Source organism: Pseudomonas turukhanskensis (assembly GCF_027922365.1).
Lineage (GTDB): Bacteria > Pseudomonadota > Gammaproteobacteria > Pseudomonadales > Pseudomonadaceae > Aquipseudomonas > Aquipseudomonas turukhanskensis.
In genome coordinates, this window is sequence record NZ_BSFN01000009.1 from 113,665 (window position 1) to 202,734 (window position 89,070).

General features: G+C 60.7%; 87 protein-coding genes (1 of these 87 only partly in view). 26 read left to right on the forward strand and 61 right to left on the reverse strand.

What is annotated here, in order from left to right:
* Window positions 1-218, forward strand: partial view of a LysR substrate-binding domain-containing protein gene (locus PKE98_RS16240; protein ID WP_271196355.1) — the 3' end only. It extends 676 nt beyond the left edge of the window; only the last 218 of its 894 coding nucleotides appear in the window; its start codon lies off the left edge, out of view; it ends in the stop codon at window positions 216-218.
* Window positions 219-300: 82 nt separating this feature from the next.
* Here PKE98_RS16240 and PKE98_RS16245 read toward each other — a convergent pair whose 3' ends face one another.
* The gene (locus PKE98_RS16245; protein WP_271196356.1) at window positions 301-657 is read right to left on the reverse strand and encodes a cupin domain-containing protein; all 357 of its coding nucleotides are present in this window, start codon (window positions 655-657) and stop codon (window positions 301-303) included.
* A gap of 23 nt (window positions 658-680) precedes the next feature.
* Complete coding sequence (locus PKE98_RS16250) at window positions 681-2,069, reverse strand: NAD(P)/FAD-dependent oxidoreductase (RefSeq protein WP_271196357.1); 1,389 nt, start codon at window positions 2,067-2,069, stop codon at window positions 681-683.
* Between the two features lie 164 nt (window positions 2,070-2,233).
* On the opposite strand from PKE98_RS16250, the gene PKE98_RS16255 reads away from it, so the two are divergent.
* Both PKE98_RS16255 and PKE98_RS16260 read left to right on the forward strand, forming a co-directional pair.
* Window positions 2,234-3,046, forward strand: a complete 813-nt coding sequence (locus PKE98_RS16255) for a helix-turn-helix domain-containing protein (protein ID WP_271196358.1) — start codon at window positions 2,234-2,236, stop codon at window positions 3,044-3,046.
* Between the two features lie 71 nt (window positions 3,047-3,117).
* On the forward strand, window positions 3,118-4,593 hold the full coding sequence (locus PKE98_RS16260) for an aldehyde dehydrogenase family protein (RefSeq protein ID WP_271196359.1): 1,476 nt from the start codon (window positions 3,118-3,120) through the stop codon (window positions 4,591-4,593).
* Between the two features lie 158 nt (window positions 4,594-4,751).
* On the opposite strand, the gene PKE98_RS16265 is transcribed toward PKE98_RS16260, so the two are convergent.
* A complete protein-coding gene (locus PKE98_RS16265; protein ID WP_271196360.1) occupies window positions 4,752-5,810 on the reverse strand; it encodes an NAD(P)H-dependent flavin oxidoreductase in 1,059 nt (352 codons plus the stop codon).
* 78 nt (window positions 5,811-5,888) lie between these two features.
* On the opposite strand from PKE98_RS16265, the gene PKE98_RS16270 reads away from it, so the two are divergent.
* A complete protein-coding gene (locus PKE98_RS16270) occupies window positions 5,889-6,746 on the forward strand; it encodes a LysR family transcriptional regulator (RefSeq protein WP_271196361.1) in 858 nt (285 codons plus the stop codon).
* Between the two features lie 129 nt (window positions 6,747-6,875).
* On the opposite strand, the gene PKE98_RS16275 is transcribed toward PKE98_RS16270, so the two are convergent.
* The 7 genes from PKE98_RS16275 to PKE98_RS16310 all read right to left on the reverse strand — a co-directional run bounded on the left by PKE98_RS16275 (window position 6,876) and on the right by PKE98_RS16310 (window position 16,143).
* Window positions 6,876-7,721 (reverse strand): alpha/beta hydrolase, encoded by an 846-nt coding sequence (locus tag PKE98_RS16275; protein WP_271196362.1) that lies wholly within the window; start codon window positions 7,719-7,721, stop codon window positions 6,876-6,878.
* Complete coding sequence (locus tag PKE98_RS16280) at window positions 7,718-10,078, reverse strand: TonB-dependent siderophore receptor (protein ID WP_271196363.1); 2,361 nt, start codon at window positions 10,076-10,078, stop codon at window positions 7,718-7,720. The genes PKE98_RS16275 and PKE98_RS16280 overlap by 4 nt, the downstream gene beginning before the upstream one ends.
* A 91-nt stretch (window positions 10,079-10,169) precedes the next feature.
* Complete coding sequence (locus PKE98_RS16285) at window positions 10,170-11,153, reverse strand: FecR domain-containing protein (protein WP_271196364.1); 984 nt, start codon at window positions 11,151-11,153, stop codon at window positions 10,170-10,172.
* Window positions 11,153-11,659, reverse strand: a complete 507-nt coding sequence (locus PKE98_RS16290; protein WP_271196365.1) for a sigma-70 family RNA polymerase sigma factor — start codon at window positions 11,657-11,659, stop codon at window positions 11,153-11,155. Before PKE98_RS16290 ends, PKE98_RS16285 begins: the two co-directional genes overlap by 1 nt.
* Before the next feature lie 131 nt (window positions 11,660-11,790).
* A complete protein-coding gene (locus PKE98_RS16295) occupies window positions 11,791-13,947 on the reverse strand; it encodes an ATP-binding protein (RefSeq protein WP_373877877.1) in 2,157 nt (718 codons plus the stop codon).
* A 110-nt stretch (window positions 13,948-14,057) separates the two neighbouring features.
* Window positions 14,058-15,881 carry an ATP-binding protein gene (locus PKE98_RS16300; protein ID WP_309298759.1) on the reverse strand — a complete coding sequence of 608 codons (1,824 nt, stop codon included), beginning with the start codon at window positions 15,879-15,881 and terminating at the stop codon, window positions 14,058-14,060.
* Window positions 15,882-15,924: 43 nt separating this feature from the next.
* Window positions 15,925-16,143 carry a hypothetical protein gene (locus tag PKE98_RS16310; protein WP_271196366.1) on the reverse strand — a complete coding sequence of 73 codons (219 nt, stop codon included), beginning with the start codon at window positions 16,141-16,143 and terminating at the stop codon, window positions 15,925-15,927.
* Between PKE98_RS16310 and PKE98_RS16315 the strand changes: the two genes are divergently transcribed.
* Window positions 16,132-16,458, forward strand: a complete 327-nt coding sequence (locus PKE98_RS16315; RefSeq protein ID WP_271196367.1) for a hypothetical protein — start codon at window positions 16,132-16,134, stop codon at window positions 16,456-16,458. The genes PKE98_RS16310 and PKE98_RS16315 overlap by 12 nt on opposite strands.
* 51 nt (window positions 16,459-16,509) lie before the next feature.
* Here PKE98_RS16315 and PKE98_RS16320 read toward each other — a convergent pair whose 3' ends face one another.
* Window positions 16,510-17,397, reverse strand: coding sequence for a LysR family transcriptional regulator (locus tag PKE98_RS16320; RefSeq protein WP_271196368.1), 888 nt, complete (start codon window positions 17,395-17,397; stop codon window positions 16,510-16,512).
* 84 nt (window positions 17,398-17,481) lie between these two features.
* Between PKE98_RS16320 and PKE98_RS16325 the strand changes: the two genes are divergently transcribed.
* Window positions 17,482-18,258, forward strand: coding sequence for an NAD(P)H-dependent oxidoreductase (locus PKE98_RS16325; protein WP_271196369.1), 777 nt, complete (start codon window positions 17,482-17,484; stop codon window positions 18,256-18,258).
* Between the two features lie 18 nt (window positions 18,259-18,276).
* Here the strand turns inward: PKE98_RS16325 and PKE98_RS16330 are convergent, their stop codons facing one another.
* Window positions 18,277-18,582, reverse strand: coding sequence for a HigA family addiction module antitoxin (locus PKE98_RS16330; RefSeq protein WP_271196370.1), 306 nt, complete (start codon window positions 18,580-18,582; stop codon window positions 18,277-18,279).
* Between the two features lie 11 nt (window positions 18,583-18,593).
* On the reverse strand, window positions 18,594-18,872 hold the full coding sequence (locus tag PKE98_RS16335) for a type II toxin-antitoxin system RelE/ParE family toxin (RefSeq protein ID WP_271196372.1): 279 nt from the start codon (window positions 18,870-18,872) through the stop codon (window positions 18,594-18,596).
* Between the two features lie 406 nt (window positions 18,873-19,278).
* Here PKE98_RS16335 and PKE98_RS16340 point away from each other — a divergent pair, with 406 nt between their 5' ends.
* Both PKE98_RS16340 and PKE98_RS16345 read left to right on the forward strand, forming a co-directional pair.
* On the forward strand, window positions 19,279-19,656 hold the full coding sequence (locus tag PKE98_RS16340; RefSeq protein ID WP_271196374.1) for a VOC family protein: 378 nt from the start codon (window positions 19,279-19,281) through the stop codon (window positions 19,654-19,656).
* A gap of 197 nt (window positions 19,657-19,853) precedes the next feature.
* Window positions 19,854-21,020 (forward strand): GGDEF domain-containing protein, encoded by a 1,167-nt coding sequence (locus PKE98_RS16345; RefSeq protein ID WP_271196376.1) that lies wholly within the window; start codon window positions 19,854-19,856, stop codon window positions 21,018-21,020.
* On the opposite strand, the gene PKE98_RS16350 is transcribed toward PKE98_RS16345, so the two are convergent.
* The 6 genes from PKE98_RS16350 to PKE98_RS16375 all read right to left on the reverse strand — a co-directional run bounded on the left by PKE98_RS16350 (window position 21,017) and on the right by PKE98_RS16375 (window position 26,464).
* Window positions 21,017-21,493 carry a nuclear transport factor 2 family protein gene (locus PKE98_RS16350; RefSeq protein ID WP_271196377.1) on the reverse strand — a complete coding sequence of 159 codons (477 nt, stop codon included), beginning with the start codon at window positions 21,491-21,493 and terminating at the stop codon, window positions 21,017-21,019. The two genes, PKE98_RS16345 and PKE98_RS16350, sit on opposite strands and share 4 nt — an antisense overlap.
* Window positions 21,494-21,529: 36 nt before the next feature.
* Window positions 21,530-21,754 (reverse strand): hypothetical protein, encoded by a 225-nt coding sequence (locus PKE98_RS16355; protein ID WP_271196379.1) that lies wholly within the window; start codon window positions 21,752-21,754, stop codon window positions 21,530-21,532.
* A gap of 14 nt (window positions 21,755-21,768) precedes the next feature.
* Window positions 21,769-23,823, reverse strand: coding sequence for a pyridoxamine 5'-phosphate oxidase family protein (locus PKE98_RS16360; protein ID WP_271196381.1), 2,055 nt, complete (start codon window positions 23,821-23,823; stop codon window positions 21,769-21,771).
* Window positions 23,824-23,877: 54 nt separating this feature from the next.
* Window positions 23,878-24,507 carry a glutathione S-transferase family protein gene (locus PKE98_RS16365; protein WP_271196383.1) on the reverse strand — a complete coding sequence of 210 codons (630 nt, stop codon included), beginning with the start codon at window positions 24,505-24,507 and terminating at the stop codon, window positions 23,878-23,880.
* 151 nt (window positions 24,508-24,658) lie between these two features.
* The gene (locus PKE98_RS16370) at window positions 24,659-25,564 is read right to left on the reverse strand and encodes a LysR substrate-binding domain-containing protein (protein WP_271196385.1); all 906 of its coding nucleotides are present in this window, start codon (window positions 25,562-25,564) and stop codon (window positions 24,659-24,661) included.
* A gap of 3 nt (window positions 25,565-25,567) precedes the next feature.
* The gene (locus tag PKE98_RS16375) at window positions 25,568-26,464 is read right to left on the reverse strand and encodes a LysR family transcriptional regulator (protein ID WP_271196387.1); all 897 of its coding nucleotides are present in this window, start codon (window positions 26,462-26,464) and stop codon (window positions 25,568-25,570) included.
* Window positions 26,465-26,720: 256 nt separating this feature from the next.
* Between PKE98_RS16375 and PKE98_RS16380 the strand changes: the two genes are divergently transcribed.
* From PKE98_RS16380 to PKE98_RS16390, 3 genes are all read left to right on the forward strand, one after another.
* The gene (locus PKE98_RS16380) at window positions 26,721-27,470 is read left to right on the forward strand and encodes a substrate-binding periplasmic protein (protein ID WP_271196388.1); all 750 of its coding nucleotides are present in this window, start codon (window positions 26,721-26,723) and stop codon (window positions 27,468-27,470) included.
* 59 nt (window positions 27,471-27,529) lie between these two features.
* Complete coding sequence (ppk2, locus tag PKE98_RS16385; protein ID WP_271196390.1) at window positions 27,530-28,351, forward strand: polyphosphate kinase 2; 822 nt, start codon at window positions 27,530-27,532, stop codon at window positions 28,349-28,351.
* Between the two features lie 80 nt (window positions 28,352-28,431).
* Complete coding sequence (locus PKE98_RS16390) at window positions 28,432-28,869, forward strand: anti-virulence regulator CigR family protein (RefSeq protein ID WP_271196392.1); 438 nt, start codon at window positions 28,432-28,434, stop codon at window positions 28,867-28,869.
* Window positions 28,870-28,881: 12 nt separating this feature from the next.
* Here the strand turns inward: PKE98_RS16390 and PKE98_RS16395 are convergent, their stop codons facing one another.
* Window positions 28,882-31,452 (reverse strand): bifunctional diguanylate cyclase/phosphodiesterase, encoded by a 2,571-nt coding sequence (locus PKE98_RS16395; protein ID WP_271196394.1) that lies wholly within the window; start codon window positions 31,450-31,452, stop codon window positions 28,882-28,884.
* Between the two features lie 91 nt (window positions 31,453-31,543).
* Entirely contained in the window at window positions 31,544-32,662 is a 1,119-nt protein-coding gene (locus PKE98_RS16400; RefSeq protein ID WP_271196395.1) for an SRPBCC family protein, read from the reverse strand.
* Between the two features lie 86 nt (window positions 32,663-32,748).
* Between PKE98_RS16400 and bsrA the strand changes: the two genes are divergently transcribed.
* Window positions 32,749-33,672 (forward strand): LysR family transcriptional regulator BsrA, encoded by a 924-nt coding sequence (gene bsrA, locus PKE98_RS16405; protein ID WP_271196396.1) that lies wholly within the window; start codon window positions 32,749-32,751, stop codon window positions 33,670-33,672.
* A 14-nt stretch (window positions 33,673-33,686) separates the two neighbouring features.
* Here the strand turns inward: bsrA and PKE98_RS16410 are convergent, their stop codons facing one another.
* Window positions 33,687-34,493, reverse strand: coding sequence for a cyclase family protein (locus tag PKE98_RS16410; protein ID WP_271196397.1), 807 nt, complete (start codon window positions 34,491-34,493; stop codon window positions 33,687-33,689).
* 76 nt (window positions 34,494-34,569) lie between these two features.
* Here PKE98_RS16410 and PKE98_RS16415 point away from each other — a divergent pair, with 76 nt between their 5' ends.
* On the forward strand, window positions 34,570-34,965 hold the full coding sequence (locus PKE98_RS16415; RefSeq protein ID WP_271196398.1) for a carboxymuconolactone decarboxylase family protein: 396 nt from the start codon (window positions 34,570-34,572) through the stop codon (window positions 34,963-34,965).
* A 7-nt stretch (window positions 34,966-34,972) separates the two neighbouring features.
* On the opposite strand, the gene PKE98_RS16420 is transcribed toward PKE98_RS16415, so the two are convergent.
* The 3 genes from PKE98_RS16420 to PKE98_RS16430 form a co-directional block, all read right to left on the reverse strand.
* On the reverse strand, window positions 34,973-35,365 hold the full coding sequence (locus PKE98_RS16420) for a VOC family protein (RefSeq protein WP_271196399.1): 393 nt from the start codon (window positions 35,363-35,365) through the stop codon (window positions 34,973-34,975).
* A gap of 22 nt (window positions 35,366-35,387) precedes the next feature.
* Window positions 35,388-35,789: a GFA family protein gene (locus PKE98_RS16425; protein ID WP_271196400.1), complete on the reverse strand. Its 402-nt coding sequence runs from the start codon at window positions 35,787-35,789 to the stop codon at window positions 35,388-35,390.
* A gap of 181 nt (window positions 35,790-35,970) precedes the next feature.
* The gene (locus PKE98_RS16430) at window positions 35,971-38,379 is read right to left on the reverse strand and encodes an autotransporter outer membrane beta-barrel domain-containing protein (protein WP_271196401.1); all 2,409 of its coding nucleotides are present in this window, start codon (window positions 38,377-38,379) and stop codon (window positions 35,971-35,973) included.
* A 114-nt stretch (window positions 38,380-38,493) separates the two neighbouring features.
* On the opposite strand from PKE98_RS16430, the gene PKE98_RS16435 reads away from it, so the two are divergent.
* Complete coding sequence (locus tag PKE98_RS16435) at window positions 38,494-38,856, forward strand: hypothetical protein (protein ID WP_271196402.1); 363 nt, start codon at window positions 38,494-38,496, stop codon at window positions 38,854-38,856.
* Window positions 38,857-39,171: 315 nt separating this feature from the next.
* On the opposite strand, the gene PKE98_RS16440 is transcribed toward PKE98_RS16435, so the two are convergent.
* On the reverse strand, window positions 39,172-39,921 hold the full coding sequence (locus PKE98_RS16440) for an SDR family NAD(P)-dependent oxidoreductase (protein ID WP_271196403.1): 750 nt from the start codon (window positions 39,919-39,921) through the stop codon (window positions 39,172-39,174).
* 152 nt (window positions 39,922-40,073) lie between these two features.
* Here PKE98_RS16440 and PKE98_RS16445 point away from each other — a divergent pair, with 152 nt between their 5' ends.
* The 3 genes from PKE98_RS16445 (at window position 40,074) to PKE98_RS16455 (ending at window position 43,701) form a co-directional block, all read left to right on the forward strand.
* On the forward strand, window positions 40,074-40,970 hold the full coding sequence (locus PKE98_RS16445) for a LysR family transcriptional regulator (protein ID WP_271196404.1): 897 nt from the start codon (window positions 40,074-40,076) through the stop codon (window positions 40,968-40,970).
* Between the two features lie 111 nt (window positions 40,971-41,081).
* Complete coding sequence (locus PKE98_RS16450) at window positions 41,082-41,882, forward strand: SDR family oxidoreductase (protein ID WP_271196405.1); 801 nt, start codon at window positions 41,082-41,084, stop codon at window positions 41,880-41,882.
* Window positions 41,875-43,701, forward strand: coding sequence for a glycoside hydrolase family 15 protein (locus PKE98_RS16455; protein ID WP_271196406.1), 1,827 nt, complete (start codon window positions 41,875-41,877; stop codon window positions 43,699-43,701). The genes PKE98_RS16450 and PKE98_RS16455 overlap by 8 nt, the downstream gene beginning before the upstream one ends.
* 267 nt (window positions 43,702-43,968) lie before the next feature.
* Here the strand turns inward: PKE98_RS16455 and PKE98_RS16460 are convergent, their stop codons facing one another.
* The 3 genes from PKE98_RS16460 to PKE98_RS16470 all read right to left on the reverse strand — a co-directional run bounded on the left by PKE98_RS16460 (window position 43,969) and on the right by PKE98_RS16470 (window position 45,908).
* The gene (locus tag PKE98_RS16460) at window positions 43,969-44,394 is read right to left on the reverse strand and encodes a bleomycin resistance protein (protein WP_271196407.1); all 426 of its coding nucleotides are present in this window, start codon (window positions 44,392-44,394) and stop codon (window positions 43,969-43,971) included.
* Window positions 44,395-44,522: 128 nt separating this feature from the next.
* A complete protein-coding gene (locus PKE98_RS16465) occupies window positions 44,523-44,909 on the reverse strand; it encodes a hypothetical protein (RefSeq protein ID WP_271196408.1) in 387 nt (128 codons plus the stop codon).
* A 177-nt stretch (window positions 44,910-45,086) separates the two neighbouring features.
* Window positions 45,087-45,908 carry a helix-turn-helix transcriptional regulator gene (locus PKE98_RS16470; RefSeq protein WP_271196409.1) on the reverse strand — a complete coding sequence of 274 codons (822 nt, stop codon included), beginning with the start codon at window positions 45,906-45,908 and terminating at the stop codon, window positions 45,087-45,089.
* A 99-nt stretch (window positions 45,909-46,007) separates the two neighbouring features.
* Here PKE98_RS16470 and PKE98_RS16475 point away from each other — a divergent pair, with 99 nt between their 5' ends.
* On the forward strand, window positions 46,008-46,892 hold the full coding sequence (locus PKE98_RS16475) for an SDR family oxidoreductase (RefSeq protein WP_271196410.1): 885 nt from the start codon (window positions 46,008-46,010) through the stop codon (window positions 46,890-46,892).
* Here the strand turns inward: PKE98_RS16475 and PKE98_RS16480 are convergent.
* Both PKE98_RS16480 and PKE98_RS16485 read right to left on the reverse strand, forming a co-directional pair.
* Window positions 46,889-47,557, reverse strand: coding sequence for an FMN-dependent NADH-azoreductase (locus tag PKE98_RS16480; protein WP_271196411.1), 669 nt, complete (start codon window positions 47,555-47,557; stop codon window positions 46,889-46,891). The genes PKE98_RS16475 and PKE98_RS16480 overlap by 4 nt on opposite strands.
* A 38-nt stretch (window positions 47,558-47,595) precedes the next feature.
* Entirely contained in the window at window positions 47,596-48,078 is a 483-nt protein-coding gene (locus PKE98_RS16485; protein ID WP_271196412.1) for a GNAT family N-acetyltransferase, read from the reverse strand.
* A 64-nt stretch (window positions 48,079-48,142) separates the two neighbouring features.
* On the opposite strand from PKE98_RS16485, the gene pdxR reads away from it, so the two are divergent.
* Entirely contained in the window at window positions 48,143-49,585 is a 1,443-nt protein-coding gene (gene pdxR, locus PKE98_RS16490; RefSeq protein ID WP_271196413.1) for a MocR-like pyridoxine biosynthesis transcription factor PdxR, read from the forward strand.
* Here the strand turns inward: pdxR and PKE98_RS16495 are convergent.
* Window positions 49,578-50,057, reverse strand: coding sequence for a carboxymuconolactone decarboxylase family protein (locus PKE98_RS16495; RefSeq protein ID WP_271196414.1), 480 nt, complete (start codon window positions 50,055-50,057; stop codon window positions 49,578-49,580). The two genes, pdxR and PKE98_RS16495, sit on opposite strands and share 8 nt — an antisense overlap.
* A gap of 378 nt (window positions 50,058-50,435) precedes the next feature.
* Between PKE98_RS16495 and PKE98_RS16500 the strand changes: the two genes are divergently transcribed.
* Complete coding sequence (locus PKE98_RS16500; protein WP_271196415.1) at window positions 50,436-51,179, forward strand: SDR family NAD(P)-dependent oxidoreductase; 744 nt, start codon at window positions 50,436-50,438, stop codon at window positions 51,177-51,179.
* Window positions 51,180-51,324: 145 nt separating this feature from the next.
* On the opposite strand, the gene arsH is transcribed toward PKE98_RS16500, so the two are convergent.
* The 11 genes from arsH to PKE98_RS16555 all read right to left on the reverse strand — a co-directional run bounded on the left by arsH (window position 51,325) and on the right by PKE98_RS16555 (window position 63,149).
* Window positions 51,325-52,020: an arsenical resistance protein ArsH gene (gene arsH / locus PKE98_RS16505; RefSeq protein WP_271196416.1), complete on the reverse strand. Its 696-nt coding sequence runs from the start codon at window positions 52,018-52,020 to the stop codon at window positions 51,325-51,327.
* Between the two features lie 14 nt (window positions 52,021-52,034).
* A complete protein-coding gene (locus PKE98_RS16510) occupies window positions 52,035-52,505 on the reverse strand; it encodes an arsenate reductase ArsC (RefSeq protein WP_271196417.1) in 471 nt (156 codons plus the stop codon).
* A 25-nt stretch (window positions 52,506-52,530) separates the two neighbouring features.
* On the reverse strand, window positions 52,531-52,872 hold the full coding sequence (locus PKE98_RS16515; RefSeq protein ID WP_271196418.1) for a metalloregulator ArsR/SmtB family transcription factor: 342 nt from the start codon (window positions 52,870-52,872) through the stop codon (window positions 52,531-52,533).
* Between the two features lie 171 nt (window positions 52,873-53,043).
* Complete coding sequence (locus PKE98_RS16520; RefSeq protein ID WP_271196419.1) at window positions 53,044-53,286, reverse strand: hypothetical protein; 243 nt, start codon at window positions 53,284-53,286, stop codon at window positions 53,044-53,046.
* 87 nt (window positions 53,287-53,373) lie between these two features.
* Window positions 53,374-54,285 (reverse strand): alpha/beta hydrolase, encoded by a 912-nt coding sequence (locus tag PKE98_RS16525; RefSeq protein ID WP_271196420.1) that lies wholly within the window; start codon window positions 54,283-54,285, stop codon window positions 53,374-53,376.
* A gap of 453 nt (window positions 54,286-54,738) precedes the next feature.
* A complete protein-coding gene (locus tag PKE98_RS16530; protein ID WP_271196421.1) occupies window positions 54,739-56,670 on the reverse strand; it encodes a pectate lyase-like domain-containing protein in 1,932 nt (643 codons plus the stop codon).
* Window positions 56,671-56,948: 278 nt separating this feature from the next.
* Window positions 56,949-58,226, reverse strand: a complete 1,278-nt coding sequence (locus PKE98_RS16535) for an OprD family porin (protein ID WP_271196422.1) — start codon at window positions 58,224-58,226, stop codon at window positions 56,949-56,951.
* Window positions 58,227-58,256: 30 nt separating this feature from the next.
* Entirely contained in the window at window positions 58,257-59,591 is a 1,335-nt protein-coding gene (locus PKE98_RS16540) for an MFS transporter (protein WP_271196452.1), read from the reverse strand.
* 194 nt (window positions 59,592-59,785) lie between these two features.
* On the reverse strand, window positions 59,786-60,985 hold the full coding sequence (gene fdhA, locus PKE98_RS16545) for a formaldehyde dehydrogenase, glutathione-independent (protein WP_271196423.1): 1,200 nt from the start codon (window positions 60,983-60,985) through the stop codon (window positions 59,786-59,788).
* Window positions 60,986-61,067: 82 nt separating this feature from the next.
* Entirely contained in the window at window positions 61,068-62,147 is a 1,080-nt protein-coding gene (locus tag PKE98_RS16550) for a Rieske 2Fe-2S domain-containing protein (RefSeq protein ID WP_271196424.1), read from the reverse strand.
* Window positions 62,148-62,195: 48 nt separating this feature from the next.
* Window positions 62,196-63,149: a PDR/VanB family oxidoreductase gene (locus PKE98_RS16555; protein WP_271196425.1), complete on the reverse strand. Its 954-nt coding sequence runs from the start codon at window positions 63,147-63,149 to the stop codon at window positions 62,196-62,198.
* 283 nt (window positions 63,150-63,432) lie between these two features.
* On the opposite strand from PKE98_RS16555, the gene PKE98_RS16560 reads away from it, so the two are divergent.
* Window positions 63,433-63,906: a MarR family winged helix-turn-helix transcriptional regulator gene (locus PKE98_RS16560; RefSeq protein ID WP_271196426.1), complete on the forward strand. Its 474-nt coding sequence runs from the start codon at window positions 63,433-63,435 to the stop codon at window positions 63,904-63,906.
* 201 nt (window positions 63,907-64,107) lie between these two features.
* Here PKE98_RS16560 and PKE98_RS16565 read toward each other — a convergent pair whose 3' ends face one another.
* Window positions 64,108-64,470 (reverse strand): DUF5064 family protein, encoded by a 363-nt coding sequence (locus PKE98_RS16565; RefSeq protein WP_271196427.1) that lies wholly within the window; start codon window positions 64,468-64,470, stop codon window positions 64,108-64,110.
* Window positions 64,471-64,712: 242 nt separating this feature from the next.
* Window positions 64,713-65,024, reverse strand: coding sequence for a DUF7693 family protein (locus tag PKE98_RS16570; RefSeq protein ID WP_271196428.1), 312 nt, complete (start codon window positions 65,022-65,024; stop codon window positions 64,713-64,715).
* 186 nt (window positions 65,025-65,210) lie between these two features.
* On the opposite strand from PKE98_RS16570, the gene PKE98_RS16575 reads away from it, so the two are divergent.
* Window positions 65,211-65,594, forward strand: coding sequence for a cupin domain-containing protein (locus PKE98_RS16575; RefSeq protein WP_271196429.1), 384 nt, complete (start codon window positions 65,211-65,213; stop codon window positions 65,592-65,594).
* 189 nt (window positions 65,595-65,783) lie between these two features.
* Entirely contained in the window at window positions 65,784-66,371 is a 588-nt protein-coding gene (locus PKE98_RS16580) for an REP-associated tyrosine transposase (protein ID WP_271196430.1), read from the forward strand.
* A 140-nt stretch (window positions 66,372-66,511) separates the two neighbouring features.
* Here the strand turns inward: PKE98_RS16580 and PKE98_RS16585 are convergent, their stop codons facing one another.
* Window positions 66,512-67,831 (reverse strand): MFS transporter, encoded by a 1,320-nt coding sequence (locus PKE98_RS16585; RefSeq protein ID WP_271196431.1) that lies wholly within the window; start codon window positions 67,829-67,831, stop codon window positions 66,512-66,514.
* Window positions 67,832-68,114: 283 nt separating this feature from the next.
* Between PKE98_RS16585 and PKE98_RS16590 the strand changes: the two genes are divergently transcribed.
* Complete coding sequence (locus tag PKE98_RS16590; RefSeq protein WP_271196432.1) at window positions 68,115-69,209, forward strand: sugar diacid recognition domain-containing protein; 1,095 nt, start codon at window positions 68,115-68,117, stop codon at window positions 69,207-69,209.
* 116 nt (window positions 69,210-69,325) lie between these two features.
* Window positions 69,326-70,474 carry a glycerate kinase gene (locus PKE98_RS16595; RefSeq protein ID WP_271196433.1) on the forward strand — a complete coding sequence of 383 codons (1,149 nt, stop codon included), beginning with the start codon at window positions 69,326-69,328 and terminating at the stop codon, window positions 70,472-70,474.
* 1 nt (window position 70,475) lies between these two features.
* On the opposite strand, the gene PKE98_RS16600 is transcribed toward PKE98_RS16595, so the two are convergent.
* The 14 genes from PKE98_RS16600 to PKE98_RS16665 form a co-directional block, all read right to left on the reverse strand.
* Window positions 70,476-70,802 carry a tryptophan synthase subunit beta gene (locus PKE98_RS16600; protein ID WP_271196434.1) on the reverse strand — a complete coding sequence of 109 codons (327 nt, stop codon included), beginning with the start codon at window positions 70,800-70,802 and terminating at the stop codon, window positions 70,476-70,478.
* 267 nt (window positions 70,803-71,069) lie between these two features.
* The gene (locus PKE98_RS16605; RefSeq protein ID WP_271196435.1) at window positions 71,070-72,110 is read right to left on the reverse strand and encodes a hypothetical protein; all 1,041 of its coding nucleotides are present in this window, start codon (window positions 72,108-72,110) and stop codon (window positions 71,070-71,072) included.
* 21 nt (window positions 72,111-72,131) lie between these two features.
* Entirely contained in the window at window positions 72,132-73,046 is a 915-nt protein-coding gene (gene flgL, locus PKE98_RS16610; RefSeq protein ID WP_271196436.1) for a flagellar hook-associated protein FlgL, read from the reverse strand.
* A gap of 160 nt (window positions 73,047-73,206) precedes the next feature.
* Entirely contained in the window at window positions 73,207-74,571 is a 1,365-nt protein-coding gene (gene flgK, locus PKE98_RS16615) for a flagellar hook-associated protein FlgK (protein ID WP_271196437.1), read from the reverse strand.
* Window positions 74,568-75,719, reverse strand: a complete 1,152-nt coding sequence (locus PKE98_RS16620) for a lytic transglycosylase domain-containing protein (protein WP_271196438.1) — start codon at window positions 75,717-75,719, stop codon at window positions 74,568-74,570. The genes flgK and PKE98_RS16620 overlap by 4 nt, the downstream gene beginning before the upstream one ends.
* Window positions 75,720-75,737: 18 nt before the next feature.
* Complete coding sequence (locus PKE98_RS16625; RefSeq protein ID WP_271196439.1) at window positions 75,738-76,838, reverse strand: flagellar basal body P-ring protein FlgI; 1,101 nt, start codon at window positions 76,836-76,838, stop codon at window positions 75,738-75,740.
* An 11-nt stretch (window positions 76,839-76,849) separates the two neighbouring features.
* Window positions 76,850-77,512, reverse strand: a complete 663-nt coding sequence (gene flgH / locus PKE98_RS16630; protein ID WP_271196440.1) for a flagellar basal body L-ring protein FlgH — start codon at window positions 77,510-77,512, stop codon at window positions 76,850-76,852.
* 5 nt (window positions 77,513-77,517) lie between these two features.
* A complete protein-coding gene (gene flgG / locus PKE98_RS16635; protein WP_271196441.1) occupies window positions 77,518-78,303 on the reverse strand; it encodes a flagellar basal-body rod protein FlgG in 786 nt (261 codons plus the stop codon).
* A gap of 24 nt (window positions 78,304-78,327) precedes the next feature.
* Entirely contained in the window at window positions 78,328-79,053 is a 726-nt protein-coding gene (locus tag PKE98_RS16640; protein WP_271196442.1) for a flagellar basal body rod protein FlgF, read from the reverse strand.
* A 9-nt stretch (window positions 79,054-79,062) separates the two neighbouring features.
* Window positions 79,063-80,250 carry a flagellar hook protein FlgE gene (gene flgE / locus PKE98_RS16645; RefSeq protein ID WP_271196443.1) on the reverse strand — a complete coding sequence of 396 codons (1,188 nt, stop codon included), beginning with the start codon at window positions 80,248-80,250 and terminating at the stop codon, window positions 79,063-79,065.
* A gap of 32 nt (window positions 80,251-80,282) precedes the next feature.
* Window positions 80,283-80,954, reverse strand: a complete 672-nt coding sequence (locus PKE98_RS16650) for a flagellar hook capping FlgD N-terminal domain-containing protein (protein ID WP_271196444.1) — start codon at window positions 80,952-80,954, stop codon at window positions 80,283-80,285.
* Window positions 80,954-81,382, reverse strand: a complete 429-nt coding sequence (gene flgC, locus PKE98_RS16655) for a flagellar basal body rod protein FlgC (RefSeq protein ID WP_271196445.1) — start codon at window positions 81,380-81,382, stop codon at window positions 80,954-80,956. Before flgC ends, PKE98_RS16650 begins: the two co-directional genes overlap by 1 nt.
* 4 nt (window positions 81,383-81,386) lie before the next feature.
* A complete protein-coding gene (gene flgB, locus PKE98_RS16660) occupies window positions 81,387-81,755 on the reverse strand; it encodes a flagellar basal body rod protein FlgB (RefSeq protein WP_271196446.1) in 369 nt (122 codons plus the stop codon).
* Between the two features lie 199 nt (window positions 81,756-81,954).
* Window positions 81,955-82,089: a hypothetical protein gene (locus tag PKE98_RS16665; RefSeq protein WP_271196447.1), complete on the reverse strand. Its 135-nt coding sequence runs from the start codon at window positions 82,087-82,089 to the stop codon at window positions 81,955-81,957.
* A gap of 99 nt (window positions 82,090-82,188) precedes the next feature.
* Here PKE98_RS16665 and flgA point away from each other — a divergent pair, with 99 nt between their 5' ends.
* Window positions 82,189-82,632 (forward strand): flagellar basal body P-ring formation chaperone FlgA, encoded by a 444-nt coding sequence (flgA, locus tag PKE98_RS16670; protein ID WP_271196448.1) that lies wholly within the window; start codon window positions 82,189-82,191, stop codon window positions 82,630-82,632.
* A 111-nt stretch (window positions 82,633-82,743) separates the two neighbouring features.
* On the opposite strand, the gene PKE98_RS16675 is transcribed toward flgA, so the two are convergent.
* Window positions 82,744-88,644, reverse strand: coding sequence for a C80 family cysteine peptidase (locus PKE98_RS16675; RefSeq protein WP_271196449.1), 5,901 nt, complete (start codon window positions 88,642-88,644; stop codon window positions 82,744-82,746).
* Between the last annotated feature and the right edge of the window lie 426 nt (window positions 88,645-89,070).

The window sequence follows — 89,070 nt, forward strand, 5'->3', positions numbered from 1 at the left end:
TCGGCGCCGCCATTGCCGGCGCCGGCATCACCATCAGTGACCATATTCTGGCCGGCGAACAATTGGCCCAAGGCACTTTGATTCGCTTGTTCGATATCCAGTTTCCGGCACCGCACCCGTACTTCATCATCATGCCCCCGCGTGGCGCCAAGGAGCTGGCCAAGGCATTTGCCGATTGGCTGGTGCGCGAGTTGGAGTTGATCGAGCGGGTCGGCTAAGGCCCTTGTAGGGTGTGCTCCGCGCACCGTTGCCATTGCCCTGCCTACGCATCGGTGCGCGGAGCACACCCTACAAAAGCAATCACCCGCGCAGAATCATAAATACCTTGCGCACCTTGGTGAGGTTCTCCCAAGTGCCCTTGAAGCCCGCCGCCACCACAAAGGTATCGCCGGCTTGGAACTCGCGGCTCACCCCGTCGCTGTCGGTCAAGCGCACCTGCCCTTCCAGCAAATGGCACAGTTCGTCGTAGTCGCACTCGCAGCGTTCCAGGTGCGGCGGTGCTTCCCAGATACCGCCAGTGGCCTTCTTGCTCGGCTCTACAAAATGCCGCCAGCTGCGGGCGGTGTAGGGCGTGTCCACGGCCTGCGGGTCGTTGGTTTCGAACTCCACCGGGGCGAGTTCGGCGTTGGCAAAATCGATAACGTGTTGCGGCGTCATGGGTCAGTTCCGTTGCGTGAAATTCAGGAGTCAAAGCCAATGCCCAAGGCATCGAAGCCCTTGAGCAGCAGGCTGCGTTGGCCAGTGCGGTCTTCCTCGGCCAGCGCGCGCTGGGCAAGGCTGATGCCGACGTAGCGCAGCGGTTCGGGCGGGAATGGGAAAGGTGCGGTGCCGGTCATGGCCAACTGCGTGCGCTCGTTGGCAAGCCCTTCGAGCAAATCCAGCACGGTAAGCGCCGCAAAGCGTGTGGCTGAAACACCTTGGCCAGTGAAACCCTGGGCATAGGCCACCTGGCCATTGGAGGCGGTGCCGCAGAACAGCGTGGTGCGCGCCGAGGTATCGATGATGCCGCCCCAGGCATGGCTGAAAGACACGCCGGCCAGCGCTGGAAAGGTCGCCTGAAACTGCTCGGCCAGGCGCAGAAAACTCTCCGGCCGCTGGGTGAGCGCTTCATCGCGGCGGCTGCCGTAGTGATAAATAGCGTCGTAGCCGGCCCACAGAATGCGGTTGTCGGCGGTTTTGCGCAGATAATGGAACTGGTTACCGCTGTCGGCAATACCGTAGCGTTCGCACCAGCCAATAGCGCTCAGTTGCACGTCACTCAAGGGCTCGGTCACCAAGGAATAATCGTAGATGGGGATAACCGCCGCCTTGAGTTTGCCCAACAGTGACGGCGCAATATTGGTCGCCAATACCACCTTGCCGGCACGCACGGTGCCCAGGCCGGTTTGCAAAAGCTGCTGATTACCGTCGCTGCGCAGGCCACTGACCGGCGAATGCTCAAACAGCCGTACGCCCTGCTCCAAGCACACGCGGCGCAGTTCACCGACCATTTTTGCTGGGTTGAGCAACGCATAGTTGGGCTCGAATACGCCAGCCACATAGGCTGGGGAGTCAAGTTTTTCCTTGAGCGCCGCACCTTGCAAAAACTCGCACTCAACGCCAAAGCGCTGATAGTTACGTTGCATGGCGTGCAAGCCATCCACCTGCCAGGGCTGGCTGGCAACATTGAGTTTGCCGGCCCGTTCGAACTCCACGTTCAGGCCGTATACCTGCAAATCTTCAGCAAAGGCGTCGAGATTTTCCCGACCGATGCGAATCAGTTGTTCGGCCTCGGCGGGCCAGCGCTTCAGGGCATTGGACACACCGTGGGAAATACTCGGCGCGCAAAAACCTCCGTTGCGCCCACTGGCTTGCAGACCGCACTGGCCGGCCTCCACTACAACGATCTGCGCATCCGGCCAGCGCTTGCGCGCCAGCAACGCCGTCCACAAACCGAGAAAGCCGCCACCGACAATCGCCAGGTCAGCGCTGATATCGGCCGTGAGCCGCGGCGCGGTGGCAGCGCGGGTGTGGGTATCTTGCCAGTACGGGTAAGGGCGGGCCGCAGACAGCAGCAGGTTGGCGGACATGCACAGGTGCTCCAGCACAAAAGAATGTGCATGTTCTAAAGGAAAGCCCGGGGCGTTAGCGAGGGCGTCCACCTCGCAGCGGGCACGGGCGGAAAAGCTGCCGTTCTGGAATACTCCGAACCTGGCGCGCCGCGCCGCCCACCATCCGTGAGCTGGAGCTTGTTGTGAAAGTCCCTGATTTGCCCACCGCTGCCGTGTTCCACCCGGACCCCGCCGGGGCCGCCACCCACGCGGTAATCCTGGCCTACCACCAGGCCTGGAAAAGCCGCGATCTGGACGCCCTGATGGCCCTCTACGATCCGGCCATCGACTACCACGACAAGCTGCAAAACCGCCACATCACCTACCACCAACTGCGCGACTACCTGGCCGCCAGCATGCCGCTGGGCGCGGAGGAATTGCAGACCTACACCGAGCGCCTGCTGATCGATGGCGACACAGCTGTGCTGCAATACCAGGTGACCCTCAACGGCAGCGACGGCCTGGTGTCGCTCAGCACCATCGAGGCCTTGTCGGTGCGCCAAGGGCTGATTTTCAAGGTCAACGAATACGCCGTGCTGGTCAGCAATGCCACGGTAAAACCGGCCGAACGCGAGGGCAACGACGCCATCAGCCGCCTCGGCTTGTCAGCCCGCCAGGTAGGTGCGCTGGCCAATGACCTGAACGAGTATTTTCAACAGAGCAAACCCTACCTCAACCCGGCCCTGGACCTGCCGCAAGTGGCCGCCGCCACCGGCTATACGCGCAACCAGATTTCGTTTTTCCTCAACCAGGTGCGCGGGCAAAGCTTCTACGCCTTTCTCAATGACCTGCGCTTGAGCGAGGTGCTGGAACGCTTGCACGCCAGCGAAGCACCCAGCCGTATTGATGAGCTGGCGCAGGCAGCGGGGTTTAATTCGCTATCCACGTTTTACCGCTGCTTCAAGCAGCACACCGGTGTGACGCCTAAGCAATACGTATCGCAGCGGACCCGCTGAGAAACGGTCCTCTTCATCCGCCTGGTTGGGGGCGCTAGGCTCCGAGGCTTTGTTTAAGCGGAGAAGCGGCAATGCGTGAACACCTGTTTATCGATGGCCAGTGGTTGCCGGCCGCCAGCGGCAAGCGATTTGCCGTGTACAACCCTGCCACCGAAGCCGTGCTGCACCAGGTCGCCGCCGGTGATGCGCGGGATATCGACCTAGCCGTCGCCGCCGCCCGCCGTGCCTTCGACCAAGGCCCGTGGCCAACCCTGAGCGGCACCGAGCGTGCCGGCTACCTGCGCGCCATGGCCGATGCCCTGGAAGCGCGCCAGGACGAACTGATTCGCCTGGAAGTGCTCGACAACGGCAAGCCGCTTACCGAAGCGCAGTGGGACGTGGCCGACGCCATCGGCTGTTTCCGCTTCTACGCCGATATGGCCGAAACCTTGAAAAGCGATGGCACGCCGCTGGAATTGCCGGACGAGCGCTTTACCTGCCACACCGTACGCGAGCCCATTGGCGTGGCCGGTCTGGTCACGCCCTGGAACTACCCGCTGCTGATGGCTGCCTGGAAAGTGGCACCGGCCCTGGCCGCCGGCTGCACAGCGGTACTCAAACCTTCGGAAATCACCCCGCTTAGTGCCCTGGAGTTGGCTGCAGCCGCAGAAACGGCGGGCTTGCCCAAGGGCGTATTGAACGTGGTCACCGGCCTCGGCCCGGACTGCGGCGCGCCGCTTAGCGCACACCCAGGTGTCGACAAACTGGCCTTTACCGGCAGCGTGCCCACCGGCCGGCGCATCATGCAGGCCGCCGCGCAAGACCTGAAAAACATCAGCCTGGAGCTGGGCGGAAAGTCGGCCTTTATCGCCTTCGACGACAGCGACCTGAACGCCGCCGTGGAGTGGGTGCTGATGGGCATTTTCTTCAACCAAGGCCAGGTGTGCTCGGCTACCTCACGCCTGTTGGTGCAGGAAGGGTTGTACCCGCGCCTGATCGAGCGCCTTGTCGCACAAGCACAGAAGATCCGCATCGGCGATGGCCTGGCCGAAGGCACACTGCTGGGCCCGCTGGTCAGCGAAGGCCAATACCGCAAGGTGCTGGACGCCATCGCCCAGGCGCAAAGCGACGGCGCCACCCTGCTCTGCGGCGGCAAACGCCCCGCGCAGCTGGATAAAGGCTGGTTTCTAGAGCCGACGATTTTTACTGATGTACCGGCGGACAGCGCGCTGTGGTGCGAAGAAATCTTTGGCCCGGTGCTGGCCGTTCGCACGTTCAAAGACGAAGCCGACGCCATCGCTCAGGCCAACAACAGCCACTACGGGTTGGCCGCTGCGGTGATGTCGCAAGACACCGCCCGTTGCCAGCGTGTAGCCCGTGCGTTGCGGGTGGGGATTGTGTGGATCAACTGCTCGCAGCCCACCTTTGTGCAGGCGCCGTGGGGTGGCTACAAACAGAGCGGGATTGGCCGTGAGCTGGGGGAATGGGGGTTTAGCAACTACTTGGAGACCAAGCAGATTACCGAGTACGCAAGTGCCGAGAAGTGGGGGTGGTATTTGAGGGATTGATCGACCGCGCTAGATCAACGGCTTCGCGAGCAAGCTCGCTCCTACAGATGGAACGCGATGCCTTTTGTAGGAGCGAGCTTGCTCGCGAATGGCGACGATGAAAACGCCGTTTCTATGCGCCGTACGCTGTATTAAAAGCTTCGCGAGCAAGCTCGCTCCTACGCACCCCGTGCCACCCGCAATTCCTCCATCAACACCTCAATCAACTTCGCCGTCGGCAACTCACGCGCCAGCGGCGCGCCCTGTCCAGCCCATTGCACGGCAAAGTCCATGTCGCCCTTGGCACTCGCCGCGGCCGCCAGCGCTTTGGCGGCGTCATACGCAATGGGGTAGTCCGGCAGATTTCCAGCACCCAAGGCATCAAGCTCATCAAACAATCGATTCACCATTCCACGCGCCGGTCGCCCGGAAATGGCGGGGCTCACCCGGGTGTGATGCGCACGCTCGCCCAGTAGCGCCGCGCGAAAATGTGCATTGGCGGCCGACTCCGGCGTGAGGATAAACGCCGTACCCATCTGCACCGCGCTGGCACCCAACTGCAGCGCTGCGGCAATGCCGGCGCCATTCATGATGCCGCCCGCCGCAATCACCGGCAGCGAACTGGCATGCGCCACCAACGAGGTCACGGCGAAGGTGCCGAGCAAGCGATCTTGCGTGGTATCAAACACGCCACGATGCCCACCGGCTTCCACGCCCTGGGCCACCAACGCATCAACCCCGGCCTCCTCTGCCAACAGTGTTTCCTCCACCGAGGTCACACACGCCAACGTGACAATCCCGGCGGCTTTAAGCGCAGTAATCCACGCCTTGGGCGGCAAGCCAAAATGGAAACTGGCCACCGCCGGGCGTTCTTTTAGCAGCACATTCAGGGCGTCTTCATTGGCCAGGAAGCTGTCGTAGATCTCATTCAGTTGCGCCGGCGGTTGCGCACCAAACTCGGCAAATAGCGGCTGCAGTTGAGTGAGCCAGCCCGCCTCCCGCGCGGTATCGGCCACCGCCGGGCGATGGCAGAACAGGTTCACGCTAAAGGGCGCCGAGGTTAGCGCACGGGTGGCGCGAATCATCGCTTCGGCCTGCACTGGAGTGCTCGCGCCCAGGGCAAGGGAACCGAGCGCGCCGGCGTTGGAAACCGCTGCCACCAGTTCCGGCGTCGACACACCCACCATGGGTGCCTGAATAATCGGGTGCTGAATTTTCAACAAGCTGAGAACGGACATGTGCGGCAGGCTCCTGCTTTCATAAATCTTATTTACAGAATAGTATTTACTTTATGTTCTCTAAAAGAGATTTGCAAAGTGGATCATCAATCCCTGGAAATCTTCTGCGCCGTGGCGGCCGAGCTCAGCATTACCCGCGCCGCCAAACAACTGGGGCGGGTGCAGTCGAATGTCACCACGCGTATTCAGCAGCTCGAAGAGCAACTCGGCGTGGCGCTGTTTGCGCGTGAAGGCAAACGCTTGAGTTTGTCGGCCGAGGGCGAGCGTTTTCTCGATTATGCCAACCGCCTGCTGGCCCTGGCCGAAGAGGCGCGGCAGATGCTGCGCCCGCAAACGCCTCATGGCGTACTGCGCCTAGGCAGTATGGAAAGCACCGCCGCCAGCCGCCTGCCCGCGCCGTTGGCACAGTTCCACAACCGCTATCCCGACGTGCAGCTGCGCATTACCACCGGCCCGTCGCGGCCGCTGCTGGATGCGGTATGCAATGGCCTGCTGGACTGCGCGCTGGTCGCCCTGCCCGGTATTGACGACAGCCTGGGCGCCGAAGACCTCGAGGCACTCGGCCTGATGGGCGAACCGGTGTTCAAGGAAGAGCTGCTGTTACTGCTGCCTGTCTCCCACCCTCCCATCAAGCGTCCCCGTGACGTGGCGGTACGTTCGCTCGCCGCGTTTCGGCCAGGCTGCAGCTACCGCTCTATTGCTGAAGACTGGCTGGCTAACGCCGGCCTGAGCATTCAGGAAGTGGGCTCCTACCACGCCATGCTTGCCTGCGTGGCGGCTGGCAGTTGCGTCAGCCTGATGCCGCGCAGCGTGCTGGAACTGCTGCGCGACCCGCCCGCCATACACACCCACCCGGTCATGCCGGTAGACACCTGGCTCGTCTGGCGCCGTGGCTTTAACACCCCCACGTTTACCGCTCTGCGAGAGGCGTTGTGACCCGCCATCAGCAAAATTCTGGATTCCCGCCTGCGCGGGAATGACGGTGTTATGAACTAAACCTCTGCGTCATCCCAGCGCAGGCTGGGATCCAGAATGGTGAGGCCGACGTCGCACGCTTGGGCTCGCTCAATACCGCCGCGTACTCAACAACTCCCCCAGCACCTGGTTTGGAATCCGGAACGGGATGGACATATGGTCCTCCCCCGCCTCGATCTTGAAGTCGCTACGCAGGCCGTACTGGGAGAGGTTTTCCAGGCGAATCTGCAAGGAGCGGGCGTCCTGGATTTCCTGTGGCATATCACGTTCGGCCATCAGCAAGGTCAGGCTGCTGTGGGTGAGGTCGATTTTCCCAGCGTGCGCTTGCTGGGTGAACGTGCGCTCGGGCCCCAGCAGGAAACGGTCGCGCCACCACAAACTCGGGCTCACGGCGTAGATGTGCTGGAACAGGGTCGGCCGCGTATACAGCGCGTAAATGCCGAACATGCCACCGAACGACCAGCCCACCAGGCTGCGCTGGTCCTGGTCGACCTTGAAGCGTTCACTCACCTTGGGCATCAGGCGTTTTTCGATAAAGTCGAGAAATAGGTCCTGACCGCCTTGCGGTGGGTCGTTGCGCTCGGCCGGTTGCGGCGGCGAGAGGTCGAAGGCGCGGCGGTTGAAGTCGTACGGCGTGTCACTGGGATAGCCGATAGCAACCACAATCGAACCCTTGAACGCCTCCTGAGCGCGCTTGGCGGCGTGCAACGCCGGGAACAGCGCATTGCCATCGACCACGTACACCACCGGATAACCGCCGGTGTAGGGCACATCGCCCTCGGGCAGGCTGATCATGATGCGGTAGTCGCGCCCCTCGGCACTTTTCATCGACCACTGCTCGGTGCCGTCCAGGGTTACCGGTTCGGCCTGAGCGGTGCCGAGTGCCAGCAGGCCCAAGGCGATGGCGGCGCTACGCAGCCAGCTTACGGCGATCACCAGCTGTAGCTCAGGCTGGTGACGACACTGCGGGCTTCGCCTCGGTAGCAGTAGCCACTTTCGCATGTCACATAGCGGCGGTCGGTGAGGTTGCGGGCGTTGAAGGCCAGGCGTACGCCGTCCAGGTTCGCGCCGAAGTCGTAGTGCACACCGGCGTCGAACAAGGTGTAGTCCTCGTTCTTTTCAGTGTTGTTCCCGTCGGCGTAAGTGCTGCCGGTGTAGCGCGCGCCCGCTCCGAAACCCAAGCCCATGGGCAGGTTGTAGTCCAGCCACAGCGAAGCAAGATTACGCGGCACGTTGACCGGTTTTTTGCCCTTGAACTCGGTGTCTTTGGTGATCTCGGCGTCGGTGAAGCTGTAGCTGGCGGTCATGCTCAAGCGGTCGGTCAGATCGGACACGGCTTCCAGCTCGAGGCCTTTGTTGACCTGCTCGCCCTTCTGCACCTGGAAATTGATGTTCGCCGGGTCTTGGGTCAACACATTGGTTTGCGTGAGATGAAAGAGCGAGCCAGTCAGCATGGTATTGGTGCCCGGCGGTTGGTACTTGAGGCCGATTTCGTACTGTTTACCTTCAGTGGGCTTGAACGTACCGCCACCGGCCGGACCACCGCTCTGCGGAAGGAATGAAGTGGCATAGCTGGCGTAAGGTGCCACGCCGTTATCGAACAGGTAAAGCACACCGACCGAGCCGGTGGTTTTTTCATTATCGATTCGGGTCTCGGTGATTTGAGATCCCCACTCCATACCGTTGGAGCGCTGGTGCACCCAGTCGTGGCGCAGACCGGCGGACAGGCGCCAGCGGTCGATTTCGATCTGGTCTTGGGCGTACACGCCGCTGCGAAACTCCAAGCCGTCGCGGTCGACCAGCGCCGTAGTTGGGCGCGCCACATACTGGTGATGGTCCGGCGCATTCCGGTCAATCGACGGCGCATCGCCATAGGCGTAGAGCAGCGAGGTGTCGAGCCAGGCGTAGTCCACACCGGTAACCAGCGTGTGTTGCAGTTCGCCGGTGGAGAAGCGGCTCAGCAGGCGCGTGTCGGTGGATAGCGAAGTCATGTCTTCGTAGCTGCCGGAGGCCGTGCGGTCAAAGGTGTGACCGTCAGCGTTGGCAACAAAATCAAGGTATTGGTTGGTGGTATTCAGCTTCGAATACCGTACGTTCTGTTGCAGGCTGAAGGTCTCATTGAACGTGTGCTCGAACTCATACCCAAAGGTCGATTTACGCTGTTGCAGCTTGTCGAATTTCTCATCACCCGGCCAGAAATTGGTCAGGTGGCCGTTCTCGCTGTACAGCATCGGCGAGCCGGCGGTCTGGCGTTCTTCGTATTGCGCCAGCAGGGTCAGCTTGGTGTCGGGATCAATCTGCCAACTCAGCGACGGCGCCAGCAGGCGGGCGTTGTTGTCCATCTGCTCGATGGAGTATTCGGCGTCGCGGTACAGGCCCACGGCGCGGAACAGCACGTCGCCGTCGTCATCCAGTTTGCCGCCAATATCGAACTGGCCTTGTTTGTGGTCGTAGTTGCCGACTTGCACTTCTACTTCGTTTTTGGCCAGCAGGCTCGGGCGTTTGCTTACCCGGTTGACCATGCCACCGGGGCTGATCTGGCCGTAGAGAACCGATGCCGGGCCTTTGAGCACTTCAATACGTTCCAGGCTATAGGCCTCCACCGAGGGCAACGACAACCAGCCGCTGCCGGGCTGGCGCAAGCCATCGAGAAAGTCGGCGCTTTCGGTGGTGGTAAAACCACGGATGCTGATCATGTCGAAACGCGGGTCCAGGCCCGAAGCCCCCACGCGCACACCGGAGGTGTAGGCCACGGCGTCTTCCACGCGGTCCACCTTGCGGTCGGCAATCTGCTCGGCGGTGACCACGCTGATGGCTTGCGCGGTTTCCAGAATCGGCTTGTCGGTTTTGGTGGCGCTGCTGGCGTTGCTGGCGAAATAGCCGGGTACCGGTTCAAAGGCGTTCTGCTGGGCGGTGCCTTCGATGCTGACGGCGCCGAGTTTCAGCGCATCGGCGGCTTCGATTTTTTCCAGCGTCAGGGTGCCGTTATCGGTCACCCGCAGCGACAAGCCGCTGCCACTCAAGGCTTGCTGCGCTGCTGCTTCGGCACTGAACTCACCTTGCACCGCAGCGCTCATGCGGCCGTGCACCAACGCCGGGTCAGCGACGATGCTGCGGCCACTCTGCCGGGCGATCTGCCGCAAGGCCTGTTCCAGGGGCATGGCCGCGAGGTCGTAGCGCTGCAATGCTTCTTCGGCATGGGCGCTGATCGGGCTCAGGGTGGTCAAGCCGCCGGAAAATGCCAAGGCAACCGCCATGGCCAGGCGCGGGGCGCGAGGTGAATGAGAACGCATGGGAGGGTATTTCCTTGCAGGAGATAAGGAGGATTTCCTGCTATGTCGCGTGAGCGAGGAAAACCCCTCACGCGTTTTCAATTATTTTTCGTCAGGCCAGATCAATGAGCGTGACCGGGCCGTATTGCTTGACCGTAATCGGCAATACCTGGGCCAGGGATTGCAAGGTGCGGTCGCTGTCGTCCAGCGGAAAAACCCCGAACACGCGCAGGCCGGCCGCCGCTGGCGACACCCGCAGCAGGCCGTAGCGGTATGGGCGCAAGGCATCGACCACGGCACCGAGGGATTCATCGTCGACGTCCAGACGGCCTTCCAGCCAGGCGTCATCACGCGAGCGGCTGGCGGTGGCAGAGAACAGTTGGGTGTTACTGAACAACAAGGTCTGGCCGCTGTTGACCTGACCGTGCTGCCCGCTGCGGCTGAATACCTGCACGCTGTTTTCCTGCACGCTCACCAAGGTTTGCTCGGGCAATTGGCGCACCACGAAGCGCGATGCCAACGTGCTGATGCGCCCCTGGGCAGTAACCACTTCAAACGGCCGCTGGGTGTCGCTTACCGCCTGAATGCTCAACTCGCCTTGCAACAACGCCACCAGGCGCTTGTCGCGGCTGAACTGCACATTGGCGGTGCTGCGCGCATTCAGGGTCAGCAAGCTGCCATCGGCCAACTGCACCTGTTTGCGCTCGGCGGTGCCGCTGTAGACATCGGAGAACAGACCGTCGAGCGGCATGCGCCGTTGCAGCGTGATTACGGTAGGCAAACCGGCCAGCAGCGCCAACGTCACCCCGCCACGTAACAAGCGTCTGCGTTCCTGGGAAATACCCGAACTGCGCAGTACCTGGGTGGTGGCCTGCACGCTGCCGGGCAACTGGCGCTGGGCATCGGCCAATTGCGTAAAGGGTGTGCGCACGGCACCGGCCACGGTTTCCCAGGCGCGCCGATGATCGTTGTCGGCGGCCAGCCAGGTACTGAAGCGGTGCTGGTCGGTGGCGGTGGCGCGACCGGAATCGAGAAACACCAGCCACTCGATAGCGGCTTTGACGGCGGGCGTCAGGCTCGGGTGTTCGGCGGTCATCACAGGCTTGCCAGGTAGCACTGGGTGACCGCGCGCTTGATCCAGCGCTCGACGGTGGCCAGTGACACATTCAACTGTTCGGCAATCTGCGGGTGGGTCAGGCCTTCCAGGCGGTTAAGCAGAAAGGCGTGGCGCACGTTGTTGGGCAGGTCATTGAGCATGGCGTCGATGGTCGCCACGGCCTCGCGCAGCAACGCGAACTCTTCTTCCGAGGGCACTACTGCTTCGGGCATGCCGGCGATGGCGTCGAGGTAGGCGCGCTCCAGTTCACTGCGCCGCCAAAAGGAACAAAGCACGCGTTTGGCCACCACGCACAAGAAGGCGCGGGGCTCATCGATAAAAGCGGCTTGTTGCGACTTGAGGGTGCGCACGAAGGTGTCCTGCGCCAAGTCGGCTGCATCGGCATGTGACCCCAGACGACGCAGCAACCAACCCTGCAGCCAGCGGTGGTTTTCCGCGTAGAGGATATGGAAGGGGTCTTGAGAGGTGAGGCGCAGATCGGACATGCGGATGCACACAGCTAGTATTTAGCAATTATTCGCATTTTCATCAAATGGGCGGGTATTTGCAACCGGGGCAGATGATTGGAAGGAGCCTCGGTTGTGGATTATTGCAATGCCTCGATGCTGTTGCGGGCTTAGCTGGCCATCAACTCGGCCACCCTTGCCACCAGCGCGTCCATCGCAAATGGTTTGGTCAGCACTTGCATGCCTGGCTCCAGACGCCCGTGCCAGAACGCGGCGTCTTCGGCATAGCCTGTAATAAACAGGGTTTTGAGTTGCGGGCGAAGTGCCCGGCCGGCATCTGCCATCTGCCGACCGTTCATGCCGCCGGGTAGGCCCACATCGGTAATCAGCACATCGATATGCACGTCCGAGCGCAGAGCGTTCAGGCCAGAGATGCTGTCGACCGCTTCCAATAGGGTGTAACCCAATTCACCCAATACGTCGGTCAGCAGCAGGCGCACCGACGGCTCATCATCGACAATCAGAACGGTGCCGCCCGCTTCGGTAACGGTGGCCGGCGCAGTGCTGGTGTGGCTCTGTTCCTCGGCTGCTACGCCGTGGTAACGCGGCAGGTAAATACACACGGTACTGCCCTGCCCCACCTGCGATTGAATGCGCACTTGCCCACCGGACTGCTGGGCAAACCCGTAAATCATCGACAGGCCCAATCCAGTGCCTTGGCCCAGCGGCTTGGTGGTGAAAAACGGGTCGAAGGCCTTGGCGATGATGTCGGCGCTCATGCCAACGCCGTTGTCGGTAACCGATAGCGAGAGGTAGTCGCCCTCGGGTATTTGCAGCACCCGAGCGGCTTCGCTGTTCAAGTAGCGGTTGGCGGTTTCCAGGGTGATCTGGCCGCCATTGGGCATGGCGTCACGGGCGTTGATGCACAGGTTGAGCAGGGCGTTTTCCAGTTGGCTGGCATCGACCAGCACCGGCCACAAGCCTTCAGCGGCCACGGTCTGTAGCAGAATGCCGGGGCCGACGGTGCGCTGGATGAGCTCGCTCATATCGGCCATCAAGGCATTGACGTCGGTGGGCCTTGGGTCGAGGGTTTGTCGCCGGGAGAAAGCCAGCAGACGGTGAGTCAGCGCGGCCGCACGTTTGGCCGCGCCCTGGGCCGAGGCAATGTACTTTTCCAGGCCCTGTGTGCGCCCATGGGCGAGGCGTGTACCCATCAATTCCAACGCACCGGAAATTCCTGCCAACAGGTTGTTGAAGTCGTGGGCCAGGCCGCCGGTGAGCTGGCCGACCGCTTCCATTTTCTGCGACTGCCGCAGTTTTTCTTCGGCTTGCATCAGCTCGCTGGTGCGCGCGGCAACCCGTTGTTCCAGGGTATCGGTGAGTGCGCGCAAGGCGGTAATCGCGCGGTCGCGTTCAGCCTCGACGGCACGCCGCCCCTGCACGTCGATCAGTACGCCGGGAAAACTCAGCGGCGTGCCATCGGCGCCATGCTCCACGCGCCCGTTGGCTTCAATCCAGTAGTACTTGCCGTCCACCCGCCGCACCCGATACTGGTGGGCATACGCACCGCCACGGGCGACCACTTCATCGATGGCAGCGGTCAGGCCGTCACGGTCCTCGGGGTGCACGGTGGCGATGATCTGCTCCAGGCTCAGGCCACTGCGGCCCAGCGCCGGGTCCAGGCCAAAGGCGCGGGCGAAGGCTTCGTCGACGGTAAAGCAGTCGGTGGGCAAGTCCCAGTGCCAGGTGCCAATAATGGCCCCGGCCGCCAGGGCAAGCTGCACGCGCTCGCCGTTTTCCCGGGCAATGGCTTCGCTGACGCGCAGACGGGCTTCGGCGTTTTTGCGCTCGGTGACGTCACTGAACAGAATGGCGATTTGTCGCTCGGCCGGTTCACCGACGCGCACGGCGCGCACGTCGAACCAGCGCTCGAAACCCTTGGCATAACTTTCGAAGTTGGCCGGTTCCCCGGTTTTGGCCACATGGCCGTAGGTGTCGAACCAGAAGCGCTCCAGGTCCGGGGCGAAGCTGGAGACCCATTTGCCCTTCAGGTTGACCCCGGCCTGGCGCTCGAACGCGAGGTTGGCTTCGAGAAAGCGGTAGTCCACCGGGCGGTCGTCGGCGTCGTACTTCACTTCCACGATGGCAAAGGCGGCTTCGCTGGTTTCCAGCAGGGTGCGAAAGCGCTCTTCACTGCGGCGCAAGTCCGCTTGTGCGGTGCGCGTGGCGATGCTGGCGTCAGGCTCAGGCTCACCGCCGGCTTGCTCCAATGCGGCACGCAGGCGCAAGACTTCGGCCTCAAGTTCTTCTCGGGAAAGGTTGTTCAGGACCGCTTACTCGTGCATCGGAGCCAATTTTATAGGCGCATCCAGGCGCCCTGTTGTGCCGGCAATAAGAGCAGAAACCGCGGCGTTTTGCAGCAGGCCAAACACGGCGGTTAACCAGCGAGCAGCTCGCGCACGCGACCGGCCAGGGCGTCGACCGCAAAGGGCTTGGTCAGCACCTGCATGCCAGCCTGCAACTGCCCGCTGCCAAGCGCCGCATTTTCGGCATAACCGGTGACAAACAGGGTTTTCAGCTCAGGCCGCAGTGCCAGACCGGCGTCGGCCATCTGCCGGCCGTTCATGCCGCCGGGCAGGCCGACATCGGTAATCAGCAGATCGATATGCACGTCCGAACGCAGCAGCTTGAGCCCGGCCGCGCTGTCGGCGGCCTCGATCACCAGATAGCCCAATTCGCCCAGCACATCGGCCAGCAGCATGCGCACGGTGGGCTCATCGTCCACCAGCAAGATGGTTTCACCACGCTGCGCCAGCGCCGCGCCCGTTGCATCCTCGGCAGGTTCTTCGGCAGGCGCGTCGCCCTCGTGCCGGGGCAGATAGAGGCTTACCGTCGTGCCCAGGTTCTCGGTTGAGCGGATACGCACCTGACCGCCAGATTGCTGGGCAAACCCGTAGATCATCGACAGCCCCAACCCCGTGCCTTGCCCAATAGGCTTGGTGGTAAAGAACGGCTCAAACACGTGCGCCATGACCTCCGGCGGCATACCCGTGCCAGTGTCGCTGACGCTCAGTCGCAGGTATTGCCCGTGGGGAACATCGTGCGTGCGCGCCGCCTCGGCATCCAGCCAGCGGTTCTCGGTGGCCAAGGTAATGCGGCCGCCATCGGGCATGGCATCACGGGCGTTAAGGCACAGATTGAGCAGTGCATTTTCCAGTTGGCTGACATCAACAAATGCAGTCCACAGATCGTTGGCGCCGACGGTCTCAACCACGATGGCCGGGCCTACCGTGCGCTGGATCAGCTCAGTCATGCCATACATCAGGGTGTTGACGTTAGTGGGCCGCGGCTCCAGAGTCTGGCGCCGCGAGAACGCCAGCAAGCGGTGGGTCAGTGCTGCCGCGCGCTTGGCAGCGCCCTGGGCGGCGGTCATGTATTTGTCGATTTCGCTCAGGCGCCCTTGGGCAAAGCGTTTGTTCATCAACTCCAAGGCGCCGGAAATGCCGGCGAGCAAGTTGTTGAAGTCATGCGCCAAACCGCCCGTAAGCTGGCCGACTGCCTCCATTTTTTGCGACTGGCGCAGTTTTTCTTCAGCCTGCATGAGCTTCGCGGTGCGTTCGGCAACGCGTTGTTCCAGGGTTTCATTCAGCCGCCGCAGTTCGGCCTCGGCCTGGCGCAACGATTCTTCAGCCATGGTGCGTTCAAGCAGGTCGGCGGCCTGGCGGGCGAGAATGTCCAGCAAACGCAGGTCGCGCTCGGAGGGTTGATGCGGCCGGTTCCAATGGGTGGACATCATGCCCAGCAGGTTGCCGTTGCGAGAGCGCAGCGGGGTGGTTTGCGCCGAACGGATGCCGGCGCGGCGAAACGCTTGCAGATCTTCGGTGCCGGCAATATCGGCCCACAACTCAAAGTCGGGAATGATGGCGCGCTGCCCTCGCTTCAGCGCCTCGGTGCAGCTGCTGTAGGCGACCGGGGCTACCCACTGCCAGAAGCCCACATCCTCCTTGGTCAAACCACGGGAGCTAAGCAGTTGCAGCTCACCGGCATGGCCGCCACTGTGATCCGGCGGACATAACAACTGAATGGTGCCGAATTGCGAGCCGGTGATGGACACCGCGGCATCCACGATTTTTCCGTAGAGCGCCTCAAGGTCCTGCTCGCCGATCAGCTCCACGCTGATGCTGTGCAACAACTCGATATCAGAGCGGTCAAGATCGGCCGCACTGACGACCGGCGAAGGGGCGATGTATTGGGCGGTCATGACGGCTTCCATGCAACTCAGGCAGAGGCGAATAGGCCGAAGCCTACCAGCAAAAATACGGCAATGCGCCATCACGCCGCGCTTCGCCGACGACCAGCCCTTGGCCGTTCCAGCCGCCGTGCTTATTAAGCGTGAGCGCATCGTCACCTTCCAGAGGTTTGTACGTGCCAGCGTTTTTACAGCGGGCATTTATCCCTTTGCCCACTGACTGTGTAAAATCCGCCGCCCCGTAAATGCAGGAGACACCACGTTGGTCATTCACTACAGCGCATCCCCGGAAACGATTGCCTGCGGACGTACAGGCGCGAGCCTGGAAACCACTCAAGACGTCGCAGAGGTTTCATGCAAGCTGTGCCTGCGCTCGGTTGAAAAAGAAGCCAGTGAGCCGGTGCGTAAAACCCCAACGCTGGCCGAACTGCGCGCCGCCGCCAAAGCCGCCAAGGCAACCGCTGCTGCCGAAGCAGAAGCCAAGGCCACACCTACCCTGTCGCCGCGTGCCGAATGGCAACAGCGTCTGCAGCAAATGCCTGGGCGCAATCGCCTGCCGCGCGGCATCGCCAAGCAAGCGTTTATCTAAACGCGCGCGGCGTACCTGGCCAACCTCGGTGGTTGGCCAGCCACTCTTTACCTAGTTGATTAGCTGCTCGCGCAACCACTGGTGCGCGGGGTCGCGGTGTGAACGCTCGTGCCAGAGCATCGCCATTTCGAACCCGGGCACGGCCACCGGCGGCTCGTACAGCCGCAATGCCGGGTCTCCCCGCACCAGCCGCTCCGGCAGCATGGCTACCAGGTCGGTACTGGTCAGCACCGCCAATACCGATTGAAAGCGCGGTACCGACAGCACCACCCTGCGAGTCAGTCCCACCTGCGCCAGTGCCTCGTCGGTCACCCCGACAAACCCGCTGCCCACCGGCGACACCAGTACATGGTCGAGCGTGCAGAACTGCGCCAGGCTCGGCCGGCGCTTGAGCCTGGGATGGTCGCGGCGGCCGGCCAACACATAGCGTTCCTGGAACAACAGCCGATGGCGCAGGCTGGGCGGCGAGTCGTGAAGTGTGTGGAAGGCAAGATCGACCTCGCCCTGCTCCAGTTGCTTGGCCATGCGCGCGGGCGCCAGGGCCACCAGGGCCAGCCGCGTGTTTGGCGCGCTGAGCAGCAGCTTGCCCAGCGCGGGCTGCACGATGGTGTGTTCGCCGTAGTCGGACACCGCCAACTGCCAGGTGTGCTCAGCCACCGCCGGATCAAACGGGCTGCTCGGCGCCACCACCTGCTCCAGCGCGGTCAGTGCCTCGCGCAGCGGCCCGCGCAACGCCTCGGCCCGCGCCGTAGGGCGCATGCCGCGCGGGCCCGGCAGCAGCAACGGGTCATCGAATATTTCGCGCAGCTTGGCCAGGTGCACGCTGATGGAGGGCTGAGAAAAATTCAGCCGTTGCGCGGCCCGGGTAACGTTGTGCTCGGCCAGCAGCACATCCAGGGTCAGCAGCAGATTGAGGTCGATTCGGCGCAGATTATTCATGGCTATACCTGGAATATCAGATATTCATTTCAACTATACCTGGCAAACGCTGACCATGGCCGCCAATAGCCCAGGAGTAGCCCCATGAATATCTTGTATGTGTATGCCCACCCCGAACCGACGTCGCTCAATGGCTCGCTGAAAAACTTCGCCGTAAACCATCTGGAACAAGCCGGCCACCAGGTGCAGGTGTCCGACCTGTACGCCATGCAGTGGAAAGCCACGCTCGACGGCAGCGATAACCTGGACTGGCAGCCAGGCACGCCCTTCAACGCCTCACTCGATTCCAAGCACGCCTACGCCGCCGGCCGCCAAGCGACCGACATCGCCGCCGAACAGCAAAAACTGCGCTGGGCCGACACGGTGATTTTCCAGTTTCCGCTGTGGTGGTTTTCGATGCCGGCCATTCTCAAAGGCTGGTTCGAACGAGTGTATGCCTATGGTTTCGGTTATGGCGTGGGCGAGCACTCCAGCTCCCACTGGGGCGACCGCTACGGCGAGGGCAACCTGGCCGGAAAGCGCGCAATGCTGGTGGTTACCACCGGTGGCTGGGCCTCGCACTACGAGGAGCGTGGCGTAAACGGGCCGATCGCTGACCTGTTGTTTCCCATCCATCACGGCATGCTGTTCTACCCCGGCTTCGAGGTGCTGCCGCCGTTTGTGCTGTACCGCAGCAGCCGCGTCGATGAAGCGGCCTTCGCCGCCGCCTGCAACGAACTCGGCCAGCGCCTGGACACCCTGCACAGCACCACGCCTATTCCCTACCGCCGACAGAACGCCGGTGACTACGACATTCCCGCGCTCACCTTGCGGCCCGGCATTGCCGAGGGCCAGTCAGGGTTTGCCGCTCACCTCAAATAAGCGCCAGCGCGCAAGCCATCAGGCCTGAGCCAGACGCGGCTCTACTTCTTGCTCGATGGCTTCGCCATACGCTGCCAACGCGGTTATCAGCGCGTACTCGCTTTGCAGGTTCATCCAGAACTGCGGTGTGGTGTCGAAATAGCGGCTCAGCCGAATCGCCACATCGGCTGTTACGCCACGGCGCTCACGGACGATGTCGTTGATGGTAGGGGTGGAAACGCGCAAGGCACGCGCCAGCGCTGTGGGGGTGATGCCGAGCGGCACCAGGAACTCTTCACGCAGAATCTCGCCCGGGTGAATTGCTGGCATTCCGTTAACGAGCATGGCTGACCTCTTCAGTGGTAATCGACAATTTCAACATGGGTGGGGCCGGCCTCTGTCCACACAAAACAAATGCGGAACTGAGCATTGATGCGGATGCTGTGTTGCCCCGCTTTGTTTCCCAACAAACCCTCCAGCATGTTGCCCGGCGGCGCGCGCAAGTCGCGAAGTTCAACCGCGGCATGCACCATGGCGAGCTTGCGGGTCGCTACGTTGAGAATGTGGTTCCAGCGCCTGGAACCGCCCGTTTCGAACAACGCTTGTGTGTCCCTACACGCAAAATGCACTATCACACTTTAATCCTTAACGTTAAGCGTTAATTGATTATTGGCCAGCGCGGCGACTTGGTCAACAGCCGCGCTCCCAACAGAACCAACTGAAGTAGACAGAGCGCAAACTCTAACGGAGCCACCGGCAAGCAGGTTTGGCAGCGGCCGTTGGCCCGTGGGCGCCAGCGCCGCTGCGGTGGGCGCCATGCCACGTAGCGCGGGCGATCACTGCGCAACGCCGCCGATTCGCGGCATGCGTCCTTCACCATGGCCCGTAACAGCCGACACCGTTGTGCCGCTTTACTTGGGCTACTCCGGCCAATAACCTCTGCCCCGCAGGCACCGCCCTGCCCACTCTTACAGCGCAAGGCACATCACCTATCGGCACCGCCCGGGCAGTGGCCGTGACCTTGCACGTTGAGGTTTTGCGATGAGCGAAGTCGTTGATCACGGCGTCCAGTTCGGACGAATTGCAGTCGTACTCCCGGTTAAAAACATGGCCAAGGCCCATGATTTTTATACGCAGGTGCTGGGTTTCACCAAGACCTTCGAAAATGGCGACCCGGTGGGCTACATGATTTTGAAGCGCGACCAGGGCGAGCTGCACCTGAGCCTGCAACCCACCCACCAGGCCGCCAGCTTCAACGTCGCCCACCTGCTGGTGGACGATGTCGACCGCCTGTACGCACGCTGCGTGCAGCACGGTCTACGGGTAACCAAAGGCCTGAAAAACCAGGAGTACGGTTTACGCGCCTTTGTGTTTGAAGACCCCGACGGCAACCGCATCGACGTCGGTCAACGCATCTAAAAAACCCTGCCTCACCCCTTTCCCGCTCAGGGGAAGGGCTGCGCTGACCGATTGCTATCGTGCGCGGTGTACGACTACGATTTGTCATTCCAGATTGCCATGCTCAAAACATTGGAAGCGCCAGCGCCCTGAACGCACACGCTTTCGCCACGCCGCTGCAATCGGCTCATATCGCTGTTATTCCATTGCCCGAATCCATGGTCACCACTGTCATTCTCAGCATGCTCTGCGTGCACCTGCTGTGTTTCAGCGTGATGTTCCTGCTGATCAGCACCCGCCTGAACGGCAAGAAATTGGGCATGGACGTCTTTGCCCTCGGCAATCTGCTTCTGGGCCTTGCCTACATCTTGCAACTGCTGAATGGCCCGGCGAGTTGGGGCGCGGTCAGTGTCATCAACCACACCCTGACGCTCTGCGCACCCGTTGCCTATGTGCTGGGCGCCCTGCGGTTTTTTGACCGCCCCACCCCGGTATGGCGCCCGCTACTCGCGCTGGCAATCGGCTACACAACGCTGCAGGTGGTGGTGCAGTGGCTGCTCGGCAGCGAGGCCCGCCATGCGCTGCTGGCCGCGTCGTGTGCGCTGCTGTTTCTGGCCATGACCGTGGCGGTGCTCTACGCCAGGGGCACAGTCGCCAAAGACCTGCGCGTTGAAATGGTGGTGGTTGCCGTGTTGATCGGCGGCATCGGCGCCCTCAACGCCGGCAAGTGCTGGATGATTCTCACAGGTGGCTTGCAGGCGCTGGACCTGAACACCAGCTTCCAGCGAACCTTCTATATCTACATGTCCTTTCTGGCCACCGTTCTGCCGCCTTGCGCGGTATGGCTGGTGTTGCGCCGCCTGACCGACGAACTGCGCAGCATGGCGGCCCATGACCCACTTACGCATTTGCTCAACCGGCGCGGGTTGACCGACGGGCTGAACGCGCACTTTCGCTCCCGCGACGCCGAGCCGGCCTACCTGCTGATTGTCGATATCGACTACTTCAAACGCATCAACGATACCTACGGGCACACCGTCGGCGATGTGGTGCTCGGCCACGTGGCCAACGTGCTCAGCACCACCGCTCGCCAGGGCGATCTGACCTGCCGGCTGGGCGGCGAAGAGTTTGCTTTGGTGTGCCTGGGTTCTGACCAGGCCGGCGCCCTGCAATTGGCCGAACGGATGCGCGCGGCAATCGAACACAGCGACGTGCCGGGTATCAGCCTCAGCCGGCCGATACGCTGCACCGTCACCATTGGCGTATCGCAGGCCTTCACCAGTACGCGCGCACTGGATGAGTCGATGCAGCAAGCCGACGCCGCGCTTTACCGCGGCAAGACCGCCGGGCGCAACCGCGTCGAGGCGGCGAGCGCCTGCGCTTAAAGCCCCAGCTCTGACAGCCCCGGATGGTCATCGGGGCGGCGCCCCAGCGGCCAACGAAATTTGCGCTCCGCTTCGGTGATCGGCATGTCATTGATGCAGGCAAACCGATGGGCCATCAGGCCGTTTTCAGCAAACTCCCAGTTCTCGTTGCCGTAGGAGCGAAACCAGTTGCCGGCGTCGTCGTGCCATTCGTAGGCATAGCGTACGGCGATGCGATTTTCGGTGAAGGCCCACAGCTCCTTGATCAGGCGGTACTCCAGCTCCTTGTTCCATTTGCGGCTTAAAAACGCCTGCGCCTCGGCGCGGCTGGTGGCGAACTCCACGCGGTTGCGCCAGCGGGTATCGGCGGTATAGGCCAGCGCCACCTTGGCCGCATCGCGGCTGTTCCAGCCGTCTTCGGCCAGGCGCACTTTCAGTGTGGCGGTCTCGCGGGTGAACGGTGGAACGGGTTGACGGATTTCTGTGCTCGACATGGGTTTGGCTCCTGTAACCAAGCGCAAAAAGTGAATTCAGTTGTGGCCGCCAAGGCGCGCGAGCGCGGGCCTTAAACGGGCCCAGGTTTCCCGCCAGGTGCCGGTCGGCATCGTTGCCTGGGCACATTCAGGCGCCCAGAGCAGTTGCGGCAGCATATAGCTCGACTCGCGCTCGGCGCTGGCGCAGAAGGGTTGCGCGAGGTCGGGGGCGGCATCCATTGCGTCAGGCCACGGGGTGGAATGAGCAGAAAATGGGTTCATCACGTAATCCCTCGCTAAAGATCCAGCACCAGCGGTTGCACACCGCCTTCGCTATCTGCCGGCACCGCGCAGCAGATCAGCACCATGTCGTCCTCAGGCAGTTCTGCCGGCGGATTGGGGTAATGCACCTGGCCGCTGATGCGTTTGGTGCGGCAGGTGCCGCACGAGCCGCCGCGGCAGCTGAAGTCCGGGTTCAGGCCACGGCTTTCGGCCAGTTCCAGCAAGCTGCCACTTTGCGGGGTCCAGCGTGCTTCTTTGGCCGAGTTGGCGAAGTACACCGGCACCGGCACCGTCGCCGGCGGTGGCTGCACCAGCGTGGCGCGCTGTTGATCGCCCTGACGGCGCAGCGTGGACGGGCCGAACGCTTCGGCATGCAAGCGCGCATCGGGAATATTCAGTTGGCGCAGGCCGTCGTAAATATCCTGGGTAAAACTGGCCGGGCCGCAGAGGTAGAAGTCGTAGTCATCCAACGGCAGGTTGGCTTTGAGATGGACCACAGCCAGGCGCCCGGCAATTTCAAAATCCACGCCTAACTGCGCCTCGGCGCCCGGATTGCTCAGCGCCCGCTTGACCTGCAACAGCCCGCCGGCGCGCTGCTTTAATTGCTCCAGCTCTTGCCGAAACGGAAGGTCGTGCAGGGTTCTGCCACCTTGAAACAGGTACACCGGTTGCTGGCGCTGCTGCGTGGCAATCTGCGCCACTAGCTCGCGGGCCATCGATAGCAATGGCGTAACGCCGACACCGGCGGCCACCAGCACCACCGGCCTTTCGCTGTCGTCCTTCAGGGTGAAGCTGCCCAGCGGATGACGGATATGCAACGTGTCGCCCACCTTGAGCGCTTCGTGCAGATGCCGTGACGCCGGGCCCTGGGCCTTGACGCTGATGCGCAGATGGCCATCGGACGGTGCGCTGGACACGCTGTATGTGCGCACCAACGCATCGTTGCCCACCTGCAAACGCACCGGAATATGCTGCCCCGGCAGAAAGCTGACCGCCGCACCATCCAGCGCTTCGATATACAGCGAGCGAATGTCGTGGCTTTCCTGCTCCACGCGCACCACCCGCCACGGGTGCCATTGCTTGCGCTGCTCGTTTTGCTGCAGGCGCTGGTCGGCAGCGGCCCAGGTGCCAGTCATCAGGCTGGTGGGCGCAAAGCTCTGGAATTGCCAGCGAATGGACAGCGCAGCAGGCCGGCGCACCACTTGCTCCACATCGAAGGTCCACAGCCGCTCGGCACCTTCGAACGCGGTAATCATCGGGCTCTGCAGTACCAGTTCGGTACGGCCGGTCAGTTGCAACACATCGCCGCTGCTGAAGTCGACAAACAACAACCCGGCCTTGGGGTTGATGTGCAAATTGCCCAGGGTGTTGAAGTGCAGGTTGCCGGCGTAATCCGGGATGGTCAGGCGGTTGCCTTCCACCTTGATAAACCCCGGCCGCCCACCGCGATGGGAGACGTCCACCGAGCGCTGCCCGTCTTCATGCACCACGTAGCTGGCGACAAAAAACGTGTCGGCATTGGTGAGCGTGGCCACGGCGTCGGCGTCCAGGTCGTTCGCTACCTCGCGTGGTGGCTTGCCCGTGGTGGCGCTATCCACCCGCTCATAGGTGCGCTGCTGGATGTACTGCGGGCAGTTGCCAAAAGCGTGCTCCACGGCAATGTCCAACTGCTGCGCCGAGGCCGCGGTAATCACGCCATTGATGCGGTTGCGTCGCCGCGTGTGCAGCTCGATGCCGAGCATGCCGATGGCCTGGCCCGCTTGCAGCCCGGTCGCCGCCGGATCTTGCGGGTCGACGGCCACGGCCAGGTTCAGCTGTTTTGGGCCCGGTGAGTCGGCAAAGCCTTCCGGGCCTTCGAGCAAGGTCGCCCACGGCCGCCCCTCAGCATCCAAGGCACCGACAACCATAAACGGCAGTTGCCGGTAAAAATCGCGGTGCTGGTCGGGCATGTAGTCGCGGATAAACTTCTGCCCGGCCACCTCCATGCGGTCGGAGGCGCCGATCTTCTGCTGCATGGCGCGCTCCCCGGCATGCCAGGGCGAGCGTCGGTGTTTGGGCAAAGTTTCCATGGGCGTGCACTCCTTGTCTGGCTGCCGAGGGTCTCGGCAGCGGGCGGCGGGCAGTTACTTGGCCAGCAGGCCGGCGGCTGTGGCTTGCATCGGCACAAAGCCTGGCAACGCTTCAATACGAGCCAGCCAGGCGCGCACATTAGGGTAGTCGGCCAGCGACACATTGCCTTCGGGTGCATGGGCGATATAGGCGTAGTTGGCGACGTCGGCAATGCTCGGCTCGCTGCCGGTAAGAAATGCCGTGGTGCTCAGTTCGGTTTCCATCATCTGCAACAGCGAATGAGCGCGGTTGATGACTTCCTCGGCATTGAACGAGGCGCCGAACACAGTGATCAGGCGCGCCGCCGCCGGGCCGTAGGCTACTTGACCAGCAGCGACCGACAACCAGCGTTGCACCCGCGCGGCGGCGACCGGCTCGTCTGCCAGCCAACTGCCGGTGCCGTACTGTTTGGCCAGGTACACCAGAATGGCGTTGGAGTCGGCGAGCACGGTGCCGTTGTCATCAATCACTGGTACTTGGCCGAAGGGGTTGAGGGCGAGAAATTCGGGTTGCTTGTGTGCACCTTTGGCCAGGTCGACGAACACCAGCTCGGTCGGCACCTTGAGCAAGGACAGCAACAGCTCAACACGGTGGGCGTGGCCAGAGAGAGGGTGGCGATACAGTTTGATGGGTTGCTGTGGCATGGGAGTAGCTCCGCTCGGTGCGTTGACAGGCTGTCACGCTGTGGCACCGATGCTGCGCCCCGACGCGCTTGAGCAGAATCACCAGGCTGGGCAATCCATAATTTCAGTTTTCGCAATAAAGCAGTTGGCGAAGGCGCGAACGCCTGACCATTCACCCGCCCTGCAATGCCGGGTGGCTGCGCAAACCAGGCACTGCAAAGTCGATAAAGGCGCGCAGCCGGCCATTGGCTTTGCGCCCTTCGCGGTACACCAGGTGCACCGGCAGTGCGGGGCCGGCGAGGTCTTGCAGAACCGGTTGCAGCAGCCCGGCCTGCAATTGCTGATGGACCTCGTAGCTCATACAGCGCAGCAACCCCACGCCGGCGACGGCCGCCTGAACGCCGCCTTGTTGCGTGGTACAGGTGAGCGACGGCGCCGTGCGAATGGCGCGAATGCTGGCGCCTGTGTGCAGCCGCCACTCCAGGCCATGGCCGCTGCTGCTGGCCAACACCGTGCGGTGCGCGCGCAGGTGCTCGGCGGTGCTGGGCATGCCCCACCGGGCGAGGTACGCGGGCGAAGCACACATCATCGGCCGCACCGTGCCGACTGCCACGGCAAAGCCTGAAGAGTCGGCAAGGTGGCCCACCACCAGCGCGGCATCAAGGCCCTCATCCAACAGCTTGGGCAGACCTTCACGCGCTTCAATGCGCAGGTCCACGGCGGGAAAAGCCGCGAGGTATTCAATGGCCAACGGGGTAAACACCTGGTGGGCCATCAGCAGCGGCATGGCCACTTTCAACTGCCCGGCAGCTTCACTGTGCAGCCCGCAGGCCGAGCGTTCGGCCGCAGCAGTTTGTTCAAGAATCGCCTGGCAACTGGCTGCAAACTGCTCCCCCACCGCACTCAGGCTTACCCCGCGCGGGCCGCGCAGCAACAGCGTGGCATTCAGACGCGCTTCCAGCGTACCGATCACCCGCATGACGGTGGCAGCCGACAATTCGAGCTGGCGTGCCGCCGACGCCAGGCTGCCGGCCTGCGCCACGGCGGCGAACACCTCGAGCTGCTGATAGCGACTCATCGCCTACCCCGCCGCCAACTGTTGCAACGCCGCATCGGCCAGCAACCGGCTGTGGCAATGGTCGACAAAGGTGCGCACCTTGGCCGACACCTGCTTGCCGCTCTGATAGAGGATATGCACCGGCAACGGTGCAGTAGCAAAGTCGCCCAGTACGATTTCCAATTCGCCGCTGGCGACCGCCGCAGCCACCTGATACGACAGCACGCAGGTGAAGCCCCCACCCTGGCGCGCGGCATTGATGGCCGCCTGGTTGGAACTGACCACCAGACGCGGCTGCGGAATAAACAGCTGCGAGCCCTGCGGGCCGTTGAAGTACCAGTGCGTGAGCAAGGTGCTGGCCGAAGACATGACAATCGGCGCGTCCTGTAAATCTTCCGGCCGCTGAGGCCGGCCTACGCGGTCGAGAAAATCGGGGGCAGCACACACCACGGGGCGAATGTCCCCCACCTTGAGGGCATGCCAGTTACCCTCGGGCAGCTTGCCGATGCGAATCGCCACATCCACACCCTCGTCGGCCATGTTCACCAGACGGTCGACCAACAGGGCATTTACCGTCACTTCGGCATGCTCGCCCAGGTAGCTGGCAATCAGCGGCACCATATACAACTCGCCGAACATCACCGGGGCCGTCACCGTCAGGCTGCCACGCGCACGCAATGCGCTGCCGGCAGCCAGTTCCTCGGCCTCCTCCAGCTCCAGCAGAATGCGTTTGCAGTCTTCCACATAGCGCCGGCCGGCTTCGGTCAGGCGCAGGCTGCGGGTGTTACGCGCCAGCAATACGGTGCCCAGACGGCTTTCCAGGGCAGCGATGGCGCGCGTTGCACTGGGCGGCGACATGCCCAACTGCTTGGCACCACCGGCAAAACTTTCGGCCTCGGTAACGGCCAGCAGCACCTTCATTTCCTGAAACCGATCCACAGCCACCGCCCGCGTTGCGCATCTGCAAAACACACAGGGTAAGAGGTCTGAGGGAAAAAATCCGCCCGGCTTGGTACAAGCACCCAGGCAATGAAGAAAAACGCGAGCCCGTGCCGGTTTTGCAGGGGCGACAACCGCCAAGCCTTGGCAATAAATCGTCACTACGATTTGATGGGTCAACACCCGCAAGCGTGAGCGTCTACGCTTGCCCTGTCCCCCAGACTGCCAAGCAGGCAACGTGAAGTATTCGACCACCACTGCAGCCCTGATTTGCCTGTTGCTAGGCACCCTCGCCCGAGCCGAGCCGTACCAGGTCGTTACCGAAGACTGGGCGCCGTACAACTACGTCGAAAACAATCAGCTCACCGGCATGGCCACCGAGATCGTGGAGGCCATGATGGCGCTGACCGGCGATCACTTCGACGTGGTGGTGCTGCCCAGCATGCGCGCCTCTCTCTCGCTGCAAAATCGGCCCAGAACCATCATGTACTCAATGTTCCGCACCCCCGAGCGCGAACCGTTGTACAAATGGGTAGGGCCGATTGTGGAAGAGTCCATTCACCCCTATCAGCTCGCCCAGGGACGCCCGCCGCTGTATTCACTGGAACAACTGCGCAAGGTCGAAAAAATCACCACACGCCACGCCGGGCTGGTGCCCAAACGCTTGCATGCCCTGGGTTTTACCAACCTCGACAGCAGCGCCGTCGAAAGCGTGCAGTTGTACCGCATGCTGCTCGCCGGGCGCACCGATGTGATCGTAGGCGATACCGATGCCGGGGTTGCCTTTTACAGTCGACAGCTGAACATCGGCCCTGGGTTCTTGCGGCAAATCCCGGTGGAGATCTATCGCTCATCGCTGTATATCGCCTTCAGCCCGGACTGCGAGGATGACGTCGTAAACGCCTGGGCCCGCGCCTTGAATACGCTGCGTGAAAGTGGCGAGCTGGAACGCATCCAGCGCCGGTATGAGCAGCCCACCGAGCAGTAGCGAATTGGTTGCCTTGAACCATACTCAGCGCTCCTGGTTATTTGCGCATGGAGGGCACCATGGCCAAACCGAAGAAGACCTCAAAAGAAATTCTCAAGCCGGCTGAGCGCCTGGAACGCAAGGTGTACGACGCCGAGCTGAAGAAGCTGCATATCGAACTGGTGAAGCTGCAGCAGTGGGTACAACAGAAAGGCCTGAAGGTGTGCATCGTCTTTGAAGGGCGCGACGGCGCCGGAAAAGGCGGCACCATCAAAGCCATCACCGAACGGGTAAGCCCTCGGGTGTTTCGCGTGGTAGCGCTGCCGGCCCCCACCGAGCGGGAAAAAACCCAGATGTATGCCCAGCGCTACCTCACTCACCTGCCCGCAGCCGGCGAGGTGGTGATTTTTGACCGCAGTTGGTACAACCGCGCCGGCGTCGAACGGGTGATGGGCTTTTGCACCGAGGAGCAGTCACACACTTTTCTCAAGGTGGTGCCGCTGTTCGAAAAGGTGATGGTGCAATCGGGCATCATCCTGCTCAAGTACTGGCTGGAGGTGAGCGCCGAGGAACAGACCCGGCGTTTGCAGGCGCGCATTACCGACGGGCGCAAGCTGTGGAAGCTGTCGCCGATGGACATCAAGTCCTACGGCCACTGGGACGACTACACCCGTGCCCGCGACGATATGTTCGCCGCCTCCGACTCCTCCTGGGCCCCCTGGTACATGGCCAATTCCGAAGACAAACGGCGCGTGCGCCTGAATATCATCAGTCACCTGTTAGGTCAGATCCCCTACAAAGAAATTGCCGACAAGGATGCGGTAAAACTGCCCAAGCGTGGGCGACTGGGCAAGTACAAGGCAGCGCCGTATCCGTTTCGCATGGTAGCTGAACAGTTTTGAGAGGCCGGTGCGCGTGAGCAGATTGGGTTTACTGCGCGCACCATTGCAGTCGTGGTTCGATTCAAATGAGGGTAAACACTATGAAACTTCGTGGACTATGGATTGGCTGTATATGCATCGCCTTAGGCCTTGGCTCGGCGCTCGCCAACGCCGACCCAGGCAACGGCAAGGGCCACAGCAACGGTAAAGGCAACGACCACAACGGCCAGGGTAAAAAAGGCGGTGGCAACGATGACTGGAACGGTGGCCCCAGCATTGACCGAGGCAGTGTACTTGGCGTGCTGGGTAGCCACCGTGATTACTGGGCGCCGACCTCGTCGCTGCCGCCGGGCATTCAGAAAAACCTGGCCCGGGGCAAACCGCTGCCGCCCGGTATTGCCAAGAAACTCGATAGCCGTCTGCTTGGCCAACTACCGCGCTACAGCGGCTATGAGTGGCAGCAGGCCGGTACCGATCTGGTTCTGGTGGCCATCGCCACCGGCATCATTTACGAGGTGCTGAACGGTGCATTTGATTGACAGCGTATGCTTCTAGCTTTCGGTTTCAGCCGCTTGCAGCAGGGCGTCAAAGGCCTGGACATCCAGTGGCCTGCTCAGAAAAAAGCCCTGCCCTTCATCGCATCCCACGGCATTGAGCATGCGCAGGTGCTCAGCGGTTTCGATGCCCTCGGCCGTCACGGTGAGGGACAGGGCATGGCCCAGGCCGACAATAGCCAGAATGATCGCCCTGTCGTCCGCACTCTCGCCCAGGCGGTTTAGGAAACTGCGGTCTATTTTCAGGCCGTCGAAAGGAAAGGTGCGCAGGTAACTGAGCGATGAATAACCCGTTCCAAAATCGTCCATCGCCAGGCGCACGCCAAGTTTCTTGAGCGTGTGCATCAGCGCCAACGCACCGCCGGCATCGTCAAGCATCACGCTCTCGGTAATTTCCAACTCCACCCGAGCCGGGTTCAGCCCGGAATCGGCAAGTGCCTGCTCGATGCGCTCGACCAGCCCGCCGCTCTTGAACTCGATCGGCGAAAGGTTGATGGAGAGAAACAGCGGTTGCGGCCATTGCGCTGCGTATTGGCAGGCCGTACTCATCACCCAGTTGCTCAGCGCGATGATCAGCCCGGTCTGTTCGGCAATCGGAATAAAGGTATCGGGGGGTATCAGGCCGCGTTCCGGGTGCTGCCAGCGCACTAGGGCTTCTGCGCCGACGATCTGACCGTCGGCTATGCGGTAGCGCGGTTGAAAATGCAGCCGTAATTCACCGTGTTTGATGGCAAAACGCAGATCGGCCTCCAGCCGCCGGCGCTCGACGATCTTGGCGTTCATGTCACCCGAATAGAACCGCCATGTGCTACGCCCACCCGCCTTGGCTTCATACAGCGCAATATCGGCATAACGCAACAATTCACTGGCTTCGAGGGCATCGTTGGGCGCCATCGTTATGCCAATACTGGCGCTGATAAAGGTTTGATGCCCGTCGATTTCGATGGGCTGCTCGATAGACGCCAGCACCCGTTGGCACAACGCTTCCACGTTGTCCTGGTTGCTCAGGTCGCAGAGAATCAACACAAATTCATCGCCACCCACACGGGCCACCAGGTCTTCGTGGCGAACACACTCGCACAGGCGCCGGGACACCTCATTGAGCACCTGATCACCCGCAGCGTGGCCGAGCAAATCGTTCACCGGCTTGAAACGGTCCAGATCCAGGCTGAGCAATACCAGCGGGTTTTCCTGCGTGGATAGCACCTTGAGTTTGCCGTCGAGAAATGCCTGCAAGCACGTGCGGTTCGGCAGGCCGGTAAGGGCATCGTGCTGTGACAGAAACTCGATCTGCCGGCGCGCCTCCACTTCGCCGGTGACGTCCGTTGCGGTGCCACGAAACCCTGGCGGCCCCATGGTCCTGGCCGATACACGGGTAATGCGCTCCTGCCCACGGGTATCGACATAACGGCAATGCACGCTGTTGTCGGCGCGCCGGTTGGCTGTGCTCAACCACTGCGACACGGTCCCCGTCTCGGTGCACAACAGGCTATCGATGCTGCGGCCCAGCCAAGCCTCCCGCGCTTGCCCGGTCACCTCCTCAAAGCGCTCGGAGAGGTAGGTAAAGCGCCAGCAGGTGTCTACTTCCCAGATCCAGTCGGAGCTGATTTCGACGATATCGCGAAAGCGCGCTTCGCTTGTGGCCAGTGCGCCCTGGCTTCTCTGCAGCGAGTGGTAGCTGGCATCCAGCGCCTTGGCACCCGCCGTGGTGCGGCGCAGCAGCACCCAGGCCATCAGGCACACCAGCACGGCAGTAATGCTCAGCAAAGGCAGGCCGAGGCTAAGCAAGCGTTGGCCTGGCCGCTCCGGGTCCCAGTGCAGGCTCCCGGCAGCGCCATTCTCACCTAAGGGATAACTGGCCCGGGCGTGAACATCGTCGCCCGTCGCGATACGCAGGCCTTGCACACCGTAATCCTTGCCAATGGCCTCCAGCTTGGTGGCATCGAGAATGTCGACGAAGATCAGCACCGATGCCTGCCTGTCATCGGCTACCACGGTAGGGTCCGTTCCCGGGGTGATCGGCGCAGCTGCGACCAGCGCCGGGCTGCCGTTTATATCGATAAATGCGGTGATCGGCGTTTCGGCTTGCGCATTTGCTCGCGCCTGACTGAGAACCTCTGCGTAACGTTGCTTGAGCCAGTCGGAAGCCTGAACAGGCTGCAACGCACCGCGAATGACGGCGTAAACCGTGCGGTCGGAATCATCGACGACAAAAACGCCCTGAAAACCAAAATCGGCATACAGGGTGGAGCCCAGGTTCTGCCGTACGTAGGCCCAATCTGTGTCCACTTCGCTGTGCAGGTGCTTATAGGCATCGCCCCAGAACGCATAGTCCTTAAGGGTTAAGCGCAGTGTTTTCTCAAACGCCTGCATCGCCTTTTCGGTGTAGAACGCGCTTTCGGTTTCTTCCGTGCGGTCCAGGTCCTGAGCCAGATAAAAAAACAGATAGACCGCGAAGACGAAGCCTGCGACCAACAAACCGGCAAACTTGAAAAGCGACGCACGCGTCAGCGCCACGCTGGAACGGCTGGGCGCGGCGGCATCGGAAGGCGGTGTTTTATCAGTCATAGCGTTTCGCTGTTGAGTACAACCCGGGATATCGCGATTTTAGTTTAAGCGAGGGCCGGGAGAGCGCCAGCGAGTAGCAATGATTCAACCGTCATGGCACGTGGGGCAATACCCGCTCCGCCACCTGTCCCAGCGTGCGCAGCAGCGCCACCGAGTCCTGCTCGATGCGCCTGTGCACAAACAGCCGGTCCGCCGTGCGCCCTATCCAGTTGGCAAAGCGGTACTCCAGCGTACGGGTAAAGCGGGTGCCGGTGGCCGTGGCGGTGCAGTCATAGGTCACCACCATCGCCAGCCCGTATTTGCCCCGCGCCGAAGCCTGCCAGCGCTGGCCGGGTTGCACAGCCAGCACATCCCAGCTCAATGAGCCGGCACGGCCGCCCTCGTATTCAAAATGACTGCCCGCCGGCAGCGAGCCCTTCGGCCCTTTGATGGCCACGTGGTAGGGGTGCCATTCGTGCCAACGGGTGGGGCAGCTGACGTAGGCGAATACCTGTTCGGGCGAGCGGGCAATATCCACGTGGTGCTGCAGCACGCGGTTGGTGCGAAGGTGTGCCGTGGCGTTTTCAGGTTCCCAATAAAGCGTGCCGTAAACCCAATCCCACAGCGGAAACACGATATTGAAGTTGTGGCTGTGCATCAGCTCGCGGGCGTGGTGCAGCGCGTGCAACCGACGCATCTGGCGCACCCACGGCCAACTCGAAACAGGGTGCTGCTCGGGCAGGTGTTCGCAGGCGTGGAGAATTTCGTAGGCGAGATAGCCCAGCAGCATGGCGCCACTGAACAAGGCAGCGACGTTGTCATTGAACAGGCTCAGCACCCACCAGACACCCAGGGAAACCAGGGCATATACCACGATCAGCCACGGAGGAAAGAAGATCACCCGCCAGTCCTGCCGGGTTTCGAACGCCATCTGCCCGTGGGCGAAAAAGCTGTGGTGGTCGCCCGTGTGGCGTTTGTAAAACAGTGCACTGTAGCCGTGCTTACGGTGGCCCATGTTCTTGTGAACCATGTACTCGCCCCAGTTCTGAAACAGCACAGCCACCGGGATGGCAAGCCATTCCCAAGGCCGCACGTTATGCGCGTGGCTCCAGAACAGGCCGATGCACACAGCGCCGAACAGCAGCACAAAACCACCGTGCAGCCAGGCGTTGTAATGGGGGTGAATGTCTGCGCGGTAGCGGGCGCGGAAGGCAGCGGTATCGAACTTCATCAGGCAATCCTTCGGTCGAGGAGTTGACCCGAGCTTAGGCACGCCGCAATTATCCATCCAATGGATATTCAGAAAGAGCTTTATTCATGATCACGAATTTGCGTCAGCTCGACCTGAACCTGCTGCTGGTATTCGACGCCCTGATGCAAGAGCAGAACCTCTCGCGCGCGGCGCAGCGCCTGCACCTAGGCCAGTCTACCGTCAGCAATGCCCTGGCCCGTCTGCGCCAGCAACTGGGCGAACCGCTGTTTCAGCGCACCGCCCGCGGCATGGTGCCAACGCCCCACGCCCACACGTTGTACGGCCCGGTGCGCCAGGCCCTGCACCTGCTGCGGATCGGCTTGGGCCCCCAGGCGGCTATCGACCTGGAAGCCGAGCTGACCTTTCGGGTGTCGATGAACGACTACGCGCAAGCCGTGTTTCTGCCCGGCCTGCTTGCCCGCATCCATGCCATCGCGCCGCGCGTGGTGCTGGCGGTGCACCTGGACGATGCCGACACCCTTGCCCGCCGCCTGAAAACCGGCGAGCTGGACCTGGCGATCGACTACCTGCATTTTGATGACGACGACCTGCTGTACCAGCCGCTGCGCCAACAGGAGCTGGCGGTTATCGCCCGGCGCGATCATCCGCTATGCAGCGGCGCGCTTTCGCTGGCGCTGTATCAGGACTGCAACCATGTGTCCGTGCACTCGCGCGCCGGCCGTGGGTCGCCGCTGGAAATCGTCCTGGGTTCGGCCAAGGTGCGGCGCAAGGTGCAACTGTATGTGCCGCACTACCTGGCCATCCCCGCCATCGTGGCGCAGTCCGACATGCTCGGCACGGTGCCGCTGCAACTGGCTGAACATTTTGCCGAGCAATACGCCCTGCAAATATTCCCCATGCCCATGGAAATGCCGGCGGTGCAAGTGAGCCTGATCTGGCACAGGCAACAGGATATGGCCGTGGGGCTGCGCTGGTTGAAAGAACAGATAGTGGCCGCATTCAGCGGAGCCGAGCCGGCACCCCGCTGAGTCATGCGGTCAAATCACGGGACTATCGCAAACACCCGCGCCGGAAAACCGCTGCCTTTTTCAATCTTGGGAAAGCTCACCACCGCCAGCGCACCGGCCTCGGGAACCTGATCAAGGTTGGTTAACAACTCGATCTGGTAGTGGTCTTTGCCGAGGATGTACGACTCCAGCGAGTAGTCATCCTTGCTGGTGGCAATGCCCGGATCGGTGTCGGTGGTTTCATGGCCCGAAGCGGTAATTTTTCGGGTTTCGTACAGGTAGGTCAGCACCTCTTTGCTCCAACCCGGATAGTGGGCCACGCCCTGTGCGTCGACGTTCTGGATTTTTTCCTGGCTCGGCCAGCGTTTCGACCAGTCACTGCGCAGCGCCACAAACGAGCCGGCCGGAATGGTGCCGTGGCGTTTTTCCCAGGCTTTCACGTCATCCAGGGTGATGGTGTAGTCGGGGTTCTTTTCCACTTGGGTGTGGATATCCAGCACCACCAGCGGGAGCAACTGCTCCTTCACCGGAATCTGGTCGACAGTACGCAGGCCGGTATGGAAATGCGCGGGTGGGTCGACGTGGGTGCCCCACTGGCCTACGTGGGTATAAAGGTCGACCTGGAAGCCATCTTTTTCGATGGTGTAGAGGGTTTTGCGCTGGGCGAGCTCGAAGCCTTTCCAGTGCGGCACCTGCTCGTTGTAGCTGTGGGTGAGGTCCACCCAGGTGTGGCTTTTAAGGCTGTCGTACACCTTCCATAAGCCGGGTTCGGCGGCACCGGCCGACGCGGTGTACAAGGGCAACGCAGCAGCGGCAGCAAGCACAAGAATGCGCAATGACATCTGTTCCTCTCCTTGGTAGCGTAAAAAACGTCAGTGGTTTTCGACGAAGCTGCCAAAACATATTAGGAATAAGAACATGACGTCCAAGCACTTGATCGAATATGAAAATGCCAATTCGCGCGTACGTGCCGTGTACGACGACATCAAGCAAACGCGGCAGGTCGCTGACGTAAACAACTTCTGGAAATGCCTGGCCGCGCACCCCGACAACCTCGAACGCACTTGGCAAAGCCTCAAGCACATCATGGCGCCGGGGGCTTTAGACGCGCTGACCAAAGAACTGATTTACGTTGCCGTGAGCGTCACCAACAACTGCACCTACTGCATCGCATCCCACACCGCGAGTGCGCGCAAGGCCGGTATGACCGACGAGATGTTTGGCGAGTTGCAAGCGGTGATCGGCATGGCCAACGAAACCAATCGGCTAGCCACCGGCTACCGCGTGCCGGTGGACGATGCGTTTTTGCAGTGACACGCGCTCACTCGGCCTGATGGCAGCACACGCACAGCTTGTTGCCATCCGGATCGCGAAAATAGGCGCCGTAATAATCAGCATGGTAGTGCGGCCGTAAGCCCGGCTCGCCTTCGCACGTACCGCCGTTGGCCAGGGCAAACGCATGGCTGTTGCGCACCGCCTCACGGTTGGGCGCCAGCAACGCCACCATCTGCCCATTGCCCGGCTGGCTGGCCTGTCCATCAAACGGCGCGCCGACAACAAACAGCGGCCGAGGCGCCGCTGGCGACATCCAGCCTGCCCAGGGTTTGCTGGCGTCGCTGAATTTCAACACCAGGCCCAACTCGGCCATCAGCGGCGAATAAAACGCCAGGGCGCGAGAGAAATCATTGGTACCTAAAAAGACATGGGAGAGCATGGCGAGCTTCCAGGGTGGCGGGTTAACGAGACTGCGGCCAATGGTCCTCGATTGCATACCACGAGGCCTTGGAGCTCACTTCAACGTGCTGCTGTTTTTCGAGCGTAAAAGGCGAGTCCAACGTACCCAGTGCGATGGAAACCCAGTCACTGAATTCACCCGAGGTTTTCGACCAGAACAACGATGAACCGCATTGGCTACAGAACTGGCGAACCACCCCCTGCGAAGACGCATACGAGGCAAGGCAGATGGCGCCTTGGCTAATCAGCAAATCTGTACGCAACACGCTGCCGTAACTGGCAAATGCAGCGCCATGTGCCTTGCGGCACTGGCTGCAATGGCAGTGCGAGACCGCTTTGGGGCGGACCAGCAGTTGGTAACGGATGGCGCTGCACAGGCAGCTACCGAGGAAGCGGTCGGGCATTGGGAAAGGCCGCGGAGAAGGAATGACGCAGGGTAACTGGCCTGCTGCCCTACCGTCGATGTGTGTCGCTGTCGTCACTCAATCTTGGCGCCACGCCAACCGGCCGTACCTGTTCGTGGCGCGCACTGTTCTCTACCCACTGACCGATAAAAGCCCCGCCCACGGCGGGGCTTTTATCGTCCTACCACAAATACCGCACGCCCATATTCACTGCCCAAGGTTCCTCCATCTGCTCGCCCTTGGTGTGTTGCACATCCAGCGATACCTTGGTTTTGGCGCTGACTTGCAGTACACCACCCAAGCCGATTTCTGCGCGGGAGTCGGCCACCTGGTTGCGCAATTTGCGGCCGTTGACCTTCACCGTGCTTGCCCCCTCGAACTCCTGCACGTAAGAGGCTTTTACATAGGGTTGGGCGGCCATGCCGTTGTCGAGGGTCAGGCTTTTGCCAAGCAGCCCACCGAGCCGGGTTTGCAGTGAGTCGGCAGCCTGGGTGCGCACCGCCAAGCCATTGCTAGCGGTGTAATTGGCGCCGTGGGTGTAGGTGTAGGTCAACTCCAATTGCGGCTCTACAAACCAGGCATCCTGCAGCGCAATGTGCTTGCCCACTTCAACGTCAGCGCCGAGGCCTCGGGTTTTATAAGAACCTTTGACGCGCTCGCCGGTGTTGGTCAGGGTTTTTACCTGGTTGCTAAAGCGGTTGTATTTGCCCACGGCGTCGATGTAGTAGCCGCTGTCGTCCATCCACGTGCTGTAGATGCCCAGCAGTTGGCTGTCGATTTCACCGCTACCACCATCGCCGAAATTCTGGCTGGACGTGGCCATTCCCACCATACCTCCCAGGTACAGCGTGCCACCCTGACGGTCAATGCCCGAGTCGGCGCCCACTTCCATACCCCGCACGCTCTGCTCGAAGCCACGCCCGTAACCGTTGTCAATTTTGTAGGTTTTGCCGATGCCACGTGTCCACACACCGCCTTTGTCATTGCCCATGCGCAGTTCGCCCAGGCGTTTTACCAGAGCGTTCATCTCGGCCGCCCACAAGGTAGCCGCCGCAGCCTGGCTACCCAGCGCGGCGTTGGAACCGTCAGAAATATTATCGGGGCCGGGGCGCAGCGAGGTGTTGCGCAAAAACCAGTCATCTCCTTGCTGCTCCAGGGTGTAGCGAAAAGCGCCGGCATCCACGTGGGGGCGGCCAGCGAGGGCAAAGCGACCGTCACCGCCGTTGCCGTTAACCAGCATCAATTTTTCATCGGCCTTTGCCGGCTCCTTGCCGGAGTCGGCAACCGCCAGTGTGTGGTTGCCCTGGGTGGTGCCAAGTATGTGCAACAGGTCGCCGCGCAAACCAGCCAGGTCGGTGTTCATCACGAACGTACCACCGCCAGTAAGGTCGCCTTCTAGCGTCAGGGTCTTGAACCCGGCACCGGTTTCAAACGCCACGGTGCCTTGATTGTTCAAGCCGACCAGACGGGAATCAGCGGTCATGTTCCACTGACTGTTAAGCAGGTCCAGTTGGTCAAGGCCCTGAACCGCGCCGGTAAGCACCGAGCGATCAAGTTGCAGACGGGTGTCGCCGCTACTGGCACCGGCTACCCGTACATCGCCCACTAGCAGGCTGTTCTGGGCCGTGACATTGACGTTGCCATGGGCAACGCCAGTCGCGCTCTGGTTCACGTCCAGCACCTGCTGACCCGTCACCGTGACGTTTTTCAGGCTCAAGTCCAGCTGCCCACCCAACACCGCGATGGCGCTGCCTTTGGTGGCAGTCAGGCTGCCGTCCTCCATACTCACGTTATTCAACTGGGTACTGGCGCCGGCAATCGACTGCAAGGCAGCGCCGCTCACACCGTTAGCGCTGGCGTGCACCCTGCCCAGGGTCAAGGTGGCCCCGTTGGCAGCCACCAGCGCCCGACCGCCGTCACCCTCGGCGTTAATAAGAAAATCTGCGGCGGAAATGTTTCCGCCACGCGCGGCGTACAACCCGATACCGCCCTCACGGGTGGTGACGGAGCCGGTATCGAGGTTAATAACACTGTTATCGATGGCGAATACCCCGGCACCGATCTTATCGAGGGAGATGTTGATGTTTGTGGCGTCCATTCTGGCGGTTGAACCAGAGGCGTAGAGGCCATGGGACTGCGTGCCAGCGGTGGAAATGGCGATGTTGCTCAGTATGGCAGTACCGCCCTGGCTAGAAACCCCCACAGAGTTGTTGCCCGATGTGGTAATTCGTACTTGGCGCAGCGTGGCATCGTTCGTTTCACCTGGCAGCCACACGCCACCGGAGTTGTTGCCGGTGGTGGTGATCTGGGTATTAATCACCTGGGCGGTGGCGTGCCTATTGACGTTGATGCCGATGGAAGCGTCGCCACGCGTGGTGATGGTGCTGTCCGATACCTCGGCGGTCGCTCGCTGAGTCGCGTTAAGGCCCATCAGCAACAGACCGTGCGCCTCGCGTCCAAGCGTCCAGATATGGGTCGCACCAAATTCCAACGAACCACCATCCGTGATTCTCGCGCCGATGCCGTCCGCAGCGATGGTGCTGATCGAGACGTTGTTCAGTTCAACAGACCCACCTAGTTGGGCGTTCACGCCGTAGCCCATGTTCCCACTGGTTGAAATGTTGCCATTGTGTAATGAGACCTTCGACCCCCGGTTTAGGGCCTGCAAGCCCACGGAACCAGAGCCCTCAACGGATACCTGGGTATGAGTAAGTTCCACGATGCCGCCATTTCGCGCGTCTGCCGCCGAGGCCCAATTACCAGTGGTGCGCAGGCCCAGACGAGTGCCATTCAAATAGCCTTCGGAACGCAGCGCGTCGGCGCCAACGCCGCGCGTGGTCACTTGCGAATCGTTTACATGAACCTGTTCGCCGACCGCTGCTCGGACGGCGGGTGTTTGCGCGGTGCTGGTATCAATCGTCTGCCCGCTGACAACAGTGATTGCCCCGTACGCCGGAGCAAGGCTGAAGCTGGTCAGCCCAACAAGAATCAGGTGCGCTGCATGTTTACGTTTATGGCTCTGGGCAGGGCTAAAGGGGGGAACAAAAGACGCGCATTTCACAAATAACACTCCAGCAATTTGAGTAGCTGGTAGTGTCCTCAGTCAGCAGCATTTGCTCTGTGAGACCGCTCCCCCAGAGCAAAGGACTCGCTCCTAACAAATGGGTAGAAAAGCCCCCCCCCTTGCAGCCTGTTGCCGGCTTATAAAGCTCGCCGTTCACTGCCTTGCTTGACGTTGATTCATGGTCGAAGCAACCGTACACGCACGCCTTTCCCAGCCGCACCAACCTGCCCTCGGTGCTCCCGCCCTTCAATTCGATGAAGAAAAAGCCCAAGGCCTTTACGAACAAACAAAGGGGGCAAAGCCTCCCTGGTTCCTCACTCAGATCTGCGCAGTCCCCCCATCTACAAACAGCTCGATACCATTCACAAAGCTGCTGTCATCGGAGGCGAGAAACAACGCCGCCTTGGCGATCTCGCTCGCCTCGCCCAACCGACCGATAGGCACCACGGCCGCCAATTGATCGAACAGCGCCTGCTTGTGTTCGGCCGGCACCAGGTCGCCAAGACCGGGGGTGCGCACCGGGCCAGGGCTGATCGCATTCACGCGGATGCGGCGCGGTTTCAAATCCAGCAACCACGAGCGGGCAAAGTTTCGCACCGCCGCTTTGCTCGCGCTGTATACGCTGAAGTTTTCCGTGCCTTGCACCGAGGTGGTCGAGGAGGTCAGCAGAATCGAGCTGCCGTCACGCAGCAGCGGCAAGGCCTTCTGCACGGTAAACAGCGTGCCTTTTACGTTGGTGCTGAAAATCCGTTCGTACTGCTCTTCGGTAATGGCGCCAAGGGGCAGCATGTCACCACCGCCGGCGTTGGCGAACAGGATGTCCAGGTGCCCGGCCTGGACGGAGATCTGGGCAACGATGCGGTCCAGGTCGGCAAGCTTCGACACATCGCCCTGAATACCGATGGCACCTGGACCGATGGCGGCGACGGCTTTATCCAGTTCGGCATGACGGCGGCCGGTGATAAATACGGTGGCACCCTGGGCGGCGAACTCCTGGGCCGAAGCCAGGCCGATGCCGGTGGTGCCGCCAGTGATCAGTGCGATTTTGCCTTCAAGTCTGTTGCTCATGGTGTTTCTCCAGTCATTCAGTTCAGTTGGTTAGCGGTTCGTCGCTGAGCCGTTGATGCCGACTTTAGGCCTGAAGATTGAGCAGAAAAATACAGGTAAATGGTTTTGTTTATGCATACTTATGCACAATCAAAACAGCGCGGAGCGCAACGATGAATCAGTTATTGGCCATACGTGTATTTGCTCGTGTGGTGGAAAGCGGCTCGTTCACCAAAGCGGCCAACTCGCTGGACCTGCCCAAGACCACCGTCAGCAAACTGATCCGCGAGCTGGAAACCCACCTCGGCGTGCGCCTGTTACAACGCACCACGCGGCGATTGACCGTCACCGCCGACGGCACCTCGTATTACCAACTGACCAACCGTCTGCTGCATCAGTTGGAAGACATCGACCAAGGCTTCAGCAAGGCGCAAGGGTTGCCGCGAGGCAAGATCCGTGTGGATATCGGCGGCTCCACGGCCACCTTGCTGGTGATTCCCGCGCTACCCGAATTCTTTGCCCGCTACCCCGATATTCAGCTCGATCTAGGCGTCAGCGACCGCCCGGTAGACCTGGTAAGCGAGCGCGTGGACTGCGTGATTCGCGGCGGCCCGCTGGGCGAGCAATTGCTGGCGGTGCGAAGGCTCGGTGAAGTGTCATGGAGCACCTGCGCAACGCCGGCTTATCTCGCACGCCACGGCACGCCCACGCACCCCAAAGACCTGGCCCACCATCAATTGGTGACCTACCACTCCGCCGCCAGCAGCCGGCAGATACCAGCGCGGTTTCAGCGCGGTGATGAACGCCATGTGGTCGAAGGCAAAGGCCTTATCAGCGTCAACGAAAGCAACGCGCAGCTGGCCGCTGCCCTTGCCGGGCTCGGCATCATTCATACCTTTGGCTACACAGTGAAAGCGGCGATCGCGCGCGGTGAACTGGTACCGATACTGGCCGACTGGCAGGCCGAGCCCTACCCGTTTCATGTGCTGTACCCACCCAACCGCCACCTCAGCAATCGCGTGCGGGTGTTTATCGACTGGTTGGTAGAACGCTTCGCCCAGATCGATTGAATGGGGTGTATCGGCGCGCTGACAAACATTCCCGGCGCGGCTTACAAACACCTGAACCTCTGTTGCCCGCACCGGTCAGCTTTTACAGGCCGATTACAAGGGTGGGCACATATGCGTATTTCATTGCACGGCCAGGTTGCCCTGGTCACCGGCGGCAGTTCCGGCCTGGGTGCCGCGGCAGCCAGTGCGCTCGCTGAGGCCGGCGCGGCGGTGGTCATCAACTACCACTCCCACGCCGAACCGGCAGAAAAACTCGCCGCGCAGATTGTTGCTAATGGCGGCCGAGCCATTGCCGTGGGTGCCGATATTTCACAAGAGGACCAGGTGCATAACCTGTTCGCGCAAACCCTGGAACACTTTGGTGCGCTGGACATTCTGCTGGCCAACTCCGGCCTGCAAAAAGATGCCGCCATCACCGAAATGACCCTGGCCGACTGGAACACGGTGCTGGGCACTAACCTCACCGGCCAATTTCTCTGCGCCCGTAGCGCCTTGCGCCAATTTATCGCCCAGGGCCTGCGCCCGGACGTGTCGCGCGCGATGGGCAAGATCATCCATATGAGCTCGGTGCACCAAACCATTCCCTGGGCCGGGCACGCCAATTATGCCGCCTCCAAGGGCGGCGTGGATTTGCTGATGCGCACCATCGCCCAGGAAGTGGGCGAGCTGAAGATTCGCGTCAACAGCATTGCGCCCGGCGCAATCCGCACCGCCATCAACGCCGAAGAAACCGAAGGCTCGGCCGAGCAAAAATTGCTCAAGCTGATTCCTTATGGTCGTGTGGGCGATGCCGAAGATGTGGCCAATGCCGTGGTGTGGCTGGCCTCTGATCTTTCCGACTATGTGCACGGCACCAGCCTGGTAATAGACGGCGGCATGAGCCTGTACCCGGAGTTTCGCGGCAATGGCTGAACGCGAAGAAGAGCCGCAGAACCCCATTCAAAACCACGGCATCATCGGCGACATGCGCAGTGCCGCGCTGGTGGCCGACACCGGCAGCATCGACTTCTTTTGCTGGCCCGACTTCGACAGCCCCTCGGTTTTCAGCGCCCTGCTCGACAGCAATGCCGCCGGTATCTTTCAGCTCGCCCCGCGGCTACCCGATGCGCGTCGCGAGCAGTTGTACCGGCCCAATACCAACGTGCTGCACACCCGCTGGATCAGCAAAGATACGGTGGTGGAAGTCACCGACCTGATGCCCATCGGCCGCAGCAAAGACGACCTGCCGCGCATTGTGCGGCGCATTGAAGTGCATAACGGCCAGGCCACCATCGCCATGCGCTGCCACGTACGCCTGGACTACAGCCGTGCCGCCATGACCTCGCGCAAAGACGGCGGAGACATCTGCTTCGAAGCCGACGGCCTGCCCGGCATGCGCCTGTCGGCCACCACCGCGCTGCAGCTCGACAACGGCGCGGCCACCGCCGAATTTGTGCTGCACCAGGGCGACTGCGTGGAGTTTGTGCTGGGCGGCCTCGACGACCCGGCTGTGAACGCCGGGCATTGTCCGCGCTACCTCACCGAAACCATCGCCTTCTGGCGCCACTGGAGCCAACAGTCCAACTACCGCGGGCGCTGGCGGGAAATGGTCAACCGCTCGGCATTGGCGCTCAAACTGCTGACCTCACGCACGCACGGAGGAATCGTCGCCGCAGCCACCTTCGGCCTGCCGGAAACCCCGGGTGGTGAACGTAACTGGGACTACCGCTACACCTGGATTCGCGACGCCTCATTTACCGTCTACGCCTTTATGCGCCTGGGCTACACCGACGAAGCCACGGCGTTTATGCACTGGATGCACGGGCGCATGGGCGACTGCTGCGACGAGACCAACACGCTCGGCATTCTGTACGCCCTAGACGGCCGCGACACACTGCCCGAAACCACCCTGCCCCACCTTAAGGGCCATGCCGGTTCCACCCCTGTGCGCATCGGCAACGAGGCCTACCAGCAGGTGCAACTTGATATCTATGGCGAGCTGATGGATGCCGTGTACCTGGCCAACAAATACGGCAATGCCATCTCCCACGAAGGCTGGCAAAACGCGACGCGGCTGGTGAATTACGTGAGCGAACACTGGCGTGAAAAAGACGTCGGCATCTGGGAAATGCGCGGCGAGCCGCAGCATTTTCTGCACTCGCGGCTGATGTGCTGGGTGGCGCTGGACCGCGCCTTGCGCCTGGCCGTCAAACGCTCGTTGCCGGCGCCCTTCGAACACTGGATAGCCGCACGCGAAGCGATTCACAACGACATCTGGGAAAACTTCTGGAACGCAGACCTTGGCCACTTCGTGCAATACCAGGGCGGCCATAGCGTAGACGCGGCAATGCTGCTGATGCCCCTGATGCGTTTTGTCAGCGCCAGCGACCCGAAGTGGCTGGCCACGCTAAGCGCTATTGAAAGCACCCTGCTGCGCGCCGGCATGATGCACCGCTACCGCAACGACGACGGCCAGCACGATGGCCTCAGCGGCGACGAAGGCGCGTTTACGGCCTGCTCGTTCTGGTACGTCGAATGCCTGGCCCGCGCCGGGCAGATAGAAAAGGCCCACCTGGAATTCGAACAACTGTTGCGCTACGCCAATCCGTTGGGGCTTTACGCTGAGGAGTTCGATCCCCATGGGCGCCACTTGGGCAATACACCCCAGGCGCTGAGCCATTTGGCGCTGATCAGCGCGGCAACGTTTTTGAACCGCAAGCTGGATGGGGATAAAACCTTGTGGCAGCCGTAAACAGCGTTTTTTGTAGGAGCGACCTTGGTCGCGAACCCTGGAAACGACGGTCGCAACCAAGGTTTGCAGGAATCGAGGCTGAAGCCTCGATGTTTTTGATTTCTGCGTTTGCAGGGTTCGCCAGCAAGCTGGCTCCTACACAAACCCGGTGTCTATCTGTAGGAGCGACCTTGGTCGCGACCCCCGAAACGACATTCACTATCGAGGTGTCCAGCCTCAAAGTCTTTGATGGTGCGTTTGCCGGATTGGTCGGTGATGCGCTCTGCGTTATGCAACCGGTTTAAACCCCAAACTCTGGGTAAACCGCAGCAGATAGCCGTCGGGATCCTGCAACAGAAAATTCAGCTCGCCATGCAGCCGCTCACCGTCGCGGTACCAGCGCTCCTCCAGCGGCTTTCGCAACGCCAGCCCGGCGCCGGCAATAACCTCTGCCAGCCCTTGCGCATCGGGGCATTGAATCGAAAAATTTATCCCCCGCCCGAACGGCCGCTCCAACGGCCCGATGCGCCAAGGCGACTCTTCGCCGTCGTCCTGCTCCAGCATCAATTGGCTGGCGCCGTAGGAGAGAAAGGCGAAGTTATTTTCGGGCCGGTCGTACTCCACGCGAAAACCCAGAATGGCGCAGTAGAAACTCAGGCTTTGCTGGAGGTCCGACACAATCAGTTCCGGCACCAGCGCATTCATCGTGTCCATCAGCTCGTCCGTTGAGAGAAAACGCGGCTGAGTATCTGGATGCCCAGTGTCGGGCGCAACAGGGCGGTTAGCCGTAGGAAAAGGGGACTGATGATGAAGTCCCCTTTTAAATTGCTCGGCCGAGCCACTTAGCTATGTGCGCACAACTGCGCCGCACTCAGCAGAGCCCCTTTGTCTTGCCAGGCATCACGTTGGTGGGCGCTGAAGTGGTTTACGCCGTCCACCTCGGTTACTTCCACAATACCGCGAGCTTGCAGCGGATCTGCACTGCTGGTCAGCAGACGGCTTTGCCCGCGGCTGCTGGACGTGAACACCCGCTCGTTGTAACTGACGCTACCGCTTACGCAATCCAGGTATGTGGCGCTGTCTTTGGAGGTAACACCGCTGTAGCTGTCAGTGCTCAAGCGCACATCATCGGCATAGGCCGTGTTGGCCAGGCCGGTGAGCGCCAGAAAGGAAAAGGCCACGGCGCTGAGGAAGGTGCGAGCGTGTTTGAGGCTGGTTGGAATATTCATGGTCAGTACCCGTTGATCGTTACTTTGGTGCCAGCAGTTTGCTTGGCTGTGGGCAAAGTGTGGGCCTGGGTGGGCGGAAGCGGAATTCGATTGGGGTGATAGTGGAGTTCTGCGGCAATGATGCTGAATTCGCATTGCTGGGGTGAGTGCGCAGCCCTGGCTGCAAGGCGTGCTGATCTAACCTGCCATCAACACCCGAACTCGCTCGGCATCCGCAGCCGTCGCCGGGTTATAAACGATCAAGCCCAAATCTGGCCGACCGTCCACGGCAAAACCGGAATACTCAAGCTCGATCATCCCCACGCTCGCGTGGTGCAGGCGTTTGGTGCCTTCGCCGTGCACGCGCACATCGTTGTCACGCCACAGGGCGGCGAATTCGCTGCTGTGGCTGCACAGTTCGTCCACCAGATTGCTGACTTGCGCGGTGGCCCCGGCGCGGATGGCATCGGCGCGAAAAGCGCCGACGATAAAGCGCGCCATACTCGTCCAGTCGTTTTGCCGGGCCCGCGCGCCGGGGTTTAAAAACATGAGCCGTAGGATGTTGCGTTCGGCCGGCGGCAGCAGGCTGTAGTCGGTGAACACAGCGGCGGCTGCACGATTCCAGGCCAGCACATCCCAGGTGGCGGTTTTAATAATGGCGGGGCTGTATTCGAAGGTGTCCAACACCCGCTGCAAACGTGGCGTCACGCCCTCGGGCGCGCGGTACACCACTTCTGGTGGGTGGCCGAAGGCGAGCATAAACAGGTGCTCGCGCTCGGGTTCGGTCATCAGCAAACTCTGGGCGATGCGGTTCAGCACCTCGGCCGACGGCGCGCCGCCGCGCCCTTGCTCTAGCCAGGTGTACCAGGTGGCGCTGATATTGGCGCGCTGCGCCACTTCTTCGCGGCGCAAGCCGGGGGTGCGGCGGCGGGCATTGGAATAGCCGAAGTCGGCTGGATCCAATCGCGCACGGCAGTCTTTCAAGTAAGTGCCCAGTAGCTGCTCTGTCCGCTCGATCATGTGCCACCCTGTTAGTTCTTATACCCGGATAACGTCACGGCTTTTACCGGTTAAACACTACGTGCACGCTGGCCGCTCCTGCAAAGAGAGAATTGACCCATGCGCGTATTTCTTACCGGTTCAACCGGCTTTATCGGCACTCAGGTCGCTGAGGAGTTGCTCACCGCGGGCCACCAAGTGGTAGGCTTAACGCGCTCGGATGCCGGCGCTCGTAAACTGCTGAGCATCGGCGCCGAGGCCTTCCACGGCGATATTGAAGACCTGCCCGGCCTGCAACGCGGCGCCGAGGGGTGCGATGCAATTATCCACACCGCGTTCGATCACAACTTCGCCACCTTCGTCGCCAACTGCGAAAAAGACGCCCGCGTTATCGCCGCGCTCGGCGCGGTGCTGGAAGGCTCGCAGCGGCCGTTGCTGATCACCTCGGGCACCGCCATTGGCGCACCGGGCCTGGGCAAGGCCGCCGACGAAGACTATGCCGACCTCAACCACCCCAACCCGCGAGTCGCCTCCGAGGTGGCCGGCCACGCCCTGAGCGAGCGCGGCGTAAATGTGGTGGTGGTTCGGCTGTCGCAGATTCACAACCCGGTGAGGCAAGGGCTGGTGAGTTATGTGATCGACCTGGCGCGGGAAAAGGGTGTGTCGGCCTATATCGATGACAGCCCCGTGCACTGGTCGGCAGCCCATGTGGCGGACACCGCACTGCTCTACCGCCTGGCCCTGGAAAACGGCCAACCTGGCGCCCGTTACCACGGCACCGCCGAGTCGTCGATTGCCTTTGGCGAGATTGCCGAAACCGTGGGCGTTGGCCTGGGTGTGCCGACCGTGGCCTTGTCCCCCGAAGACGCCGCCGCGCACTTCGGCTGGTTGCTGGGGTTTGTGGGCAAGGATATGACGGCGGCCAGCAACAAGACGCGTGAGCGATTGGGTTGGCAACCAACCGGGCCGGGGTTGTTGGCCGATATCACCACCTGCTTGCGCTAGGCACGCAGCCCGGTCACGCACGAAGAACCAGAGAAAAACGCTTGCACTTGCTCGCTGGCTTCGGCGTGCGCCAGGTGCAAAGCCTCGGGCCCTTTCGCCGTGCCTTCAACAGTAAAGTACTGCACCTGCTCGAGCCCGATGGTGGCCAGAACGGCCGTCAGATAAGGCCGCAAAAAGTCTGGCTGACGGGCGCGCTCGCCGCTGATGTAGCCGCCGGCTGATACGGCCACATACACCGGACGATTGTTCAGGGTGCCCTGCTTGCCCTTGGGCGTACCTATAAACGTTTTGCCCACCCGCACCACATGGTCGATCCAGGCCTTAAGGCCCGAGGGCACGCTGTAGTTGTGCATGGGTGTGGCAATCAACAGCACGTCGCAGGCCTGCAACTGGCTTATCAGGTGGTCCGAACGACTCAGCGCGCCTGCCGCCGGCATTGCCACAAGCGCGCCCGGTGCCGCCAGTGCGTGGGTATAGGGGGCGTCGACAGGGGGCAGTGCAGTGAGGTTCAGGTCGGTCAATTCAATACCTCGTCTACCGGCCTGTGTGGCCAGGGCGAATAGAATCTGCTGGGACAATTGCAAGCTTTGCGACTCCGCCCCACGGGGGCTGGCCACCAGGCGAAGAACTCGCAGCGGTGTGTGTGGCTGATGGGACGACGTCATGGGGTGCCTCCTGAAACCTCAATGGGTAATGGCCGAAATCAGGCTGAATCGAACACTTTCTGAAAGCGCAGCGCGCCGGTATAGAGCCCCTCGCGAAAGTAAAAGCGCTGAGCGCGGGCGTTCGCCAAACCGGTGTCAAGCACCAGCCGGGCACAACCTTGCGCACGCGCCAGGCGCTCCAGCGCTTGCAACAAGCGCGCGCCCCAATGGCCACCGCGCTGGGCCTGGTCGGTGACCAGATCATCGACATACAGGTACGGCCCGTAGAGCAGGTTCTCCTGCAGGCGATAACCGGCCAGCGCCGCCAGCACCCCGGCGTCGAACGCACCGATCAGGCGGTAGCCCTCGGCACGCATGCGGGTTACCCGTTCAATGAAGTCAGCTTCGCTGGCCAGGTGGGGGCGCAATTGGGCCATCACCGCGAACGCAGTGCGAAGGTCTTGGGGCCCATCGAGCGGACGCAGGGCCGAATCGGCCAAGTCGAGCACGCTGGGTAAATGGTGGTGGTTTAAGTAGGTCATGGCGTCATCCTAGGCTAGAGTTGCCCCACTGAATTGAGCCAAGAAACAGGTTTCGGACTAGGCCATGAGCACCACGCCCTCGCCCTCTTTTGCCCCCCTGACGGACCTGCCTGATACGCCCCTGTATCGCCAGCTCTACGACCGTATCCTCGCGGCTATCGCGGCCGGCACGCTGGCCCCTGGCGCCCGCCTGCCTTCGGCACGGGCCATGGCCAAGGAACTGGGGGTCGCGCGGGGCACCATCGAGTTGGCCTACTCGCTGTTAACCAGTGAGGGCTACCTGCTCGCCCGTGGTCAGGCAGGCACGGTCGTCAACCCGGACCTGCAAAAACCGCCGACCACGGCGGCGCTGCCCAGCGAAGCCGCGCCGGTGGAAGACGCCCCGGACTCGCTCTGGCGTCCGGCACAGTTGCTGCCCTTTCAATTGGGGGTACCGGCACTGGATGCCTTTCCCCGAAAAATCTGGGCGCGGCTGGGCGCCCGCTATCTGCGCGGCATGCGCCTGGGCGATCTGGATTACCCGGCGCCGCATGGTTTGCCCCAATTGCGAAGCGCCATTGCCTCATACCTACAGGTGTCGCGCGGCATCGATTGCGGTGCGCATCAGGTCTTTATCACCAGTGGCTGGCGAAGCAGCCTGACCTTTATCGCCCATACCTTGTTGCTGGCTGGCGAACGCGCCTGGGTGGAGGACCCTGGTTTTCCGCCGACCCGGCAGATCCTGCGCCAGTTCGGCCTGGACATGGCGCCGGTAGCGGTGGATGCCGACGGCATCAATGTGGCGCAGGGCATTGCCTCGGCCGACGATGCCAAGGTGGCAATCGTGACGCCTGGCCATCAGAGTCCATTGTCGATGGCCCTCTCGCTGCCGCGCCGGCAGTTGCTGCTGGATTGGGCAGCCACGCGCAATGCCTGGGTGGTGGAGGACGACTATGACGGGGAGTACCGCTATGTCAGCCGGCCGCTGCCGGCGTTGGCCAGCCTGGATCGACATGGGCGCGTGCTGTACGCCGGCACCTTCAGCAAGGTGCTTTTCCCCGGTATCCGTCTGGCCTACCTGGTGGTACCGCAGGCGCAGGTGGCCGCGTTTGAACGGGTTGGGCGGGCGTTATTCGCCGCGGGGTCGCCGTCCATGACTCAGGCGCTGGTGGCCGAGTTTATCGCCGAGGGCCATTTCACCCGTCATATCCAGCGCATGCGCCGGCTTTACAGTGAACGACGCACCAGCACCATCGCCGCACTTGAGCGCGGTATGCCCGCGCACATTCGCGTCGAACCTTCGCCCGGCGGCATGCACCTGGTGGTGCGTTTAGCCGATGACGTAAACGACATCGCCCTGGCAGAGCAGTTGCTCGCCAAGGGCTATTCGTTACAGGCGCTGTCGCGCTGGGCCGCTTCGACGCAGCGCATCAGCGGGTTGTTGCTCAGCTTCACCAACTGCGCCACGACGGCCCAGGCCGAGCAATTGGGCGCGCTGATTGGCAAGGCGCTGCCCGGCCTCAGCTGAGGTTGGCCTTAGTCAAGCCAAAGAGTTTGTCGGAGGAACCGGGGATCGCCTGGAAGGCCACATTCACCCGGTTCCAGCCATTGATGGCGACGATCAAAAACGACAGGTCGGACAGATCCTCCGGCGAAAACTGCTCACTCACCGCGCCATACACGCTGTCGCTGATGCCCGGCGGATTGAGCAGCGTCAGCGCCTCGGTCCACTCCAGTGCAGCCCGTTCAACCGGCGTAAACAATGGCGACTCGCGCCATACCGCCACATGGTGCAGCCGCAGTTCGCGCTCACCGTGAATCTTGGCTTCCTTGACGTGCATATCGACGCAGAACGCGCAGCCGTTGATCTGCGAGGCACGCAGCATGATCAGGTGAGCGAGGTCGGCCAGCAGCGGCTTCTTGCTCAATTGCATGGTCAGTTCGACCAGCTTGTTCGAGGCTTGCGGGGACAGTTTGAAGTAGTCGAGGCGGTGGTTCATGGTCGGTACTCTGTGGGTTGTGGTGGAGCCACTCTAGCCACGCATGGCCCATCTCCACAGAGCCAAGAAGGGTCGTTCGAACTGGGCCATGTTGGCGAGAGCGCTCTGCCGCGAGACTGCCTGGCCTCAATATTCTGGATCCGAGCCTGACGAAAACAACTGCTACTGCACCATCGCCCCAGCGCAGGCTGGGGCGTGGACGCCGGCCATCCACAATCGGTCAAAACGACATGAACGGTGTCATTAAGACCCCACCAACCTTGCAGTCAATTTAACCCCATAACTAAACAAGTATTTGTTATTAAACACTTTTCCAGCTGGCACGCTTTGTGATCAGGAAATGCCGCCACTTCCGGCCGTCTCTATAAAGTGAAGCCCATGAGCAATGAATTCAGCCAACGCCTTGCCGTTGTTACAGGTGCCAGTTCGGGTATCGGGCTGGCCGTGACCCAGCGCCTGCTGGAACGCGGTAGCCAGGTGCTGGCGATGGCGCGCCACACCGATGGCCTCGACGCCCTCGCTGAGCAGTTCGGCGACAACCTGGTGCTGTTGGCCGGCGACGTCACACGCCAGAAAGACCTGGCACGCCTGGCGCAGCGTGCCGCCGGCCTTGGCCCGGTGCATTATCTGGTGCCCAACGCCGGTATCGCGCAACTGGCCGATGGCCTCGATACCCAGGCGTTCGACCGTCAGTGGGCAGTGAACGGCGCCGGCGCGCTGAACACGCTGTACAGCCTGCGCGACCACCTCTCGGACACGGCGGCAGTGGTGTTCATCGGCACCTTCCTGCAGCAGGTGACCTTCCCCGGCCTGGCCGCCTACATCGCGTCCAAGGCCGCGTTGCGCGCCCAGGTGCGCACCCTGGCGGTGGAGTTGGCACCCCGCGGTATTCGCTTGAACATGGTGTCGCCGGGCCCCACTGCCACGCCAATCTGGAACACCCTGGGGTTAAGTGATGAAGCGCTGGGCAGCGTGGCCAGTTCGGTCAATCAGCGTCTGCTCGGCGGCCAGTTTCTCGAAGCCGGCGCGGTGGCCGATGTCATCCTGTTCCAACTGAGCCAGGGCGCACGCAGTGTGTTCGGTCAGGACTGGGTGGTAGACAGCGGCTACACCTTGCGCTGACCACCCCGCCGCCCTTTCGATCACCGGTGATGTCTTCGACAGCCAATCACCCGTTGTTGCCCATACCATGCGTGCAAAAACAGACGCTGCTGGATGGCGGATTGACCGCGATGGTGGCGCAGTTTCATGTGAACAAACTGCGCCCTCAAATCGAGCGCTGATTCACCCGTTGCGATAACGCCTCGGCCGACTCCTTGCGTTCGGAGTAGCGGTCCACCAGGTCGGGGCGGTCCCTTAGCAGCAGCGTGAACTTCACCAACTCTTCCATCACGTCCACCACACGGTCGTACAAGGCCGAGGGTTTCATGCGGTCGTGCTCGTCGAATTCCAGAAATGCTTTGGGTACAGAAGACTGGTTAGGGATGGTGAACATGCGCATCCAGCGGCCCAACACGCGCAGTTGGTTAACGGCATTAAACGACTGCGAGCCGCCGGACACCTGCATTACCGCCAAGGTTTTGCCCTGGGTGGGACGCACCGCCCCCATCGCCAGCGGCACCCAGTCGATTTGCGCCTTGAACACCGCTGACATGGCGCCATGGCGCTCTGGCGAACACCACACCTGGCCTTCGGACCACTGCATCAGCTCGAGCAACTCCTGCACTTTGGGGTGCTCGCTCGGCGCATCGTCGGGAAGTGGCAAACCCGATGGGTTGAAGATGCGCGTCTGGGCACCGAAATGCTCCAGCAGCCGTGCGGCTTCCTCCACCAGCAAACGGCTAAAGGAGCGTTGGCGGGTGGAGCCGTAGAGCAACAGGATGCGGGGGCGGTGCTGGCTCTCTCGGGCGTCGGCAATGACAGTGCTGAGCGCGGGATCGAGGTTGGGCAGATGGTCGGTCATAGCGTTTTCCTGGCTCAGAGGTTGCCTATTCGATCGAGTTCGCGCTGCAGATGGGCGGCATCCAGATCAGCGAACGGCAGGGCAAAAAACGCCCGGCAGCGGCGTTCGATAATGGCCAGCGTGGCGTGGAACGCGGCTTTGATTTGCGTCTCATCGCCCTGGATAGCCGACGGGTCTTCCAGGCCCCAATGGGCTTTCAGAGCCGGCCCGAAATAGACCGGGCATGGCTCGCCGGCGGCGTTGCCGCACACCGTGATCACGATGTCGGGCGGGCTGTTTTCAAAGGCGTCATTGCCCTTGCTGCTGAGCCCCGCGGTAGCGATTCCTGCTTCCTCCAACGTGACCAGGCTGCGCGGCAGAACCTGGCCTTTGGGAAAGCTCCCGGAACTGACAGCGTGAAACCCGTCCGGAGCCAAGTGGTTGAAAAAAGCTTCGGACAGAATGCTGCGGCAACTGTTCGCAGTACACATAAACAGGACTTTCATGGGCGGTTTCCTTAATGGCCGAGGGTTAGCAACAGGCGGCACGAACCGGGCGGTCGCCCATATGCTGCAAGCGCGTGAGATCGCCGGCCAGCCACTGGGCATTGGCCTGCGCGGTGGTGTGCAGTACGGCGTGGACCCACTCGGGCAGCGTCGGATTTACCCGGTAGTAAATCCACAGCCCCTGGCGGCGGTCTCGCAGCAGCCCACAGGCACGCAGTTGGGCAAGATGCCGCGACACCTTGGGCTGGCTTTCATCCAGCGCCTGCACCAGTTCGCAGACGCACAGCTCGCCCTCGCTCACCACCAACAAGGCGGCGCGCAGCCGTGTTTCGTCGGCCAAGCATTTGAAGAGCGCTTCAGGGGCCATCACGCAAACCCTATCCACATACGGGAAAACGAATATATGGAAAAACGCATATAGCGTAAAGCCTCAGTTAGAAAAGGAGGCACCAGCACACGCGCAACCCTCCCCGCCCACCGTTTCGATGGGGGGGAGGCTTGGGCGTTGAGTATTTGAAGGGGTTGACGCTGTAGCGGATCAGCTTTGGGGCATGACGATGGTGTGGGTGTGGAAGCCTTTGGTTTTCAGGTCTTCGATCAGTTGGGTGATATTCGGGCCGCCCATCCAGGTGTCGCCCAGGTGGTATTGCATGGTGCCGCTGGTGATTTCGTCCGTGCCCAGGTAGGTGCGGGCTTCCTTGGGTAGGTCTGACAGTTCAACACCAACCTTGGCGTAGACTTCCTTGCCGGTCGTTCTGTTGCGGAAGTGACTGGCTCTCATGGGTGTTTCCTTAAAGGCGATATGCCCCGGCACTGTAACACCCATGGGCAGGCACACAGGGTTTCCATGCGCGATCGGCTCAAGGTTTCAAGCGCTCAGGCGCCTATTGATCCAGCCGCGACTGTAGGCCAGCACCCTGTCTGCCATCGCCGTCGGAAAATGGATAAACCCATGGGGCGCCTCTGGCAACAGGTGGACCTCCACCGCCGCCGCTTGCTGCCAGCGCTGGGCGAGTTCGAGCGTGTCGTCGCGCAGCGGGTCCAGCTCACCGGTAAACATCAACGCCGGCGGCATACCGCAGAGGTCGCCGTACAGGGGCGATAACGGCGGCTGGCGGCGTTGCTCGTCGGTAAGGTCCGGCGTAAGCATCTGCAAGGCGGCGACCATCCCGGGGCCATCCAGCACCAGCGTCTGCGGCCCGGCCGTGCGTACGCTGGGTGTGCCGGTCAGGTCGTAAACGCCGTAATACAAAACCGCGCTGTTTACCCGCGCGAGCAGCTCGGGCCAGGCTTTCAGGCCCAGGAGCGTGGCCACGGCCAGATGCCCGCCGGCCGACTCGCCCACCACGACAACAGGCAGCCCTTTGAAAACGTCGCAGCTGTCACTCAGCAGCCAACGTGCAGCATCCAGACAGTCGGCCATTAATCCTTCAATCGGCGTGGACACCGCTAGCCGGTAGTCGACCGACACCACCGCCACGTTGCAGGCCCTGACCAGGGCGATATTCAGATCGTCGTTCATCTGGGCATTGCCGATCACCCAGCCGCCACCATGGAAGTCGAGCACCACGGCTTTGGCCTCACCCTGGGGGCGGATGATACGGACCGGCACCCTGCCCTCGCCCACCACCCTTGTTTCTGCGCGCAGCCCGTGGCGCGTCAGTTTGCGGTTGCCGCCCAATTGGCTCACGCGCAGCAGGCCTTGGATGGCCATGGGTGCAAGCCGGTTGCGAATGCGAAAACGCGGCAGCCAGGCAAGCGTTTTGTTAAAGCGCTGCACTTGGGCGGTTTCCTGGGGGGTTGCAGGGGGCAATTCGTGGGCGGCCAATTCAGGTGTGCTCGTCGGGGGTCTATGGGCTAAGAGGCCATAGACCGTGGGGCAGTTCCAATTGCCGTTGCTTGCACGCTGTAGTACCTCCCAGTTTCGGCCCGGGGGTGTCGATTTCGTCCGCCGCGTCTGCCCGCCGGAGCGGACATTTTTGCATTCGGTCCCGACCGATCAATGGCTGCTAACCAAACGGTCTCTCGCATGGGGGTATCAAACAAAATGCCGAGCGCACTGGCAGGGTGAAAAACCTAAGACTTCAGCACGTCAAACCCCAATCGATTACCGGGCTATCAGGTATGGCCTAGCCGATGCCTGGTTACCGGTGATGCGCCAGATGTGAGTCGCGTTGGGCTGGAGCATTCGCTCGCAGCCCAACGCGGTGATTGCAGTATTGAGTATCCGGCGTTATTGGCGCGCACCGGCTAATGGAAACTCACGCAGGCGAATCACCGAGGTCATTCGATACACCTCGGAGTTTGGTTGGCTCGCCAGCGCAGCCGGGCCCTGATCATTGACCACGTGCCAAATGCCACCATCCCCGGCGATAACAGAACTGCTGATGGATTTGAGACGAATGCCTCGAGTAGCAGGCGCTTCAATGGCACTGGAAGCATGGACGTTTTGCCCCATCACAAACAGCGTATAGATCGCCAACCCGGCCGCTTCGTGGGACCGGACATTCTTTCCCACTACATAGGACGCAAAGCCGTCTTTGCTGCCATTTTTCCAGGCTGCCTGGCTAGGCGGGTCATACGGCATTTCGCTCTGGTAAAAAATGGTTCTACCGCGCTCCCCATTCCAGATGACCTGGTTTTTCTGGTAGTGCTCAACAAAGAGCCCGAGCGCATTGACGTCGTCGCCGTTAACCACCAAGCCATGGTCAGCCTTGTTGGAGTCCCACCCCGCACCGGTGCCATGGTCGGCGCGCCACAACCAGGTGTGGTCAAGAATCACGTTGTTGTTATTGACCTCGATGCTGGTTTTGGCTTGGCCGAGCAGAGGCCCACCCACCCGTACAAATACATCGCTCACTGTGGTCGGGTCATGGGGCTCTCCGGCATAGCTGCCCTTCTCTCCTATTTTCAAAAGAACTTTTGAAGGGCTGGGACCTGCCTCAATAAGCAAACCGGAAAGCATGACGCCGGTGATGTTGCCCACCTCAATGGCGGCAGTGCCATTGCCCGCTACCAGCGAGGGAAAACCCAGGCCCAATATAACGGTGTCCGGACGGGAGACTTTCAACGCCTCGCTGAGCATGTAGATACCCGGCGTCAGAATGATATTTTTCCCATCGCGCAGCTGCCGGTTAATGGTCGCCGCTGTATCCGCGGGCTTGGCGATGTAAAACGTCTGGATGGGAAGTTGACGACCATCGCGCGAAGACACCGACCAATCGAAGCCTGAGGTGTGGCTCTTCACGTGGGGCACGTACACGTAGAAGTTGTTTTTTTCATTCACGTAAATAAACGGTGCCTCACGGGAGGCTGGTGTTGTGGGAAGGCTGGTGATGCTGCCCGGGTCAAAATCGGTGACTGGCGCACCATCCACGCCAGAGAACATATAGTTCACCGCGCGCCCGTCCCAATATCCGATGCTGCTGTTGCGCGTGTACCAATGGGCTTGAGCTTTCTGCACCTTGCCATCGCCGCTGATAACAGAGCCTTGCACTCGACTGTTGGCGATATAGGTGCCAAAGGCGTAAGCGCCGTATTGCCCTTTCAGTTGCAGGTCACCAAGCACATTGACGCGCCGCAGCGGTGCTGCCTGCGAGACAGCCCAGCGCAAGGTATAGGGCGGTGCCACGCCTTCGGGGTAAGGACGTTCAGCGTCTTTGCCAACCGGACGCTGGATGGGATTGATGGTGAGGTTGGTCAATGAGCGCCAGAACTGGGTGAGCGAATTGGACTCCAGGTTATCGTCCTGGGGGTTCCCGGCGGGGTTGTATTGAACAGGCTCAACATGCAGCGCGCCATTGATACGCACCTCTTCCGGTGAGCGCCCAAGGCCATAGATTGCGGTGTAATAGCCCACTTCAGCGTTGACGATACCAGTCGCTGTAGACGGATCATCTTTGCCTGCATCGCTGCCGTAGGTGCCCGGCATAAAAAATACGGCATGGCGATTGGTGCTGAATTCCGTTTCTTCGGAAAAGCGCTGCAGCGTCTGGTTAATCTGCGCAAGCGGTGTGGATGGCTTGAAGATAGTTACGTTCGGCCCGAAGTCCGGAACGCTGTCTTTTTTCTTTTGCTCTGCCGTAGTGGCGGCGACCGGATTGGCGACTAAAGCCGCCAACAGCCATGCGCCAGTTAGCGCCCTGGTGGTTAACTTATTGTTCATTCCATGCATCCATTTAATTAGATTTATTGTGGGTGGATATGCTTCAGAAACACGCTCCAACCTCGGCAAGGCGGACGGCGTTGGACAGGGGAAATTGAACAAAAACCAGCACGAGGGACTAATCGTTTTTGGATCTGCAAGGTATCGCCTGAGGGGATGAGTCAAACGTCAGCCATGCGTGTTCCTGCCCCGGTGCCCGGGGCAAAATAAACGTCATGAAAATGCCCAAATCAGTCACGGGTACTGACTCGGGCCAGCCCACTGCACGCGGTGATGAGCTACCAGAACTTCCAGGTGTAATCGATATTTATGCGGGTTTCATTGTCGCTTCGAAACGTCGCGGCCGGACTCAGGTTATTGCGATAGAAGTTTTGCCGTGCACGAAGAGCGAGCCCTTTGACGGGGCCTGACTGCACCACATAGGCCAATTCAAAATCTTTGGTGGACTCCGTCAGATTGCTGCCCCCCAGCTGTGGCAACTCAATGTTGCTGCCGTGAAGGTAACGAACCATAGCGGTCAAACCGGGTATGTCCTGGGCAGCAAAATCGTAGTCATAGCGAACCGCCCAGGTGCGTTCCTTGGGGTTAACAAAGTCGGCACTCATGGTGCCATCGCTAAGTACTACAGGCTCACCGCCAGCCAGATAGACCATCGCCGAGTCGCCGCTCTGTTGCATGTAGCCCACGCCAAGGCTGTGGCCGCCCAACTGGTAGGTGAACATGGCTCCGGCACTCAGGTTATCTACCCTGCCGGCTTCAGCCCGCCCATCTTCCTGGCTATTGAACAGGCGAATGTCGGTCTTCAACTTGCCTGGCCCCACCGGCAAGGTATGCAGCACGCCTGCAAAATCCTGCTTGTAGATGTTGTCCAACTCTACGTGGAAATAACGCAGTGTCAGGCTTGGCGACCATTTGTAATCCCCGCCGAGCAAATCGAATTTTTCCGACGTGGCCCCGGCGATGAACCGGCCATTGGGAGAAGCAATGTAAATCGGCTGATAGTCGGTGGAGTCACGAAGGTTGACCCTATCCATGCGCCCTAAATGCAGTGTCGCATCGGGTACATCCTCGGATATCAGGTAGGCGCCGCGAAAGGATTGCGGCAGCAGACGGGCCGGACTGGAGGCCAATACGGGCACGTTGGGAAACTGGGTTCCTACCGATACGCGCGTGTTGGACACCTTTGCTTTGAGGGCTGCCCCCAACTCCGAGTACGCTCCGCGCGCTTCCCGCGTCTTGGCGTTGTAGGCGAGCAGCTGGGTGCCCGTGCGGTCGGGCGATGAGTCCAGTTTAAGCCCCAGCATGCCGGTCAGGTCCAGCCCGAAACCAACTGGGCCCTCGGTATATCCGGAGTTGGCGCGAAGGATAAAACCTTGAGCCCATTCGCGCGCCGCCGCATAAGGCGTTTCGCCTTTGTAGTCTCTGTCGAGGTAGAAATTGCGGCTGGTCAGGGTGACGGTTGAGTCTGATACCAGCGCCGCCTGGGTAATTCCGGACAACAGCATTCCCGCAGTGCCCAGGCTGCACAGCCATGGGCTACTCATCAACACCTTCATAATGAAGTCCTGTTTTTATTATTGGAGGGTTCAGCCAGCAGTTGCCGGGCTCAATGAAGAAACAGAGCGGGCTTTAAGCCCCCAGACGGCCAGCGCGGCAAGCAGGAAGGCGCCGGCGAAAAGCACATACAGCTGCGCGGGCGTCCACTGCGCATCAATCAGTCGCCCCGCTACCAGAGGCGAAAGGATTGCCCCCGAGCGGCCGATGCCAATACCCCAGCCCAAACCGGTTACCCGTTGGGCAGCGCTGTAGAGAGTCGGGGTCAAGGCATACAGACCGGCCACGCAGCCATTCACAAACACGCCGATTGCCAGCGCAAGGCCGAACGCCAGATTCAGGTTGGAGGTGAACTGCACAAACATGGCAAGCAGGACGCTGTTGACCACCAGGTAGCCAATCAGAACACGAGATAATCTGTAGCGCGCGGCGAGCAGGCCGATGACCGCAGTGCCGACAATGCCACCAACGTTAAGCAGAACGCCGCCAGTGATGCCCTGCTGGTTGGACAACCCCGTCGACACCAGAAGTCTGGGGGTCCAGCTCATGACGAAGTAGAAGCCGAACATCACCAGAAAGAACGCCAGCCAGATGAGCAGCGTGGAGCGCAACAGGCCTGGGGAGAACAGCTCGGCAAAGGTCGTGCGCAGCGGCTGTCGAGCAGATGCTTGAACAAGCGGTAGCTGACTGATGGCGGCCAGATGCACGCGTCTGAGCAGCCGATTGATCTTTTCCAGGGCACCTGTTGGCTGCCGTGAAACCAGAAACAACAGCGACTCTGGCAACCAGAAATACAGCAGCGGCAGTGTCATCAAGGTCACGATGCCACCGTAAAGAAATACCGAACGCCAGCCCATCGCCGGAATAATCTGCGCCGCGATCAGGCCACCGATGGTGGCACCGAGCGCGTAAGCAGTGGATTGCAAACTGATGGCCAAGCCACGCCATTTCTTGCTGGCGTACTCGCCGGCGATCACATAACTGCTGGCTAACACGCCGCCAATTCCAAGCCCGGTAATCAGCCGTAATCCAGCGAGCATCTCCGGCGAGGACGCATGGGCTGATGACACCATGCCAAGCCCTGCCACGGTCACGCAGACCAGAATTAGAGGGCGGCGACCGAAACGGTCAGCCCAAGGCGCGATAAATAACGAACCGATGGCCATACCCACTAGGCCAGCGCTTAGCAGGTAGCCGAGTCGGGTACCGGTAAGTGCCCACTCGCTAGAGACGGAGGCTGCGGTGAACGCCATGACCAGCACGTCAAATCCGTCGAGCATATTGATCAGGAAGCACAGAGCGATCACCGCCCATTGAAACCCGACCATTGGTTTTTCATCCATTTGCTGCCCAATCGACTTATCCATGTCGGCTGCCTCCAAGATCAATTGCGAGGGCATTGGCCAAACGCTGGGCAGCCGAAGCCGGCCCGGATTCACGGGAGCGCAAGAGTTGCATAGCGATACCTTTTTATTTTTGTTGGAACGAACACACAAGGCGCCCTGCCTAGCACCCGGGCTGAGCGGTGAGATCAGCAGTTGATCTCACCACTGTTTCTCCATCAGGCCGCACTGAACAGTTTGTGTGGGTCGATCACAAACTTCTTCGGTACACCGGCATCGAACTCACCGTAGCCACGCGGTGCGTCGTCCAGGCTAATCACCTGTACACCCACGACTTCAGCGATGTTGATGCGGCCCCACATGATGGCCTGCATCAGTTGGCGGTTGTATTTCATGGTGGGTGTTTGCCCGGTATGGAAGCTGTGGGATTTGGCCCAGCCCAGCCCGAAACGAATACTCAGGCTGCCGAGCTTGGCTGCGGCGTCCACGGCCCCCGGATCTTCCGTCACGTAGAGGCCCGGAATACCGATTTTGCCGGCGACCCGCACCACGCCCATCAGCGAGTTGAGTACTGTGGCCGGCGCCTCGTGTTGTGCCCCTGCATGGCCATGTCCGCGCGCTTCAAAGCCGACGGCATCGACGGCGCAATCCACTTCGGGCTCGCCCAGCAGCGCGGCGATTTGCTCGTGAAGCGGTGTGTCGGTAGACAGGTCGGCAATTTCAAAACCCTGCGCCTTGGCGTGAGCCAGACGGATCGGATTGACGTCGCCCACAATCACCACGGCGGCACCCAGCAAACGTGCCGACGCCGCCGCAGCCAAACCTACCGGGCCAGCGCCGGCGATATACACCGAGCTACCCGGCCCTACCCCGGCGGTGACCGCACCGTGGTACCCGGTTGGCAGGATGTCGGACAGGCAGGTCAGGTCGCGGATTTTCTCCATGGCCTTGTCGCGGTCCGGCAGCTTCAGCAGGTTGAAGTCGGCGTATGGCACCAGCACGTATTCGGCCTGGCCACCGACCCAGTCGCCCATGTCCACATAACCGTATGCGCCGCCGGCACGGGCCGGGTTAACAGTGAGGCAGACACCGGTATGTTGTTCTTTACAGGAGCGGCAACGACCACACGCCACGTTGAACGGCACCGAGACCAGATCGCCGATCTTCAGGTGCTCTACGTCGCTGCCCTTTTCAATCACTTCGCCAGTGATTTCGTGCCCCAGCACCAGACCGACCTGGGCGGTGGTCCGGCCACGCACCATATGCTGGTCAGACCCGCAGATGTTGGTGGAAACGACCTTGAGAATGACGCCGTGCTCGATTTTCTTACCGCGCGGGTCCTGCATTTTCGGGTAGTCGATGTGCTGCACTTCGACTTTGCCGGCGCCCAGATAAACCACGCCTCGATTACCAGACATACACAATCTCCTTATTAGGTTGCGGCTGTTGCGGGATAAAAGACAGCAACCTGAGGCCAGCCCGGCCCAGGCCGCTGTGCACTCAACGAGCGCAGTGGCGAAGCTGCTCAATGATCTTGCGCGCACGGTTGGCGCCCACATCCACATGGATATCGATCATCGGGGGCGTGCCAAAGCGGCACATGTTTTGGTACTGAGCCTCGATGATCACTTTGTCTTCTTCGAAGGTCAGCGCGGTCTGCTCGACGACCTTGGCTTTGATCGCCTCATGATCGCTTTGCGGGTTGGTGGCGATGGTCCAGAAGTAGTGGCTGGTGGTTTCTGTTTCAGGGGTGACGCCATGGAAACCGCGCATATGAAAACCGCCGCGATCCGGGTTGCTCAAGGACTCAGTATTTGCATCGACAGCGCCGGTCCAGATGCGCAGGTGGCTAACGTGAAATTCAATTTCCTGCCAGCGATCTACTCGGTCTTTGAAGGGGTACGCGGCCACGTAGGTCGGCGGTGGCACAGAACCTGGCATATAACGAGTAACCGTTACCGTGCGGTCGTCGCTCTCGACCTTCATCTCTGCGTTCATATGGATGCTGGCGTTGCCGCCGATGGTGCGCAGGTGCACGTAGCCCAGGTGGCTCAAGTCCATCAGGTTGTCGTGGATAAGCTGGTACGGTGCGTCGTAGTGGTATACATCGCCATCGAAAATGTACTTGCCGCTGCTGTGCACCTCGTACGCCGGAGGCTCGCAGTTCGGCTCGGGGTGCTCACTGCTGCCGAACCAGATCCACACGATCTGATCACGTTCCTTTACGTGATACGCCGGCACCTTGGCCTTGCTAGGGATTTTGTCTTGCCCCGGAATTTCAATGCACTTGCCGTCACCATTGAACAGCAGCCCGTGGTAGCCACAACGAAGGCCGCGCTCATCCAGCGTGCCGTTGGAAAGCGGCAGCGCGCGATGACAGCAGCGGTCTTCCAGGGCCGCGACCTGACCATCCGGCGTGCGGAACAGCACCACCGGTTTGTTCAGCAAGGTGCGCCCGACGGGCTTGTCGGTGAGCTGCCAGCCGAGCGCGGCGACGTACCACTGATCCAGAGGAAAGGTGGGCACAGGCGCCGGTGCGGCGACTTCGTAAGCCAGGGATTCGCTGCCAGGGACATTCATAGTGTTCTCCCGAAATTCGAGTGGGGTCAGGGGCGGATTCAGAGGCGCTCAGAGGTCCAGGACCAGACGTGGGGTCTTGGCGCGTGAGCAACACGGCGTAAATTGGTCGTTGCGGGCGTGTTCGGCGTCGGTCATGAACTGGTCGCGGTGGTCCGGCGTGCCTTTCAGTACGCGGGTAATGCAGGAGCCACAGATGCCCTGCTCGCAGGAGGTTTCGATCTCGATACCGGCCTCATCCAGCACCTCGAACACCGAGCGGTCTGCGGGAATCTGCATAACCTTGCCTGAGCGGGCGAGCTCCACTTCAAAGGCCTGGTCGCCGTCGTGATCGATTGGGGCCGCAGCAAAAAACTCTCTATGCACGTGTTCCTCTGGCCAGCCCGCCGCCGCGGCGGTGGTGAGGATGTGGTCCATAAAGCCGCCAGGGCCGCACACATAGATATGCCACCCGGCCTGAGGGCGTTGCAGCAATGCGCTGGCATCGAGTTTGGACGGCACTTCACTGCTGTCATCGTGCAACCTCAGCCGGTGGGCAAACGTCGCGTTTTCCAGAGAATCGAGAAATGCCGCGCGGTTGCGGGAACGAAAGCAGTAATGCAGCTCGAAGTCCGCACCCTGCCGCTCAAGCTCAAAGGCCATTGCCATCATTGGCGTGATGCCGATGCCACCTGCTATGAGCACGTGTTTCTCAGCTTCAGCAGCGAGTGGAAACAGATTGCGTGGCTCACTGATTTGCAGTGTCTGCCCCTGCTCCACCTGCTCATGCATGGCCTGGGAACCGCCACGGGAGAGTGGATCCTTCAGCACGCCGATCAGATAGCGATGACGCTCTTGGGGTGGGTTGCACAATGAGTACTGGCGAACCACTCCAGATGGCAGATGCACATCGACATGGGCGCCCGCCGTGAAGGACGGCAACAGCTCGCCGTTGGAGGCATGCAATTCAAAACTGCAAATACCGTCGGCCTCGATAGCCTTGCGGTTAACTAAAACTTGAAGCATGAAACGACCCTCCACACCAAAGTGGCTGCAAAAAGCGAATAGAAATGGGTGAGCTAGCGCGCTCGCTCTAGGGAGGGCTGGTTACGGCTGGAGCCCGTCGCGCACGACAGGTAAAGGCGATACGGTTCATTGGAGCTACCTGTTACTTATTTTTGTAGGGGCGGCTGTCGCATATGATGCGAACAGCCCACGCACGGCGTGGCTGGAAGTAGAATCCAATCATTTAGTTGCGGTGTCAACTAGTTTGACTATGCCGTTTATCTCACTTTCAAGGCTCGTCTCCATGTCCGATACCGAAAAGCTGGACCTCAACCGCTACGTTCCAGCCATGCTCACGTTCCTGGCCAACAAGCTGGCTACCGGCGCCTCGATCAGCTACCGCAAGCATTTCGGCATTGGCGTTGTGGAATGGCGGTTGATCGCCCTGCTCGCCGTGGAGAGCAACATCACTGCCAATCGAATCTGCCAAGTCATCGGGCTGGATAAAAGCGCGGTCAGCCGTTCGCTCCAGTTGCTGGAAGCATCGGGTCGAATTTCGGGCCAGGTCGACAGCAAAGATGGCCGCCGCTACGCCGTCAGCCTGACCCCCGAAGGCAAGGCGTTGCATGACCGCGTGCTCAAAGTGGCATTGGAGAGAGAGCGGCGGTTGCTAAGCGATTTCTCGCCCGAAGAGGTTGACACCTTGGTGAACCTGCTGAGTCGGATGCAGGGCACGGTCGGGTACGTCAACGAGTACGAGCCGCCAGCATCTGCGTGATGGAGAAGGCTGGCAGAACATCGGCCTTACTGCATGGATGTGACGGGTCAGACAGCAAAGCACGGCTGCGATAGCTGGCGATTGAAACAGCTGCAAACGTCGAGAATCGGACTTGATCCAACCCCCAACAAAAAGCCGCCAAATTGGCGGCTTTTTTATACGACCCAGAACGCTCCAGTTCTCTCTAGTGGGCTACCCGGCTTACTCAAACAACTCCGGTTTGACGGGATCGCCCGGCTTCATATTCAGCTGGGCGCGCACGTCTTCGAACATAAGGTCGTAGTGCTTGTGCGAGGAGCCGATGCTGCTCAACGCCTTTGGCACGCCATATTTTTCGGCGATCTTGGTGACGTTGCTGGCGAAGTTATAGGCCTCATCCTTGGGCAGAAAAAACGGCTCGTTAAGGTCTTTACCTTCAATACTGCCGTGCAGGGTAAATAGCATGCCCTTGCCCAGTTTCGGGTCTTCGGAGAGCTTGTAGTCCAGGTACAGGTTGTAACTGACGTCGGTAGCGGTAAGCGCGTGGCGCTCGATGTGAAGTTGACCGGGCGTGAACGTAGCCACGTTTTTTCTCCTTAAGGGCACGTGCTGAACCAACAGCAGCAGGGCAGTAATGATGGGTTCTACGCTAGTTTGTTTTCGTGCGTTGTAAAGCCTTTGCTGCGCAGCTGCGTACCGGCTACTTGCCGCTATGGTCAACAATTTTCAGCCATGGCCAGCGCGCTTGGTAGCGCCTGGCTTTTTGCTCGAATAAATCGGCACGGGGTTGGTTATGGCGATGGCGAGCAAGCGGTCGGCGGTCAATGTCATAGCCCTTTGAGCAATCGTTCAAGCTGCTCTCGCTCCCAACGGCTCAGCAACTGAACAGGGTCGGTGCCGTGCCGCCCCCAGGTTTCTACACCGGCGCTGCGCCCATCCGGCGCGCTGCATTCAACGCAGTAGCCGGGCTCACCGCCCTCCTTGAACAACGTCAGGCGCCAACCCTCCACATCGATGGGTATGGGCCCGCAATGACAGGTGCTCCAGCAGTGCTCGCCCACACGGGTCATTACCCGCACACCCATCGCGATGTCTTTAAGCAGTTGATAGGCCTCGCGGGCGCTGAGGGAGGTGTGCATTGCGGGTGGTCCTGGCGGAGGGTTGTGCGCGGGAAGGTCGGCGGCGGGCAAGTCTGCGGCATTCTCTGGCCGCGTGCCACCGCGAAGCCTGTCGGCCTGGTTGACGGGCAAAACGGCGCACCTCTGACAGCGCAGACAGACACCCCCATGTCTCCCCCAGACAACTGCTCCCGGCCGGCCCGCTCTATGGTGGTGGCCCTTTTCCGCTACCTGGAGTTGCCCGTGGCCAATCCACCGATCACCGTTTTGCGCGATACCCAGCCCATGCCTGTTGTCGACGCCTGCAAATGGGAGCGCATCGCAGGCGACCCGCACACCGTAAACCTCAATGCCTACACCTCGGATGACGGCAGCAAAATCATGGGTACCTGGATCTGCACACCAGGCAAATGGCGGGTGGAGTACGTGAAGTGGGAATACTGCCACTTCCAGGAAGGCTACTGCATCATCACCCCGGACGGCCTGGCGCCAATTCACCTGCGCGCCGGCGATATCTTTGTGGTGGAGCCGGGCATGAAAGGCACCTGGGAAGTGGTGGAGACCGTTCGCAAGTATTTTGTGTTTGCTTGAGAGGGTGTATCGGCGGATATCCGCCCGACGCTTTGGTTAGACGGCGGACAGTAGGGCGAATATCGCCAAAGGCGATATCCGCCATTTCCTCCTACGAATGAACGGCACATAAGCCAGATATTACGGACCGTTTTCAGTGGGACATGGCAATAGACTCGCCTTTCCCACCAAGAACATGGACCGTTTTAAATGGCTAACTACCGGCGCGTATGGGTGCCTGGCGGCACACACTTTTTTACCGTCACTTTGCGTGCTCGCAGCTCGGACTTGCTGGTGCGCGAGATAGGATTACTACGCAACGTAGTAGCGGCCACCAAGCACCGCCATCCCTTTCGAATAGAAGCCTGGGTCGTGCTCCCGGATCACATGCATTGCATGTGGACGCTACCACCGGGCGACTGTGATTTTGCGACTCGCTGGAAAGTCATCAAATCGAACTTCAGTAAACAGATCAGTAGAAGCGAACCTCTAACTCCGGCCCAACAACGACGTGCGCAGCGCGGGATATGGCAGTCGCGGTACTGGGAGCATCTCATTCGCGACGTTGCGGATTACCAGACACACTATGACTACATCCACATCAACCCGGTAAAACACGGGCTGGTTGGCACAGTGAAAGAGTGGCCTTACTCGTCCTTCCATAGAGCGGTTGCCAGCGGAATCTACCCTTTGGAATGGGCGGGGAATGACATCTTGGATGAGATAGAGATCGGCGAAACGGCGGATATCCGCTCTGCGGATATTCGCCCTACGACTCGGTTAGACGGCAGACGGTAGGCGATAGGCGGATATCGCGGAGGCGATTTCCGCCGTCTGGGGCAACCGCGAGAACGGCGGATATCCGCTTCGCAGATGTTCGCCCTACCCGATCGGCGGTATTTGGATTGTCCGCGCTGGTGTAACGGCGAACATTCGCCCTACACCGCAGCCCCCGCTTTCACCGGCCGACTAACCCGCAACGCCACCAAGCTGCCGACCACGGTCAAGGCCGCCAGGCTATACAGCGCCACATCGGTGGAGCCGGTCTGGTCTTTGATCCAGCCGACGATGTAGGGGCTGAGGAAGCCCGCCATCTGGCCAATGGAGTTGATCAACGCCAACGCCGCCACCGCCACACTGGCGCTGAGGAAGGCGGTCGGCAGCGGCCAGAACATGGGCAAACCGGTGAGTGCGCCCATGGTGGCGATGGTCAGGCCGAGAATGGCGATGACCGGCACGGTGGCGAAGTTGGCAGCAATCACCAGGCCGATGGCGCCCATCAGCATCGGAACTACCAGGTGCCAGCGGCGTTCGTTGCGCAGGTCTGCCGAGCGGCCCACCAGCAGCATGAACACACCGGCGGCCAGGTACGGCACGGCGCTGATCCAGCCAATCACCAGGGCGTCGCTAAAGCCCAGGTTCTTGATGATCGACGGCAGCCAGAAGTTGATGGCGTACACGCCGCTCTGGATGCAGAAGTAGATAAAACCCAGCACCCAGACAAAGGGCATGGTCAATACGGCCAGCACCGAGGTATTGGCCTGTACCGGGCGGTTGCGGTCGTCGAAGGCGATATCGGCCGCCACGCGTGCCCGTTGTTCAGGGGTCAGCCAGCGCGCGCTTTCGGCGTTGTCGCACAGCAGCCAGAACGCCAGCACACCCAGCAGCACGGTGGGCAGACCTTGAATCAAAAACATCCACTGCCAGCCAGCGAGGCCCGCGTGGCCGGCGGCGAAGTGGTTGAGAATCCAGCCGGAAAACGGTCCGCCCAACAGCCCCGATACCGGAATGGCCGACATAAACAGCGCCATGATGCGGCCGCGGCGCTGGTTGGGGTACCAGCGCGAGAGGTACAGCACGATGCCGGGGAAGAAGCCCGCTTCGGCCATGCCAGTCAGAAAGCGCAGCACGTAGAACTCCATCGGCGTGGTGACAAACAGCAGGCAGGTGGAGAAAAAGCCCCAGGTGATCATCATCAGGCCGATCCAGCGGCGCGGGCCGAAGCGACTCAGCGCCAGGTTGCTGGGCAACCCGCACAGCACATAGCCGATAAAGAAAATACCGGCGCCAAACCCGTAGATGGTTTCGCTGAAATTCAGGGCATCGAGCATCTGCAACTTGGCAAAGCCAACGTTTACCCGGTCCAGGTAGTTGAACAGGTAGCAGATAAACAGGAAGGGAATCAGGTGCAGGGTGACGCGACGGTAGACGGAGTCGCCTTCAACGTCGCCCACGTCCTTGATTGAAGGGTTGGGCATGGGGTCAATCCTCTGTGCTTGTTGTTGTAATAACTGCGTTAAGCGGTGCCGCCTGATGACGGTGTGGTGCGGTTCGAGCTTAGTGTTTTGGCCACGCCAGCGCTTTGGGGCCTTGCACCCCTTTAGCGGCTATTTTCTGTGACTTCGCACAAATTCAGCGTCGTTACTTCAGAAAAACCCACGATAAAGCAGCATCACAGCCAGCGCCTTTGGGCGCAGTGACAATTTGACGCTACAGCTGTTGTATCGTTGCCCAATCGTTTTCCCGGTCAGGATGCCCTGCATGTTCGAACTCACCCACCAACTGGCGCAGAACATCGTGGACCGCGCGATGGCCATTCTTCCCTACAACGTGAATGTGATGGACAGTCAGGGGCTGATCCTTGCCAGCGGCGAGCCCAACCGTATCAACACCCGCCACGAAGGCGCGCAACTGGTGCTGGCCAACCACCGCATTGTGGAGCTGGACGAACAGGCTGCCCGCACTCTCAAGGGGGTGCAACCCGGCATCAACTTACCGTTGATGCACGATGAACAGCTGATTGGCGTTCTGGGCATTTCCGGCGACCCGCAGGCCCTGCGCACCTACGCCGAGCTCGTGCGTATGACTGCGGAAATGCTGGTGGACCAGAGCCGTATCCAGGCCGAACAACAATGGCGCAAAACCCGCTGCGATGACCTGCTGGCGGTCATGCTGGGGGAAACCGGCGGCTCGCAACGGCTGATCGACGAAGCCCACCAGTTGGGCCTGAAACCGCATTTAAGTCGCACCCCGCACCTGATCGAAATTGCCGACGGTCAGAGCTCTGCCGAGCTGGCGGACTGGCTGCGCAGCCATTACACCGACAGTTGGTGCAGCACCCCGGCGCCACACACCGTGCTGTGGTGCTGCCCCATCGCCATCGACCCGCAGCGCTTCGCCGAGCGCCTGAAAAGCCAAGGCTGGAACCTGCAGCGCATGGCATCGGGTATGCCCTGTGTAGATGTGCACGCCCTGCGCCGCTGCTGCCACCGGATTGCCGAATTGCTGGCGTATGGGCAGGCGGTAAAACCCTATCGCCTGTTTCTGTCGCTCACCCGCTGCCGCTTGCCTACGCTGCTGTGGACCCACCGGGCCGAAGACACCCTGGGCGAATTGTTGGTGCCGCTGCACAACATCGTCGCCCGTGACGGCAATGGCCAATTGCTGCGCACGTTGCGCAGTTGGTGTGAACACAATGGCCAACCGCAGGCCTGCGCCGATGCCCTAGGTATTCACCGCAACAGCCTGCGCTACCGTATGGAACGTATTGCCGAACTGACCGGCAAAGACCTCAGCCGCCTGGACGACTTGGTGGAGCTGTACCTGGCCGTGCAACTGATGCCCAGCAGTGGCTGATTTTTGTCTGCTTGCACAAACCGCGTCACGCCACCTTGTGTCACTGGCCAAAGCGCAACGCCGTTGCTGCGTGCCAGCATGATCGTTTTTAAATGCCTGAATTGCCGGAGCCTGTTATGAAAATCGTCATCGCCCCCGACTCCTTCAAAGACAGCCTGGGTGCCGCCGACGTAGCGGCCGCACTGGCGCTTGGTTTCAAGGATGTCTGGCCCGACGCCGAGCTCGTGCAGTGCCCCATGGCCGACGGCGGCGAAGGCACGGTGGATGCCATTCTGGCCGCGCTGCACGGCGAAGCACGCAGCACCCTCGTCAGCGGCCCGCTCGGCCAGCAGGTAAAAGCCCGCTGGGGTTGGCTGCCGGACTCGCGCACGGCGATTATCGAAATGGCCGAAGCCAGCGGTTTGCAGTTGGTACCGGTGGAGCTGCGCGACGCGCGTTTCAGCTCCACCCGTGGCACCGGCGAGTTGATGCTTGCGGCCCTGGATGCCGGCGCACAAAAAGTGATTCTGACCATCGGCGGCAGCGCCACCAACGATGGCGGCGCCGGCATGTTGCAAGCCCTCGGCGCAAAACTACTGGACGCTGGCGGCCACCCTATCGGCCCTGGCGGCCTGCCGCTGTCGGTGCTGACCATTCTCGATATCAAACACCTCGACCCACGCCTGGCCGATGTGCAGGTGGAAGTCGCCGCCGATGTGGATAACCCGCTGTGCGGCCCCCACGGCGCCTCGTTCACCTTCGGCAAACAGAAAGGCGCCAGCCCCGAGCAGATCAAACAGCTGGATGCCGCCCTCGCCCACTTCGCCGATGTCGCCGCTGTGGTGCTGGGCACCGACCGCCGCGACGAACCCGGTGCCGGTGCAGCCGGAGGGATTGGCTTTGCCGCCAAGGCGTTTTTGAACGCGACGTTCCGTCCGGGCGTGGAGGTGGTGGCGGAGCTCACCGGCCTTGCGGAAAAAATGCACGGCGCCGATCTGGTGGTAACCGGCGAAGGGCGCTTCGATGCGCAAACCTTGCGTGGCAAAACCCCGCTGGGCGTAGCACGGGTGGCAAGGCAGTTCGAGTTGCCGGTGGTGGTGGTGGCGGGCACCTTGGGCGAAGGTTATGCCCAGCTGTACGAGGCCGGCATTCAGGCCGCCTTCTCGCTGGCCCACGGCCCCATGACGCTGGAAGAAGCCTGCCAGCAAGCCCCGACGCTGTTGCGTGAGCGGGCCCGCGATATCGGGCGGTTGTTACAGGTAGGCCTGGGGCTTGAAACCCGCTGACCTATTCCAGGTCAGGGTGATCGGAAATGCCTTCCAGATCAGCGCGGGCAATGGCGCGCTGGTCGAGTTTCTGGCGGGCAGCAAGGGGCAGGTCGGTGTAGCTGATCAGGCCTTTTTCCACCAGCACGCTAACCACGTCTTCGAGCACACGAATCAGGGTCCAGTCCGACTCCTTGAGAATTTCCAGCTTGGCCTGCACCTGCAGCTTGGTGTTCAGCCAGGTTTGCAGCTCTTCGCTTTCCACCGCCATGCTGGCGCTCATCTCGGGAAACGGCTCTTGCTCGACGCGCAGTAACTTTCCGTGTTCGTCGCGCTGGATGTAAACCATAGTGGCCTCTCTGTGAAAAACAGTGCGCGGCGCCAGGCAGAATTGGTACGCACGAAACGCAATTGCGCTGAGCATAATCCGAGTAAGCGTTAGAAGAAAACCCAGGTTTCCCGGGATCTGGCCATTACGCGCTCGAATGTCCCAGGGATGTAAACCCTTGGGCGAAATTGACCGTTTGGTTGAGCGTTTTTGCCCCCACCCGTACCAGGTGCAGAGGCCGCGCATACAAGCGCGCAATCGGTGCGGCATACCTCCCCCCGAAGTGGTTCAAGACAGCAGGCTGACCACGGCAAAACGGCTGATATTGGCCTGGGCGACCACGGTCTGGGTGACGGCGGCATAACTGGCAGGCGAGCGATTGACCATATTGAACGCGGAGCTGGCGTAGTCGGCGGCCCACTGCTTTTCATCGTTATTGGCCTGGCGCGCGAGGAAATCGCGAATCTCCTGCTGACGATGGCTGAGCTGGTCTCGAATGGCCCCCACCTTGTCCAGCGCCGCCACCACCGAGTCCAACACCCGCCGCAGTTCGCGCTGGCTGTCGGCCGTTACGTCGGCGGGAAAATTGAACAGCTGATCATCCTGGCTTTGCACCGGCTGGTACGTACCTTTGGCAAACAGCTTGCCCTCGCCCTGCACTGCCAGCTGCGGTTTTAGGTTTTGCCAATCGCTTTCGCGCGCCGAGAATTTCAGCTCGCCGCTCTGCGAGAGTTCTGCCCGCACACCAATCTGCCCGAGGCTGACATTGAAACGGCGCAATACCTGCTCGCCGCTCATGTTGTCATCGAGCACCACCGCAATCGGCTCGGACGACTGCCGCCCGGCGCTGAACAGCAAGGTTTCCTTGCCCGAATCCTGAATGGCCGCGAGCGAGTCCAGCCCGCTTACGCTGAAGCGACTGCGCAACGGTTCGTTCAGGCGCAGCTTGAGCGTGCTGTCCAGGGTGCCGCCGGAACGCTCGGCTCGCTCGGCCAGCAGTTGATTCACCTGCTGCATGGCCTGTTGCAGGCCTTCCTTGTCAGCACCCTGAGCCGCGCTGATTTCGCGGCTCAGGTTGATTTTCAGCTGACGCAGGCGGCTGCTCAGTTCATCCAGATAGCTTTCGGCCGACTGCATGCTCGACAGTTGCTGGTTCAACTGCAGGTTGAAACTCGCGCCTTTACTGCGCGTACGCTCGCTGGCCGGCGCCTGGGTGGCAGCAGGCTCGGCCTTGCCGGCCGTGGGCAGCGGCGTGTCACGCAACACCGCCTGGCGGCGCTCCTGTGGATCAAGGGCGGCAATGGCCGTTAACGGCTTTTCAACCTTCATGGCAGGTCTCGTTCAGGCGAATTACAGGAGGTCGAACAGCGACAGTTCGTTGACCGTCAGGTAGGTCTTCTGCGTCGCCTGCAAGGCCAGTTTGTAGTTCTGCAAATCGATGCTGGCGCCGGCGTAATCCAACCCGGCCAGCTCGCCATCGATCTGGTTGTTTACCAGCGACACATCCTGGTTGCTGTCGTTGAGCAGCGTCAGGGTGTTCTGCCGCCCGCCGAGCTCAGTGATGCTGCCGAGCACGTCGCCATGGGTGGCATCGAGCTGGGTAATGGCATCGCGAATCTGTTGCACGGTGGCCGGGTCGGTGCTGTCCAGCGCCGGGTCCTTGAGCAGGTTGACCACGCTGTGCAGGTTGTTCAGAAAATCCATACCGGTGCCGAATACGCCGGCAATGGCGACGTTTTCCTGCACCAGCACACCGTTGGCCACGGCGGCCTGACGGGTCTTGTCGTTGCCATTGGCGCTGTAGGTTTCGGTGGCGCTGTCGTACACCACGGCCGGGCGATCGGTGAGCGTGCCGGAGAACAGATAACGCCCCTCCTCGTCACGCACATTCAGGTAACTGAGCAGCGTACTTTCCAGGCTGGAGAGTTCGCTGGCCATGGCATTCAGGTCTTTCGAGGTGTTCGAGCCGTTGGCCGCCCACAGCAGCAGGTCACGCGCTTCGATCATGGTGTCGGAGGTGCTTTGCAGGTTGGTTTCCTGAATCGACAGGTTGCTCGACACGTTGGTGATGTTTTTGCCGTACTGGGTCAGGCTCGCCTCGGCGCGCTGAATACGCAGCAAGCGCACACTGGCCACCGGGTCGTCCGAGGGTTTGAGAATGCGCGTGCCATCGGACATTTTCTGCATCAGCTCGGCCATCTCTGCAGAATTGCGGTTCATGGAGCTGAGCATGGTGGCAGCGGTCTGCGAGTTGGTAATGCGCATAAACACTCTCGTCTTTGTAGGGCTACACATGTAGGGCGAATATCGCCGCAGGCGATATCCGCCGTTACGCCGATGGAACGGCGCTCGAAGTTCAACAGGTATATCGGTGTATCGGCGGATATCCGCGTAGCGGATATTCGCCCTACCTAGCCGTTTCGTATCAGAACGCGGCCAACATCGTCTCGAACAAATCCTTCGCGGTGCTTATGACCTTCATATTGGCCTGGTAGGCCTGCTGGTAACTCATCAGGTTTACCGCTTCTTCATCCAGGTTCACCGCACTCACGCTGTCACGCTGGGTTTGCGCCTGGCTGGTAACGGTTTTAGCGGTGGTGAGGTCGGCCGCGTTCTGCCGGCTGACGCTGGCGATATCACCGATCAGCCCGGCATAGGCATCGTTGACGCTCACCTGGTTGCCGTTGACGGTAATGGTCTGGTTACGCAGTTCCAGCAACGCCAGCAGCGCGCCGTTGTTGCCGGTTTCGCCGGCGCTGTCGGACAGGGCCAGGTCGGCGGCCTTGATGCCGCTCAGGCTCAGCATGTTGGAGCTGCTGCCCGGGGTGAACACCAGCAGCGCCTGGCCGGCATTGCCATTGAGGTCGAAACCGGCGCCGAGGGTGTCGTTGACCATCTGCGAAAACTGCTCGGCCATATCACTCAGGGCGTCCTGGTTCGGGCGCAGCACCTGGTATTCGGTGTCGTACAACGCGCCGAGCGAGCCGCCAAGGTTGTCCTGGCTGAGCGAGAAAGTGGTGCCGGCAAAAGCCAGCCCAATCTCCTGCTCACCCGTGGGCGTCAGGCTGACGCTGAGCTGCGCGGCCGAGGTGCTGGCCACCAGCGGCTGACCGTTGGCCAGCGACACGGAGAGCGAGCCATCGGCGGCGGTATTGGTGCGCACGCTGGCGTACTGGCTGAGTTCGGTGATCAGGCTTTCGCGCTGGTCTTTGAGGGTATTGGAATCGGCCCCGCCGGCTTCGGCGGCAATGATCTTTTTGTTCAGCAAGGCGATGTTGCTGGTCAGGCCGTTGATCTCGGTGACCATCGAACCGCGCTGCTCCTGCAACGACGTCAGCTGGGTGTGAAAATTGCCACCCAGGGTATTGAAGCGCTGCGCCAGGTTGCCGGCCTCGGCGATGATCTGTTGGCGAAGGGCTACGGAATCAGGCGTGGCGCTGGCTTCACTGACGGCGGCAAAGAAGTTGTCCAGACCCACACTGATGCTCGACCCATCGCCCGACATCAACCCTTCCAGCGAGGTCAGGTATTGCTGCGAGGTGCTGTAGTAGTTCTGCGAGGTGTTGGCGCGCCACAGCTGCTGATTGAGAAAGTCGTCGGAAATGCGCCGAATGCTCGTCACATCCACCCCGCCACCACTGAGGCTGCCGTGCCCGGACACCGAGCTCATCACCGCATTCAGGCGGCTGAAACCCGGGGTATTGACGTTGGCGGTGTTCTGCCCGGTAACCGACAGGCCGATCTGCGAAGCGCGCACACCGCTGTAGGCGATCTGGGTCAAATTGGTCACGACAGGTTTCCTTTTGATGCTTTAAAGACGGGCAATTCAGTTCTGATCGACTGGGCAAAGGCCGCAGACAGCGATTGATGCAACGGCCGCTGGCTGGGTAAATCCGCCACGCTCAAAGGAAAGGCGACCGGTTCGGCGGCGGGCTTAAATGCATCGGTACGGTTGTTCGGTGTGTCGCTCAAGTTCGGCGTACGGCTGGCGGCCATGCCGAGCAATTCACCGGCTTGCAGGCGCTCATCAAGGCTGGCGCGCACCGGCTGGCTGTGTCGCGGCGCCGTGGCTTCACCACGCAGGCGCTGCTGTTGCAGGTCTTGCAGAATGCTGCGGGTGTAGTTGCGGGTTTCTTCATAGGGAATGCGCTGCACCCAGGCCTCAGTGCCGATCTGGCCGGTGCGTGGGTCGCCATTTTTTTCCAGCCACTCATCCACCTTGCCGGGGCCGGCGTTATAGGCGGCCACGGCCAGGGCCTGGTGACCGTCGTAGCGTTCGAGCATGTCGTTCAGATACGCCACGCCGAGCGTCTTGTTGTACTCGCCGTCCTGGGACAGGCGTTCTTCGCTGAAATCCAGACCGAGCTTGGCGGCCATATCGCGGGCGGTGCCGGGCATCAGTTGCATCAGGCCGCGGGCGCCTTTGGACGATACCGCGGCAATGTCGCCCGCCGACTCATGGGCGATCAGGCTGTCCACCAGGCTGCCGACGGCGCTGCTACCGCGCTGCCACAGCTGGTTGACCGCCGCCACGCCGCGCTCCCAGGTACTGGCCAGCGGCTGCTGAGGCACGATGTGAGTGCGTGGCAAGTCTGCCGAGCGCGCTGCCTGCTGGGCAGCGGTGAGGGTCATCTGCGGGGTGACGCTGCCGGCCAGCTGCTTGACCAGCATGTCGCTGATGCCGGTCTGCTTGCTGGTGGCCAGGTGCTCGGCCATGGCTTCGTCGTAGAAGTCGCGCATGGTGTCCAGCTCGCGACTGCGCATGGGGTTGCCGGCCGACAACACATCACCGGCTTTGCGCATCTGCTTGAGGATCTGCTGCAAAAACAGCGCTTCGAACTGCTCGCTGGCCGCCTGCAACTGCTGGCGCGGGTCATTGCCGGGGGCGTTGACCGTGCGCGCGTTATTGATGGCGGTGGGGAGGGAAACAATGCTCATGTCACACGGCGCTCACGGTCAGATCACGATCAGTTCGGCATTCAGGGCGCCGGCCTGTTCCAGGGCTTGCAGGATGCTCATCACGTCGTCCGGGGTTGCGCCCAGGCTGTTGACGGTATTGATGATGCTTTCCAGGCTGGCGCCTTCGGGCCACTTGAACATGGCGTTTTTATCCTGGGTTACCGCCACATCAGATTGCGGCGTCACGGCGGTTTGCCCTTGCGAGAACGCATTGGGCTGGCTGACTTGCGGGTTCTCGCTGATGGTCACGGTCAGCGTGCCATGGGCCACGGCGGCGGCTTTTACCCGCACGCCCTGCCCCACCACCACGGTGCCAGTGCGGCTGTTGAACACCACCTTTGGTCGCTCGCGGCCCTCTTCCACTTCCACCGTCTCCAGCAGCGCCATAAAGCTGGTGCGCTGGTTGCCGGCCGCCGGCGCACGCAGGCTGATCTTGGTGCCGTCCAGGGCATTGGCCACGCCCGGGCCAAACACACGGCCCAGGGCGGTGACGATTTTCGCCGCCGTCTGAAAGCTGGGGGTGCGCAGGTTGAGCATGATGTCCGGGCGCGCGGTGAAGTCGCTTGGGATCATCCGTTCGATGGTTGCACCATTGGGCACACGGCCGCCGTTGGCGCTGTTGATCGCCACACTGGAACCGCTCTGGCCGGTGGCGTTGAGGCCGCCGACTACAAGGCTGCCTTGCGCCAAGGCATAGGTCTCGCCGTCCACGCCGCGCAGGGGCGTCATCAGCAACTGGCCGCCGCGCAGGCTTTTCGCATCGCCCAGCGAGGCCACGGTGATGTCTACCGTTTGCCCCGGGCTGTAGGACGGCGGCACGCTGGCAGTCACGGTCACGGCGGCAACGTTTTTCAGTTTCGGATCGACGTTGGCCGGCAGATTTATGCCGAACTGCTTGATCATGTTGGCCACCGACTGGCTGGTGAACTTCACCTGGTTTTTATCCCCGGTGCCGTCCAGGCCAACCACCAGCCCATAGCCAATCAACTGGTTGCCGCGAATACCTTCGACATCCACCAAATCCAACAACGGCACCGCCAGCGCAGTACGGCCGGCGCCCAGCAGCGCCACGATTAACAACAGATGCGGCAAGCGCATGGCAGGCAGCCTCACAGCGGGAAGATGGGCGAAGTAAAGAAGCGCGTCAGCCAGCCGGCGGAGTTGCTGTCATTGAGCAGGCCACGGCCGGCGTAGGAGATGTTGGCGTTGGCGATGTTCTGCGACGACACCTGGTTGAAACGGTTGATGTCATCCACCCGCACCAGGCCGGTCAGGCGAATAAATTCTTCGCCCTGGTTCAGGCGCAGGTTTTTCTCGCCTTTGACCAGCAAGGTGCCGTTGGGCAACACGCGGTGTACGGTCACGGCAATTGAGCCGCGCAGGGAGTTCTGTTGCGAGCTTTTGGCCGAGCCATCGAAGTCACGCGAGGCGCTGGCCGAGCTTTCCAGTTTCTCGTAGGTGTGGCCCAGCACGGTGGGCACCCCGACGGCCAGACCGGCTTCCTTGCCAAAGCTGGTGCCGGCACTTTTGCTCGACTGGGTCACCTCTTCGAGCACCACCGTGAGGATGTCGCCAATGCGCACCGCACGCTGGTCCTGGGTCAGCGCACCGCCGTAGCCGGTGCGGAACAAGCCGCCGCCGGTGGTGGGCGGCAGGCTGTAGTCCAGGTCCAGCGGCTGGTAGGCGCTGGAGTCTTCGTCGGGGAGCATTTCGTTGAAGCTGGCGCAGCCGCTGAGCAGCGCCACGGCACACATCATCAAGGTGGTTTTCATGGCGGTCAGACGGTCTGGTTAAGGAATTGCTGCATGCCGGAGGCGGCGTCCAGCACCTTGGCGTTGGCCTCATAGGCACGCTGGATGGCGATCATGTTCACCATCGCTTCCACCACCTGCACGTTGGAGCCTTCCAGCACACCCTGCTTGAGGGTGCCCAGGCCTTCTTCACCCGGCACCCCTTCCACCGGCTCGCCACTGGCGACGGTTTCCTTGTACAGGTTGCCGCCCAGGGCCTCGAGGCCGGCCGGGTTGATAAAGTTCACCAGGGTGATTTGCCCCAGCTCACTGGGCGCGGTGTCGCCCGCCAGAATGGCGGTGACGGTGCCATCGCTGCCCACGGTGAAGCTGCTGCTGCCGGCCGGCACTTCAATGGCCGGTACCAGCGGCAGGCCCTGGGAGTTGACGATCATGCCTTCGGCATTGAGCTGCAACTGGCCGTTCTCGGTGTAATAGGTGTCGCCATTGGGCGACTCCACCTGCAGAAAACCACGGCCGACAATGGCCAGGTCCATCGGCTGCCCGGTGGTTTGCATGCTGCCTTCGGTAAACACCTTTTGCGTGCCGGCCACGCGTACACCGCTGCCCAGTTGGATACCGGACGGCACGGTGTTGACCGCATCGGCCTGCGCGCCGGGCTGCAGGTCGATGGAATAGAAGAGGTCTTCGAACACCACGCGGTCGCTTTTGAAGCCGGTGGTGTTTACGTTCGCCAGGTTGTTGGCCACGGCCGACAGGGCAGTGTCCTGCGCGGCGAGGCCGGTTTTACTGACCCACAGTGCTGTGCTCATCAATGTCTCCAATTACCGACTGGTTTAGCCGCGAATCAAGCGGGTACCGGCCTCGGACAAGTCCTCGGCGGCTTTCATCATCTTTACCTGGGTTTCAAACAGGCGGTTCAGGCTCATGGTCGCGGTCAGTTGGTCGATGGCCGAGACGTTGCTGGTTTCCAGGTGGCCGCTAACCAGCCGCACATCGTCACGGGGCTCGGCCGGCTGGCCGTCCTTGCGTACCAGCAACCCCGCCTGGTTTTTCACCAGGTCGGCCGCTGGCGCGTCCACCAGCTTGATGCGGTCTACCTCGGCCATCACAAAGTCGCCGCGGGGCATGATCGACACCGTACCGTCGTTGCCGATGGCCACGCTGTCGTACTCCGGCAGCACAATCGGCCCGCCCTCGCCCAACACCTGGCGACCGTTGATGGTCAGGCGCCCTTGCTCGTCCACCAGCATGTTGCCCTGCCGCGTATAGGCTTCGCCGTTGCCGTCTTGCAGGGCAATCATGCCCTCGCCGCGAATGGCAAAATCCAGGTCACGGCCGGTGGCGGCCATGGTGCCGGCGGTCATGTTCACGCCGCTGTTCTGCGGCAAGGCCAGGTGGCGGCTGTCGTAGCCATAGCCCTGCACGTCCACGGTTTCGGCGCGCTCCATGTCGGCACGAAAGCCTGGCGTATTCACGTTGGCCAGGTTGTTGGCGCGCACGCCCAGCGCACTCATGGTGCGGCTGGCAGCGGTCATCGCGGTGTAGCCCAAACGGTCCATGGTTCAACCTCAGATGGCGCTGAACAGCACTTGATTGAGTTCTTTGTCGGTAGTCAGCACCTTGGTGTTGGCCTGGTAGTTGCGCTGGCCTTCCATCAGGGTGACCAGTTGTGCAGTGAGGTCGACGTTGGAGCCTTCCAGCGCGCCGGTAATCACCGAACCAAACTGGCCCACGCCCGGTGCACCAATCAGCGCCGCACCGGAGTTGCTGGTTTCGGTCCACGCGGTGCCGCTGACGTTTTTCAGGCCCTCGGCATTGGCGAAGTTGGCCAGCACCACCTGGCCCTGCAGCAGGCGTTCGCCGTTGCTGTAGTTGACGTAGATCTTGCCGCCCTCATCCACCGCAATGCCGGTCTTCTCGCCGGAGGCGTAGCCACTGGCCTTGTTGGTGGTAACAGCGAAGTCCGAGCCGTACTGGGTGGTGCCGGTGAAGTCCACGGCAATGGCCAGGGGGTCGACGCCGCCGGCCAGGCCCGCGGCATTGACGGTCACCGGAGCGGTTGGCGCGGTGAGCATGCCGGCCGCGTCGAAGGTCATGTTGGTGTTGCCGGAGGCCGTGCCATCCACGTAGTTGTGGCTGGTCCAGGCGTTGTCGGCAGTCTTCACAAAGTACTGGGTCAGGGTGTGTTCTTTGCCCTGGGAGTCGAACACCTTGGTGGTGTAGGTGGAGTTGTACGTGGCGGCATCGGTAACATCGAAGGCCCCAGCCGGAACCGTTTCATCGGCATCCAGGTTGGCGACAAAACTCAGGCTGTCGGTGGCCTTGGCCGGCAGGCTGCCGGTTTTCAATTGCAGGTCGCTGATGGTGCCGTTGAGCAGGTTGCCGTCGGCATCGGTGGGGTAGCCCTGCAGACGCTGGCCGGAACTGTTGACCACGTAGTTGGAGGTGTCGGTGCCAAACACCCCGGCGCGGGTGTACTGCTGCTCGCCGGTGGTGCTTTTCACCACGAAAAAACCACCGCCGGAAATCGCCAGGTCGAGGCTGCGGCTGGTGGAGGTCAACGAGCCGCCAAGGCTGATGCTCTGGGTATTGCCGAGCACTTCCACGCCCATGGCCTGGCTGTCGGCATACACGCTGCCGAACTCGGTGCGCGAGGATTTAAAGCCGACGGTGCCAACGTTGGCGATGTTGTTGCTGACGGTGTCGAGTTGGTCGGTTACGGCGTTGAGGCCGGTCAGGGCAATGTTAAAGCTCATAAAAGGTCACCTTGTCTGGATAAGGAAAGGAATCAGGCCGAGCGGGTGCCGGCGCCAAACTCGACGATGTTGTAGAACGGCACCGAACCAATGCCTTCAACCTCCAGCACCGGGCCTTCACTGCTGACCCGCACATTGCTGACCACGCCGCCGATTTCCACCTTGGGGATCTCGCCGCTGCTGGTCTTGATGGCCACGTCGTACTTGCCGGCCGGCAGGCCGAGGGCTTCAGGGTCGAGGGTGAAACTCATCAGGCCGGCTTCTTGCGGCCCCAGCTGCACTTCCTTGACCACGCCGTTGGCATTGGTCAATTGCAGCGTGGTGGTGGACGAGGCGTGTTCGAGCTTGGCCTGGCCATTGAGGGTGATGCCGTCGAGCTGCACGTTGTCGGCCGAGACCATCACCTGCTGCCCCACCAGCCCGGCGGCCGTGAGGTTTTGCAGGTTGTCGGACAGCACCAGGCTGTTCTTCTGAATAGTGTTGAGGTTCTCCAGGCTCTGCACTTGCGAGAGCGCCGAGTACTGGTTGATGAACTGCGAACTGTCCGCCGGATTGGTGGGGTCCTGGTACTGCACCTGGGCCACCATCAGGCTGATGAAATTGTTTTGCAGCTCCGACACGTCGTTGAGGTTTACCGCTGCGCTGGGCAGCGCGGTGTCGTTGCTGTTACTCGTGGTATTGCTGGTTGAGCTCACGCTAGCCATCAGGCATCTCCCAGTTTCAGCAGACCCTGCTGCATGCTTTTCACACGGTTGAGAACTTCGACGTTGGTTTCGAAACTGCGCGAGGCCGACATCATGTCGGTCATCTCTTCAATCTCATTGACGTCGGGGTAGAACACATAGCCATCGCGGTCCGCCAGCGGGTTACCCGGCTCATAGCGACGCTGCGGGTCGCGCCCGGACTGCACCACATCCAGCACCTGCACATGGGCGCCGCCCATGCCGGCGTTGCGCGAGAGTTCGCCGTTTTCATACACAGCGGCAAACATGGGCTTGCGCGCCTGGTACACATCGTCGGCGCTGGTGGCCGCCGAATCGGCGTTGGCGAGGTTCGAGGCCACGGTGTTGAGGCGCACGGTTTGCGCATTCATCGCTGAGCCTGCGATGCGGTAGATCGAATCGAATGCCATGGGCTTAACGTCCTTCGATGGCTTGTTTAAGGCCGCGGAATTTCATGCTGAGAAAGGTCAGGCTGGTCTGGAAATCCATCGAGTTGCGCGAGAACTCCGCCTGCTCGACGCTGAGCTCCACCGAGTTGCCATCCTGCGAAGGCTGGGTCGGTACGCGGTACTTCAGCTCGCTGGCCGAGAGGGTGCTGGCGCTGAGTTGCGAACTGAACGAGGTGTTCAGGCGCGACATTTCGCCGGCGAAATCGATATCGCGCGCCTTGAAGCCCGGCGTGTCTTCGTTGGCCAGGTTGGCCGCGAGAATTTCGCTACGCTGCATGCGTAAATCGAGGGCACGTACGTGAACGCCCAGTGCTTCATCAACCCGTATACTCATTTGCCCAACCCTCGTTGCATCATTTGCTGACAGGGCTAGAGCACGAAGCGTGCCGGGCTGACAAAACATACGTATCTGGCTGATTTAATTGAATAATTCAAAAAAATTCGAAAACCGGAAAGGCGCTGAACTTCCGCTTTCGCGTCGCTATTTGCGAGCAGGCGGAAAGGCCCTTTCCGCTCTTTTCCTCCTGCTAGGGTTAGGCGCGGTCGGGCATGCCGACGAGGGTGTTCGGCAACAGATCGAACAGGCCCTTGCGCAGCAGATGCAGCAACTGATTGCGCCCGTTGCCAAGCAGCAAGGCTGGCAGAAACCGCAGGTGCAGTTGCAGCACGAATTGCCTGGTGCGTTACCGGCGCAGGTTTGTGCGCAGCCGCTTTCTGTCAAGCGTACGGGGGAAGATCCATCGCCCTTGGCACGACAGCGGTTTGTCGTGAACTGTGCTGATGCAGCGGGCTGGAGAGTGAACGCCAGCAGCCAGGCGACGGTTTTTGTGCCGGTGGTGTTTGCTGCTGTGGTACTGGAGCGCGGGCAAGGCATTACGGCCGCAGATGTGCAACTGCAGCCGGTGAATATCGCCAAAGCCTCGCGGGGGTATTTCAACCAGGTGGAGCAGGTAGTGGGGTTGAGTGCCAAGCGGCGGGTGCGCGAGGGGCAGATGCTGAGCCCGGCGTTGCTGACTGGCGCTGTGCTGGTCAAGCGTGGCCAGCAGGTGGAAATTCGAGCGACACAGGATGGGATTCAGGCACGGGCCGTTGGAGAGGCGTTGGCCAATGGGCAGTTGGGCGATGTGATTCGGGTTAAAAACCTCGGCAGTGAAAAGACCATTGATGCCAAGGTGATCGAGCCTGGAGTCGTGACTAGCACGTTTCGATAAGCGCACAAAAAACCAGTCGCCCCTTCTCCGTTGCTCGCCCCAGGCAAGGCGCGAGCAACGGAGCGGGGCCAATATCACATGCCTGGCCTGGCGAGGCTTGCATAGGCCCGTCTATAGCCGGGGAAGCCCCTTGGTCTCAAACGACGTCGAAGGTTGGGGAGCGGGCGATGTGTCAGGCAACCGCCCAGACTGCTCGGTATCCACGTCCATGGGTTGTTCAATCGCACGTCCCTCGTCGCTGAGTCTGGCGCGTTTGGGCGATGGCGCCTCATCGCGCTGATCCCGGCTTGCGGCCAGGGTCTGTGCAGACCGAGCCACTCGCCGACTGTCCTGGTCGGACTCCGTGGCACTTTCATCCGAGCTATCGGAACTGGTCAGTTCGACCGGGTGGCTGGGCCAACCGCTGCGATCGTAAGTGCCGCCGTAGTCATACAACAATTGCTCACCGGCCTTGATCGGTTGCTTGGCGACAAAAAACACAATCTTGGTGCCAAGGCGAATAACGCTGACATTGTTATCTGCCGCTTGATCGCCCTCGTTAATCAGGCTGGAAATATTGCCAATGCCGTCGCCGAACGCACTGACCAAAGCGTTATCAGACTTGGTGCCAAAAGCGTATGCACTGAAATTCTGTTTGCCGATTTTCAACTGCTCCGCCGCCATGGCAGCTTCGCCGACGACCAATTTACCCGCATAGGGGCTGAGCACCTGAAAAGCTGGAATATCGCGCGCAGCCATTACCCCACGCCCCTTTCCGGGCACCTCGTCTACCGCCAGCCAGGACTCCAGATAAGCGGCCCGCTGTTCACCCGACATTTTCAACAGCGCCTGCGCCTGTTCAGTCATGTCTAACTTGGCCCGCTTGATGGCCAATCGCTGCTGGGCTGGCGGTACGCCTTGGCTGCTCAACGTGTCCGCGATCGTTGTTGAGAAATCAAAACCGCCGGTAATTTTTTGCCGGTCAATCAGCTCAAACAGATTGTCAGTGCGCTTACTGAGTTGTGGGGGCTGCAATGCCGCCAGCAATATGTCTTCACCGTTCGCGCCTTGTAACACCGGAACGCGGTTGTCGATGGCATGGCGAATAACCGGCACTTCTTCTTTAACCGGAGCGTCCATCATTATTGGCGTTGTAGGCCGCTCGCTCGCTGGTTCAGGCGAGGTTGAGGGTTCCGGTTTAATCCAGGGCAGGAAAAAGTCCGGGGCATTCGTCGCCACGCCGGACACAGAGTCTTCTTCGTCTAAGTCGAGGCGAATAATTGGCGGAGCATTAATATCAACTGTCATGTCGACATCGACAAGCGAGTTGTCCTGAGCCTTGCCCACATCGCCAACACTCTTCCCGCTTGTAGTTTGGTCATGCAAAGCTGATTCAGCCTGACCTTCTATCGAGCGCTCAGAACCCGACACGACGCCAGGTGCAAATTGGCCTTCGCTTGGCTTTTGCTTAGGCAGTTTTTTGGCAAGCCCCCTTATTAGCGCGCTATAAGTAACATCATGAAGTCGGGCAAACTCATGATACGAAATAGCCGCACGCTCGGGCACAGACATTTTCAGATACTTATCGACAGCATTAAGGACCTTGGCTCCCTCCCAAAATGACGGACGTCTCATTTCAGCGGATATACTCGAGTGGAACTTAACTCCAGTGCTCACCAAATGAGCTCTGGCAGCCCTAACATCGTTACGATCAGGTGCCGTCTTCGCCCACTCCCATAACTCCGATCTCCATTCAGGTCCTGACTCTTTAGGCAAGGGCGAGGGTTGAGTTGCAGGCTCAGTGCGAGGATAGTTTGGCTCACTCCTCGCCACGCTGGCTTGACGGGCATGCTCATCCCTATCGAGGCGAATAATTGGCGGAGCATTAATATCAACTGTCATGTCGACATCGACAAGTGAGCTGTCCTGAGCCTTGCCCACATCGCCAACACCCTGCGCACTTGTGGTTTGGTCACGCAAAGCCGATCCAGCCTGACCCTTTATCGAGCGCTCAGAACCCGATACGACGCCAGGTGCAAATTGGCCTTCATTTTTCCTTTGCTCATCCAGTTTTTTGTTAATCCCCTTTAACATCGCCTTATCACTAACATCATGAAGCCGGGCAAACTCAAGATACGAAGTGGCCGCGCGCTCGAACTCAGGCATTTTCAGGTACTTATCGACAGCATTAAGAAGCTTGGCTCCCTCCCAAAATGACGGACGTCTCATATTAATGGCTATTTTCGAGTGGAACCTAACTCCAGCGCTCACCAAATGAGCTCTGGCAGCCCTGTCATCGTTACGATCAGGTGCCGTCTTCGCCCACTCCCATAACTCCGATCTCCATTCACTTTCTGGCGCTTTAGGCAAGCGCGAGGGTTGAGTTGCAGGCTCAGTACGGGGATAGTTCGGTTCACTCGTCGCCACACTGGCTTGACCGGTACGCTCATCCCTATCGCGACGAATCACTGGCGGAGCAACACTATCAATCGCTCTGCCGACATCAACAGGCACCTCGCTGAGTGCAACTTGGCTTTTATTCTTTCCCTGCTCGAATTTATACTTTGAGAGCACCGTTGACAGCGTCGCCAGGCTAACCCCATGAAGCTTGGCGACCTTGCTCATCGAAGTGGCAGCGCGCTCCGACGTGGACATATTCAGGTAACTATTAGCAGCATTGCGTACCTTGCCTTTCTGCCAAAACGCCGGACTTTTCAACAAACCAGCCAGTTGACGAGGCGCCTGAATACCCTCTTTAACCAAATGAGCTCTGGCAGCGCTAATATTTTTACGATCAGGTGCCGTATTCCCCCACTCCCATAACATCGATTTCCATTCACTTGCTGGCGCTTCACGCAAGGTCGAGGTTTGAGTTGCACGCACAGTAGGAGGATAGTTCGGCTCACTCGTCACCACACTGGCTTGACGGGTATGCTCATCCCCATCGCGGCGAATCATCGGTGGGGCAACATTATCAATCGCCTTGCCGACATCAACAGGTGAATTGTCCGAGGCCTTTCTAACATCGTTAATATCCTGCGCTCTTGTGGTGCGGTCATGGAAAGCCGCTCCATGCAGGCCACTTGTCGAACTGACAGGACCAAGCACCTCGCTGAGTGCAACTTGGCTTTTATTCTGTACCTGCTCGGTTTTATACCTTGAGAGCGTCTCTGACAGCGTCGCATAGCTAACCTCATGAAGCTTGGCAACCTTTCTCATCGAAGTGGCAGCGCGCTCCGACATGGACATATTCAGGTAGCTATCGGCGGCGTCGCGTACCTTGCCTTTCATCCAAAACGCTGGACTTCTCAAGCTGTCAGCGAGGCTATCAGGCGCCCTAATTCCCTTATCAACCAAATAAGCTCTAGCGGCTTGAGAATTGCTACGATCAGGTGCCGTTTGCGCCCAATCCCACAACGCCCCTTTCCACTCGGGGTCTACAACCTGCTTCCGTGGGCGCGCCAGTTGCTGTACCTCACCTGCGATGGAGCCCTGCTCGAGATTTCGCGCCAGGGGTGGCTGGGTAACCGTTTCGGTTAGCTGCTGTTCGGCCAACGCCTGCGTCAGCCATCGGCGCTTGGGATTTGTTGGCTCAACTTGGATTTGCGTACCGTCAGATGAAAGTCGTTCGTTTTGCTTGAAGGTGTCTGGTTGCAGCGGATCGTCTTTACCCAATGCATTGGGCGTACCGTCTGGTACGGGGTATTTATGCCCATTGGCGTCAACGACAATGGCTGTGGGGTAGCCTTTTACGGTGGTATTGCTACCGCCTTCAAGCAGCTGCTTATTAACCTGCTTATCCATCGCACCCGCTTGCGGGCATGTTGTGCCGCAGCCTACCAAGTTCAACTTCTTAATTTCGATGTCGTTGTCAGCCGCAATTTTCAGCGCCAGATCGCTGATCTGAGAGGCGGTAAAACCGCCAAGGCGCGTTCCGTTTTCGTCGGTAATACCATGCCCAACTACATCCAACTTTATTGTGCCTTGTGGAATGAGATACCCCCCCTGGAGCTCATAGCCACCAGCGCCATCGGAGTTGAAGACGATTCCGTTTTCGTGCTTGTTTCTCAGGTTTCGCACGGCATTTTTAGCTGCAATATTATTGGGCTCGGTATTTAAGACAACATGCTGAGTCACGCCGTCCTTATTCGACGCGTCAGACGATCTGACTTTAACAACCTGCCCTTGGTCGTTTAGTGAAATTGACTTGGTGATAAATTCAAACTTGACGGGCTCCATCTTACTTCGAGCGCGCATCAGCAGCGAACGATTGCTTATTTGTGCGGGGCCAGAATCCGATAAAATATAAGCCTTGACTTCATGGTCCGTTGTATGATCGTAAAAGCCGCCGCCACCTGAGACATACGTTATACTACCGTTTTTCTGAACATCGAAAACAGTGGTGCCCTGTGGATTTTTGCTGACCGCACGTTGTAACTCAGCCGCTGCTTTATCACCGACAGCATTAATTATCACGCGCCTAGCTATTGCCGGAACAGTGTAGACAGGCTGGCCGTCAATAAGGGCAGGCTGGCCATTTACCACTTTAGCTTTATAGGGGTGTCCGTCGGACATTATGGGAGTGTCGCGCGTCCCTGCGACGTCACGCCAGGGGTAACCTAGCTCGCCCGTCTGGAAGTCCTTAAATAGCGGGTTTGTCTGCATCACACGCTCTTGAGGTAGCTGTACGAGTTGCTGCATCGCAGGCAGTACTTGGGCGGTATCACCAAAAAGCGTACTCACATGAGCAAAACCAAATATGGCAAGTACCCCAGGCGCGCTGTATTTCGGGTCGCTTTTGATTTGGTTAGCCATGGCATTATTACGCTCACTTAAACTGCCTTTTTTTGAATCTTCCAGTGAGTTCTTACTATCAATAAGATCAACATTTACACCGGACTGCATTGCGATAGAGATTATAGGCGTGGGCATAAGATCCGGCATTGGATTGTAGTCGCCTACTTGCAGACCCATAACCGCATCATGAACCTGCCGATGCAACACACTACCGGCATCGCTTGCAGGTACGCGGCTTAAATAATCATCCGCCGACGAGTAGCCTTTTTCTTTAAAACTCGAATCAAAGCGTGTCAACTTACCAAACGTATCTAGCGCCGCAAGCGGAGGAAATTCCAGTAGTAGACGTTTAACCGCGTTCTCACCAATTAACTGTGCCGTAACCAAGTGAGCGTTAGGATTGTAATGATCTTCTCCGAGAAAAACCGGGCCGCTTTCTAACTGGGCTGCCGCTTTATTCTTGAGGTGACTCAGAAAATCGGCCGTTTCATAGCTGATATGGCCCCGCTCCTGCATTTTCCAAATCAGATTTTGCTCAACAACGTTTCTGTTTGAAGCCATGTCGACATTTGTAGCATCTGCCGGAGTTGCATCGGTTTTTCCCAACGCGTCCCTGTCGCCATCTGCTGCGGGCGTTTTTCGGCCTTGCTCATTGACCTTTACGCCCGTTTCATAGCCCTTCACCTCGGTGGTTGCACCTTGTTGGGCCAGCAGGTTGCTTACGTCGGTGACCAGGCTATTGCCGTCTTTGGCGCACGCGGTGCCGCAGCCCACCAGCGCCACTTTGTCGACCTGGGTTTTGCCGTCGCTGGCGAGGTTTTTCACCACGTCGGTGATTTGCTTGCTGTCCAAACCACCCACCGCTTGGTTTTTACCGTGCCCCACCACTTCAACCTTGGTGCTGCCGCCATTGGCCAGCGTGCCTTGCACAATGGTGTGGCTGCCGTCAGCGTTTGGCGCGATGACCACACTGTTGTCCGGGTGTTTGTTGGCCAGGTTTTGCACGGCCTTGTTGACCGCCGGATCACTGGTATCGGTGTTGACGATCACGCGCTGGTCGAAGTTCTGTTTGGTTTGTGCCGCCGGTGCGTCGGCGGAGTTGCGGGTACTTGTCGGTACGTTTACGTCTGGGGCTGAGTTGCTGGCCAGATTTTTTACGGTGTTGTTTGCGGCCGGGTTGTTGGTATCGGTATTGGTGACTACGCGCGGGTCGACGTTCTGTTTGGTTTGTGCCACCGGAGCGTCGGCGGAGTTGCGGGTACTTGTCGGTACGTTTACCTCTGGGGCTGAGTTGCTGGCCAGATTTTTTACGGTGTTGTTTGCGGCCGGGTTGTTGATATCGGTATTGGCGACTACGCGCGGGTCGACGTTCTGTTTGGTTTGTGCCGCCGGTGCGTCGGCGGAGTTGCGGGTACTTGTCGGTACGTTTACGTCTGGGGCTGAGTTGCTGGCCAGATTTTTTACGGTGTTGTTTGCGGCCGGGTTGCTGGTATCGGTAGTGGCGATTACGCGCGGGTCGACGTTCTGTTTGGGTTTGGCCGCCGGTGCGTCGGCGTAGTTGTGGGTGCCTTTCGCTATGTTTACGTCTGGCGCTGTGTTGCTGGGGGTAGTGCTGCTGGTGTCGCTTTGTTTGGTTTGTCCGCCGCGGCTGCTCGGCGCATC

What these genes read in the sequence shown, in the direction of transcription:
- PKE98_RS16245 (WP_271196356.1), bottom strand. Translation starts at nt 657, where the DNA reads ATGACGCCGCAACACGTTATCGATTTTGCCAACGCCGAACTCGCCCCG.
- PKE98_RS16250 (WP_271196357.1), bottom strand. Translation starts at nt 2,069, where the DNA reads ATGTCCGCCAACCTGCTGCTGTCTGCGGCCCGCCCTTACCCGTACTGG.
- PKE98_RS16260 (WP_271196359.1), top strand. Translation starts at nt 3,118, where the DNA reads ATGCGTGAACACCTGTTTATCGATGGCCAGTGGTTGCCGGCCGCCAGC.
- PKE98_RS16265 (WP_271196360.1), bottom strand. Translation starts at nt 5,810, where the DNA reads ATGTCCGTTCTCAGCTTGTTGAAAATTCAGCACCCGATTATTCAGGCA.
- PKE98_RS16280 (WP_271196363.1), bottom strand. Translation starts at nt 10,078, where the DNA reads ATGCGTTCTCATTCACCTCGCGCCCCGCGCCTGGCCATGGCGGTTGCC.
- PKE98_RS16285 (WP_271196364.1), bottom strand. Translation starts at nt 11,153, where the DNA reads ATGACCGCCGAACACCCGAGCCTGACGCCCGCCGTCAAAGCCGCTATC.
- PKE98_RS16290 (WP_271196365.1), bottom strand. Translation starts at nt 11,659, where the DNA reads ATGTCCGATCTGCGCCTCACCTCTCAAGACCCCTTCCATATCCTCTAC.
- PKE98_RS16300 (WP_309298759.1), bottom strand. Translation starts at nt 15,881, where the DNA reads ATGACCGCCCAATACATCGCCCCTTCGCCGGTCGTCAGTGCGGCCGAT.
- PKE98_RS16320 (WP_271196368.1), bottom strand. Translation starts at nt 17,397, where the DNA reads ATGAATAATCTGCGCCGAATCGACCTCAATCTGCTGCTGACCCTGGAT.
- PKE98_RS16325 (WP_271196369.1), top strand. Translation starts at nt 17,482, where the DNA reads ATGAATATCTTGTATGTGTATGCCCACCCCGAACCGACGTCGCTCAAT.
- PKE98_RS16330 (WP_271196370.1), bottom strand. Translation starts at nt 18,582, where the DNA reads ATGCTCGTTAACGGAATGCCAGCAATTCACCCGGGCGAGATTCTGCGT.
- PKE98_RS16340 (WP_271196374.1), top strand. Translation starts at nt 19,279, where the DNA reads ATGAGCGAAGTCGTTGATCACGGCGTCCAGTTCGGACGAATTGCAGTC.
- PKE98_RS16345 (WP_271196376.1), top strand. Translation starts at nt 19,854, where the DNA reads ATGGTCACCACTGTCATTCTCAGCATGCTCTGCGTGCACCTGCTGTGT.
- PKE98_RS16350 (WP_271196377.1), bottom strand. Translation starts at nt 21,493, where the DNA reads ATGTCGAGCACAGAAATCCGTCAACCCGTTCCACCGTTCACCCGCGAG.
- PKE98_RS16355 (WP_271196379.1), bottom strand. Translation starts at nt 21,754, where the DNA reads ATGAACCCATTTTCTGCTCATTCCACCCCGTGGCCTGACGCAATGGAT.
- PKE98_RS16360 (WP_271196381.1), bottom strand. Translation starts at nt 23,823, where the DNA reads ATGGAAACTTTGCCCAAACACCGACGCTCGCCCTGGCATGCCGGGGAG.
- PKE98_RS16365 (WP_271196383.1), bottom strand. Translation starts at nt 24,507, where the DNA reads ATGCCACAGCAACCCATCAAACTGTATCGCCACCCTCTCTCTGGCCAC.
- PKE98_RS16370 (WP_271196385.1), bottom strand. Translation starts at nt 25,564, where the DNA reads ATGAGTCGCTATCAGCAGCTCGAGGTGTTCGCCGCCGTGGCGCAGGCC.
- PKE98_RS16375 (WP_271196387.1), bottom strand. Translation starts at nt 26,464, where the DNA reads ATGAAGGTGCTGCTGGCCGTTACCGAGGCCGAAAGTTTTGCCGGTGGT.
- ppk2 (WP_271196390.1), top strand. Translation starts at nt 27,530, where the DNA reads ATGGCCAAACCGAAGAAGACCTCAAAAGAAATTCTCAAGCCGGCTGAG.
- PKE98_RS16390 (WP_271196392.1), top strand. Translation starts at nt 28,432, where the DNA reads ATGAAACTTCGTGGACTATGGATTGGCTGTATATGCATCGCCTTAGGC.
- PKE98_RS16395 (WP_271196394.1), bottom strand. Translation starts at nt 31,452, where the DNA reads ATGACTGATAAAACACCGCCTTCCGATGCCGCCGCGCCCAGCCGTTCC.
- PKE98_RS16400 (WP_271196395.1), bottom strand. Translation starts at nt 32,662, where the DNA reads ATGAAGTTCGATACCGCTGCCTTCCGCGCCCGCTACCGCGCAGACATT.
- bsrA (WP_271196396.1), top strand. Translation starts at nt 32,749, where the DNA reads ATGATCACGAATTTGCGTCAGCTCGACCTGAACCTGCTGCTGGTATTC.
- PKE98_RS16410 (WP_271196397.1), bottom strand. Translation starts at nt 34,493, where the DNA reads ATGTCATTGCGCATTCTTGTGCTTGCTGCCGCTGCTGCGTTGCCCTTG.
- PKE98_RS16415 (WP_271196398.1), top strand. Translation starts at nt 34,570, where the DNA reads ATGACGTCCAAGCACTTGATCGAATATGAAAATGCCAATTCGCGCGTA.
- PKE98_RS16420 (WP_271196399.1), bottom strand. Translation starts at nt 35,365, where the DNA reads ATGCTCTCCCATGTCTTTTTAGGTACCAATGATTTCTCTCGCGCCCTG.
- PKE98_RS16425 (WP_271196400.1), bottom strand. Translation starts at nt 35,789, where the DNA reads ATGCCCGACCGCTTCCTCGGTAGCTGCCTGTGCAGCGCCATCCGTTAC.
- PKE98_RS16435 (WP_271196402.1), top strand. Translation starts at nt 38,494, where the DNA reads ATGAGTAAGTTCCACGATGCCGCCATTTCGCGCGTCTGCCGCCGAGGC.
- PKE98_RS16440 (WP_271196403.1), bottom strand. Translation starts at nt 39,921, where the DNA reads ATGAGCAACAGACTTGAAGGCAAAATCGCACTGATCACTGGCGGCACC.
- PKE98_RS16445 (WP_271196404.1), top strand. Translation starts at nt 40,074, where the DNA reads ATGAATCAGTTATTGGCCATACGTGTATTTGCTCGTGTGGTGGAAAGC.
- PKE98_RS16450 (WP_271196405.1), top strand. Translation starts at nt 41,082, where the DNA reads ATGCGTATTTCATTGCACGGCCAGGTTGCCCTGGTCACCGGCGGCAGT.
- PKE98_RS16455 (WP_271196406.1), top strand. Translation starts at nt 41,875, where the DNA reads ATGGCTGAACGCGAAGAAGAGCCGCAGAACCCCATTCAAAACCACGGC.
- PKE98_RS16460 (WP_271196407.1), bottom strand. Translation starts at nt 44,394, where the DNA reads ATGGACACGATGAATGCGCTGGTGCCGGAACTGATTGTGTCGGACCTC.
- PKE98_RS16465 (WP_271196408.1), bottom strand. Translation starts at nt 44,909, where the DNA reads ATGAATATTCCAACCAGCCTCAAACACGCTCGCACCTTCCTCAGCGCC.
- PKE98_RS16470 (WP_271196409.1), bottom strand. Translation starts at nt 45,908, where the DNA reads ATGATCGAGCGGACAGAGCAGCTACTGGGCACTTACTTGAAAGACTGC.
- PKE98_RS16475 (WP_271196410.1), top strand. Translation starts at nt 46,008, where the DNA reads ATGCGCGTATTTCTTACCGGTTCAACCGGCTTTATCGGCACTCAGGTC.
- PKE98_RS16480 (WP_271196411.1), bottom strand. Translation starts at nt 47,557, where the DNA reads ATGACGTCGTCCCATCAGCCACACACACCGCTGCGAGTTCTTCGCCTG.
- PKE98_RS16485 (WP_271196412.1), bottom strand. Translation starts at nt 48,078, where the DNA reads ATGACCTACTTAAACCACCACCATTTACCCAGCGTGCTCGACTTGGCC.
- pdxR (WP_271196413.1), top strand. Translation starts at nt 48,143, where the DNA reads ATGAGCACCACGCCCTCGCCCTCTTTTGCCCCCCTGACGGACCTGCCT.
- PKE98_RS16495 (WP_271196414.1), bottom strand. Translation starts at nt 50,057, where the DNA reads ATGAACCACCGCCTCGACTACTTCAAACTGTCCCCGCAAGCCTCGAAC.
- PKE98_RS16500 (WP_271196415.1), top strand. Translation starts at nt 50,436, where the DNA reads ATGAGCAATGAATTCAGCCAACGCCTTGCCGTTGTTACAGGTGCCAGT.
- arsH (WP_271196416.1), bottom strand. Translation starts at nt 52,020, where the DNA reads ATGACCGACCATCTGCCCAACCTCGATCCCGCGCTCAGCACTGTCATT.
- PKE98_RS16510 (WP_271196417.1), bottom strand. Translation starts at nt 52,505, where the DNA reads ATGAAAGTCCTGTTTATGTGTACTGCGAACAGTTGCCGCAGCATTCTG.
- PKE98_RS16515 (WP_271196418.1), bottom strand. Translation starts at nt 52,872, where the DNA reads ATGGCCCCTGAAGCGCTCTTCAAATGCTTGGCCGACGAAACACGGCTG.
- PKE98_RS16520 (WP_271196419.1), bottom strand. Translation starts at nt 53,286, where the DNA reads ATGAGAGCCAGTCACTTCCGCAACAGAACGACCGGCAAGGAAGTCTAC.
- PKE98_RS16530 (WP_271196421.1), bottom strand. Translation starts at nt 56,670, where the DNA reads ATGAACAATAAGTTAACCACCAGGGCGCTAACTGGCGCATGGCTGTTG.
- PKE98_RS16535 (WP_271196422.1), bottom strand. Translation starts at nt 58,226, where the DNA reads ATGAAGGTGTTGATGAGTAGCCCATGGCTGTGCAGCCTGGGCACTGCG.
- PKE98_RS16540 (WP_271196452.1), bottom strand. Translation starts at nt 59,591, where the DNA reads ATGGATAAGTCGATTGGGCAGCAAATGGATGAAAAACCAATGGTCGGG.
- fdhA (WP_271196423.1), bottom strand. Translation starts at nt 60,985, where the DNA reads ATGTCTGGTAATCGAGGCGTGGTTTATCTGGGCGCCGGCAAAGTCGAA.
- PKE98_RS16550 (WP_271196424.1), bottom strand. Translation starts at nt 62,147, where the DNA reads ATGAATGTCCCTGGCAGCGAATCCCTGGCTTACGAAGTCGCCGCACCG.
- PKE98_RS16555 (WP_271196425.1), bottom strand. Translation starts at nt 63,149, where the DNA reads ATGCTTCAAGTTTTAGTTAACCGCAAGGCTATCGAGGCCGACGGTATT.
- PKE98_RS16560 (WP_271196426.1), top strand. Translation starts at nt 63,433, where the DNA reads ATGTCCGATACCGAAAAGCTGGACCTCAACCGCTACGTTCCAGCCATG.
- PKE98_RS16570 (WP_271196428.1), bottom strand. Translation starts at nt 65,024, where the DNA reads ATGCACACCTCCCTCAGCGCCCGCGAGGCCTATCAACTGCTTAAAGAC.
- PKE98_RS16575 (WP_271196429.1), top strand. Translation starts at nt 65,211, where the DNA reads ATGGTGGTGGCCCTTTTCCGCTACCTGGAGTTGCCCGTGGCCAATCCA.
- PKE98_RS16580 (WP_271196430.1), top strand. Translation starts at nt 65,784, where the DNA reads ATGGCTAACTACCGGCGCGTATGGGTGCCTGGCGGCACACACTTTTTT.
- PKE98_RS16585 (WP_271196431.1), bottom strand. Translation starts at nt 67,831, where the DNA reads ATGCCCAACCCTTCAATCAAGGACGTGGGCGACGTTGAAGGCGACTCC.
- PKE98_RS16590 (WP_271196432.1), top strand. Translation starts at nt 68,115, where the DNA reads ATGTTCGAACTCACCCACCAACTGGCGCAGAACATCGTGGACCGCGCG.
- PKE98_RS16595 (WP_271196433.1), top strand. Translation starts at nt 69,326, where the DNA reads ATGAAAATCGTCATCGCCCCCGACTCCTTCAAAGACAGCCTGGGTGCC.
- PKE98_RS16600 (WP_271196434.1), bottom strand. Translation starts at nt 70,802, where the DNA reads ATGGTTTACATCCAGCGCGACGAACACGGAAAGTTACTGCGCGTCGAG.
- PKE98_RS16605 (WP_271196435.1), bottom strand. Translation starts at nt 72,110, where the DNA reads ATGAAGGTTGAAAAGCCGTTAACGGCCATTGCCGCCCTTGATCCACAG.
- flgL (WP_271196436.1), bottom strand. Translation starts at nt 73,046, where the DNA reads ATGCGCATTACCAACTCGCAGACCGCTGCCACCATGCTCAGCTCCATG.
- PKE98_RS16620 (WP_271196438.1), bottom strand. Translation starts at nt 75,719, where the DNA reads ATGAGCATTGTTTCCCTCCCCACCGCCATCAATAACGCGCGCACGGTC.
- PKE98_RS16625 (WP_271196439.1), bottom strand. Translation starts at nt 76,838, where the DNA reads ATGCGCTTGCCGCATCTGTTGTTAATCGTGGCGCTGCTGGGCGCCGGC.
- flgH (WP_271196440.1), bottom strand. Translation starts at nt 77,512, where the DNA reads ATGAAAACCACCTTGATGATGTGTGCCGTGGCGCTGCTCAGCGGCTGC.
- flgG (WP_271196441.1), bottom strand. Translation starts at nt 78,303, where the DNA reads ATGAGCACAGCACTGTGGGTCAGTAAAACCGGCCTCGCCGCGCAGGAC.
- PKE98_RS16640 (WP_271196442.1), bottom strand. Translation starts at nt 79,053, where the DNA reads ATGGACCGTTTGGGCTACACCGCGATGACCGCTGCCAGCCGCACCATG.
- flgE (WP_271196443.1), bottom strand. Translation starts at nt 80,250, where the DNA reads ATGAGCTTTAACATTGCCCTGACCGGCCTCAACGCCGTAACCGACCAA.
- PKE98_RS16650 (WP_271196444.1), bottom strand. Translation starts at nt 80,954, where the DNA reads ATGGCTAGCGTGAGCTCAACCAGCAATACCACGAGTAACAGCAACGAC.
- flgC (WP_271196445.1), bottom strand. Translation starts at nt 81,382, where the DNA reads ATGGCATTCGATTCGATCTACCGCATCGCAGGCTCAGCGATGAATGCG.
- flgB (WP_271196446.1), bottom strand. Translation starts at nt 81,755, where the DNA reads ATGAGTATACGGGTTGATGAAGCACTGGGCGTTCACGTACGTGCCCTC.